The organism is Parasphingorhabdus sp. (genome assembly GCF_036963805.1).
Classification (GTDB): Bacteria; Pseudomonadota; Alphaproteobacteria; order Sphingomonadales; family Sphingomonadaceae; genus Parasphingorhabdus.
In genome coordinates this window covers 173015-288357 of the sequence record NZ_JBALUN010000003.1, presented here as the reverse complement: position 1 = coordinate 288357, position 115343 = coordinate 173015, and the positions used below count along the sequence as shown (strand labels likewise).

At 51.4% G+C, this 115343-nt stretch carries 114 protein-coding genes and 2 tRNA genes (2 of these 116 running past the window's edge); 56 read left to right on the top strand and 60 right to left on the bottom strand.

Going from position 1 to position 115343, the window contains the following annotated elements; translation table 11 throughout:
• Positions 1–173: the 3' portion of an acyl-CoA thioesterase gene (locus V7676_RS11335; protein ID WP_335659818.1), read on the top strand. It extends 313 nt beyond the left edge of the window; 173 of the gene's 486 nt are visible here — the last part of the coding sequence; its start codon lies beyond the left edge, outside the window; the stop codon is at positions 171–173.
• Between the two features lie 7 nt (positions 174–180).
• Here V7676_RS11335 and V7676_RS11330 read toward each other — a convergent pair whose 3' ends face one another.
• Positions 181–318 (bottom strand): hypothetical protein, encoded by a 138-nt coding sequence (locus V7676_RS11330; protein WP_335659816.1) that lies wholly within the window; start codon positions 316–318, stop codon positions 181–183.
• A 111-nt stretch (positions 319–429) separates the two neighbouring features.
• Here V7676_RS11330 and V7676_RS11325 point away from each other — a divergent pair.
• The 8 genes from V7676_RS11325 to V7676_RS11290 all read left to right on the top strand — a co-directional run bounded on the left by V7676_RS11325 (position 430) and on the right by V7676_RS11290 (position 11648).
• Positions 430–504: transfer RNA gene (locus tag V7676_RS11325), tRNA-Thr, on the top strand.
• Positions 505–1183: 679 nt separating this feature from the next.
• A complete protein-coding gene (locus V7676_RS11320; RefSeq protein WP_335659815.1) occupies positions 1184–3061 on the top strand; it encodes a potassium transporter Kup in 1878 nt (625 codons plus the stop codon).
• 260 nt (positions 3062–3321) lie between these two features.
• Positions 3322–5979, top strand: coding sequence for a TonB-dependent receptor (locus V7676_RS11315; RefSeq protein ID WP_335659814.1), 2658 nt, complete (start codon positions 3322–3324; stop codon positions 5977–5979).
• A gap of 11 nt (positions 5980–5990) precedes the next feature.
• Positions 5991–6929 carry a tyrosine-protein phosphatase gene (locus tag V7676_RS11310; protein ID WP_335659813.1) on the top strand — a complete coding sequence of 313 codons (939 nt, stop codon included), beginning with the start codon at positions 5991–5993 and terminating at the stop codon, positions 6927–6929.
• Between the two features lie 405 nt (positions 6930–7334).
• Positions 7335–7847 (top strand): 50S ribosomal protein L10, encoded by a 513-nt coding sequence (gene rplJ, locus V7676_RS11305; protein ID WP_335659812.1) that lies wholly within the window; start codon positions 7335–7337, stop codon positions 7845–7847.
• 45 nt (positions 7848–7892) lie between these two features.
• Positions 7893–8264 (top strand): 50S ribosomal protein L7/L12, encoded by a 372-nt coding sequence (rplL, locus tag V7676_RS11300; RefSeq protein WP_335659811.1) that lies wholly within the window; start codon positions 7893–7895, stop codon positions 8262–8264.
• A 153-nt stretch (positions 8265–8417) separates the two neighbouring features.
• Complete coding sequence (locus V7676_RS11295) at positions 8418–9110, top strand: 5'-methylthioadenosine/S-adenosylhomocysteine nucleosidase family protein (protein ID WP_335659810.1); 693 nt, start codon at positions 8418–8420, stop codon at positions 9108–9110.
• 129 nt (positions 9111–9239) lie between these two features.
• Entirely contained in the window at positions 9240–11648 is a 2409-nt protein-coding gene (locus V7676_RS11290; RefSeq protein ID WP_335659809.1) for a putative bifunctional diguanylate cyclase/phosphodiesterase, read from the top strand.
• Positions 11649–11716: 68 nt separating this feature from the next.
• Here the strand turns inward: V7676_RS11290 and V7676_RS11285 are convergent, their stop codons facing one another.
• Both V7676_RS11285 and V7676_RS11280 read right to left on the bottom strand, forming a co-directional pair.
• Positions 11717–13147, bottom strand: a complete 1431-nt coding sequence (locus V7676_RS11285; protein WP_335659887.1) for an 8'-apo-carotenoid 13,14-cleaving dioxygenase — start codon at positions 13145–13147, stop codon at positions 11717–11719.
• 22 nt (positions 13148–13169) lie between these two features.
• On the bottom strand, positions 13170–13538 hold the full coding sequence (locus V7676_RS11280; protein ID WP_335659808.1) for a hypothetical protein: 369 nt from the start codon (positions 13536–13538) through the stop codon (positions 13170–13172).
• Between V7676_RS11280 and V7676_RS11275 the strand changes: the two genes are divergently transcribed.
• The 3 genes from V7676_RS11275 (at position 13537) to rpoC (ending at position 23278) form a co-directional block, all read left to right on the top strand.
• Positions 13537–14193 carry a TetR/AcrR family transcriptional regulator gene (locus tag V7676_RS11275; RefSeq protein ID WP_335659807.1) on the top strand — a complete coding sequence of 219 codons (657 nt, stop codon included), beginning with the start codon at positions 13537–13539 and terminating at the stop codon, positions 14191–14193. The genes V7676_RS11280 and V7676_RS11275 overlap by 2 nt on opposite strands.
• 262 nt (positions 14194–14455) lie before the next feature.
• Complete coding sequence (gene rpoB / locus V7676_RS11270) at positions 14456–18841, top strand: DNA-directed RNA polymerase subunit beta (protein WP_442955434.1); 4386 nt, start codon at positions 14456–14458, stop codon at positions 18839–18841.
• Positions 18842–18907: 66 nt separating this feature from the next.
• Positions 18908–23278 (top strand): DNA-directed RNA polymerase subunit beta', encoded by a 4371-nt coding sequence (gene rpoC, locus V7676_RS11265; RefSeq protein ID WP_335659805.1) that lies wholly within the window; start codon positions 18908–18910, stop codon positions 23276–23278.
• 98 nt (positions 23279–23376) lie between these two features.
• Here rpoC and V7676_RS11260 read toward each other — a convergent pair whose 3' ends face one another.
• The 3 genes from V7676_RS11260 to V7676_RS11250 form a co-directional block, all read right to left on the bottom strand.
• The gene (locus V7676_RS11260; protein WP_335659804.1) at positions 23377–24225 is read right to left on the bottom strand and encodes a mannan-binding lectin; all 849 of its coding nucleotides are present in this window, start codon (positions 24223–24225) and stop codon (positions 23377–23379) included.
• A 123-nt stretch (positions 24226–24348) separates the two neighbouring features.
• Positions 24349–24948 carry an NAD(P)H:quinone oxidoreductase gene (gene wrbA / locus V7676_RS11255; protein ID WP_335659803.1) on the bottom strand — a complete coding sequence of 200 codons (600 nt, stop codon included), beginning with the start codon at positions 24946–24948 and terminating at the stop codon, positions 24349–24351.
• Positions 24949–25026: 78 nt separating this feature from the next.
• The gene (locus V7676_RS11250) at positions 25027–25743 is read right to left on the bottom strand and encodes a pirin family protein (RefSeq protein ID WP_335659802.1); all 717 of its coding nucleotides are present in this window, start codon (positions 25741–25743) and stop codon (positions 25027–25029) included.
• 146 nt (positions 25744–25889) lie between these two features.
• On the opposite strand from V7676_RS11250, the gene V7676_RS11245 reads away from it, so the two are divergent.
• The 3 genes from V7676_RS11245 (at position 25890) to V7676_RS11235 (ending at position 28597) form a co-directional block, all read left to right on the top strand.
• Complete coding sequence (locus V7676_RS11245) at positions 25890–26780, top strand: LysR family transcriptional regulator (RefSeq protein ID WP_335659801.1); 891 nt, start codon at positions 25890–25892, stop codon at positions 26778–26780.
• Between the two features lie 95 nt (positions 26781–26875).
• Complete coding sequence (locus V7676_RS11240; protein ID WP_335659800.1) at positions 26876–27556, top strand: LysE family translocator; 681 nt, start codon at positions 26876–26878, stop codon at positions 27554–27556.
• Complete coding sequence (locus V7676_RS11235; protein WP_335659799.1) at positions 27557–28597, top strand: M48 family metallopeptidase; 1041 nt, start codon at positions 27557–27559, stop codon at positions 28595–28597. It abuts the gene before it with no gap.
• Between the two features lie 12 nt (positions 28598–28609).
• Here V7676_RS11235 and V7676_RS11230 read toward each other — a convergent pair whose 3' ends face one another.
• The 7 genes from V7676_RS11230 to V7676_RS11200 form a co-directional block, all read right to left on the bottom strand.
• Positions 28610–28879 (bottom strand): DUF6726 family protein, encoded by a 270-nt coding sequence (locus V7676_RS11230; RefSeq protein ID WP_335659798.1) that lies wholly within the window; start codon positions 28877–28879, stop codon positions 28610–28612.
• A gap of 74 nt (positions 28880–28953) precedes the next feature.
• Complete coding sequence (locus V7676_RS11225) at positions 28954–29829, bottom strand: UTP--glucose-1-phosphate uridylyltransferase (protein WP_335659886.1); 876 nt, start codon at positions 29827–29829, stop codon at positions 28954–28956.
• Positions 29830–29833: 4 nt separating this feature from the next.
• Positions 29834–30361 (bottom strand): peptide-methionine (S)-S-oxide reductase MsrA, encoded by a 528-nt coding sequence (gene msrA, locus V7676_RS11220; RefSeq protein WP_442955435.1) that lies wholly within the window; start codon positions 30359–30361, stop codon positions 29834–29836.
• A gap of 38 nt (positions 30362–30399) precedes the next feature.
• Positions 30400–33477 (bottom strand): efflux RND transporter permease subunit, encoded by a 3078-nt coding sequence (locus V7676_RS11215; protein ID WP_335659797.1) that lies wholly within the window; start codon positions 33475–33477, stop codon positions 30400–30402.
• Between the two features lie 36 nt (positions 33478–33513).
• A complete protein-coding gene (locus tag V7676_RS11210; RefSeq protein WP_335659796.1) occupies positions 33514–34566 on the bottom strand; it encodes an efflux RND transporter periplasmic adaptor subunit in 1053 nt (350 codons plus the stop codon).
• 140 nt (positions 34567–34706) lie between these two features.
• On the bottom strand, positions 34707–35429 hold the full coding sequence (gene aqpZ / locus V7676_RS11205) for an aquaporin Z (protein WP_335659794.1): 723 nt from the start codon (positions 35427–35429) through the stop codon (positions 34707–34709).
• A gap of 113 nt (positions 35430–35542) precedes the next feature.
• Positions 35543–36502: an L-threonylcarbamoyladenylate synthase gene (locus V7676_RS11200; protein ID WP_335659793.1), complete on the bottom strand. Its 960-nt coding sequence runs from the start codon at positions 36500–36502 to the stop codon at positions 35543–35545.
• Between the two features lie 52 nt (positions 36503–36554).
• Between V7676_RS11200 and V7676_RS11195 the strand changes: the two genes are divergently transcribed.
• Positions 36555–38306 carry an acyl-CoA dehydrogenase gene (locus tag V7676_RS11195; RefSeq protein ID WP_335659792.1) on the top strand — a complete coding sequence of 584 codons (1752 nt, stop codon included), beginning with the start codon at positions 36555–36557 and terminating at the stop codon, positions 38304–38306.
• 1 nt (position 38307) lies between these two features.
• Positions 38308–39138, top strand: a complete 831-nt coding sequence (locus tag V7676_RS11190) for an ATP-binding protein (protein WP_335659791.1) — start codon at positions 38308–38310, stop codon at positions 39136–39138.
• A gap of 1 nt (position 39139) precedes the next feature.
• On the opposite strand, the gene V7676_RS11185 is transcribed toward V7676_RS11190, so the two are convergent.
• Together V7676_RS11185 and V7676_RS11180 are read right to left on the bottom strand one after the other, a co-directional pair.
• A complete protein-coding gene (locus tag V7676_RS11185) occupies positions 39140–40507 on the bottom strand; it encodes a PQQ-dependent sugar dehydrogenase (RefSeq protein WP_335659790.1) in 1368 nt (455 codons plus the stop codon).
• Positions 40508–40591: 84 nt separating this feature from the next.
• A complete protein-coding gene (locus V7676_RS11180; RefSeq protein WP_335659789.1) occupies positions 40592–40774 on the bottom strand; it encodes a hypothetical protein in 183 nt (60 codons plus the stop codon).
• A gap of 193 nt (positions 40775–40967) precedes the next feature.
• On the opposite strand from V7676_RS11180, the gene V7676_RS11175 reads away from it, so the two are divergent.
• On the top strand, positions 40968–41177 hold the full coding sequence (locus V7676_RS11175) for a hypothetical protein (protein ID WP_335659788.1): 210 nt from the start codon (positions 40968–40970) through the stop codon (positions 41175–41177).
• A gap of 31 nt (positions 41178–41208) precedes the next feature.
• Here the strand turns inward: V7676_RS11175 and V7676_RS11170 are convergent, their stop codons facing one another.
• From V7676_RS11170 to V7676_RS11160, 3 genes are all read right to left on the bottom strand, one after another.
• On the bottom strand, positions 41209–41916 hold the full coding sequence (locus tag V7676_RS11170; RefSeq protein ID WP_335659787.1) for a GIN domain-containing protein: 708 nt from the start codon (positions 41914–41916) through the stop codon (positions 41209–41211).
• Positions 41913–42536, bottom strand: coding sequence for a class I SAM-dependent methyltransferase (locus V7676_RS11165; RefSeq protein ID WP_335659786.1), 624 nt, complete (start codon positions 42534–42536; stop codon positions 41913–41915). Before V7676_RS11165 ends, V7676_RS11170 begins: the two co-directional genes overlap by 4 nt.
• Before the next feature lie 231 nt (positions 42537–42767).
• The gene (locus V7676_RS11160) at positions 42768–43511 is read right to left on the bottom strand and encodes a head GIN domain-containing protein (protein WP_335659785.1); all 744 of its coding nucleotides are present in this window, start codon (positions 43509–43511) and stop codon (positions 42768–42770) included.
• Between the two features lie 212 nt (positions 43512–43723).
• Here V7676_RS11160 and V7676_RS11155 point away from each other — a divergent pair, with 212 nt between their 5' ends.
• Together V7676_RS11155 and V7676_RS11150 are read left to right on the top strand one after the other, a co-directional pair.
• On the top strand, positions 43724–44419 hold the full coding sequence (locus tag V7676_RS11155) for an endonuclease/exonuclease/phosphatase family protein (RefSeq protein ID WP_335659784.1): 696 nt from the start codon (positions 43724–43726) through the stop codon (positions 44417–44419).
• Positions 44420–44519: 100 nt separating this feature from the next.
• A complete protein-coding gene (locus V7676_RS11150) occupies positions 44520–45119 on the top strand; it encodes a GNAT family N-acetyltransferase (RefSeq protein ID WP_335659783.1) in 600 nt (199 codons plus the stop codon).
• A gap of 77 nt (positions 45120–45196) precedes the next feature.
• On the opposite strand, the gene V7676_RS11145 is transcribed toward V7676_RS11150, so the two are convergent.
• Positions 45197–45640 carry a host attachment protein gene (locus tag V7676_RS11145; RefSeq protein WP_335659782.1) on the bottom strand — a complete coding sequence of 148 codons (444 nt, stop codon included), beginning with the start codon at positions 45638–45640 and terminating at the stop codon, positions 45197–45199.
• A gap of 270 nt (positions 45641–45910) precedes the next feature.
• On the opposite strand from V7676_RS11145, the gene V7676_RS11140 reads away from it, so the two are divergent.
• The 3 genes from V7676_RS11140 to V7676_RS11130 all read left to right on the top strand — a co-directional run bounded on the left by V7676_RS11140 (position 45911) and on the right by V7676_RS11130 (position 48050).
• Complete coding sequence (locus V7676_RS11140; RefSeq protein WP_335659781.1) at positions 45911–46504, top strand: CC0125/CC1285 family lipoprotein; 594 nt, start codon at positions 45911–45913, stop codon at positions 46502–46504.
• Between the two features lie 93 nt (positions 46505–46597).
• Positions 46598–46969: a hypothetical protein gene (locus tag V7676_RS11135; RefSeq protein WP_335659780.1), complete on the top strand. Its 372-nt coding sequence runs from the start codon at positions 46598–46600 to the stop codon at positions 46967–46969.
• A 58-nt stretch (positions 46970–47027) separates the two neighbouring features.
• On the top strand, positions 47028–48050 hold the full coding sequence (locus V7676_RS11130) for a TIGR00341 family protein (protein WP_335659779.1): 1023 nt from the start codon (positions 47028–47030) through the stop codon (positions 48048–48050).
• Here the strand turns inward: V7676_RS11130 and V7676_RS11125 are convergent.
• The 3 genes from V7676_RS11125 to V7676_RS11115 form a co-directional block, all read right to left on the bottom strand.
• Positions 48047–48238: a hypothetical protein gene (locus tag V7676_RS11125; protein ID WP_335659778.1), complete on the bottom strand. Its 192-nt coding sequence runs from the start codon at positions 48236–48238 to the stop codon at positions 48047–48049. The two genes, V7676_RS11130 and V7676_RS11125, sit on opposite strands and share 4 nt — an antisense overlap.
• Positions 48239–48328: 90 nt before the next feature.
• A complete protein-coding gene (locus tag V7676_RS11120) occupies positions 48329–48970 on the bottom strand; it encodes a response regulator transcription factor (RefSeq protein WP_335659777.1) in 642 nt (213 codons plus the stop codon).
• Positions 48960–50474, bottom strand: a complete 1515-nt coding sequence (locus V7676_RS11115; protein ID WP_335659884.1) for a PAS domain-containing sensor histidine kinase — start codon at positions 50472–50474, stop codon at positions 48960–48962. The genes V7676_RS11120 and V7676_RS11115 overlap by 11 nt, the downstream gene beginning before the upstream one ends.
• Positions 50475–50767: 293 nt before the next feature.
• Between V7676_RS11115 and V7676_RS11110 the strand changes: the two genes are divergently transcribed.
• Positions 50768–51610, top strand: coding sequence for a universal stress protein (locus tag V7676_RS11110; protein ID WP_335659776.1), 843 nt, complete (start codon positions 50768–50770; stop codon positions 51608–51610).
• A 21-nt stretch (positions 51611–51631) separates the two neighbouring features.
• Here the strand turns inward: V7676_RS11110 and V7676_RS11105 are convergent, their stop codons facing one another.
• Positions 51632–52246 (bottom strand): murein L,D-transpeptidase catalytic domain family protein, encoded by a 615-nt coding sequence (locus V7676_RS11105; protein WP_335659775.1) that lies wholly within the window; start codon positions 52244–52246, stop codon positions 51632–51634.
• Positions 52247–52333: 87 nt separating this feature from the next.
• On the opposite strand from V7676_RS11105, the gene V7676_RS11100 reads away from it, so the two are divergent.
• Positions 52334–53473, top strand: coding sequence for a L,D-transpeptidase family protein (locus V7676_RS11100; protein WP_335659774.1), 1140 nt, complete (start codon positions 52334–52336; stop codon positions 53471–53473).
• Positions 53474–53491: 18 nt separating this feature from the next.
• Here V7676_RS11100 and V7676_RS11095 read toward each other — a convergent pair whose 3' ends face one another.
• From V7676_RS11095 to V7676_RS11075, 5 genes are all read right to left on the bottom strand, one after another.
• Positions 53492–55048 (bottom strand): MBL fold metallo-hydrolase, encoded by a 1557-nt coding sequence (locus V7676_RS11095; protein ID WP_335659773.1) that lies wholly within the window; start codon positions 55046–55048, stop codon positions 53492–53494.
• 17 nt (positions 55049–55065) lie between these two features.
• Positions 55066–55878: a universal stress protein gene (locus V7676_RS11090; RefSeq protein WP_335659772.1), complete on the bottom strand. Its 813-nt coding sequence runs from the start codon at positions 55876–55878 to the stop codon at positions 55066–55068.
• Positions 55879–56014: 136 nt separating this feature from the next.
• Complete coding sequence (locus tag V7676_RS11085) at positions 56015–56662, bottom strand: hypothetical protein (RefSeq protein ID WP_335659771.1); 648 nt, start codon at positions 56660–56662, stop codon at positions 56015–56017.
• A gap of 12 nt (positions 56663–56674) precedes the next feature.
• Positions 56675–57049: a hypothetical protein gene (locus V7676_RS11080; RefSeq protein ID WP_335659770.1), complete on the bottom strand. Its 375-nt coding sequence runs from the start codon at positions 57047–57049 to the stop codon at positions 56675–56677.
• A gap of 173 nt (positions 57050–57222) precedes the next feature.
• The gene (locus V7676_RS11075) at positions 57223–58032 is read right to left on the bottom strand and encodes a thioesterase family protein (protein ID WP_335659769.1); all 810 of its coding nucleotides are present in this window, start codon (positions 58030–58032) and stop codon (positions 57223–57225) included.
• 124 nt (positions 58033–58156) lie between these two features.
• Between V7676_RS11075 and V7676_RS11070 the strand changes: the two genes are divergently transcribed.
• Together V7676_RS11070 and V7676_RS11065 are read left to right on the top strand one after the other, a co-directional pair.
• Positions 58157–58456 carry an integration host factor subunit alpha gene (locus V7676_RS11070; RefSeq protein WP_335659768.1) on the top strand — a complete coding sequence of 100 codons (300 nt, stop codon included), beginning with the start codon at positions 58157–58159 and terminating at the stop codon, positions 58454–58456.
• Positions 58457–58477: 21 nt separating this feature from the next.
• Entirely contained in the window at positions 58478–58873 is a 396-nt protein-coding gene (locus tag V7676_RS11065) for a MerR family transcriptional regulator (protein ID WP_335659767.1), read from the top strand.
• A gap of 21 nt (positions 58874–58894) precedes the next feature.
• Here V7676_RS11065 and V7676_RS11060 read toward each other — a convergent pair whose 3' ends face one another.
• The 4 genes from V7676_RS11060 to ftsE are packed head-to-tail and all read right to left on the bottom strand — an operon-like array spanning position 58895 to position 61777.
• Positions 58895–59584, bottom strand: a complete 690-nt coding sequence (locus V7676_RS11060) for a lysophospholipid acyltransferase family protein (protein ID WP_335659766.1) — start codon at positions 59582–59584, stop codon at positions 58895–58897.
• 2 nt (positions 59585–59586) lie between these two features.
• Entirely contained in the window at positions 59587–60120 is a 534-nt protein-coding gene (locus tag V7676_RS11055) for a YdcF family protein (RefSeq protein WP_335659765.1), read from the bottom strand.
• Positions 60121–60129: 9 nt separating this feature from the next.
• Positions 60130–61056 (bottom strand): cell division protein FtsX, encoded by a 927-nt coding sequence (locus V7676_RS11050; protein WP_335659764.1) that lies wholly within the window; start codon positions 61054–61056, stop codon positions 60130–60132.
• 7 nt (positions 61057–61063) lie between these two features.
• On the bottom strand, positions 61064–61777 hold the full coding sequence (gene ftsE / locus V7676_RS11045) for a cell division ATP-binding protein FtsE (protein WP_335659763.1): 714 nt from the start codon (positions 61775–61777) through the stop codon (positions 61064–61066).
• A 201-nt stretch (positions 61778–61978) separates the two neighbouring features.
• Here ftsE and V7676_RS11040 point away from each other — a divergent pair, with 201 nt between their 5' ends.
• Positions 61979–62713: a zinc-ribbon domain-containing protein gene (locus V7676_RS11040; protein ID WP_335659762.1), complete on the top strand. Its 735-nt coding sequence runs from the start codon at positions 61979–61981 to the stop codon at positions 62711–62713.
• A 21-nt stretch (positions 62714–62734) separates the two neighbouring features.
• Here the strand turns inward: V7676_RS11040 and V7676_RS11035 are convergent, their stop codons facing one another.
• Positions 62735–62998, bottom strand: coding sequence for a hypothetical protein (locus tag V7676_RS11035; protein ID WP_335659761.1), 264 nt, complete (start codon positions 62996–62998; stop codon positions 62735–62737).
• A 250-nt stretch (positions 62999–63248) separates the two neighbouring features.
• Between V7676_RS11035 and V7676_RS11030 the strand changes: the two genes are divergently transcribed.
• The 5 genes from V7676_RS11030 to V7676_RS11010 all read left to right on the top strand — a co-directional run bounded on the left by V7676_RS11030 (position 63249) and on the right by V7676_RS11010 (position 67645).
• Positions 63249–63337: transfer RNA gene (locus V7676_RS11030), tRNA-Leu, on the top strand.
• A 185-nt stretch (positions 63338–63522) separates the two neighbouring features.
• Positions 63523–64116: a hypothetical protein gene (locus tag V7676_RS11025; RefSeq protein WP_335659760.1), complete on the top strand. Its 594-nt coding sequence runs from the start codon at positions 63523–63525 to the stop codon at positions 64114–64116.
• A 40-nt stretch (positions 64117–64156) separates the two neighbouring features.
• Positions 64157–65410 carry an acetyl-CoA hydrolase/transferase family protein gene (locus tag V7676_RS11020; RefSeq protein ID WP_335659759.1) on the top strand — a complete coding sequence of 418 codons (1254 nt, stop codon included), beginning with the start codon at positions 64157–64159 and terminating at the stop codon, positions 65408–65410.
• A 19-nt stretch (positions 65411–65429) separates the two neighbouring features.
• Positions 65430–66359, top strand: a complete 930-nt coding sequence (locus V7676_RS11015) for a 3-keto-5-aminohexanoate cleavage protein (RefSeq protein WP_335659758.1) — start codon at positions 65430–65432, stop codon at positions 66357–66359.
• A 2-nt stretch (positions 66360–66361) separates the two neighbouring features.
• Positions 66362–67645, top strand: a complete 1284-nt coding sequence (locus tag V7676_RS11010; RefSeq protein ID WP_335659757.1) for an enoyl-CoA hydratase-related protein — start codon at positions 66362–66364, stop codon at positions 67643–67645.
• Between the two features lie 129 nt (positions 67646–67774).
• Here the strand turns inward: V7676_RS11010 and V7676_RS11005 are convergent, their stop codons facing one another.
• The 3 genes from V7676_RS11005 to V7676_RS10995 are packed head-to-tail and all read right to left on the bottom strand — an operon-like array spanning position 67775 to position 71673.
• Complete coding sequence (locus V7676_RS11005; protein ID WP_335659756.1) at positions 67775–68317, bottom strand: SixA phosphatase family protein; 543 nt, start codon at positions 68315–68317, stop codon at positions 67775–67777.
• Entirely contained in the window at positions 68314–71085 is a 2772-nt protein-coding gene (locus tag V7676_RS11000; RefSeq protein WP_335659755.1) for an ATP-dependent DNA helicase, read from the bottom strand. The genes V7676_RS11005 and V7676_RS11000 overlap by 4 nt, the downstream gene beginning before the upstream one ends.
• 15 nt (positions 71086–71100) lie before the next feature.
• Positions 71101–71673 (bottom strand): NnrU family protein, encoded by a 573-nt coding sequence (locus V7676_RS10995; RefSeq protein WP_335659754.1) that lies wholly within the window; start codon positions 71671–71673, stop codon positions 71101–71103.
• A 111-nt stretch (positions 71674–71784) separates the two neighbouring features.
• Here V7676_RS10995 and V7676_RS10990 point away from each other — a divergent pair, with 111 nt between their 5' ends.
• The 3 genes from V7676_RS10990 (at position 71785) to V7676_RS10980 (ending at position 74487) form a co-directional block, all read left to right on the top strand.
• On the top strand, positions 71785–73365 hold the full coding sequence (locus V7676_RS10990) for a lysine--tRNA ligase (RefSeq protein WP_442955433.1): 1581 nt from the start codon (positions 71785–71787) through the stop codon (positions 73363–73365).
• Positions 73362–73841, top strand: a complete 480-nt coding sequence (locus tag V7676_RS10985; protein ID WP_335659753.1) for an asparaginase domain-containing protein — start codon at positions 73362–73364, stop codon at positions 73839–73841. The genes V7676_RS10990 and V7676_RS10985 overlap by 4 nt, the downstream gene beginning before the upstream one ends.
• Positions 73842–73938: 97 nt before the next feature.
• Positions 73939–74487 carry a DUF1003 domain-containing protein gene (locus V7676_RS10980; RefSeq protein WP_335659752.1) on the top strand — a complete coding sequence of 183 codons (549 nt, stop codon included), beginning with the start codon at positions 73939–73941 and terminating at the stop codon, positions 74485–74487.
• On the opposite strand, the gene V7676_RS10975 is transcribed toward V7676_RS10980, so the two are convergent.
• Positions 74484–75524: a fatty acid desaturase family protein gene (locus tag V7676_RS10975; RefSeq protein ID WP_335659751.1), complete on the bottom strand. Its 1041-nt coding sequence runs from the start codon at positions 75522–75524 to the stop codon at positions 74484–74486. The two genes, V7676_RS10980 and V7676_RS10975, sit on opposite strands and share 4 nt — an antisense overlap.
• Positions 75525–75656: 132 nt before the next feature.
• Between V7676_RS10975 and V7676_RS10970 the strand changes: the two genes are divergently transcribed.
• Both V7676_RS10970 and V7676_RS10965 read left to right on the top strand, forming a co-directional pair.
• Positions 75657–76703 carry a phosphoribosylglycinamide synthetase gene (locus V7676_RS10970; protein ID WP_335659750.1) on the top strand — a complete coding sequence of 349 codons (1047 nt, stop codon included), beginning with the start codon at positions 75657–75659 and terminating at the stop codon, positions 76701–76703.
• On the top strand, positions 76675–77511 hold the full coding sequence (locus V7676_RS10965; RefSeq protein WP_335659749.1) for an NTP transferase domain-containing protein: 837 nt from the start codon (positions 76675–76677) through the stop codon (positions 77509–77511). Before V7676_RS10970 ends, V7676_RS10965 begins: the two co-directional genes overlap by 29 nt.
• A gap of 21 nt (positions 77512–77532) precedes the next feature.
• On the opposite strand, the gene argE is transcribed toward V7676_RS10965, so the two are convergent.
• Positions 77533–78696 carry an acetylornithine deacetylase gene (argE, locus tag V7676_RS10960; protein WP_335659748.1) on the bottom strand — a complete coding sequence of 388 codons (1164 nt, stop codon included), beginning with the start codon at positions 78694–78696 and terminating at the stop codon, positions 77533–77535.
• A 193-nt stretch (positions 78697–78889) separates the two neighbouring features.
• On the opposite strand from argE, the gene V7676_RS10955 reads away from it, so the two are divergent.
• The gene (locus V7676_RS10955) at positions 78890–79282 is read left to right on the top strand and encodes a hypothetical protein (RefSeq protein ID WP_335659747.1); all 393 of its coding nucleotides are present in this window, start codon (positions 78890–78892) and stop codon (positions 79280–79282) included.
• 78 nt (positions 79283–79360) lie between these two features.
• Here V7676_RS10955 and V7676_RS10950 read toward each other — a convergent pair whose 3' ends face one another.
• From V7676_RS10950 to aroQ, 7 genes are all read right to left on the bottom strand, one after another.
• Positions 79361–79654: a hypothetical protein gene (locus V7676_RS10950; RefSeq protein WP_335659746.1), complete on the bottom strand. Its 294-nt coding sequence runs from the start codon at positions 79652–79654 to the stop codon at positions 79361–79363.
• 437 nt (positions 79655–80091) lie between these two features.
• Positions 80092–81927, bottom strand: coding sequence for a DUF885 domain-containing protein (locus V7676_RS10945; RefSeq protein ID WP_335659745.1), 1836 nt, complete (start codon positions 81925–81927; stop codon positions 80092–80094).
• Between the two features lie 118 nt (positions 81928–82045).
• The gene (locus tag V7676_RS10940; RefSeq protein WP_335659744.1) at positions 82046–82759 is read right to left on the bottom strand and encodes a prolyl hydroxylase family protein; all 714 of its coding nucleotides are present in this window, start codon (positions 82757–82759) and stop codon (positions 82046–82048) included.
• A 187-nt stretch (positions 82760–82946) separates the two neighbouring features.
• Entirely contained in the window at positions 82947–83867 is a 921-nt protein-coding gene (locus V7676_RS10935) for an RcnB family protein (protein WP_335659743.1), read from the bottom strand.
• Positions 83868–84013: 146 nt separating this feature from the next.
• On the bottom strand, positions 84014–85366 hold the full coding sequence (gene accC, locus V7676_RS10930; RefSeq protein WP_335659742.1) for an acetyl-CoA carboxylase biotin carboxylase subunit: 1353 nt from the start codon (positions 85364–85366) through the stop codon (positions 84014–84016).
• Positions 85367–85380: 14 nt separating this feature from the next.
• Entirely contained in the window at positions 85381–85860 is a 480-nt protein-coding gene (gene accB, locus V7676_RS10925) for an acetyl-CoA carboxylase biotin carboxyl carrier protein (RefSeq protein WP_335659741.1), read from the bottom strand.
• Between the two features lie 20 nt (positions 85861–85880).
• A complete protein-coding gene (gene aroQ, locus V7676_RS10920; protein ID WP_335659740.1) occupies positions 85881–86348 on the bottom strand; it encodes a type II 3-dehydroquinate dehydratase in 468 nt (155 codons plus the stop codon).
• Positions 86349–86446: 98 nt separating this feature from the next.
• Between aroQ and thiS the strand changes: the two genes are divergently transcribed.
• The gene (thiS, locus tag V7676_RS10915; RefSeq protein ID WP_335659739.1) at positions 86447–87445 is read left to right on the top strand and encodes a sulfur carrier protein ThiS; all 999 of its coding nucleotides are present in this window, start codon (positions 86447–86449) and stop codon (positions 87443–87445) included.
• Positions 87446–87791: 346 nt separating this feature from the next.
• Entirely contained in the window at positions 87792–88145 is a 354-nt protein-coding gene (locus tag V7676_RS10910; protein ID WP_335659738.1) for a UrcA family protein, read from the top strand.
• A 146-nt stretch (positions 88146–88291) separates the two neighbouring features.
• On the opposite strand, the gene V7676_RS10905 is transcribed toward V7676_RS10910, so the two are convergent.
• Together V7676_RS10905 and V7676_RS10900 are read right to left on the bottom strand one after the other, a co-directional pair.
• Positions 88292–89071, bottom strand: coding sequence for a LytR/AlgR family response regulator transcription factor (locus V7676_RS10905; RefSeq protein ID WP_335659737.1), 780 nt, complete (start codon positions 89069–89071; stop codon positions 88292–88294).
• A 24-nt stretch (positions 89072–89095) separates the two neighbouring features.
• Positions 89096–90223: a sensor histidine kinase gene (locus V7676_RS10900; protein ID WP_335659736.1), complete on the bottom strand. Its 1128-nt coding sequence runs from the start codon at positions 90221–90223 to the stop codon at positions 89096–89098.
• Between the two features lie 251 nt (positions 90224–90474).
• Here V7676_RS10900 and V7676_RS10895 point away from each other — a divergent pair, with 251 nt between their 5' ends.
• Positions 90475–91026 (top strand): hypothetical protein, encoded by a 552-nt coding sequence (locus tag V7676_RS10895; RefSeq protein WP_335659735.1) that lies wholly within the window; start codon positions 90475–90477, stop codon positions 91024–91026.
• A gap of 16 nt (positions 91027–91042) precedes the next feature.
• Here the strand turns inward: V7676_RS10895 and V7676_RS10890 are convergent, their stop codons facing one another.
• Positions 91043–91933, bottom strand: a complete 891-nt coding sequence (locus V7676_RS10890; RefSeq protein ID WP_335659734.1) for a metal-dependent hydrolase — start codon at positions 91931–91933, stop codon at positions 91043–91045.
• Positions 91934–91997: 64 nt separating this feature from the next.
• Between V7676_RS10890 and V7676_RS10885 the strand changes: the two genes are divergently transcribed.
• Together V7676_RS10885 and V7676_RS10880 are read left to right on the top strand one after the other, a co-directional pair.
• The gene (locus tag V7676_RS10885) at positions 91998–92594 is read left to right on the top strand and encodes a TetR/AcrR family transcriptional regulator (protein ID WP_335659733.1); all 597 of its coding nucleotides are present in this window, start codon (positions 91998–92000) and stop codon (positions 92592–92594) included.
• A 129-nt stretch (positions 92595–92723) separates the two neighbouring features.
• The gene (locus V7676_RS10880) at positions 92724–93839 is read left to right on the top strand and encodes a sigma-54 interaction domain-containing protein (RefSeq protein ID WP_335659732.1); all 1116 of its coding nucleotides are present in this window, start codon (positions 92724–92726) and stop codon (positions 93837–93839) included.
• Here the strand turns inward: V7676_RS10880 and V7676_RS10875 are convergent.
• Together V7676_RS10875 and V7676_RS10870 are read right to left on the bottom strand one after the other, a co-directional pair.
• Positions 93822–94244, bottom strand: coding sequence for a VOC family protein (locus V7676_RS10875; RefSeq protein ID WP_335659882.1), 423 nt, complete (start codon positions 94242–94244; stop codon positions 93822–93824). The genes V7676_RS10880 and V7676_RS10875 overlap by 18 nt on opposite strands.
• Positions 94240–94932 carry a hypothetical protein gene (locus tag V7676_RS10870; protein WP_335659731.1) on the bottom strand — a complete coding sequence of 231 codons (693 nt, stop codon included), beginning with the start codon at positions 94930–94932 and terminating at the stop codon, positions 94240–94242. Before V7676_RS10870 ends, V7676_RS10875 begins: the two co-directional genes overlap by 5 nt.
• A 53-nt stretch (positions 94933–94985) precedes the next feature.
• On the opposite strand from V7676_RS10870, the gene lnt reads away from it, so the two are divergent.
• The 4 genes from lnt to V7676_RS10850 all read left to right on the top strand — a co-directional run bounded on the left by lnt (position 94986) and on the right by V7676_RS10850 (position 99770).
• Entirely contained in the window at positions 94986–96614 is a 1629-nt protein-coding gene (lnt, locus tag V7676_RS10865) for an apolipoprotein N-acyltransferase (RefSeq protein WP_442955432.1), read from the top strand.
• 68 nt (positions 96615–96682) lie between these two features.
• Complete coding sequence (gene metK / locus V7676_RS10860; RefSeq protein WP_335659729.1) at positions 96683–97894, top strand: methionine adenosyltransferase; 1212 nt, start codon at positions 96683–96685, stop codon at positions 97892–97894.
• 29 nt (positions 97895–97923) lie between these two features.
• Entirely contained in the window at positions 97924–98619 is a 696-nt protein-coding gene (gene trmB / locus V7676_RS10855; protein WP_335659728.1) for a tRNA (guanine(46)-N(7))-methyltransferase TrmB, read from the top strand.
• 188 nt (positions 98620–98807) lie between these two features.
• Complete coding sequence (locus V7676_RS10850; protein ID WP_335659727.1) at positions 98808–99770, top strand: metal-dependent hydrolase; 963 nt, start codon at positions 98808–98810, stop codon at positions 99768–99770.
• On the opposite strand, the gene V7676_RS10845 is transcribed toward V7676_RS10850, so the two are convergent.
• The 3 genes from V7676_RS10845 to rplU form a co-directional block, all read right to left on the bottom strand.
• Positions 99767–100318: a GNAT family N-acetyltransferase gene (locus tag V7676_RS10845; protein ID WP_335659726.1), complete on the bottom strand. Its 552-nt coding sequence runs from the start codon at positions 100316–100318 to the stop codon at positions 99767–99769. The genes V7676_RS10850 and V7676_RS10845 overlap by 4 nt on opposite strands.
• A 211-nt stretch (positions 100319–100529) precedes the next feature.
• Entirely contained in the window at positions 100530–100799 is a 270-nt protein-coding gene (gene rpmA / locus V7676_RS10840; RefSeq protein WP_335659725.1) for a 50S ribosomal protein L27, read from the bottom strand.
• A 3-nt stretch (positions 100800–100802) separates the two neighbouring features.
• On the bottom strand, positions 100803–101318 hold the full coding sequence (gene rplU / locus V7676_RS10835) for a 50S ribosomal protein L21 (RefSeq protein ID WP_335659724.1): 516 nt from the start codon (positions 101316–101318) through the stop codon (positions 100803–100805).
• A 229-nt stretch (positions 101319–101547) separates the two neighbouring features.
• Here rplU and V7676_RS10830 point away from each other — a divergent pair, with 229 nt between their 5' ends.
• Complete coding sequence (locus V7676_RS10830) at positions 101548–102066, top strand: hypothetical protein (RefSeq protein ID WP_335659723.1); 519 nt, start codon at positions 101548–101550, stop codon at positions 102064–102066.
• 7 nt (positions 102067–102073) lie between these two features.
• Here V7676_RS10830 and V7676_RS10825 read toward each other — a convergent pair whose 3' ends face one another.
• The 4 genes from V7676_RS10825 to V7676_RS10810 form a co-directional block, all read right to left on the bottom strand.
• The gene (locus tag V7676_RS10825; protein WP_335659722.1) at positions 102074–102631 is read right to left on the bottom strand and encodes a gamma carbonic anhydrase family protein; all 558 of its coding nucleotides are present in this window, start codon (positions 102629–102631) and stop codon (positions 102074–102076) included.
• Positions 102628–103185, bottom strand: coding sequence for a GNAT family N-acetyltransferase (locus tag V7676_RS10820; protein ID WP_335659721.1), 558 nt, complete (start codon positions 103183–103185; stop codon positions 102628–102630). The genes V7676_RS10825 and V7676_RS10820 overlap by 4 nt, the downstream gene beginning before the upstream one ends.
• Positions 103178–104179 (bottom strand): porphobilinogen synthase, encoded by a 1002-nt coding sequence (gene hemB, locus V7676_RS10815; RefSeq protein WP_335659881.1) that lies wholly within the window; start codon positions 104177–104179, stop codon positions 103178–103180. The genes V7676_RS10820 and hemB overlap by 8 nt, the downstream gene beginning before the upstream one ends.
• Positions 104180–104347: 168 nt before the next feature.
• Entirely contained in the window at positions 104348–105922 is a 1575-nt protein-coding gene (locus V7676_RS10810) for a M23 family metallopeptidase (RefSeq protein WP_442955431.1), read from the bottom strand.
• Positions 105923–106138: 216 nt separating this feature from the next.
• On the opposite strand from V7676_RS10810, the gene V7676_RS10805 reads away from it, so the two are divergent.
• The 5 genes from V7676_RS10805 to V7676_RS10785 all read left to right on the top strand — a co-directional run bounded on the left by V7676_RS10805 (position 106139) and on the right by V7676_RS10785 (position 111369).
• A complete protein-coding gene (locus tag V7676_RS10805) occupies positions 106139–108895 on the top strand; it encodes a helicase-related protein (RefSeq protein WP_335659719.1) in 2757 nt (918 codons plus the stop codon).
• A 25-nt stretch (positions 108896–108920) separates the two neighbouring features.
• Positions 108921–109223, top strand: a complete 303-nt coding sequence (locus V7676_RS10800) for a S4 domain-containing protein (protein ID WP_335659718.1) — start codon at positions 108921–108923, stop codon at positions 109221–109223.
• 101 nt (positions 109224–109324) lie between these two features.
• The gene (gene fdxA, locus V7676_RS10795) at positions 109325–109663 is read left to right on the top strand and encodes a ferredoxin FdxA (RefSeq protein WP_335659717.1); all 339 of its coding nucleotides are present in this window, start codon (positions 109325–109327) and stop codon (positions 109661–109663) included.
• A gap of 248 nt (positions 109664–109911) precedes the next feature.
• Positions 109912–110442, top strand: coding sequence for a CarD family transcriptional regulator (locus tag V7676_RS10790; protein ID WP_335659716.1), 531 nt, complete (start codon positions 109912–109914; stop codon positions 110440–110442).
• Positions 110443–110745: 303 nt separating this feature from the next.
• On the top strand, positions 110746–111369 hold the full coding sequence (locus V7676_RS10785; RefSeq protein WP_335659715.1) for a PEP-CTERM sorting domain-containing protein: 624 nt from the start codon (positions 110746–110748) through the stop codon (positions 111367–111369).
• Here the strand turns inward: V7676_RS10785 and V7676_RS10780 are convergent.
• The 3 genes from V7676_RS10780 to V7676_RS10770 form a co-directional block, all read right to left on the bottom strand.
• Positions 111307–111825, bottom strand: a complete 519-nt coding sequence (locus tag V7676_RS10780; protein ID WP_335659714.1) for a retropepsin-like aspartic protease family protein — start codon at positions 111823–111825, stop codon at positions 111307–111309. The genes V7676_RS10785 and V7676_RS10780 overlap by 63 nt on opposite strands.
• Positions 111826–111887: 62 nt before the next feature.
• A complete protein-coding gene (locus tag V7676_RS10775) occupies positions 111888–112763 on the bottom strand; it encodes a hypothetical protein (protein ID WP_335659713.1) in 876 nt (291 codons plus the stop codon).
• A gap of 14 nt (positions 112764–112777) precedes the next feature.
• Complete coding sequence (locus V7676_RS10770) at positions 112778–113776, bottom strand: cell wall hydrolase (protein WP_335659712.1); 999 nt, start codon at positions 113774–113776, stop codon at positions 112778–112780.
• 212 nt (positions 113777–113988) lie between these two features.
• Here V7676_RS10770 and xrtV point away from each other — a divergent pair, with 212 nt between their 5' ends.
• Both xrtV and epsI read left to right on the top strand, forming a co-directional pair.
• Positions 113989–114885, top strand: a complete 897-nt coding sequence (xrtV, locus tag V7676_RS10765) for an exosortase V (protein ID WP_335659711.1) — start codon at positions 113989–113991, stop codon at positions 114883–114885.
• 1 nt (position 114886) lies between these two features.
• On the top strand, positions 114887–115343 hold the 5' portion of the coding sequence (gene epsI, locus V7676_RS10760; RefSeq protein ID WP_335659710.1) for an exosortase-associated protein EpsI, V-type. 242 nt of this gene lie beyond the right edge of the window; the window shows 457 of its 699 coding nt (coding positions 1–457); the start codon lies at positions 114887–114889; its stop codon lies beyond the right edge, outside the window.

Sequence of the window (115343 nt, the reverse complement as noted above, 5' to 3'; positions counted from 1 at the left end):
ATTCCGCATTGGTCCATATTGTGCGCGAGGACGAGCTTCTCAATGTGATGAGACTAACTTATGTCTGGTTTGATTCGGCGACCAAGCAGGTTGCGCCTTTGGCAAAAAGCTTTGTCGCTGCAGTGACCGAATTTGAGATGATCGAGCCAGAAAGGGCGGTCATTTCGGCTTAGCTAGGCATTAATTCGCACTATCTTCATTTAAAACCTTGGCCTGTGTTTTGCGCCGCCGTAAATTGGCGCGCAGCTGCTCGGACAGACGTGCGGCCTTTGCGGCTTCCTTGCGCTGTTTCTCGGTCGGTGATTGTGGTTTTGGCATGGGGAATATCTGCCAGTATATCATCAAAAATGCAACATCGCTTGACAAGTCCTTAATCATTTCGCCATAGGCGCGTGGCTTGGAGCAGATGGCTCCTGCGATGAAACAAGTGCTGCTGTAGCTCAGTGGTAGAGCGCGTCATTGGTAATGACGAGGCCGGGAGTTCAATTCTCCCTAGCAGCACCATTCATTCAGTTTAGTGAAAATCGGTTTCCTACGGGAACTGCGCAAAGCTTCATGCGTGGTTGGGTAGGGCGTGAGTGATACTATGCCGATAGCGGAGCATCATAATGTGCGAGCCATCATTAAGAAATACTATCTATTTTGGGTTCCCTACATCACTGCCTGTACCAAATATAAACCTTAGCACAGAAAAGATATCAGCCCTTGCGTAGGAGTGCTTCCAAGCTAACATGGTCAAATATCTCAATTCGAAGTTTGTTATTTAGGGTAGCCTAAACGGGTCTCTTTTGGAATTGATATTCGTTAAATGGGCATTTGTTCATCTACAAATGAACGGCAACAAATGACCTGAAACTCGATCCGCTTATGCTCGCTTGGTACGTAGCGATTTGAGCGGAAAGCACGACGTTGTATACTTTGTTCCAAAAGCATATTTTATGATGTTTTACTCCTTCTACACATGTAAAATTTAGCATATGGCCAGAAAATCACGGCGAACGAACGTACCTTGTTCGTGAGATTGACTATTGGCAGAGATGAAATTTAAGGGATGAAAACATGCTGGGAGATAAATACGTGACTCGGATAAACACAGCATCTTTGTCAGTCCCTTTAAGAATGCAAAATTGGAAAAGGTTTAGCCATTCCAATTTCTTCCGCAATCTCGATAAATTTTAACGACATGACTGATCAACATGATGACAAAAAACTGCTTCCCGCAACACTGGCTGCGCTGGGTATAGTATTCGGCGATATTGGTACTAGTCCGCTTTATGCATTTCGCGAAAGCTTTCTGGGCCTCGCACATCTTGATGTTTCGCGGGTTCATATTTTCGGCGTATTGTCGATGATTACCTGGTCGCTCATCATCGTAATTTCGATCAAATATTTGCTCGTTGTAATGCGGGCGGATAACGAGGGCGAAGGCGGTATTATCGCTTTGGTGTCGCTTTTGCAGGCCAAAACATCTCGCAAATCGCGGATGCACACTGTGCTGGTTGTGGCGGGGCTGTTTGGTGCAGCATTGCTCTACGGAGATGGGGCAATTACGCCGGCCATTTCAGTGCTCAGCGCGCTGGAAGGGCTAGAACTGGTCACCACTGCGTTCACTCCCTTTGTCATCCCGCTTACGATTGGAATTTTGATCGGGCTATTTTCGATCCAGCGCCTTGGAACAGCAAAAATCGGCCGAATTTTCGGCCCCGTTCTGGTTCTTTGGTTCTCGGTTTTGGCATTGCTGGGACTGCGCGGCATTTGGCTGGAACCGCAAATCCTCCAAGCGCTTAGTCCTAGCTGGGCTTTGCATTTCCTCATTTTGGAACCGGCCACGGCCTTCATGGTGCTTGGCACGGTATTCCTAGTAGTTACCGGAGGCGAAACGCTATATGCAGACATGGGGCATTTTGGTGCGCGGCCAATCAAGCTCGCGTGGTTTATACTGGTTCTCCCCGCTCTACTTCTCAACTATTTTGGGCAAGGAGCGCTGGTGCTTTACGACAGTAAGGAAATCGTCCAGCCATTTTTCCATCTCGCTCCTGGATGGGCGCTAATTCCGCTCATTATATTATCGACGATAGCCACCGTAATTGCATCACAAGCGGTAATTTCGGGCGTGTTTTCGCTCACCCGGCAGGCTATGCAATTGGGCCAGCTTCCGCGTATGAGAATTGTGCAAACAGATGGCGAGGAATTTGGTCAGATATATATTCCCTTTGTGAACTGGATGTTGCTTTTGGCAACCATCGGGTTGGTATTGCTATTTCGCTCGTCGGGTAATCTCGCCTCGGCATACGGGCTGGCCATCGCAATGGATATGGTTATCACCACATTCCTGACGCTTTATGTATTGCGCGGATGGGGTTGGAGCCGTGCGTTGCTGATCGGCCTAGCGGTCATATTCATTCCACTCGATTTCGCCTATTTCGGTGCGAATATCTTGAAGTTTTTCGATGGCGGTTGGTTCCCAGCCTTGGTCGGGATATCTATTTTTACTTTAATGCGGATTTGGGCACAGGGCCGGAAGAAATTGCGCCGCGCCGCCAAGCACGGTGAACTAAAAGCAAGCGATTTTGTCAAAAATCTGCCGACAAGTTCGATTATTCGAACGAAGGGAATTGCCATTTTTCTTACCTCGCTATCCAAGGGAATTCCTACCTCTTTGCTTCATCACATCAAGCATAACCGCACGCTGCATGACCATGTGATGCTGCTTCATGTCGAGATCAATCCGATTGCAATCATTCCTTCTGACCAACAGATAATCATTGAAACGCTCGGTTTGAATTTTTATCGTGTGACTTTCAATTACGGGTTTAATGAACGCGTCAATGTTCCCGGTAGACTGCGGCTCTGCAAGAAAATGGGGCTTGATTTCGATTTTGATCAAGCGAGCTATTATCTAGGCCGGGAAACAATTGCCTTCAAACGATCCCGCAGCTTGCTGACAGTGGTAAGCAATAGCATCTTTGCGTTTCTTAACCGCAACGCTGGCAGAGCAACTATATTCTATAAAATTCCACCAAACCGCGTGGTAGAAATGGGGTCTCAGGTCGAAATCTGAGCGGCCGAGGACACTCTATGTCGCGTCGTTGGCGATCATCGCACGCACATTCAGGGTAGTTCTGCATATCGTGTGTTTCCTTGAAAAGGATTGGCTCACAACCAGATTGTATCGACCGTCACGCGGGTTGTGTTTAAACCGCGAACATTGGGTTGTGTCCCGTGACCGCCTTCATTACGTCATGTATTTGACATCAAAACCCTGTCAAAACGAAACAGTTAGAAACTAACCAAAGCCCTCTTTCACCAAAGGGGCAAAAAATGAAATCGAAACGGCAACCAAGCTTTAAATATAGAAATTCCGCTGGCACTATCAGTTTGGTTTTGATGTTGGCCGCGCCAAGCATCGCAAATGCACAGGTTGCCGGTGAAGAAAATGCAGAAGATGGCAATGTTATCGTTGTTACCGGTTCGATTGTGGCAGCTCAAGGCGCCTCGGTTGAAGCGAAGCGGAAAGCACATAATCTGGTCGATGTTGCCGCTGCCGATTCTGTTGGGAGATTTCCCGATCAAAATAGTGCAGCTGCTTTGTCACGACTTCCCGCTGTTGCTGTCCAGCGCGATCAAGGGCAGGAACGCTATATTCAGGTTCGCGGTGCCCCGAACCGTTGGACGTCCGTTTCGATTGACGGCATTCCGATGATCGGTGTTGATGAGGGCGGAGATACTCGCGCCTATCGTTTTGACGCAGTGCCAGCGGTTCTTTTGTCTTCTCTCGTCATCAATAAGTCACTGACGCCCGATCTCACGGCTGAAGCCATTGTGGCAAATATTGATCTTCAAAGCTATTCGCCGTTCGATCAATCCGGTTTCCATGTATCCGGCGACCTCGGTTATGGTTTCATGGACCAAGGTGGCGGTGAACAGCGGCAAGGGTCGCTCCGCGTCAGTTGGTCGGATGATCGCTTCGGTGTGGTTGCGGGCGGTTCCCATTATCGCCGCAAACAGATTACCGACAACCGCGAAGTGGGGGCTTATGACGAGCAAACTAATGACACAGATGCAACGTTCGGGCCGACCGAATTTGATATTCGTCAATATGAACTTGAACGCTGGAATAATGGCTTATTTGCTGGAGTAGAGTTTCGCCCATCCGACGGCGTACGGTTGTTTGGCACAACCATTTTTACAGAATTTAGCGATAACGAGCAGCGCAATCAATATGAGCTGCGGCTCGACCGTGCCGTCAGCGGCGTTCGTAATCTTGATGATGGAGATCTTGTTGGCGTGCCGTTGCGGGGCAGCTTCAATTTTGGCGAATATCGCAATCGGAATTTCATCAATCTTATCGGCGGCGAATATGAGGACGGCGATGGCCTGAAAATATCCGGCAAATTCAACTATACCCGCACGGAAAATTCTAGCTATTTGCCGCTCGTCCAAAGCAGCACCGCGGGACTGGATTCACCTTCTATAACCTACGATCGTAGCGATCCACGTTTCCCAGTTGTGACATTATACCAAACGGTCGACGACGGCGCGGGGAATCTGTCACGGGGACCGCTTCTCGACATTTCACCCCAAACACTACTGAGCGTTCCAGGTGCGATTTTGATCGCGGCTTCTCAGGAAACAGTGTCTGATAGCTACACGGCAAAACTCGATTTCTCGAAGGAAATGGAAAATATTAGCTTTGCGGCGGGAGCGCTTTATGTCGATCGAAAAGTCAGGGGTAATAATTTTTCCTTTGCCAATGTTGCCTATGTAGGCGCCTTGGGCGGTACTGTTGGTCAAGCTTTTGACGTGAACAGCTATGTTACTGATCGACCGTGGGATACTCAGTTTCCGTTAGGCTTCACGCTCAACTATGTCGACAATGTCGCACTCCGCCGCGATATTGATACGCTATTACCGCTGCTGCAGGCAGCCGGTCAGTTTGACCCATCACAAAATGTACCGATCACCGATCGCTATGCGCAGGATGAAAAGCTGGTTTCCGGCTATGCGATGGCGACGTTCGATATCGGGAGTGCGTCGATTGTCGCTGGCGCGCGGATCGAACATTATGAACTCGATAATGCCGGAACAGTGGTCAGCGACGGAGTGGCTACTGCGCTTGCGATCAACCGCAGCGACACGGATATTTTTCCTAGTATCAACGCACGCTTTGATCTTGGAGAGAATTTTGTCGCCCGCTTAAGTGGTCAGCGCGGCGTCTCACGCCCCGCTTATGGCGCAATAAGGGTGGGGGCATCCATTAACGATACGGCTTCGCCTGGAACGATTAGCGGCGGGAATCCTGGCTTGCAGTCGGAATATACATGGGGGGTCGACGGCAGTCTGGAATATTATCTACCCGGCAATGGTATTTTGTCGGTTGCTGCTTTTTACCGCTGGGTTAACAATCCATTTTACCAGAGTGAACAGGCGGTTGGCAGTAGTGTGTTTAACTCAGGTGATATCGATCGTTCAAACTATTTGCTAACTTCGACCTTCAATGGCGAGAATGGCCGTCTCTATGGTGTCGAGTTTAACTATCAGCAGCAATTTACCTTTCTACCATCACCTTTAGATGGTTTTGGGTTTCAGGGTAATGTGACTTTCCTTGATGGTCAGTTTGATACCCAAGAGATTAATGGTGTGCAGGCAACCGATATTGCCTTTCAGGGCCTATCCGACACTATTGCTAATGCTTCGTTCTATTATGAGAAATACGGGCTTTCAGCGCGGGTCAGCTATCAATGGCGATCCGACTGGCTTGATACGTTGGGCGGAACTGGGAGCGGCGAATTTCGCAAAGGATATGAAAATCTGGATATATCCCTGCGCTATGCGATCAACGAAAATCTAACGGTTTTTGCGGATGCCGCCAATCTCACAGATGCTCTCTATATTGCTTATGAAGGCGATAGTTCTCGTCCCTCAGAGGTTGAACAAATCGGCTCTCGTTATCTCTTCGGCTTACGCTTTTCTTATTAAAGGACATATTTATGCGTAAATTATCCAAACGTAACTTATTCTTGATCTCAAGCGCGTTGTTGTTCGTCTCTGGCGCCGCCGTTGGTGGAGCAGCAGCACCAACGGCCAACACTGTTGTTGCATCCGCCACTGTCGAAGGCATAGCACGCGATACGGCGACGTCGATTGATCCGCGCCGCGTTCTCGATCTTGAAGGCGGTGTTAATTTTCGTGATCTGGGCGGATATAAAACAGCCGATGGCCGACATGTCCGCTGGCGCACGTTATTCCGTTCTGGAGACCCGTCGAAACTAACGCCCAATGATTTGGCGACACTTGATAAACTGGGCGTGCGGACTGTTTGCGACTTTAGAACCAGTGAAGAACGCAAAGAAGCGCCGTCGCGGTGGATTGAAATGTCGAGCGTGAATTACTGGACACGCGATTATGCGATGAATCCCGGCCAGATTGCAAAGATGTTCAGTGATCCGGAACTGACTCCTGCAAAAGTACGGGACTCAATGGCCGGTTTCTATAAGATTCTTCCTTTTGAGCATAAGGAATCATATAAGGCGATGTTTGGTTTTCTGGCTCGGAATGAAGTGCCGCTAGCTTTTAACTGTACTGCTGGAAAGGATCGTGCCGGATTGGGGGCGGCTCTTTTGTTGACTGCATTGGGCGTTCCTAGGGAAACAGTGCTTTACGATTATTCACTGACGGAGCGGGTAACGAAACAAGATTTTCTGAAAGAAATAGAGGAAGAAGAATCATCTCATAGTGCTTATGCATTTTTGGCAAAACTTCCTCCAGAGTTGGTTAAGCCGCTTATGGCATCCGATCCCTATTATCTCGAAACCGCATTTGCCGCGATTGAAGCACGCTATGGTTCGGTTGATCTGTTCATTGAACAGGAACTAGGTGTCACGCCCGCAATTCGGGAGAAGATGAGAAAAAACCTGTTGGTTAGTTAGGAATCGCGGGCGGTCGCTAATAATATTTTCAATGCTGATTCTGTTTGATGCTCAATTTTGTGAACTCTTGACATATTTTCCTGTCACGTTAATGCGGCATCACAAATTGCGGTTCCGATAAAGAATCGTAATTTCCGTCCGAGACAGCCGGTGAAGGTAATTTGACCTTCTTAATTTCCAGCCTAGACGGGGATCAGTTTTTTCGTGAGCCATTAAGAAATTGGCGGTTCACGGGTTTGCAGTCAGCGATATTCATCGCGGCAACGCAGCCAAAACCCCCCTTCGGATACTATAGAACTGACTTTGGTTAGTTCTTTCGCTCGTTGTTCTGGTTCGCGCCGGAATGATGTAATTGAAGAAAGCGGATTGCGTTTCAAAAATGCAATCCACGTGAAGGAGCAAAATATGGATCGTGGTCAAAAGACCGAAGCCGTTGCTGCGCTAAACGCGACTTTCAAAGAAGCCGGGGTTGTCGTGGTAACACGCAATCTGGGTCTCACCGTGGCTCAGTCTACTGAGTTGCGTGGAAAGATGCGGGAAGCCGGTGCAAGCTTCAAAGTCTCTAAAAACCGCCTTGCCAAGCTGGCTCTGGAAGGAACCGACTATGCACCATTAGCAGATTTGCTAACGGGGCCTGTCGCTCTTGCCACATCGGATGATCCGGTGGCAGCTGCGAAAATCGCAGTTGAATTTGCAAAAACCAATGATCGTCTTGAGATTATTGGCGGCGCAATGGGTGATACCCTTCTTGACGAAGCAGGCGTTAAATCGCTGGCCTCTATGCCTTCTCTCGACGAACTGCGCGGAACGATTGTTGGACTGCTTCAAGCACCAGCAACCAAAATCGCTCGTGTTCTGGTTGAGCCGGCAAGCAGCCTCGCACGTGTAGTCGGCGCTTTTGCCGCTACGGGTGAATGATTTACACGTAATTTAATTTAATTAGAAATTTGGAGTATATTTAAAATGGCTGATATTGCTAAATTGGTTGAAGAACTATCGAAACTCACCGTTATGGAAGCGGCTGAACTGTCCAAAGCACTTGAAGAAGAGTGGGGCGTTTCTGCTGCCGCTGCTGTTGCAGTTGCCGGACCGGCTGCTGCTGCAGGCGAAGCTGCTGAAGAGCAGACCGAATTTGACGTTATCCTGACCGGTGATGGCGGCAAGAAAATCCAGGTGATTAAAGAAGTTCGTGCAATTACCCAGCTTGGCTTGACCGATGCGAAAGCACTCGTGGAAAGCGCGCCTAAAGCAATTAAAGAAGGCGTCAACAAAGCTGAAGCTGAAGAAATCAAAGGCAAGATTGAAGCAGCTGGCGGTACCGTTGAACTGAAATAAGCCTTTTGGTTTATTGAAAAGATTAAAGGGTGGCTTCCGGTCTGGAAGCCACCTTTTTTCATTTGTGGCATAATTTATGTTAATTGGATCACCCATGGGCCGCTAAAGGATACTTATGATCAAGGCGCAGGATATGTTTCAAGGTGAGTTTTCATGAGTGACTTCAAAAATATCGCCGTCATCACAGGCGTTATCGACGAAGCCGATGCCTTTTTGCCCGACCATCCTTCCAAAGTCACTAACACGCCGTTGGCTCCAGTACGTCAGGTGGAACATGCCGGTAAGCAGATTGCAATCTTGTGCCCCGGTATCGGCAAAGTTCATGCGGCGGCAGCAACAATGCATTTATATAACAGCTTTGCACCAGACCTGTTTCTGATCATCGGCACAGCCGGACAGGTCAGCAACTTGGAAGGTAACTGTTTTTATCTGCATGAAGCGCTGCAGGCCGATTATGGCACGCTGGAAAATTCAAACGGCCATCATGGTTTTACCCATTATAATGCAGGGACATGGCCAATGGGCCCTTCTAATTGGATGCCCTTTCAATCGCATCCTATTCCTGAATCATTGAACTTGCCCAAAGCTCGTATCGCAACGGCTGATATGTTTGTGAAATGCCCCGATCGCTCGACCTATTTGCGTGATGTGTTGAAAACTGATCTGGTAGATATGGAAACTGCCGCATTGGCCCAAATGGCAAAATTGCTCAATGTTCCATGGGCCGGGATTAAAGCGACGACCGATAATGCGAACGGAGAGAGCTCGGGAGACTTTCATACGAACCTTGAGGTGGCGGCAAAACGTGCAGCAGATGCTGCCACTGAATTTCTGACGCTCATATGAATATTTAATTGTCGAGAATTTCCTATTAGGCCTTAAATTAAAACGTCATTTACCGTCGTTAACTTTATGAAAAGGCCATTTAGCTAATGTCCGTTGACTATTTGTAACATCGGGTAAATCGAGGTACGTATGGGAGAGACTATTACTCTGCAGCGGTTGCTGGGGATGCAGAAAAAGGTGTGGAACTTCAAGATTAATGCTGATCATGAGGCCACCGAACTTGTCGCCCGCGAACAGCTTAAATCCTTCAGCCAGATATCGCGAATTGGCGCCTTAATAACTTTGCCTCTGATCATCTATGCCGTCGTCCTGCTATTCACTTTTGCGGAACCGGTATTTATAGCGGCGGGCTGTTTCTACGTGGCCGTTGCGGCATTTATGAGCGTTCGGAACTATTTTCGTCAGGCCGCTTTGGATCCCAATACGGTGGACTATAAGGTAGCTGTTAAGAGCATCCTTACCGAAAGCATTATAATTAGCCTCGGCTTTTCTTGTGCATTGGCTCTCCCGGTCGCTTTTGGTCAAATCCCTTATAGTTTGGATATTGCGATATTGGCGATAGGTAGTTTGGTTTTGGGCGGTTTCGTTTTTGGTAGTATTCCTCGCGCGCAGACCTATAATTTATTGATCACCACACTATGTTATGGGACCGCATTCATCGTTGCTAAAGGCTATGGAGGCATCAGCACAGCGATATTTCTGGTCTTTTTCGCGCTTTGTATCGACTATATTTACCGGCTGTTCTTCTTTAACTTTGTCCAGCGTCATTTGCATGCGGCCAAGCAAAAGGACGCGGCTGAAACCGTACAACTTTTGCTGCACGATTATGCAGAGCAAAGCTCTGATTGGCTGTGGGAAGTGAATGGGGATCATTTGATTGTCAACCCATCGGCGCGTTTCGCTGCGGCAGTAGGCATGGAAATACGCGATTTACGTAATTTATCGCTGATTGATTTGTTCGAAGAATCAACCGAGCGCAATCAGCTTTCTCATAGTCTGGCGTCGGGTCAGGCATTTCGGGATATCCATATTCCTATAATAATTGGCGGGAAAGAATGCTGGTGGAAACTTTCCGGTCGACGGATCAAGACAGCCGACGGGGAAAGTCGGCATATACGTGGTGTCGCCGCTGATATCACAAACGCCAAAAAGGCGGAGGCGCGGGTTGCTCATTTGGCCCATTTTGATAGCCTGACGGACCTGCCAAACCGGGCCCTGTTCAATGAATCGCTGCAACGTTCTATCAGCCGAATGAGGGGTGATCAGAAACTGGCCATGCTATATTTGGACCTTGATCATTTCAAAACGATCAACGACACATTGGGACATGGCGCAGGAGACCTGGTGCTGAAAGCTGTCGCCAATCGCTTGGAAAATAATATTGGTATTGAAAATGTTGTAGCGCGTCTGGGCGGCGATGAATTTGCTATTTTATTACGCAATGTCGGTTCGCGTGAGGAGGCCATGCAAATCGCCGCTAATATTATCGAGAAACTCTCACAACCAGTGATGGTTGAAGGACAGCCGGTTGCTACCGGTGTCAGCATCGGAATAGCGTTAGCATCCGAAAACGAGAATAGCTGCGAAGAGCTGATCAAACATGCCGATATTGCTTTGTATCACGCGAAGGAAAATGGGCGTGGCTGCGCTTCTGTTTTTGAACTGTCGATGCATGAGGCGGTTCAGGATCGACGTAATATCGAAATGGATTTGCGCGGCGCGTTGAAGCGCAACGAACTAGAGCTTTATTACCAGCCATTGGTGAATATCGAGACCAATGAGACAATCGGCTATGAAGCCCTACTTCGCTGGCACCATAGTGAAAAAGGTATGATCATGCCGGATGTGTTCATCCCAGTGGCTGAGGAGACCGGTCTGATTGTTCAGCTTGGCGAATGGGTCGTACGATCGGCTTTGTATGAGGTCGCCAATTGGCCAGAACATCTGACGGTAGCGGTGAACTTATCCCCGGCCCAGATGCGCAGTCCCAATCTTATGCCGACTATTATCAACGCGTTGGCCGCGACCGGTGTCGCGCCGCACCGGTTGGAGCTGGAAATCACGGAATCAGTGCTGATGAACGATAACCAGTCCAATGTGGAATTGCTCCACAAAATCCGTTCGCTGGGCGTGCGTATTGCGCTGGATGATTTTGGTACTGGTTATAGCTCGCTGAACTATTTGCGCAGCTTCCCGTTTGACAAGATCAAGATTGATCGCTGCTTCGTTGAGGAAGTGGATAGCCGTGAAGATAGCCGGGCGATTATTCGGGCGGTGACCGGTCTTGCGTCCAGCCTAGGCATGGTAACAACGGCTGAGGGTGTCGAACGCGACGATCAGCTTCAACAACTGAGACAAGAGGGCTGTGTTCAAGTGCAGGGCTATTTGTTCAGCCAAGCAATGCCAGCGGCGAATGTAGCGGGGCGCGTTGTGCGAAACAACGATAAAGATGTCAGGATCACCGAAATTGGTCAACAAAGTGCTGAACACCCACCTGCCAGACATTTAGCAAAGATTGAGCGGAAGAAAACCGGCTAAGTGTAGTGAGACATTTTTTGTGCCAGGCAAATTAACCGGCTAGACGATATCTAGCCGGTTAGTGGTATTTAGCTCTCAACCCAATTGCCATGAAAGCCGGGCGGGATGCGATGTGGAACATGGATGACCGCCTGCGGAGAGCCTTTAAAATCATTGGCTTTCAGAATCTGCAGTTCGGTTGTTTCGTTGTTCATATCGATAACCAGACCGATCAGCCAGCCGTCATCCTCAGCGCTGTCCGGTGATCGCGGTACAAAAACAAATTCACCAGGATGCCGACTTTCACCAAAATTGCGGATAGCAGTCGCTCCGGTTTTTAGATCATGCTTAAACAGTTCAGTTCCAGCCATGTCGAGCTGATCCGGCTTTCCGGCCAGCGCGATGCTATAGATATAGCGATAATCTCGGGTTGACTGCCGTTCGTCATAGCGCGGGAATTCCTGCGCATGATCATGCAAAATATGGCGGGCGACTTTTTGCGAAACCGGATTAACTGTCCAGCGCTCTAGTCGCGACCATGCTCCGCCCGGGCCGAATGTTGTGCGCGCATAGGTACTTTCATGCACAACAACGTCGACAATGACTTTGCCATCTTTTGTCTCGAAAGCATTGGCAGGATGATAGATATAGCAGGGTTCGACATCGCACCAGATCGTGTCTGCGCCTGATCCGTTACGCGGGCACAGGCCGACGCGGGCCTTGTGTTCCGGGTTCCAGTCATAGGGAAATGCAAAGCCGGCCAGCATGCGCTTCATCGAGAATGTGGCCGGCAGGTCAAAGACCAACACGTGGTTTTCCGTAATCTGACAATCATGGATCGACGGACCTTGCGAAACCGGAATCGGTTCTTCCCGCGTCACTTTGCCATCTTCACCGATAACCACATGCCACACCGTGTCCATAACTGGTGCATCGTAACAAATAGCGTGCAGCTCTCCAGTTTTAGGATCGCGATGGGGGTGCGCGGAAAAGGCATTATGCAGAGTCCCGTCAAATGGATTATGTGCCACTGTTTCTAACTCATTGGTCAATTCGACTGGAAAACCGCCGGCTTCGACAATGGCATAGGTACGACCACCAATTTCGGTGATATTGGTATTGGCAGTATCCGTTCTCGGTTTGCGGGTGCCGGGCTTGGGCAGTTCGCCCAATGCATCACTGACGGCATTGGACCTAATCCAGCGGTTACGATACCATTCTGCCTTGCCGTCGATGATACGGATGCCATGGGCCATGCCATCGCCGACAAACCAGTGATAGCTGGCTTCGTCAACAGCGGTGACGGGATTTGGCCCGATCCGCAGATAGCGTCCATCAAGTTGCGGGGGGATTTCTCCATCGACTGGCAATTGGGAAAGCGTAAGCTCTTCCGTCATCGGCTTGTGGATGCCGGTTAGATAGGGATGACCGCCTTCAGGCGCCTTCATTCTCTTGCGGTTGAAGTTGGCGACTGCGCCCAAAACGGTTGTGACGGCTGAGCGGATGGTATTTTCTATCATAGAGGCCACAGCTATTTCCTTCTCAATTAAACCAGATATCGGCTGCAGACAGGGCCGCTGCGAATAATAATAATAAGCCGCCAGGATGGGCCCTGCGTAGCGCAGCAAAATTTCCAATGCCCGACGCGGTGAAAATTAGAATTGCTAAATAGCCGATCATATGGCTTCCGCTCTCCAACCGGTTCAGTAAGACAGCGATACCGAGGCTGGCCCACACAAAGCTGTGCAACTGAAACATAACCCAGGTCAGGTCGCGCATAGCCGAAACTGCTAGAACTCCTTTTGTCGGTTCGGCAAAAAGCGGTTTCAATACGGCTCGCGCGCTAAGGACAAAATGGGCAGCGGCGACGATCACAGCGGTGACGGCAGTTCCAATTGCAAATATTAGCATGGACACAAACTTCCTTGGCTTATCGAATCTGCATGTTTATAGTGTTAACATGCAGATTGAAGGTAACAGTGTCAACATTAAAGAATCCCAGTCCTATCATCACGGGGATCTGCGCCTCGCCGCTATTGCGGCGGGGATGAAGCGCATTGAAGATATGGCGCACCCTGATCTTGGGCTACGCGAACTCGCCCGCGAATTGGGGGTTTCGGCGACGGCTCTCTATCGGCATTTTCCCAATAAGGGTGCCTTGCTCGATGCATTAGCGTTGGAGGCAGCTGACCGGTTGGGGGCCAATCAGGCGGAAGCCGCGCTGGCTGCAGGCGGCGGACGCGACGGCTTTGTCGAGGTGGGCGTTACTTATGTGCAGTGGGCGGTTGAAAACCCCGCGTTGGTACGGCTGATCTTCAATCGTATCGGTAAAGTGGACTTGGAAAGCGACGAGCCATCGAAAATGGGGGAGGCTTTTCGGCAATTGCGTAACGGGATATCCACATTAATGCCCGAAGACATGTCGAGTGAGCGCCGCAAGGTGGCCGCTTTGCATTCCTGGTCACTCGTACATGGTTTGGCTATGTTGATTTTAGACGGGCAGGTTGAATATGATCCGGATATGGTCCGGAAAGTAATTTTATCAAAGCATTTTGGCGGTAGTTGAATTGTTTGGTGATGTGCCAAGCGCCCCTTGACCGAAACCCGTCATCCCCCTATATGAGTGGCTCACCACAGGTTTCGAGACAGGGCGTGCAGTTGCGCAGTGCGCCAGAAGAAATGAAATCTGACCGGTTTTCAGGACGCAAAGAAGCTGCAGTTTTCGTTCCCAAATAGGGCGGCGGAGACATGCGGCTTTTGTTGTTCTGAAGCGCCTCATAATTTGATTTTCCGCCGGTTTTCCGGCGATGGCGAGAAGGCAAAAATACATGGCGACGAAAGCATCTTTGGTAAAGACATCTGCTCTGACACCGACCCGCAAAAAGCGTATTCGTAAGATCTTTGGCAACATTCATGAAGTCATCGAAATGCCGAATCTCATCGAGGTTCAGCGCGAATCATATGAGCAGTTCCTGCGCTCTGATTCGTCTATCGGATATGTTTCCGGGCTTGAAAAAACGCTGCGCAGCGTTTTTCCGATCCGCGATTTTGCCGGTACCGCCGAAATGGATTTCGTCAACTACCAGCTCGAAGATCCCAAATATAATGTCGAAGAATGCCGTCAGCGCGGCATCACCTATTCGGCGCCGATGAAGGTCACGCTTCGCCTGATCGTCTTCGAGGTTGATCCAGAAACAGAAGCGCGCTCGGTTCTCGATATTAAAGAGCAAGATGTTTATATGGGCGACATGCCTTTGATGACCAAGAACGGTACGTTCGTCATCAACGGCACAGAGCGCGTTATTGTTAGTCAGATGCATCGTTCGCCCGGTGTGCTGTTTGACCATGACCGCGGCAAAACCCATTCTTCGGGAAAATTCCTGTTCGCCGCACGCGTTATTCCTTATCGCGGTTCATGGCTCGATTTTGAATTTGACGCCAAAGACATCGTCAATGTGCGTATCGATCGTAAACGTAAGTTGCCGGTAACCGCGCTGCTGCGTTCCCTGGGTGATGCGATCATCGAAGTGAAAGAGAAGAAGCCTCCATTCTCGGTGGGTGAAATGGTCCGCGTTGCTGGCATGAAGCAACCGGCTGAGATCACAGAAGTTGAAGGCAACCGGATTACGATCAAAGAGCCCATGGGCGCGATCGAAATTCAGGGTAAGATTGAAGATGAAGGCCGGACCAAGAGTGCGGAAATCACCGGTATTTTGAAGCAGGGCTATTCCGAAGAAGATATTCTCAATGAATTTTACGGACGTATTGTTTACAAGCGTGCGAAAGACGGCTGGACAATTCCTTTCGTCGCCGAACAATGGCGTGGTCAGAAGCCGACGTTTGATATTGTCGATGCTGACAGCGGCGAAGTTATCTTTGCTACCGGTAGCAAGATTACACCACGCAGCGCCACCAAGGCGGAAAGTGATGGCATGAAAAATGTTGTCATTCCGACCGAAGAAATTTTTGGTCGCTATAGTGCGTTTGATCTGATTAACGAAAAAACCGGTGAAATTTATATCGAAGCTGGTGACGAAGTAACTGTTGAGAATCTTGAGAAGCTTGACGGTGCTGGCATTGATCAGCTTGAACTGCTGGACATTGATCATGTTACAACCGGCCCATGGATCCGCAACACACTGAAAGTCGACAAAGCTGAAGACCGTGATGGCGCGCTGTCCGACATCTACCGTGTCATGCGTCCTGGTGAACCACCAACCCGCGAAACAGCGGAAGCATTGTTCGAAGGCTTGTTCTTTGATCCAGAGCGTTATGACCTCTCCGCAGTGGGCCGTGTTAAACTCAATATGCGCCTCGATATGGATGCACCGGATGATTATACCGTCCTGCGCAAGGAAGATATTCTCGCCGTTGTTAAAACCCTCGTCAATCTGAAGGACGGCAAGGGCGAAGTCGATGACATCGATAACCTTGGCAACCGTCGTGTGCGTTCGGTTGGCGAGCTTCTTGAAAATCAATATCGTGTTGGTCTTCTTCGTATGGAGCGTGCGGTTAAAGAGCGTATGTCCAGTGTCGACGTATCCACCGTGATGCCGAATGATCTGATCAACGCTAAGCCAGCTGTTGCTACAGTTCGTGAGTTCTTCGGTAGTTCGCAGCTGTCCCAGTTTATGGATCAGACGAACCCATTGTCCGAAGTCACCCATAAACGCCGCGTGTCGGCGCTTGGACCTGGTGGTTTGACCCGTGAACGTGCCGGCTTTGAAGTCCGCGACGTCCACCCAACCCATTATGGCCGTATCTGTCCAATTGAAACGCCTGAGGGGCCAAATATTGGTCTGATCAACTCATTGGCATCCTTTAGCCGGGTGAATAAATACGGCTTTATCGAAACACCTTATCGTCAGATTAAAGACGGCAAGGTTACCGATGATGTTGTCTATCTCTCCGCTATGGAAGAGCAGAAGCATACAGTGGCACAGGCCAATGCTGAGCTGACTGAAGATGGCAGCTTTGTGGAAGAGCTTGTTTCTTCTCGTGAAGCTGGCGAATTTTTGATCGCTCCACGTGAAAATATCACGTTGATGGACGTTTCGCCTAAGCAGCTTGTGTCTGTTGCGGCCTCGCTCATTCCGTTCCTGGAAAATGATGATGCTAACCGGGCCCTGATGGGATCGAACATGCAACGTCAGGCTGTGCCTTTGGTGAAAGCGGAAGCGCCGTTTGTTGGAACCGGTATGGAAGAAACCGTAGCCCGCGATAGTGGCGCTGCGATTGCAGCGCGGCGCGGCGGTATTGTCGATCAGGTCGATGCGACGCGTATCGTGATCCGTGCGCAGGGAGATGTTGAAGCTGGTAAATCCGGCGTTGACATTTATACCCTCCAGAAGTTCCAGCGCTCCAACCAGAATACCTGCATCAACCAGCGTCCGTTGGTTAAGGTTGGTGAGATGGTTCAAGAAGGTGATACAATCGCCGACGGTCCATCGACGGATATGGGCGAACTGGCTCTAGGCAAAAACAGCCTCGTCGCCTTTATGCCTTGGAATGGGTATAACTACGAGGATAGTATCCTTATTTCCGAGCGTATCGTGAAAGACGATGTCTTTACTTCGATCCATATCGAAGAATTTGAAGTCATGGCGCGTGATACGAAGCTAGGCCCTGAAGATATTACCCGTGATATTCCCAATGTCGGTGAGGAAGCGCTCCGCAACCTCGATGAAGCCGGTATCGTTTATATCGGTGCGGAAATCGAACCAGGCGATATTCTCGTCGGCAAGATTACGCCTAAGGGTGAATCTCCAATGACGCCGGAAGAAAAACTTCTTCGCGCGATTTTTGGTGAGAAAGCTTCTGATGTTCGTGACACTTCCTTGCGTCTGCCTCCTGGCGTTGCTGGTACGGTTGTTGAAGTTCGTGTGTTTAACCGCCACGGCATTGACAAGGACGAGCGTGCGCTGGCGATTGAACGCGAAGAAATTTCGCGCTTCACCAAGGATAGGGATGACGAACGCGCCATTTTGAATCGTGCGACCTTCAACAGTTTGAAAGATTTGTTGATCGGCCAAACAGCCACCTCAGCACCAAAACCGATGAAGAAGGGCGCGGAAGTCACCGAGGAAAGCCTCTCCGAATTGGAGAATGCTGACTGGTGGAAAATCGCTGTGAAGGACGACAAGGTACAGTCCGATTTTGAAGCGACCCGCGGTCAATATGACGAAGCGATCAAGGAAATTAATGATCGTTTCGCAGATCGTCGTGAAAAGCTGGAACGTGGTGACGAATTGTCTCCAGGTGTTCTGAAAATGGTCAAAGTTTTCGTCGCGGTTAAACGTAAGTTGCAGCCAGGCGATAAAATGGCTGGTCGTCACGGAAATAAAGGGGTTATCTCTCGCATTCTTCCACAAGAAGATATGCCATTCCTTGAAGACGGAACGCCTGTTGATATCGTGCTGAACCCGTTGGGTGTGCCATCACGTATGAACGTCGGACAGATTTTTGAAACCCATCTGGGCTGGGCCGCACGTGGTCTGGGCGAGCAGGTAACAAAAGCGCTGGAAGAATGGAAACTGGCTAATCCTGATCCGCAAGCGGCACCACCACCGGATGCTGTGAAAGAACGGCTCAAGATTATTTACGGCGAACAATATCATGAAGATATTGATTCACGTGATACGGCTGAAATCATTGAGATGGTCGGTCACTTGCGCAACGGTGTCCCAATGGGAACGCCGGTATTTGACGGTGCCCATGAAGCCGATGTTTCCGATATGCTGGAACTTGCCGGATTGGATCGCAGCGGACAGGTTGATCTGTTCGATGGCCGGACCGGAGACAAGTTCGATCGTAAGGTGACAGTGGGCTATATCTATATGCTCAAACTGCATCACTTGGTCGATGACAAGATCCATGCCCGTTCTATCGGACCTTATTCTCTCGTCACGCAGCAGCCTCTGGGCGGTAAAGCCCAGTTTGGTGGACAGCGCTTCGGGGAAATGGAAGTCTGGGCGCTGCAAGCATATGGTGCGGCTTATACGCTTCAAGAAATGCTGACGGTCAAATCGGATGACGTGATCGGACGGACCAAGGTTTACGAAGCAATCGTCAAAGGCGACGATACTTTCGAAGCTGGTGTGCCCGAAAGCTTTAACGTTCTGGTCAAAGAAATGCGTTCGCTTGGTCTCAATATCGAACTCTCCAGCTTCGGCGATGATGACGATGATGACGGCGTGGCGATAGCGGCGGAGTGAGGGATTAAAACTCACCCCCGCCCCTAGCATTTAGATTTTTGGGCATAAGCCCCGAAGGAAGAAAAAATGAACCAAGTAACAAATTTCGCAAATCCGATCGCAAAGCCGGAAACATTTGACCAGATTCAAATTGGTCTTGCCTCGCCAGAACGTATTCGTAGCTGGTCATTCGGTGAAATTAAGAAGCCGGAAACCATCAACTACCGGACGTTCAAGCCAGAGCGTGATGGTCTGTTTTGCGCGCGTATTTTTGGTCCGGTAAAGGATTACGAATGCTTGTGCGGCAAGTATAAGCGCATGAAATATAAAGGCATCGTCTGCGAAAAATGCGGTGTCGAAGTCACGGTGACCAAGGTCCGCCGGGAACGTATGGGTCATATCGACCTTGCTGCTCCTGTTGCGCATATCTGGTTCCTGAAATCCTTGCCGTCGCGTATTGGCTTGTTGCTTGACATGCAGCTCAAACAGCTTGAGCGTGTTCTCTATTTCGAAAGCTATGTGGTTATCGAACCCGGCTTGACGGCTCTGGAAAAATTCCAGCTGCTGACTGAAGACGAAATGCTCGAAGCGCAGGATGAATATGGCGAAGACGCATTCTCTGCCGGCATCGGCGCAGAAGCCGTCAAGATCATGCTTCAGGACCTTGATCTGAAGCAAGAACGTGACGATCTGATGGAAGATCTGCGGACGACCAAGTCTACACTGAAACCCAAGAAGATCATCAAGCGTCTGAAAGTGGTCGAAAGCTTTATCGATTCCGGCAACAAGCCAGAATGGATGATCCTCGAAATCATTCCTGTGATCCCGCCTGAGTTGCGTCCTTTGGTACCTTTGGATGGTGGCCGTTTCGCAACGTCTGATCTTAACGATCTCTATCGCCGTGTGATCAACCGGAACAACCGTTTGAAGCGCCTGATGGAACTGCGCGCACCGGACATCATCGTCCGTAACGAAAAGCGTATGCTTCAGGAATCCGTGGATGCGCTATTTGACAATGGCCGTCGCGGTCGGACCATCACCGGTGCGAACAAACGTCCGCTGAAATCTTTGTCTGACATGCTCAAGGGTAAACAGGGCCGTTTCCGTCAGAACCTTCTCGGTAAGCGCGTCGATTATTCCGGTCGTTCGGTTATTGTGACTGGTCCTGAATTGAAATTGCATCAATGTGGTCTGCCAAAGAAAATGGCCTTGGAATTGTTCAAGCCATTTATCTACGCACGCCTTGATGCCAAGGGTCTTTCAATGACGCTCAAGCAGGCCAAAAAATGGGTCGAAAAAGAGCGTAAAGAAGTTTGGGACATTTTGGAAGAAGTGATCCGCGAGCATCCCGTGATGCTGAACCGGGCACCAACGCTTCACCGTTTGGGCATTCAGGCATTTGAGCCGGTATTGATTGAAGGTAAGGCTATCCAGCTTCACCCGCTGGTCTGTTCCGCCTTTAACGCCGACTTTGACGGTGACCAAATGGCGGTCCACGTTCCATTGAGCCTTGAGGCGCAGCTGGAAGCACGTGTTTTGATGATGTCGACCAACAACATTCTCTCGCCTGCTAATGGTAAGCCTATTATCGTTCCTTCACAGGATATGGTTCTTGGCATCTATTATCTTACAATGGATCGCAAAGGCGAACCGGGTGAAGGCATGCTTTTGGCTGATATGGCCGAAGTGCATCAGGCGCTTGAAATTGGTGCAGTGACTTTGCACTCTAAAATCACCACTCGGGTTCCGCAAACCGATGAGGACGGCAAGCCCATTCTCAAACGTTTCGAAACCACACCGGGCCGTTTGTTGATCGCGGAATGTTTGCCGAAATCGCATCTGGTTCCCTTCGATATCGTGAACCGCTTGCTGACCAAGAAAGAAGTCGGCGACGTGATTGACCAAGTTTACCGTCATACGGGTCAGAAAGATACAGTCTTGTTCGCTGATGCGATCATGGGCCTTGGCTTCCGCCACGCTTGTCGGGCCGGTATCTCCTTTGGTAAGGATGATATGATCATTCCGGACTCAAAGGATGAAACGGTCGCTGAAACCCGCGCTTTGGTTGCTGACTATGAACAGCAATATCAAGATGGTCTGATCACGCAGCAAGAAAAATATAACAAAGTGATTGATGCTTGGTCCCGTTGTGGTGACACGGTTGCGAACGCGATGATGGTCGAACTGGCGGCAACCCCGCTGGATGAGCATGGCCGTGAGGCACAGATTAACGCCATTTATATGATGAGCCACTCTGGTGCTCGTGGTAGCCCAGCCCAGATGAAGCAGCTGGGCGGTATGCGCGGACTGATGGCCAAACCTTCTGGCGAGATTATTGAAACACCAATTATCTCGAACTTTAAAGAAGGTTTGACGGTTCTTGAATATTTCAACTCCACCCACGGTGCGCGTAAAGGTCTTGCCGATACCGCTCTGAAGACAGCGAACTCCGGTTATCTGACACGGCGTCTGGTTGACGTTTCTCAGGACTGTACGATTGTCGAAAATGACTGCGGCACGGAAAATGCACTGGAGATGAAAGCCATCGTACAGGGCGGTTCGGTTATCGCATCGCTTGGCGAACGTATTTTGGGCCGGACCATGGCTGAAGATATTGTCGACAGTAAAGACGATAGCGTAGTGATCAAATCTGGCACGTTGCTGGACGAAGCGGCCATCGTCGTAATTGAAGCGCTCGGCATTCAGTCCGCACGTATTCGCTCACCGCTGGTTTGCGAATCCAAAATGGGCGTTTGCGGTACTTGCTACGGCCGTGACCTTGCTCGCGGTACACCGGTGAATATCGGTGAAGCGGTTGGCGTTATCGCGGCGCAGTCAATTGGTGAGCCAGGCACGCAGCTGACGATGCGTACCTTCCATATCGGCGGCGCAGCGCAGCTGAACGAGCAATCCAATCTGGAATCAGTGGCAGAAGGTGTGGTTGAATATCGCGACATGCCGGTCATCGAAGACAAGAATGGCCGCTTCCTATCCTTGGCGCGTAGCGGTGTTATTGCCGTTATCGACAATGATGGTCGTGAACGTTCTGCCGATAAGGTGCCTTATGGAACCAGCGTGCTGATCAAAGATGGTGCTAAGGTTAAATTGGGCGATCGTCTGGCCGAATGGGATCCATTCACCATGCCAATGATTACCGAGAAGCCGGGTGTTATTAAATATCAAGACGTCATCGAAGGTAAAACGATGACCGAGCAGACCGATGAAGCGACCGGTATCGCACAGCGTGTGATTATGGAATATCGTGCATCGGGCCGCGGAACCAACAAGGAAGATCTGCGTCCTCGCATGACCTTGCTTGATGAGAATAGCGGTGAAGCTGGGCGTTACTTGCTGGCTAATGGTGCGACATTGTCGGTTACCGATGGTCAGAAAGTGCAAGCGGGTGATGTTATCGCTCGTGTGTCCCGTGAAGCTGCGAAGACGCGTGATATTACCGGTGGTCTGCCACGTGTTGCCGAGCTTTTCGAAGCACGTATTCCGAAAGACAATTCCATCATTGCGAAAATCTCTGGCCGCGTTGAATATCTGCGCGACTATAAAGCCAAGCGTAAGATTGCGATTGTTCCCGAGGAAGGCGAACCAGTAGAATATCTGGTGCCGAAGACGAAAGTCATCGACGTTCAGGAAGGCGATTTCGTGAAGAAGGGCGATAACCTTGTTTCCGGTTCGCCTGATCCGCATGATATTCTTGAAGTTATGGGCGTAGAAGCACTGGCTGAATATCTGGTAGCAGAAATTCAGGAAGTCTATCGTCTGCAGGGCGTGAAAATCAACGATAAGCATATTGAGACGATTGTTCGTCAGATGTTGCAGAAAGTTGAAATCACCAATGGCGGTGATACAACGCTTCTTCCCGGCGAGCAGCTCGATCTCGAAGAGATGCTGGAATATAATGCGAAGCTGACCAAGAAGCAGGAACCTGCTGCAGGTAAGCCAGTATTGCTTGGTATCACCAAAGCAAGCTTGCAAACGCGTAGCTTTATCTCTGCTGCCTCTTTCCAGGAAACCACCCGGGTGCTTACTCAGGCGGCTGTCGAAGGGAAGAAGGATCAGCTGATCGGTCTGAAAGAAAACGTCATTGTTGGACGTTTGATCCCTGCCGGTACGGGTGCAGGCATGAACCGTGCCCGGATTGCGGCCACCAGCCGCGACGCCGCGCTTCGTGCCCAACAGCAGAAAATGGTTGATGCGATGGTTGCAGCCCAAGATCTGAAAGCCGCAGAGACTGCAGCCGCAGCCGCTCCGGTAGCTGAAGAAGCGCCTATCGAAGAAACCTTGATGGCTGCCGATAATGCCGAAGAGCAGCACGCAGCCGAATTGGCGCAAGGTCCTGAAGCAGCAACAGGTGATTCCCACATGGCAAAAACCATGGGTGAGGGTATTGAAGCTGACGATACCGAGGCCGCTCAAGCTGCTGAAGGCGACGAAGAAGAATAGATTTTACTGTTCTTTAGATAAAACAAAAGCCCCGCTGGAGATGATCCGGCGGGGCTTTTTGTTTGTCAGAATAAAGGATCGTTACCTTTGATTTTCGACTAGAATCTTATCTCGCAAACTGACATTTTCCCTTGAACAGTAGTGCGCCATTGGCCGGTCCATTTCCCGCTTTGTGACGCTGCGACAGCCGGACATTTAATTTCGGCGTCTTGCTGGTTCCAAATTGGTCCGGCGTTTATATCACGGGTATGCTGCGATGGAAGTGGCGGCGGACTGTTACCTTCTCGCTGCGAAAATGAGGTGATCCTGTAGAGATCTGACTTGCGGCCGCCATTTTGGCTATAGCCGATCCACTTGCGATGCAAATCAAGTTGCAGCTGCACATTGCGTGATCGGTCATTGAGATAAACCGACCATTCATCGCGGCTGGTTTCTGCAAAACTAAAAACCGCCTGACCTTGGGCATTAAATTCGGCCCACTGGCGGTGGGCAGTTTTTTTGAAGCTACCCCTATCGAAAAACACTTGCTGGACATTACGGCCGTTGGTCACTGCGCGAGGCGGCGGTACGGATTTGCGACTGGCGCTTGTTATTTGGTACAGGTCGGACTTTGGTCCGTCATTCGTGCCATAGGTGACCCACTTACGGTGAATGTCAATTTGCAGTTGCACGTTGCGTGACTGGTCATGCAGATAGACTGACCATTCATCCCGGTCGGTTTCCGTAAAATTAAAGGCAGCACGCCCGTTGCCGTCATATTCTGTCCAGCGTCCATTTCCGCTCGTTCGTAAAGAGCCGCCCGAAAAATTGGCGCGTGTCACAGTATATCCGTCGACGCCTAGCTGCGTTGCGCGCTGGCGCTGCGCTTGTGCGGCGTCGGGATAGGCAAAGGATAAAAGGCCGGTTGCGGCAATGGACAAACCCAGTGCGACCGCTTTATTCAACATTATCAGGAATTCCTTTTTCGGCGCGACCCGAAGCAGGGCTATTTGCATAATATTGCGTTAAATAAAACCCACACCATTAAAATGGCCCCGCCGCAATTGATCCAACAGGGCCATATTTACATATTAAGCGATTAGTTTTGCGGCTGTCCGGGCGACTTTTGCACCCAGATAACGCGCTCCATCAAGGTCAATATCATGTGGTTTCCGGCTACCATCTCCGCCGGCTATCGTTGATGCGCCGTAAGGAGAGCCGCCAATCACTTCATCATTGTTTAATTGTCCGGAAAACCCGTAATCCAACCCAACAATCGTCATACCATGATGCAGAAGGTTGCTGAGGATAGAATATTGGGTTGTTTCCTGACCGCCATGTTGTGAAGCTGTAGAGGTGAAGGATGCACCAACTTTGCCGACCAAAGCACCCTTCGCCCACAAGCCGCCGGTGCGATCCCAGAACGAAGCCATTTGGCTCGATAAGCGTCCAAAGCGCGTAGGCGATCCGACGATGATAGCATCATATTCGGTAAGACTGTCGGGCTCAATCACAGGATGTTCTTCATTGGCGCTAAAGCCGGACGCTTTGGCTACTTCAGGCGGCGCTGTTTCAGGGACGCGGCCGATGGTGACATCTGCTCCGGCTTCCTGAGCGCCATCGGCAATGGCCTGTGCCAGACTGTCGACATGTCCATAGGATGAGTAATATAGAACCAGAATCTTTGTCATTTTCAATCTCCTGAGTGGGTGTAAATGGAGGAGCGCTCTCGGTTCAGGGAGGAAAAGAGCGCTCCTCCTTCGGGGGAATTAATTGTGCCGGTCAAAAGCTTCTACGAAGACCAACTCTGCCTGCTCCAGCGCCTCGATTTCGAGCGAAGGGACGTCGCGAATGGCCAAAGAATCGCGTACTGCAATTTCTTCGCCGTTCACCCTTAGCTTGCCTGCTGAAGCAACCAGATAGACATGGGCCCCTTCGGCAATGTCGTGCTGCAAGGTCGTGCCGGTAGTCAGCGTTGCTCCATAAAGCCGGGCATCAGACCGGATCATTAACGCACCTTTATCAATATCCTCGTCAAAACCGCTGGCGAGTATTTCCAAATCTCCCGACAGTTCACCTTTGGGGAAACTGTTTGCATCCCAGCGTGGCTCACCGCCCGGTGCACGTGGCTCTATCCAGATCTGGAACAACCGGGTTGTCTCGTCTTCCAGATTATATTCGCTGTGCGTCACGCCGGTTCCAGCACTCATCACTTGAACGTCGCCCGCTTCGGTGCGGCCTTCATTGCCCAATGAGTCGCGATGGGTGATCGCACCTTCCCGGACATAAGTGATGATTTCCATATCCCGATGGGGATGCATTGGAAAACCAGTTTTGGCAGCAATCTCATCATCATTCCATACGCGGATTGGGCCAAAACCCATGCGTGCAGGATCGTAATATTTACCAAAGGAAAAATGGTGGCGTGCCTGCAGCCAGTCATGATTGACATGGGCCAGGTCAGCAAAAGTGCGTTTCTCGATCATAGTCATTCTCCTATTTCCTGGACGGGCTTTTCTCGTGAATGAGAGAGTCTCCGGCTTGCTTGAGGATGAAATAGGATAAAAATTTTGTTTCCTAAATAGACAATATAGAAATTGATTGTTTCTAAAATATATATAATGAACTGAAAATGCATCTTCCTGATTTTGAAGCCTGGGCCATATTTGCAGCAGCCGCGCGGCTAGGCAGTTTTACCGCTGTCTCCCAAGAACTGGCTATTTCCAAACCGACAGTTTCGAAAGCGATAACCCGTCTGGAAGAGTCCCTTGGAACAGTCTTGTTTCACCGGACATCCCGAAAAATATCCCTATCAACCGTTGGGAAGGTTTTGCTTCCTTACGCACGAGCCATTGCGCTGGATGGAGAAGCGGCGATGGAAGCGGCGCGGGATACAGCCCATTTGTTGCGCGGACAGGTCCGTTTGGCAGCGCCTTTAAGCTTTGGTCTGTCGCATCTTGCTCCAGTTCTCGCTGATTTCATGTGCGCATATCCCGAAATTCTGGTCGATGTGCAGTTGAGTGATGCCCATGTGGATTTGATCGAAGAGAGTTTTGACCTTGCCATTCGTATAGCCGATCTGCCGGACAGCAGTTTGCGTGTCATTCGATTGCGCAAGATGCAGGCTCATTTTATCGCGTCGCCGGATTATCTGAAACGCCGCGGAATGCCCAAGCAGCCTGAAGAGTTGGTAGACCATGATTGTTTCATCTATTCAAATCAAGGCACGTTGGAAATCTGGCATGTGAAGGGACCGGACGGGCAGAAAATAGCCGTGAGGCCCAAATGCCGGTTTCAAAGCAATAATGGCGATATCATGTTACCCGGACTGATTGCTGGCCGCGGCATCGGCTATTTGCCTGATTTTCTATGTCAGGACGCGATAGACCGAGGTGATTTGCAGACCTTCATGCCGGGATGGGGCTTTGGAGAGATAGCGCTAAATCTCGTCATGCCACCGTCGCCGCATCGTCCGGCACGGGTTAACGCGTTGATTGATTTCTTGAAGCAGCGGTTGTCTTGACTCCGGAAAGAACAACGGTGCGAAAAGGCCTATCGTACAGGATGCGATTCCATGTATAAACTATTAGCTTCGCGCAGAGGTAAACCTGTCTGAATATGCCGCCTGAGACCCTCTTGCTTTTTCTGATCACAGACCTGACCTTCTGCTTCACGCCGGGGCCGGCAACGATGGTGACTGTCAGCCATGCATTGCCGGTAGGGCGGCAGGGCGGAATGCGCGGCGCTCTGGGGCCGATCGCTGGCATTAATGTCGGAAATTTCATTTGGTATGCGCTGACCGCCGTTGGGTTAATCGCAATGATTCAGGCTTTTCCATCTGCGTACGCAGCGCTGCGCTGGCTAGGTGTGATTTATCTCGCGTGGCTTGGGATAGCGATGTTGCGCGGCACGGATCGGAATTTGGGTGATTCAGCGGCCAAGGCCGAGAGTTTTCGGCGCGGCTTTTTGAGCGGACTGGCTGTCCATATGTCCAATCCCAAAGCGCTATTCTTCTATGCCGTCATCATTCCGCCATTTGTCGATCCCACCGGCAATTTATGGGTACAGTTCGGAACATTGGCAGGGCTGACTATATTCACGGAAACTGCTGGGCTTACCTTCTATGCGGCCTTGGCCTCGCGTGCGCGAAACTTGGGTAATGCCGACAGAGTGCAGGATGTTTTTAAATATATCGCGGCAGTGGTACTCATCTGTGTGGCGTTGGTCATGGCGTATTTAAACGTCGAAGATGCGGGTATAGATTCTGCGTTCAACGGTGTGAAAGGTTGGGTAGGGTAGATGACTGTAATGCTACGTTTTTTGCCTCTATTACTCGCTACTTTATTATCTGTACTTCCATTGCAGGTATCGGCGGAAGAGGCCGTCAATTCTCCCATTGACTCCCAATCCGTACTAGCGCTCAAAGCCTTGCAACTGCTCGATCAGCGGACGCATGCTGTCGGATATCGACTGGTATCCGCCAATGCGGGCTTTTGCGAGAATAAGGTGCCTAATTTGGGCCTCTTGCTGCACGACATCAATCAATATGGCGATAAGGCTGCTGCCCGCTTTGCCCATGGCTTTGCCAGCGCTATCGCCATAAATGCCGTCGCTCCTGAAAGCCCGGCAGCATTGGAAGAGTTGGAGGCGGGTGACGGCCTGATAGCAATTGACGGGCAGTTGGTGGAAGGTCTCGCGATAGATGAAGAGAGGCTGGCCAGCGAGAAGCCCGAATATCGCCGGATTGCAGCGATTAAATTGATGTTGGCCGACGCTGCGGCCGATGGCAGCGCACGGCTCACCATAATGCGCGGTGGGCTGCAGCAGGACAGGGTGCTCGTTCCGGTTCAGACATGCCCCAGCGAGTTTCAAGTGAGGGTGAGTGAGGATCGCGATGCTTCTGCAGATGGCAAGATCGTCTCCATTTCCTCCACGCTCGCAGAATATGTGTTGAGCGAAGACGAGCTGGCGGCCATTGCAGCCCACGAACTGGCACATAATCTGCTCAAGCATCGCGAGCGGCTCAACGCCGAAAATGTTGATCGCGGGTTTTTCGGACAATTTGGTAAAAGTGCAGGTCAGATCAAAGCGGCAGAGATTGAAGCAGACCGGCTATCGGTCTGGCTCACGGCCAATGCTGGCTATGATCCGCAAGCGGCGATCCGGTTTTGGACGCGATATGGCAAGCAATATGGCAAGGGGATATTTTCGGCGTCGACCCACTATAGATGGAAGAAACGAGTCAAATTATTCGAAGAGGAAATAGCCAAAATGCAGAAGGCGCAGGCGGATAATGAGAAATACGCGCCGCCTTTACTAAAGGAGCCAAGGGGCAAGTAGTGTTATTGTCGGCTAGTCTTCCTGATAAGCCTGTCTACAACGTTTGCGCTCTTTCTTGTTTTCGGTATCGGTCAAACATGCTTCCATTTCTCGCTTGCGTTCGGCCTGGACACGGCGTCCGAGGTCTTCTTCTCTTTCAGACCGGGATTGTGTAGTGGCGTCGACAGCGGTTTCTACCACTGTACCGGCGGCCCTAAACGGTGCGGTGACGATCTTGGATGCGACGCAGCCGCTAAGCATCATCAGGGCGCATGTTGCCAAGACAACAGATGGTCGGCGCATGGATATCTCCTCAGATGGATTGTGTGCACCTCGATCAATGAAGACCGCCTGAACGGCAATTTTTAGGATTTGACCTATGAATTTGCGAGTAACTTCTCCGCAATGGCCCGAATGTCATCGCCTATGTCAGAATGTGCCAGCGCTGTCGCGAGGTTCGCCTCGACATAACCGACTTTCGAACCGCAATCATAGCGTTTGCCGTCAAAAGTCATACCGTGAAAGGGCTGTTTTCCAATCATCTGTGCCATCGCATCGGTTAGCTGGATTTCCCCGCCAGCACCCGCTTCCTGAGTTTCTAGGATACGCATTACCTCAGGCTGCAAGATATAACGGCCGGGCAGAATTAGGTTAGAAGGGGCGGTGCCAGCTTTGGGCTTTTCGACCAAGCCTTTGACTTCAGTAATCGGACCGTCGCGATAACCTGGATCAATTACGCCATAGGAAGGCGTATCCTCAATCGGGATTTCCAGCGCACAGACAATATTGCCGCCCAGCTTGTCATAAGCATCGACCATCTGTTTCATACAGCCGGGGCTGCCGACCATGAATTCGTCGGGCAGGAAGATAGCGAAGGGTTCGTCCCCGATTATGTCCCGCGCGCACCAGATTGCATGTCCCAGACCCAGCGGTTCCTGTTGCCGGATAAACACGCTGTTTCCAGGCGTCAGGCGTGTGCCGTCCAGAACCGAACGATCTTTGCCGCGATCCCCCATCGTCCGTTCGAGCTCATAGGCGAGGTCAAAATGATCCTCGATCATGCCCTTGCCGCGTCCATTCACGAAGATCATCTGTTCGATACCGGCTTCCAGCGCTTCATCCACGGCATATTGCAGCAAAGGGCGATCAACGATTGGAAAAAGTTCCTTGGGCATTACCTTGGTCGCGGGTAAAAAACGGGTACCCATGCCAGCGACTGGGAAGACGGCTTTTTTGATCGGTTTCATGGAAATGGCCTTAATCCTTCAATTTATCTGCGAAACTGGTCCGTAGCTTCTGCAACTTTTGAGGAATTGTTGCAACGCAATATGGATTACTACGTCCTTCATCCGCCCAATATTGCTGGTGATAATCTTCTGCTACATACCAAGTGGCTGGCCCTTCTATCGTGGTTACCAGGGGTTCCGACCGGCCTACGTCAGCCCGTAGGATACCCGCAGTGGCTGCTGCGCGCTGCTCTTCATCCAAGGGAAATATAGCGGATCGATATTGGGTGCCGATGTCATTGCCCTGCCGGTTTAACTGGGTTGGGTCATGGGTCGCAAAAAAAATGTCGAGTAAGTCGTCATAGCTGACAACATCTGGATCAAAGCCGATTTTGATGGCTTCTGCGTGGCCGGTGGTGCCTGAGCAGACTTGTCGATAGGTTGGATCAGCATTGCTACCGCCAATATAGCCACTTTCGACGCTTTGCACACCAGCAATGTCGTTGAATACCGCTTCTGTGCACCAGAAACAGCCGCCTGCGAAAATTGCTTCCTGCATAGTCATCATATACTCCTTCTAGGGCTGGGGCTATTCAGTCAAGGGGGGGGCGCCTTTGTCCTTTTTTTCTCTTCATTCAGTTCGACATCTCGGCGTGCAATCAACCAGTACATAGCTGGGGTGACAATGCGGGAAAGCAAGGTTGAACTAATTAAACCTCCGATAATGATGATTGCAACCGGCGCATAAAGTGCTCCGCCAAGTATCGCCAGTGGCATTAATCCTCCAATTGCGGTCACGGACGTTAGCAATACGGGCAAGAAGCGTACTTCGCCTGCTTCTTCAATAGCTTCCCTTATCGGCATGCCGCGGTCACGCAACTGGGTTGTGAAATCCACTAACAATATCGAATTTTTAATCTCAATCCCGATAAGGGCGATAAAACCGATAATCGCCATGAAACCCAGACTATTGCCCGTTACGTATAGCGCGATAATGCCACCAAATGTACCGAGCGGGATGACACCGGCGACAACTATTGTTTCTCGGAACCTCCGGAATTCTGCGACTAAAACACCAAAAATGAGCAATAATGCTGCAGCGATAATCGGTCCGAAATTGCCAAAAGTTTCACCAATTGCTTCACTCTCCCCGCCCACTGAAAGATTATATCCATCCGGCAGCTTAATTTTACTCAACTTTTCGAGAGCCTTGTCGGTTATGGTTGCTGGCACGGCCCCGTAATCCACCTGCGCTGTTACGGAAACAGACCGCTCCAACTGATAGCGCTGGATTTGCGGCGGTACATTGGTCAGCTTTGGATTACTAACTTGTGACAGAGGTATAGGATCGCCGTTGCGGGTGGCGAGATAAATATCGTCGAGTGCCGAAATCGGGTGGGAGCCTTTGAGCGGTAATCGGACCGTGACTGGATAATTATCCCCTTCTGAATCGCGGAAATTTGCCGCCCGCTCGCCGCTAAGCGCAAGTCGGATAGCGCGGCGCGCTTCGCCAGCGGGTATATTCAACAATGCCGCCTTGCGTTCATCCAGCCCGATATCAAGATCAATTTTGTCGTTGGCAATCGGGTTTTTTACGTCCCTTGCACCTTCGGTATCGCGCAATATGTTGGCTACTTTACCCGCGAGGTCTTTTAACTCGTCCAGCTCTGAACCGGTAATACGGATCACTATGGGCGCTTCAATAGGCGCACCATTTTGGAAGAGCTCCAACTTTACCCGTGCGCCAGCGATCTGGTCAAATTGGGGTCTCAGACGCCCGACAAGTTCAGGCCCGTCCTTTGCGTCCCATTCATCCAGAACGGCAAGCACTTCTCCATAATTGGTGCGCTCCGCCCGGGGACCGATATTATAGAAAACCTGTGGATTGCCATTGCCAATATTTTCCGCCCGCACCTTGATGCTTGGCTCCCCTTCCAATATTTTGGTTACTTCCTTTACGGCTATATCGGTTTGATCGAGGCTGCTGCCTTGCTCGGTTTCTACCGAGACACGGAAATAGGGGGCGTCGGCAAAGGGAAACAAGGAAAAACCCATCGACGGTATCAGCGCAAAAGCAGACAGGCACAACACCAACGCGATGACGACAGTTTTCCACGGCGCGCCCAATGCCTTATGAAGCCATGGGCGGTAAAATGTCTGGATCTTATTATTAAGCCACTGCAGCGCGGCATTTCCTTCCGGATCTTCGTCGCGGCGAAGCATACGGCTGGCCAGAAACGGGATGAGCGTAAGTGAAATGATCAGGGATGCCGATACCGTTGCCATGATCGCAACGAAAAAGGATTGGGTATATGCACCTGCACCGCTAGGCAAAAACAGCAAGGGTGCAAAAGCAAATACCAGTACCAGCGTCGAACCGATTACCGCTGCCCGTATTTCCAGACTCGCATCAATCGCGGCCTGAAAACGGGTTTTCCCCATACGCAAATGGCGCGCAATATTTTCTGTTACGACAATAGAGTCATCTACCAAAAGGCCCAGAGAAACGATAAAACCGGCAATTGCCAACTGATTAAGATTATACCCCATGGCATAAATAACCAACAGCCCGGATGCCAAAGAAAGCGGAATGGAAATCATTACGATACCTGAAGCGCGTGGCCCTAGTGGTAGTAAGGTGAAAATGACCAGACCGATGGCTATGGAAAAATCTCGAGTCAACTCGCTCAAGCGCTTTTTAACATCGCGGCTCTGGTCAAATTGTTCCACTAGCTGAATATCCGAGGGTAGTATACTTTGTTGTTTTTGTAACTCGACATCCAACAGGGCCTTCAGCCTTGTGACATCGACGCCGTCCTTTTGCGTCGCTGTTATAAATATCGCCCGTTTGCCGTTATGCCGCGTCCGATAAATCTGTTCCGCAGCACCCCATTTGACGTCAGCCACATCGTCGATGATGAGCAGCGCTCCACCGGATGCGCGCAGCGGCAAGGCTTTTATGTCATCTAGATTGCGAAACGCACCGCCGGCCTCGACATTTAATCTGCGTCCACCACTCTGTACCGCTCCGCCGGCAAGTTCCACACCACCCCGACGCAGCGCATCTGCAACGGCACTTGGCGGAACTTTTAATTCGGACAATCGTGCTGGATCAATCTCCACACTGACTTCCGGTTGCGGCAATCCAAATATTTTCGCTTCACGGACACCGGTGTAGCGGCTCAGATTGTCTGACAGATCGTCGGCATATTTTTCCATCCTTCGCCACGAAGCATTCTCGCTGACGAGCGCCAATTGCACTACAGCTGCCTCGGTTGTGCGAACCTTTAGAAATTCGAGCCGTTGGAGATTATCGGGCAGTTGATCGCGAATGGCGGAAACTTCACGAACGACATCATCAAAATAGCCATCAACATCGCCGGACCAGTTGCTAAATTCCACATTGATGATCGTGCCTCCGTCGGTGCTAGTCGACTCAACCTCGACAACATCATCCAGTCCTTGCACGACGTCTTCAATCGGCTTTGCGACTGTCTCTTCCATGTCCTGTGCGTCGGCACCGGGTTGGACTGCGATAATATTAACAACCGGAATTGGGAAATGGGAATCAACCGCCCGCGTAATGTTCAAAAGCGAATTAATACCCAGCACTGCGAGGAGCAGAAACATCACCAAGGTTAATTGCCAGCGCTTTATGAAGAATTCTGCAAGCATCCTATTCGAAATTCTCGCACCAGATTATTACCGCGATCATTTCGCCGCACGGATCGGTTTTATACGATCACCGTCTCGCAGCTTTTCAACGCCGCGGGTGACAATAATATCGCCATCTTCCAGTCCCGCTGCAATTTCCAGGCTATCATCGGTGAGTTTACCAATCACGACATTGCGTTGCTTTACCCGTTTTTTGTCATCGACGACAAAAACCAGTCCTTCGCCTGATCGCACACCAAAGATAGCGGTCGCGGGTACTGCAATCGCGCCGTCATTGCCGCGCGCCACTTCAATATCGACTGTTCCCAGTTGTCCAGAACGCAGTTTGTCATTGGCAGGTAACAGAAAGCTTACTTCAAACGTTCCCGTTAGTTCGTCTGCACGGCCGTCTTTTTCACTCACCACAGCTTCGAACGGTTCGCTTGATATTGCAGAGACAGTGACCTTGGCGCGCATACCCACGCGAATGCGGGCTGCATCGGCATCGGTCAGTGGCACCTTGAGTACAAAGCCTTTGTCCGTTTCGCCGAGAACCATGACAGTGGTTCCTGCAGTCACAATCTGGCCGGTATCAATATTTCGGCTGAGGATAATGCCGTTGCTTGGGGCCTGAATTTGTGCGGTTCGGCTTGCAAAGCCGCTGGAGCTGACCCGTGCCTTGGCGGCACGCATCGCAGCTTCAGATTGTTCCAACCGCGATTTGGTGACCCAACCATCGGTATAAAGCGTCTGCATCCTTTCAAATTCAGCTTCAGCACGGTCGTGTTCCGCTTTTGCGGATTCTAGATCCGCAGAAACACTGCTGGCGTCAAGCGCAGCCAAAAGCATTCCGCGTTTTACTCGGTCACCCTCTTCATATCTGACGGAGGCGACTTTCCCTGACGTTGTGAACCCCAATTCCGTTTCACGGCGCAAGCGTATGGTGCCAGCGGACGTAATAGTTTCGTTTTGGCTTGCTGCATGGACAATAACCGTAGCTGCCGCAATTGGGTCACGCGCTTTTTGCGGTTGATCACTTTTGGCTTCGCCGCATCCCAGCAATAATATTGTTCCAATTAACGCCAGCGACTTTTGACTATATAATGCCATATCCGTGCAGTTGACCTCCCCCTTACCTCCCTCATAAGTCGCTAAACGGTGCTGACCAATAAAAAATGCAGATAATATAGAAAAAGGGTTGGATCATAGGATCGGCCCTTTTGCTTTTTCTATTCCTGTGGCCGATAAATTCAGCCTTCGGTGCCGATAATATCCTGGCCACCACCTCCGATAACCTTGTAAACGATGCCCGCCAATATGGCGCCGATAATCGGGGCTATCCAGAATATCCAGAGCTGCGAAAGGGCTATTCCGCCTTCGATCAGCGCAGGGCCGGTACTTCGAGCCGGATTTACTGAAGTATTGGTAACTGGAATACTGATCAAGTGGATCAGTGTTAGCCCAAGGCCAATCGCCAGTGGCGCAAAACCCGCAGGTGCGCGTCCGTCCGTTGCACCTAATATGATCATCAGGAAAAAGAAGGTCAGCAAAATCTCGATCGCAATGCCAGCACCTATGGCATATCCACCCGGGGATTTGTCACCTACACCATTGGCTGCTAGACCGTTGATCGCGAGGTCATAATCCGGATTTCCGCTTGCAATCAGGTATAAAACTACTGCTGCGGCAATTGCGCCGAGCACTTGAGCGGCAATATAGACCGGAATTTCCTTGGCCGGGAAGCGTCCGCCTGCCCACAGGCCGATAGTGACAGCGGGATTAAGATGACAGCCGCTAATATGTCCGATGGCATAAGCCATGGTAAGGACAGTTAGGCCAAAAGCGAGCGCGACGCCCAATAGGCCGATGCCTACATCGGGAAAGCCGGCGGCGATAACCGCGCTTCCGCACCCGCCAAATACAAGCCAAAATGTGCCGAGAAACTCTGCCAGTGATTTTTGAACAGCTGTCATATTCTTGTCTCCCTCAAGAAATGTAAGCAGCCTCCACTTGACTGCACTGTAATAATCTAAACCAAGTTGTTCAATTCACCAAATTTGTTGATGTAAATCTATGCAAAGCGTCCCTACTTGTGTTGGGCGGCGCGGATGAGCCGGTCATTTATAGCTGTGCCGATAGCATTAACGGGGATCGGCGCCACAGCGATGCGTGGGTGAACGCTAGCATCTGCGATATGCAGGGCAGCAAATAAATTTGTCGCAGCTTCTGCAAGGTCGCCTTGTGCTGACAGGCTTGTCTCACCGCGGATTGCGCCGAAGCCGATATGATATTCCTCTGGCCCGGCAGTTGTTGCATTCAGGCGCACGGGCTTTGACGGGGCGTAGTGGCTGGCCAATTGTCCCGGGGATTCTATCCCGCTATCTTGTTGAATAATCGGTTTCTTTCCAGCGCAATTTTGCAGGGCTTCGGCTGTGATCGGACCGGGGCGCAGAATCTGGTAATCGTCACCCCTTATAGCGATAATGGTTGATTCTATACCACTAGTGCTGGGGCCGCCGTCCAATATCATCGGCGCTTTGTCCGCTAGACTGTGTTTGACATGTTGCGCTGTTGTGGGGCTGATACCGCCGCTTTTATTTGCTGAGGGCGCGGCGAGGAAAAGCCCTGATGCTTCGAGTAGTTCTTGCATCAAAGGATGGGCCGGACAACGCAAGGCGATGGTTTCAAGGCCAGCCGTTACTGCTGGTGCAACCGGGCAGTCGGATGTTTTCGGGACGACCAGAGTTAATGGACCTGGCCAAAATTTTCTTGCGAACAGAGTGGCTAAATCTTCGAAGACACCTAATTGACGGGCGGCGGCCATATCGGGGACATGAACAATAAGAGGATTAAAGTCGGGACGCCCCTTCGTTCGATAGATGTCCGCTATCGCGCTGATATTGGTCGAATCGGCAGCCAAACCATAGACGGTTTCGGTGGGCACGGCGACGAGTCCACCCGATTGTAATCTTTCGGCAGCGGCGATTATTGCCTGCTTGCCGTAGCGTTGCCTATTATCTTCAATATGATTATTTGAGCGGGACATGATAGGGCGCTATAGCCCAGCGAGATAGCAAGCAATAGCGGATAGATTCAAGATGAGCTTTACAGCGCCCAGCAGAGAACAATATTTTATCCTGAAACATATCGCCAATATTGGCGCGCTTGCTGAGCATGAACGCTTTGCCGGTGCCAGTGAGGATATGGTGGAAGCGATTGTGAAAGGTATAGGCCAATTTGCGGCTGGAGAATTTGCTCCGATAAATCGCACCGGCGATACAGTGGGTGCCAAATGGAATGATGGCAGAGTGACGATGCCTTCGGGTTTTAAGGAAGCCTATAGCCGATTCGTCGAAGGTGGCTGGGCATCGATAGATGGTCCAGAGGAATTTGGCGGACAGGGGTTACCCTATTCATTGTCAGCTCTAATTCTGGAAACTTGCGGAGCAGCTAATTTCGCTTTCACTCTATGCCCGATGCTTAGCTTTGGCGCGGTTGAAGCAATTCATGCTCATGGCAGTGATGATCAGAAAGACACCTATTTGGCCAAGCTGATCTCCGGTGAATGGACCGGAACGATGAATCTGACCGAACCACAGGCCGGTTCCGATGTCGGTGCACTGCGTTCCACTGCCGAACCGATTACCGCAGGTAAACATGCCGGAAAATATAAGATTAAAGGCCAGAAGATATTCATTACCTTTGGCGAGCATGACCTGACCGATAACATCATCCATCTGGTATTGGCCCGCACACCGGGAGCGCCAGAGGGGACGCGCGGTATATCCTTGTTCATCGTTCCCAAATTCCATCTGGATGTTGACGGCAATCCTGCTGCGCCCAATGATGTGACCTGTGTGTCGATTGAACATAAGCTCGGCATTCACGCGTCTCCGACTTGTGTTATGGGATATGGTGAAAGTAATGAATGCATCGGCGAGATGATCGGCGGCGAATTTGGCGGCATGATAGCCATGTTCACGATGATGAATAACGCGCGCATCAATGTAGGCTCGCAAGGCGTTCAGATTGCCGAACGCGCTACACAATTGGCCATTCAATATGCGACCGACCGGATTCAGTCCGCGCGGGCTGGCAGCGGCAGCAAAGAATCCGTTGCGATTATCGAGCATCCTGATGTTCGCCGCATGATCTTGCGCAGCAAGGCGCTGACGCAAGCAGCGCGGGCATTGCTTTATTATGCCACATCGCATGTGGATGGAGCCAGTTTGGGCATAGAAGGCGCGAAATCACGCGCGGAAGTCTTGACACCACTGATCAAAGGATATGGCACGGACATTGGCAATGAAGTTGCCTCATTGGGTGTGCAAGTGCACGGCGGCATGGGCTTCATCGAAGAAACCGGAGCGGCCCAGCATTTCCGCGATGCGCGTATCGCGCCGATTTACGAAGGCACTAACGGCATTCAAGCGGCAGATCTTGTTGGCCGGAAGCTTGGTCTCGACGGTGGCGATGCGCTGATGGCGCTGATTGCCGACATTAAGGTAGAGGCGAAAGATGAAGACGGGTTGATGACGCTCGCCATAGCAGTTGAAGACATTGCAAAATGGATGGCAGGCGGCGAGGCTTCGCTAGATGACCGGCTGGCCGGCAGCTATGCGTTCATGACCATGATGGCGACCGCGACATGCGCGATGCTGATGAAAAAGCAGGAGCGCATTGCCGAGACAGAGCTTGCAGATGGCAATGATCCATTCCTGAAAGCGAAGCTGGTGACGACCCGCTATTATCTGGATCATCTCGTCCCCGAAGCTATGGGCCTGAAAGCGGCTGCAATGGCAGGTGCGGATATTCTGTATCGCCTCAACAGTGAAGAGCTGGTCGCCTGATATGGTGGATGAAGAGACCATAGCTGCGCTCCAACGGATTGCAGCTGCTCTGGAGCGTTTATCGCCTATTCCTTCAACCTCCACAGATATACATAGTGGAGCGGCTTTTCATTGGACTGGGAAAGCCATAGAGGCGATTGACGGTTTCGTCCCGATCGGGCTGGATATGCTGACCGGGATTGATAACCAGAAAGCCCAGTTGCTTGAGAATAGCAAACGCCTGGCCAATGGTTTCGCGGCCCATGATGTATTGCTTTGGGGCTCTCGCGGCATGGGTAAATCGGCCCTTGCCAAGGCGGTTGTTGGGGAATTGCAAACGACCGACATGAATATTGCGATTGTCGAGGCAAATGCCGATATGCTGGCAAACTTGCCCGATCTTTTTGCGATTCTGGGTAAATCCGATCGGGCTTTTATCGTATTTATTGATGATATCGGATTTGACGAAGACAGTGCTGCACCGCGTTTATTGCGTTCTATATTAGAAGGCGGCGCGGCGGCGCGGCCGGAAAATGTGCGGCTATATGTGACGTCGAACCGGCGGCATATTGTGCCGCGCCAAATGTCCGAGCAGCATGATCCGATCAATCCCCGCGATGTGGTTGATGACAAGCTGGCATTGTCGGACCGCTTTGGTTTACGGCTAGGCTTCCACGCGGCGTCACAGGATGACTATCTGGCTATGATCAATCGCTATGCAGATTTTTATGGGCTGGCGTTTGAAAGCGAAGATGCGCTTCTTTGGGCCAAGCAACGAAGCGGTCGGTCGGGACGCGTCGCTTGGCAATATATTGTCGAGTTAGCCGGGCGTGCCGGAAAGTCGCTAGCCTAGACTATTTGGTCGGCGCTTTTGTTTTTGGCGCCGCCTTTTTTGCTCCAGCCTTCGATACACGCCAGATTATGCCGCCAACATCATCGCTCACTAACAGTGCGCCCGTCTGGTCAAAGGCGACCATCGCAGGCCGACCGCGTGCTTTTTTGTCATCATCGACAAAACCGCTCAAGACCGTCTGCGGTTTGCCTTGCGGTTTTCCTTTGGCATTGAAATCAACATAGACGACGTCATAGCCGGATAACGGTTGCCGATTCCAAGAGCCATGCCTTGCGATAATCGCGCCGCTGTCAAAGGGCGCACCCAAAGCCTCACCGTTCGAAAATGCTAAGCCTAAAGGTGCTACATGGGCACCGAGGCCGTAATCTGGACGCCGTTCATATTGACGATGATCAAGGTTTTTCGGTTCTACGCGGGGATCGACATGCCCGCGCCAAAAATGCCATGGCCAACCGTAATGGGAGGCAAATACAACCTCGGTCAGATAATCCGGTACCATATCGCTGCCAAGCATATCACGCTCGTTGACGACGGTCCAAAGCTTGCCGGAAACCGGTTCATAGGCGAGGCCGACGGGATTGCGCATGCCATCCGAATAGATAATTTTTTCGTTGGTCGCCAATTCAACCTGCAGGACAGCGGCGCGCTCTTTCTCGGTCTCTATCCCGTTTTCACGGATATTACTGTTGGAGCCAACAGCAACGAAGAGATATTTACCATCAGGACTAGCGACCAGATTGCGGGTCCAATGGTTATTCGGTGCCTGTGCATTGAGGTTGGCGACCTTGCGCCCCTCTGCGGCGATTTTTGTGTCACCGACAGCAAAAGGATAGGCCAGAATCTCATTGGTATTGGCGACATAAAGCGTGTCTTCGATCAGCGCCATGCCAAATGGGGAGTTGAGATTTTCAAGCAGTGCGAATGTTTCATCCACCTTGCCGTCCGCATCGCTATCACGCAGTAAGCTGATCCGGTTGGCAGATGCTGTGCCAGCACCGGCCTTGCTCATCAGGTTGCGCATGATCCAGCCTTCGATACCGCTATTGGTCCGGGGGGGGCTGTTGGTTTCCGCAACCAATATGTCGCCATTGGGCAGACGCAACATAGAGCGCGGATGGTCGAGCCCTTCTGCAAAACGTTCGACGGTCAGCCCTTCTGCGGCCACGGGGCCTTCGCCGGCAGTCCAGGGACTGGCTTCCGCGATGTTAATGGTCGGAAAATTCTCTTTCCGGACATCGGTCATCGTCGGCTTCACACCGGTGGTTGCCTCTAATGGCAATCGGGCGTCATCGCCGCGGGTGAAATAATAGCCTGCACCAATGGCGATCAGGATGACTAATATGGTGACATTGCGAATATGTTTTAGCATTTAACAGTAATAGGAAACCCAGCCTATTATGACAAGCACGCGATTAGCATGGCGTTTGTCAGGCAAATTTGCAGGAACGCCGGTTCAGAGGTCAAAATACCAGATAGCAAGAGCGATTAGGCCACCTGCTGCCAATCCGGCGAGAAATCCGATGGAAGGCTGTCCCAGCATACCGCCGCCTATGGCTCCAATTAAACAACCGGCCGCGAGAAAAATGCCACCGGCGCTTTTGTTCGATCCTTTTTTGGGGGTTTGGCCTTTTGTCATATTGGTCCTTGTTCGATCATTGTTGCGATTCGGTGCAATGCCACGGCCCGATAGGCTTGACCAGAACTGTCTCTGGCACAAAGAATAAGCTTTTGTTCACCATCGCCTTTGACGGAATTTCCATTCCTGCTCTTTAACAATCTCCCTAACGAGCGTGACCGCCTAGCGTCACTTTCTAACATAGGAGCCTGTTGTGCAATTACCCGTATTTATAGACTCCACCAATTTCTTCGATGCCGAACAGCTGATCTCCAATTTTGGTGAAGAAGCTGGTCTGGAAGCTGCGAACCGGGCTGATAAAAGCCGCGCCGTGGGCAATCATATCCACTATTGTAAATGGCGGCAGGTCGAACGCCTCTGCGTCTTTCTATCGATCGACCAATCTATCGGCACGGTACATTAACCCACTGATATAAAATATATTTCTGTTCAGTCTATCGTTTCGGGTTGCAGATAATTTGCGCTGTGCCGCCCGATTTCACGCTGCAATTGGGTTTGCCGTCTATCTGGATCATGCCGGTGCCGCTGTTTGAAATCGTGGCTTCTTTTTCGACAAAGACATGACTGCTGGCCGGTCCGCGTTGAACAAGGTCCAGAGTTCCCAGTTTCAAGCCCGAACCATCCAGCATACTGGAGCCGAGCAGTTCAATCCGGCCTTTCTTGGCCTTCCCGGCAATGACGATCTGACCGCCGCCATTCATCGCGATGTTCAACGTGTCGCTATCGACATCATTTATCGTCAAAACCCCGAATCCAGACAAGCGCACCCGTGGATCGCGGCCTCCCAGCTTGTCCAAAGAAACGGTGCCTGACCCCGAATGGGTCACGCTATTGATAAGATGGCTGCTAAGCGTGACTGTCACCGGTTCCTCCTTGGAAAAACGACTATCATCTCCCGCTTTTGGTTGTACCGATATGATCAACTGGCTGCCGTTTTTACGCAGCGAGACCCGGTCCAATATCTCTCTATTGGCCGCTTCTGCACTGGCAGATACGCCGCGGTCGGTGGATATGAACACGTTGATGCTGCCGATAATGCGGACATCTTCAAAGCTGGAAATGGTAAACTTGCGCTCCGCCGCCTGTGCGGGCGCGTGGATTGCCGCAAAAATAAATAGCAATATGACATAAAGGTTTTTCATAACGGTCTTGCTTCTCCAAATTCCATCCATCCCAGCCATCGGGGTGTTTTCGGGGCATAATGCCCATCATTATCTCGTAATGCGAAGCCTTCTGCTTCAAATGTTTTCGATACAGGACGGTGGAGGTGACAACCGCCTGCAATATGTTTCCACACGGGTTCAATCCGCTCTTGCCATTTTTCCGGGCCTCTGTCGGGCGCGCGGCCATGTTCCAAAAACAGAATCTTGCCGCCCGGTTTCAAAACCCGCCGCATTTCGTTCAATACCTGCTTACCATCCTGAACCGAACAAAGAGTAAATGTTGTGAGCACCGTATCAAAACTGTCGTTGTCAAAGGGCATGGCTTCACCAATACCGTTCAATATATCCATTTCAAACCCGAGCGCTTTGGCTTCGCTGCGCGTATAGTCGAGCAATTCTGCGGAAGGATCGAGCCCCGTCAGCTTATCGACTTTTACACGGTCATAAAATTGCAGGTTGATGCCGCCGCCGCAGCCGAGCTCTAGCACTTGGCCCTGCGCTTTGGGAACAATCTTGCTGCGATCCTTCATCACTTCTGGTTGTGAGCAGGCAAATTTTATCAGTCGGGGAACGACATATTTGTTCCAAGGATTAGGCATAGGGCAGCATCCTTCCCGAAAACGGCCAAAAAACTGGTCCAAAATTCACACAAATCACAGCCTCTTTTGGGCGAGATTGCTGGGATAGCTTTCCGGCCCTCCAATCTGCCGCATATATATTTTGATCGTCTTGTCCTAACATGACCATCGCCCCTCAAATTCTTGGCATCAGGCTAGCAGAAGATAATTCAAGTAGGAAAGCGAAATCAGATGATCGTAAAGACCATCAAATTACTGGCTGCAGGTTACATTACCCGATCCAACGATTTTGGTTTTGCATCTCGCATCGCCATGAATGCGGATATCGCCTGACCCAACGATCTTGGCATCAACGGTACCGTCCGATGACAAAACCACGTCTCCGCTACCGGCAATTTTTATGGCGGCGGTCGCAGCACTTAATTCTTTGCTGCTGACATTGCCGGAACCGGCCAGTGAAATTGTTGCTTGTTTAGCGGTTCCGGCCATTTTGAGATCTCCCGAACCGGCAATTTTTGCACTGAGCGATGCGGTCGCTACTTCGGAAATGGTCATGTTGCCGGATCCCGTAACACTTAAGCTGGCTGCTTCGCTATCCATTCTCTCGACTGTCATATTGCCTGATCCCGCGAGTTTTGCGTTTTTTAGGGATGGCGCGCTGACATAGATAATCGCTGAACCGGAACTTCCACTCCAAATCTTCCCTTCATTTTCGCGCCCTATTTTTAGTTGCCCGTTGCTATTTTTGTAGCGCAATTGTTCCAAAACATCGGCATCGCCTTCTGCACGGATCGTATATTCCTGGCCGGTGGTGAAGATGATATTATCGGGCCCAGCCAGTGTCAGGCCTTCAAATTCGCCGGGATTTGTGTTTGTCGAACCAATTTCAATACCATCGGGAAAACTACTCTTTCCTACATTGTCGACGGCACTGGCAATCGACCCTTCACAGGCTGCGAGGGCGAGAAAGGGAATGATGTATAATAGCTTTTTCATAAATATCCTCCAATGTGTATTGTATAAATAATACAGTATGGAGGGCCTGTTAGCAACAGTTCAGTTGATGTTGGAATTTTCTGACATTAAGACAGGAGTGCAACGGGATCGAATATGATTGCATGATTTATGCTTATCTCTAGTTTGGGTGTGACCCCGAAATATCGAAACCGGGCAAATAGGTTCAGCACAGGATAATTACAGACTTTTTGATGCTCAAGGTTGCCAGTTACAATATTCACAAGGCTGTCGGAACCGACCGGAGACGCAATCCCGGCCGGATCATCGAAGTGCTTAACGAGATTAATGCGGACATCATCACATTACAGGAAGCAGATCGCCGCTTCGGCGCACGGGCGGCAGCAATCCCATCGCTGTTACTTGAACAATATAGCGATTATCGTGCCATACCTCTTGACGTACAAACCGATTCCATGGGCTGGCACGGTAACGCGATATTGGCGCATAAATCGGCACGAATAGTGGCCCATGACGTATTTCACATTCCTTATCTGGAACCGCGCGGTGCCGTCATGGCGCAGATAGAGGTTCATGGCCTCGATCTCACGATATTCGGCATGCATCTCGATTTATCGGGTTTGTGGCGCCGACGCCAAGCAGCCGCCATCGTGAAGCTGGCGCAGCAACATGGGCAGGACAGATCGACGATTTTAATGGGCGATCTGAATGAATGGAGCGCATCAGGTGGATGTTTGAATGATTTTGGACGGGTCTATAATCTCGTTGAATGCGGCCGTAGCTTCCACTCGCGCGGACCGATAGCCAGTCTTGACCGGATCATGCATTGCGATCAGCTAAAGGTCATAGAGGGCGGCGTCCATGACAGTGCCTCGGCGCGCAAGGCATCGGATCATCTGCCAGTTTGGGCGCAATTTTCCAAAGCATAGCGGGCGGCATACGGAGCATTACGGATAGCTAGCCGAGGCCCTGAATGCGATAGGTCCAACCCTGTCTCGCAATTTAATGCTAGCTGCAAGGAGCCCCCAAATGTCCAATCAAACGGCCAAACCCACTTTGTCGACCAAGCCTGAGAAAACAGGGCAAGAAACCGGTCATGACCTGATTGTCAGCAAGTCTATTCCGCTAACCACGCGGAGCGGGTTTGAATTCCATGTCCGGCCTGTCGCGCCTTCTGATGAAGAAGAACTTGCGGCTTTTTTCAAGCATGTGAGCAAGGATGATTTGCGCTTCCGGTTCCTATCGTCAATTTCGGAAGTGGGTAAAGAAATGTTATCTTACCTGATTAATGTCGATCATGATCATAAAGAGGATTTCCTCGCTCTCGATATTGATGATAAGACCATTATCGCCAGTGCTATGCTCGGCGCGAATGACGATAAGTCCGTCGCTGAAGTCGCGATTGTCGTGCGTAGCGACTATAAAAATCGCGGCATGAGCTGGACGATGCTTGAATATGTCGCAAAGGAAGCCAGAAAATCAGGCATCAAAAAACTGCAATCCGTTGAAAGCCGGCAAAACCATGCAGCGATCGAACTGGAACGCGAAATGGGATTTACGGCCAAAAGCTGTCCTGGTGATGCGACCTTGATGTTGCTAGAATTTGATCTGACGGCGAGCAATCCTTAGGCCCCAACGACTTAAGCGGAAAAATTTGGCTAAAATCTGGCCTCTAAAATCTAGATTGCCGGATTTTAGCCAAATACTCATGCCTCATATTTTTCCAGCATTTTGGTGAGCGGTTCCGCATCATGGGGACCAAAGTCCTTTGCGATTTCTGCAGACAATTGCTTGCTTGTTGCCGGGCCGATATATTGGCGGATCATACCCAGTGCGCGGGGTGCCGCGACAAGGATCAGGCCGTTGGTACTATCCTTCATAAGCAGCTCCATGCGCTCCGCAGCCTCGCGGCTGAAACGGTCTTCCTCCTGCTGATGCAGGTCGGTCTGTTCATAAGCACCTTTGCGCGGACTACTGCTCTGCGCGTTGCGACCAGCTCTGTCATCGCCCAATTCCGATGATTTGAACCTCGGGTTTTGATGCTCTTCGACCAGTTCCAGAGAGGGTTTAAAGGCTTCTCCGATATTGCGGAAAATCGACATGCGTGATCCATCGACTGCGACAATAAAACTGCCATTACGTACTAACATATTTTTCTCCTAAGCTGAATGTTCCGGACGATACTGGCGTAAGGCAAAGCAAGTTGCCGACCGGACTGTGATATTATCCGATTATGAGGACATCAGCTTTCCTCGCGATAGGTATTGTTACGGAACCGAGACAGGAAATCCTGAGGTAGGGAGGCGTTTGCCACAAAGATGATGGGGCTCCGCGTAAATACGTAAAGACAAATTCCGCGCGTTGATGAAGGTTTGGTCCAGAGATTTGGCCCAACCATTAAATATCAAGGGAGACTGATAATGCCACTTATGCCCGTAATCCGTCAGCATATTACTAAAATAATGGGGCTGTTTCTGGTGCTTGGTCTTGTCGCCTGCGCGACTGCCACGCCCTATCAGCCCAATCTCCATGGGCAGAAAGTCTCTGGTGGCTATTCGGACCGGCGTTTGGCCGATGACCATTATCGGGTCGAATTTGTGGGAAATATTTTTACCTCGCGCGACCGGGTAGAGGGCTATCTGCTTTACCGTGCAGCCGAGATTACGAACGAGAATGGCTATGATTGGTTCATGCTCATTGACCATCGAACCGAACGGGACCGGCGGACATATGTTGACCGGTCTCCGCGCTATGACCCTTGGTATGGGTCCGGCTATCTCTATTGGCAACCGCATTGGCGCTATTATCGCGGGAATTCCTGGACGATGTGGCACCCTCATGCCGGTCATGCGTTCTGGACCTATGATGTGGATGTCCGAACGGTTGAGAAGTTTGAAACGCAGGCTGAAATTAAACTGGGCAAGGGTAAGATGCCCGAAGATAGCCGGCGGGCATTTAATGCCCGACAGGTTCTGGTCGACCTTGGACCAACAATAGAGCTACCGAAAAATTGATATTTCCGTATGCTACCTTGTGGCAACTACGTAAAGACAGAGCGGATAGCGCGCTATATTTTGAGAGACGTTATTAAAGAAGGAGTAAAAGCGATGAATAAAGAAACAACGTTGACCAACCCCCAGCATGATCATGACTATCGTAGCCAGATCGCCGCCATTCGTCAGGACTTGGAAGGCTTGCAGGGCGATATTCGTACATTGCGGAACGAAATTGCCGAAGATGCATCGGAACGGATGAAGCAATATGCCGAACGAGCAACGGTGACGTTGAAAGAAAAAGGAGAGCTGTTGCGCGAACGCGGCGAACGTTTGCGCGAAGTCGGCGTGCAAAGAAAAGAAGCTATTGCCAGCGAAGTACAGCAACGTCCCCTTGCTAGCATCATCGCGGCAACAGGCGCCGGACTCGCAATCGGTGCTCTGGCTATGTGGGCCGGGAACGGGACTAAAATAACCGAAGAATAGCGGTCCGAGGAATGGACTTTATAGTATAGAGGAAGTGTGGTTGTCAGGGGGCGGGTAATTGTCAGCAAGGCTAGTGGAAGTTTTTGTTTCTGACGAGCATATTGCTCGGGCAGAAGCTATAATCCAGCGGCATTGCCGACGGTATTGGCAAGAGGCCGTCCCCGGTCCTAAAGAGAAATTTTCCTGTATCGTCCAGAAGCGCTATGTTGAACGGCTCTTTACTGAATTGGACCAAAATTTTGGCGGCATGCCGGACTTTTTGGCTATGGTGGTCGAGATTGAAGCCCTGTCCCCCCGTCTCGATGAAATAACAGAAAGCCGCCTACCGCTGGTTGACGGTGAAAAACCACCGACAAAAATGGAAGCTTTTTTTACCAGAGAGCGGATGAGTACGAATGAACTTTATGACGACATAGAGGATAGTCTGCGCCTTCGGCCCAATTACCTGCTGACGGTCATTCTTTCTGCTGTTATCGCAGCGCTTGGTATGCGCAGTGGCCAGACGGCGGTGGTGATCGGGGCCATGGTAATTGCGCCTTTGCTCGGCCCGACCATGGCTTTGGCTTTGGCTTCGACCACGGGTGACAAGATACTGGGAAAGCGGGCCATCACAACCTTAGGAGTAGGAATTGCAGCCGCTTTCCTGATAACGTTTCTGCTCGGAATGTTTATTTCCGTAGACCCCTCGGTGGCAGAACTGCGGAACCGCACCATCGTGCAGCCCGCTGATATTGCATTGGCGCTGGCTTCGGGCGCCGCTGGTGTATTGGCATTTACCCAAGGAGCATCGCTGGCGCTGGTCGGCGTGATGATTGCTGTTGCATTGGTACCGCCATTATCGGCAGCCGGTTTGTTCTTCGGCAGCGGACAGCCCGTCTTGGGCGCGCAGGCGCTATTTTTGCTCCTCACCAATTTGGTTTGCATCAACGTGGCCGGAATATTCACGTTTCTGGTTCAAGGGCTCCCGCCAAAGGACTGGCGTATGACCGGCGGCATCTTTGCGCTTTGGATGACTGTGTTGTTGCTGTTTATCGGACTGGTCGGCGGCTGGATCGCCTTTGGTCCGATTATGCCTCGTTAGCTCAAATCTGCGCCATCCGAGGCGGGAAATTCCGGGGGATACTCGGCCGGTGGTTCAGGCTGGAGCGGCGGGGTTTCCGTAGGTTCCGGAATATCTATCCGGTCCGGTTGTAGCGGCGGCGTTTCGGTTGGTTGCGGGACAGGAAATTCATCGGGTCGATCGGGGTTTTGTTGTGCAGACCTGTTCATCGGGGGTTCCTTCAGCATTTTAGACAATAACGTCTTCGCAGTGCTTTTGTTCCCCCGTGCCTCAATATGCTATCCGCAGATATACTGAAGTCAACGCTGTACCGGTTTTGTGACCGGTATATCGCTGGTCTCTGCTGCAAATCCGATCCGCAAGGCTTCTGCTAAGCTCCGAACGCGCAGTTTCTCCATCATATTGGCTCGATAAATCTCGACTGTGCGCGGAGAAATGCCGAGGTCATAGGCTATCGTCTTGTTGGGATATCCGGTCATTAGTCCGTCCAATACATCCCGTTCACGTCCGGTCAGACAGGCGAGCCGTACATTGGCTTCGGCCGATGCCATTTCTTTAACGTTGCTATTATCCAGCCGTTCGAAAGCCTCTTCCATTGCGGCAAGCAGCGCTTCTTTTTCATAAGGCTTTTCGAGAAAATTAATCGCTCCTGCCCGCATCGCCTGTACCGCGATTTCGACATCACCATGGCCGGTAAGGATGACGATCGGCATATCAATGCCTTGTTTCAGCATCTCTTGCTGTACTTCAAGCCCGTCCATTTCAGGCATTCGCACATCCAGCAGCACGCACCCGCGCTCAGCATTTTTGGCAAGTTTCAGAAAAGCGACACCCGATTCCACAGGCCGGACCTGAAACCCGGCATGGCGCAGCATGAAGGCGGCTGACCGGCGCACCGCATCGTCATCATCCACAACATAAACCAAATGGTCACTCGACATCTAATTTCTCCTCAGCTGCTTTTAACAGGATTATCCGAAAAATCGTTCCTCCTAGCGGATTTGGTTCTGCATTTATCGTCCCTTCATGAGCCTCGATTATAGTGCGGCAAATTGAAAGGCCAAGCCCCATACCGCTGCCTTTGGTCGTCGCAAAGGGATGAAAAAGCTGGTCCGCCATTTCCGGATCGATGCCGCTGCCTGTGTCGGAAATAGCAATTTCCACGCGCTTGTCCGGGATAGATTGAACGCTGATCTCCAGCTTTTTCTCAGCGCTGAATTCCATCGCCTCTATGGCGTTGCGCATCAGGTTGACCATCACTTGCTGGATCTGCACCCGGTCGGCGAAGACGTGATTGGTATCTGGATTAATATTGGTCGTACAGACTATGCCTTTATCATAGGCACCCACCAGCCCCAATGTCATGGCATCTTCGACTAGTTGGGCGATAGATAATATCTGCCGGTTGATCTCTCCCTTAGCGACAAATTCGCGCAGCCGCCGAACAATATTGCCCGCGCGCAAGCTTTCCGAAACGCTTTCTCGTAACGCTTCATGCAGGTGCGCCTCATTCCCTTCAACGCCCTGATCCATCATATCGCGTGCAGCGGAAAGATAATTGGCAATGGCGGTAAGAGGTTGATTAATTTCATGGGCCAGGGCTGAGGCCAAGCTGCCCACTGCGCTTAGGCGAGAGGCGTGCATGAGGTCGCCTTGCAAGGATTGCAGTTCGGCTGCGGTTCTTTGTTGCTCCGTCAAATCGACGATAAAGCCTGTGAATAGACACCGGTCACCAATTTTCGCTTCCCCGACATCAAGCTTTATCGGGAATATTGTGCCGTCTTTTTTGCAACCTTCCACCTTGCGTCCGATACCGATAATATGTTTTTCACCGGTACGAAGATAGCGTTCAAGATAACCGTCATGGGCTTCCTTATGCGGGGAAGGCATCAGTATGCTGACATTCTGACCCAATATTTCAGCCTCCCTATAACCGAATAATTTTTCGGCAGCGGTGCTGAAGGAGGTTATCAGCCCATGTTCGTCAATCACCACCATCGCATCGGGTACTGCGGCCAATATTGTTTGCAGGATCGAGCTTGATTGTTCCGCTGCCTCCAAAGCATCTTGCCATTCCGACACATCCCGGCAGGTAACTACAGCTGCATTAATCTCGCTATTTTTATCAGCCAGCGGTGCGAGGCAACAATCCATCAAGTGGTGCGTGCCGTCGACAGCGGTTATTTCAATCCGGAACGGCTTGTTCTTTTCTTGTTTCGCGCCGCTGAGAGCGGTTTTCAATGCATCCCGATAGGCATCTCGATAGGGCTGCGAAATCAGCGATATCGGCGCGCCTTCTGGCAGGTCATCGAAATGTTCCACACCTATCATCTTCAGCCCGGCTTTGTTCAGGTCGATAAGCTGGAAATTGCGGTCCACAATAGCAACGCATTCCGGAAGAGTCGCTAGCACTGCTTCGAGATAGTCCTGACGGTTAGCGTCCATGGTCAATTTTTGGTCATCCAGAAACGTCCTTATAAAATGCACCGGTCTAATTGCATGGAACAATACATGATTTTCCGGTCATTCCCATCTCCAAAGAAAAGCAAGAGCTACGCGGCAAATTGCTGGGGTGGGAAATACGTATAAACACGTAGGGGACACCACTGATTTTGTGGTGCGGGAAAAACTAATATTTCGGTGGGACGGGGGAATGGTCAGATCAGCTGCGCTATGAACCATAGAAAAAGGCAACCTGAGCCAGCTAAGATTATAACATAATAAGGTAATTTCTGCGCATGACACTCACGAAATCGACAAAAAAGCCCATTCTTCTTGCCACGGATATGACGGCACGCTGTGATCGCGCATTTGATCGTGCGTTGATGTTGGCCAAGCTATGGGGAACGCGTTTGATCGTGGTCCATGTGTTTGATCCCAGGCTTGCGAAAACAAAAGGATTGGTGCCGAAAGAAGTACGGGTGCAGCTGGAAGAGGAATTACCCGAAACCGATGTGGATGTGGAATTCATCATCGAAATGGGCCATGTCGGTGAGTGGGTGGTCGAGACAGCCAAGCGAGAGGGCTGCGGACTGATTGTAACGGGCGTTGCCCATTATGACGGGATTAGCGACATTTTCGTGGGATCGCCAGTTGACCATATTGTTCGTCACGCCGACGTTCCCGTGCTGATCGTGAAACGCAAGCCGATCAAACCCTATAGCAATATTTTAATCGCCACCGATTTTTCGGATTGTTCCCGGACAGCGTTGAACAGTGCAGCAGAAATGTTCCCGGATATAAACCTCCATCTCGTCCACGCCTATAACCTGCCCTATAGCGGCTGGCTGAAATCCGATCAGGTTGCAAAGGATATTGGTTCCGAGGAAGCAAAATTAATGGAACGGTTTTTGGCCCAGACAACGATCAGTAACGACACGTTCAAACGGCTGGAGACCTCCAATGAAAAGGGCGAACTGGGAGTGGTTTTGTTCAACAAGATCAAGGAAAAAAAATCCGACCTGATCGTGCTCGGAACACATGGTCGCACCGGTTTCATGCGCGCCAGCATGGGCAATAACGCGCGTGTCCTATTGGGCTGGCTCAAACAGGATGTGATGATGGTGCGCGATCCGAACTAACGCGAAATCAGCGATTAGGCCTTAGCCTTTATCGGCATATAACAGGCGTCCGGGGCCCAGTCGCTCTAGGATCAAGCCGAGATCTGTTTCGGCAAACGCAAAACAGCCCTGACTGCGGCCAAGCTTTCCATGTTGGCGAACCATCTGCTCATTAGCATACCACGCGCCGTGGATCACTATTGCACGATCATAAGCCATATCATTGCGCGACTCTAATCCCTCTAACCGGCGGGACTCGCCGTGCTTTCCGACATAGGTTGCTGCGGTCAAATAGCTGCCGCCCGAGGATGCCTCGGAACCGGGGACATTGGAAAATTGCTGCACCCAGCCGGTATGCTTTTTGTCAGATCCCTTGCCATGCGCCACCAGAAAGGAAGTAGTGCGCCCGTTCATCATATCGACGAGATGGAAGCGGGGCTTGGCGGAATGCAGCGTATAATCGGCAATTCCGATAATATCTCTGTGCGTTATAGTCGCGCTATGCGTTTCTAGCGCAGCTTTCGCTTTTGCGAGCAATTTGGGGTCAAGCAGCGATGGTGCTTTGGCGATGGCAGGCAATATCGGGAACAACAGCGAACCAACGCCACTGCCGAGACCAATTAAGCCTGTTTTCAATATGGTTCTGCGTTTCATCATAATATTATTCTACCAGAAATCCGCTATAAATGGGATTATGTAGATATACCTATTGTAGGAATGAACCGCACTCGAAACAAGGGGCAGATGAAAAAAGCCCTCCTGACTATCGCTAGCTTATTGACCATCGGAACGGCGTCTGCCCAGCCGGTGGAGCCGCCCCAATGGACCCCGGCGCAGGTGGTGCATTTGAAAGCGATGATCGATGATATGCCTGCCGAAGGGCTTTCTAATTGTAAGATTTCGAGCGATTTTGATATTATGGACGGACAGGCTGCGACCGACGCGGCAAAGGCTTTAGCCGATGCTTATCTTGAGGGATGTCTAAAAGGTCTCGACCGAGCGCAATGGCACATTAAGAGCGGGGATCATCTGATCGATAAAGACCGCTTGCTCCGACTGGCCTTGAGCCGGAATGAATTGGGCGTTTTGTTCAAAGCCTATAAGCCGCAAAACCCGCATTATCAGGCGCTGTTGTCAGCATTAGATAGTGAGAAAGACCCACAGAAGCGCGCGGTCATAAAGCTGAATATGGAACGGTGGCGCTGGATGCCGCTATATCTGGGTGACAGCTATCTTATTGTAAATGCAGCTAGTTTTGAAGTTACGCTGTGGAAGGACCATAAAAAACTCGGTGCTTGGCCGGTCATTGTCGGCAAGACAAAATCACCGACACCGATATTCAATACCAAGGTCAGCGGAGTGATTCTTAATCCTTGGTGGGAAATTCCGTCCTCAATCGTGGCAGAGGGTATCGGGTCGATGGTACGTAATCAACCCGCAACCGCGCGGCGCAAAGGCTATGTTCTTCAAAATGGCCGCTATCGCCAGCGACCGGGGCCGGGCAATGCATTGGGATTGATGAAGCTCATCATGCCGAACCCCTATTCGGTCTATCTGCATGATACGCCCAACCGCAAATTATTCGCGAACAGCGTCAGAAGCTATAGCCATGGCTGCGTAAGGGTTGGCGAGGCGGTAAATTTTGCTAAGACTTTGCTCGCTAATGATCAATCGGGCGAGGCTGTTGATGCGATTCTGGAGGCAGGTAAAACTACACCCATGATGATCAAAACCCCGATCCCGATTTATATCGCCTATTTCACCGCCGAGGGCAGCGATACGGGCGGGGTGACTTTCTATCCTGATATCTATGGGCGCGATGGCGATGCAGTCATCGAAATGGCATCAAACCAACAGTCCGAACAAGGTGTCTGCTATTCGTAATGACGGCTTAGAATAGCCTTAATGCGGAAAGCTCTCCAGCGCCCGTTCGAGAGCTTTTAGCATTTTTTCGCGATCCTGATCGGATGGTAACGCGCGAGCTTTTTGTTGCATTGTTGAGCGGAGTGCCGCGAGCCGTGAAGTCCAGTCACGCGGCGCAACCAATTGCTCAGCATCGCTGCGTGCTGGTGCTTGCAACCGGGCCTTTTTGTGGGGTTGCAATCCCCATTTCTCGCCAAGTTTTGGGATGATCGGTTCATGAGATTGCGGTGCCGCTGCCAAGTCGCTGGCAAGAGTTTCTAGTCCGTTTTTTTCGCCGTGGACGAGAAAAATGCTTCCGGTGATGGGCGTGCGATCTGCAATCCATTGGGTCAGGTCTTTCCGGTCGGCATGGTTGGAATAGCCATCCAAGATGGCGATGTCGGCATTGACGATTACATCATGGCCAGACATCCGCACCTGTTTCGTCCCACCGGTCAGGACATTACCCAAGGTTCCGGCAACTTGAAAACCGGTGAACAAAACCCGGGACTGTCGCCGCGGCAGGTTGCGCATAAGATGGTGACGGATTCTTCCGCCCTCACACATGCCCGACCCTGCGATAATAACCGCCCCGGTCATCTTGTTCAGCTGCTTGGATTCCGCGACAGACTGGATGAACCGGATATTGGGACGTTTTAGCAGCTCTGCTCCATTGTCGCGATATTTGAGCACGGCCCGCGTCACTTTTTCGGCAAGCGGTGCATCAAGAAATACATTCACCAGCGGCAATCGGCCCGCGTCAAATAAGGCAAGCATGTCTTCCAATATAACCTGCGTGCGTTCGACGGCGAAGGCTGGGATTAACAGGTTGCCGCCGGCTTTCAACGTCGTCTCTACATAGCCCGCGAGCGCTTCCCGGCGTTCGCTTATCAATGTGTCTGGTCGGTCCCTTGCGCCATAAGTTGCTTCGCAGACAATATGATCATATCCACCGAGTTCCTGGTCAGTGCAATGTATGGCCGAGCCAGAGCCGATGTCGCCGGATATCAGTAATCGCTGCCCAGCGATGTTAATCTCCACCGAAGCAGAACCCATGATATGGCGCGCATTCCAAAAGCGGAAGGTGACGCCATTGCCCAAATCCACTTGCTCACAATAGGCAGCGGTGGCGATGTTTTTCATGAGTTCCGTGACATCCGGACCGGTATAAAGCGGAGTGAACGGGGGAAGCCCCGCACGGTCTGCGCGCCGATTGCGCCGCTCCGCAGACGCGGCTTGCAGCTTGGCTGAATCGAGCAAAAGCGGTTTCAGTATATCGGCTGTAGGGGCCGTGCAGTAAGTCGGCGCCTTGCAGCCCCGGGCATAAAGGCAGGGTAGCCGCCCGCTATGATCGAGATGGGCGTGGGTCAGGATGATCGCATCAATTTTAGCGGGATCAAAAGGAAGCTTTTCGAAATTTAAATGTTCGAGCGAACGGGTGCCCTGAAACAAGCCGCAATCGAGCAGGATCGTCTTGCCTGCTCCGCTAATCTCGAAACAGCTTCCTGTGACTGTGCCAGCGGCACCGTGAAATATAATGCTTGCGCTATCGGCCAATATGCCCTCCCGAAAACTTAGCGGGATACGATCAGCGGTACCGGGCAATCCAGAAACAGGCTGCGTGTAACACCACCAAAGAGAAATTCGCGCGCCCGGCTATGGCCATAAGCCCCCATAACCAAATAGCTGGCTTTCAGGGCATCGATAGTTGATAGCAGTACCTCTTGGACAGACGGTTTTTTGGCCGACATACTGTGTATTTCAGACGTAATGCCATGACGCGACAGATATTCCGATGCGGCCAACGGGGGCAGATCGTGATCTTTATCTTCATCAACTGTGACGATATGTACCGCTGAAGCTAATTGGAGTAGGGGCACCGCCGCACGCAGCGCATTACCTGATTCAAAACTGCCGTTCCAAGCGACTATGGCGGTTCCGGTTGCATCGAATTTCTTCATATCGTCCGGCTGGACCAGTGCTGGCACCTGCGTATTGAATAGAACATCGCCCAATATGCCGACCGGCAAGACATTATTTCTGTCACCGCTGGCAGAGCTGAGAACCATGATGTCGGCGAGTGCTGAATGGCGTGCCAGACCGCGGGCCGGACTGGCATTGGCTTCTTCATAATCCCAAGGCACATCTTCGTCAGCCATGCGGCCTTCAATATAACTACGTAATTTCTCATCGGCTTCGCGGGTCAATTTCGCGACATCATAGACGACCGACATGCCGGTCACGCCGTCAAAGGCCATTTGCGGATTATAGGGATTGGCGCGGAGACAATTGAGATGCCCGCCAATGGCGCGGGTCAAATCCAGCGCTGCCTGAAGCCTTGCCTCTAAGCCGGTATCATCGTTGATATAGAGCAGCACGGATTTCATGATTTTTCTCCTGATTTTTGACGATCTTCCTTTTGAATATCATCAATGAAAAACTTTATGCCTATCATGTCCCGCTCTGTATCAGGGATGTTACGGAGCGGTCGTTTATCTTTCTGAGCCGCGTTAGCGATGCAATTTATGGTGCTTTTCCAGTATTTTTTTTACCAACTTCAGGGGTCGCAGGACTTTGCCACTGGAAAGCCGCGACCAGTTCCATCAAGGCTTCTTGTGCCGGTACATCCAGTTCGTGCGGATAGGATGCGATCAGCCGAGCATCCCAATAACCATAATCAATCGCGGTCAAGCTCACATGCCATGGTACTTGATTTTTTTGTCCGTCAAATATGCCCTGATATGCAGGTAGATCGCTGCGACCAGAGATGAAATAATCGCCTTCCGATTCAATCGACGCGCTGGAATAATGGGACATGACAGTTGGCTTAAAAATCCGATAATGATCGCGTGCGGTCAATTCCTCCAGATGGACGACAGCAATGTCGACAAAAATTGGCTGTTCTCCAAGCAACCGTTCATAACGGATCTGAAAATTGTCGCCGGAGAAATCTGTTGTCATCTCGCATAAGCGTTCGAAACCCGAAACCTCGGCGGGAAAAACAAATCCGCTTTCTTTATGAACGATGGCAGAGCCTCCCTTATAAGGAGCGAAGGGATCGAAAAGCGGTTCAGCGCCGACCAAACATTCGGCCACCGCTGGCGTGCTGGCGAAGCATAAAAGGCCCGCGCCGATCAAAAGACTACGAGAAAATTGCGTACGAAAAAGCATGTTTATGCTCCGTTATTCGTGGCAACTGATCACCCGAAAGGGTAGTTTGCTGCCATCGGTTTCTGTGATTGTCAGATATTCACCAATTTTGATTGGATGATTTTGCAGTCCGAATATTACTTCATCATCATCATCACCAACCCTATAGGAAAAGGCCCAACCTTTGCCGCCTTCTTCTGTGTCTGTGGTAATTACGACGCCGCTTTGATCCTGCTCGCCGGGCCAAAAGCGCCGGACGACTGGTCGCTTTTCGGCGTCGTGGAGCGCTTGTGGTTCGATTAATCCAGCATCGTCCAGCGGCACACGAAAGACATAAGCATGGGCTGGTGATCCATTAGGATGTTCAGCGGTTCGCGCCAGTTCAAGGCGTATTGTTTTCCAGGTCATGACCGGTATTTGGCGGGAGAACTCTTGCAGCGCGATACGCAATATTGCGTAGTTGGCGTATTTAGATCTGGTGGATCAGCATTCATACATCGACGGCATGTTTGGCGCGGCCTTCTGGTTACTATCACAGTGATCTGTCACAGTGATCTGGCTAAAAGCTGATTGAGCCCCAATCAGGTATAGTAGGCCACGCTTTGCATGCCGGTTGCAATTAATTTCCGGTCGCTGTTCCAAATGCTCATAAACTGGCTGCTGGCTCCATGATCGGCATGATGGGTTTGCGAGTCGATGAGCCACCACCCGTCCGTTGTTTCAGGATGATCCGCGATAATATTGATCTGCCAGTTCATCGAGCTGACCATCGCATTTTTGTCGAGCAAGCCCATGATCGAAGGCGGCAGGCTATCGCCCGTGCATAAAATTTCCGCAATCGGGTCCAGACCTTCACGGTCTTTCAGGCGCATCCATCGCGTCAGACGATTGGTTTTGACGTTTGTGTCTATACGCTTGCCGACAAATTCCATTTTTGATGTAAAAAACTGCTCTGGCCCGCTGCGCAGATCCTCCGTTCGCGGCAAATCTGGAAAGTCCGGCTCAGGCATTTGGTGGGTACGAATGTCGGTTTCTCGCTGGCTTGCAAAGATGAAATTGCAATGAAGGCCCAGCCCTTTGTCGCCGAATAGTTCGGATTGAACAAAGGCAGTGTTGCGTCCGCGTCGAAGCATTTTTGTTTGTGCGGTCAGCGTCCCAAATAATGGCCCGGTAAATCCAATTTGTGCCGAACGTAGTCCGGGCAGATCCACTTCTATATGACTAGCTGCATGATAGGCCATTGCTGTTGAGAGTCCGCCGAAAGCGGTTCGCCCCTGAGTCCAGCCTTGGGGCAGGGTGATCGGATTTGCATCCCCACCGGGTCCGCATTGCTTCAAAAGCGTGGCTAATATCGTGGTTTCATCCGTCTTATCGGGCATCTTATCGTTCATTAATGCAACTTATCGCGGTCACAGGTCGAAATCTACTAATAGATTGAAGCTGAGATTTACATAATTGGCAATTTGGTCTATTGGAAGCGTAGGATTATCAATCTCTTACTAGGAGATATTTCAAATGAGTTACAACAGCACCCTTACTCGCGCGGATCTATCTGATACGATGAATCGACAGGTTGGCCTGTCCCGTGCGGACAGCGCCGTGATGGTGGAATCGATCCTCGACCATATGATCAATGCCTTGATCGATGGCGAGAATGTCAAGATTTCAGGCTTTGGCACCTTTGTCTTGCGCGATAAGGGAGAGCGCACCGGCCGCAACCCGAAAACGGGTATAGAAGTGCCGATCGCGCCGCGCCGGGTGCTCACTTTTCGGGCCAGCCAGACTATGCGCGACCGTATTATCGCGGCCGGGTAATTTGAAAAGTCGAGTAGCAGTATGACAAAAGATAGCGGCGCGTTCCGAACTATTGGGGAGTTGTCCAAAGAGCTGAATATCAAGCCGCATATTTTGCGCTATTGGGAAGACCAATTTGGAATGCTCCAGCCGCTGAAGCGCGCTGGTTCGCGCCGTCATTATCGGCCTGAAGATGTCGAAATGGTTAGGACGATCAACCGCCTGCTCAATGAAGATGGCTATACGATCAAGGGTGCGCGCAAATTTCTGGCATCGCGAAATAAACAGGCGGCAGCGCCGGCGGCTCCAGAAGTTTCTGCGCCTCTAGCTGGTACCAGTAGCAATGAGAATCCCAGTAGTAAGAATGATCACGGTGTGCTGATCAGAGAGCTTAAATTGGTCCGTGATCAATTGTCGAACGCGCTCAGTCAAGCTTAGGCGAATACGCCCACATCACGTTCAATCGTTTAATACGTTAATCGCGGTATGGACCCGGTGGCGAATATCTTCGCGCTCCAGACCGGGCTCAATCTCGTCCTGCACTGCATAGGTGATCACACCGCTTTTTTGAATGAATGTATCGCGCGGAGAGACAATGCCGCTGTTGAGCGCCACTGGTACCAAAGGCAGTCCCATCAGCTTGTATATGCCGGCAAAGCCGGTTTGTAATTCTGGCCGCTCGCCATGACGAGCACGGCTTCCTTCGGCGAAAATCACAATGGGGCGACCGTCCGCGACTGCACCTTTGGCTTGCTTAATAATCTGGCGCATAGCAGCCCCGCCGCCATTGCGGTCGATACCCAGAAGTCCGTGCCGCTTGGCTATCCAGCCCCAAAGCGGAATTACCAACAGCTCTTTCTTGGCAATAACCACGGGTTTGTCAAAAAGCCGCAACAGGTCAATCGTCTCAAACATGCTTTCATGTTTAAATACATAAAGCAGTGGTTCGTTGCGAATTTCACCCTTGACCTCGACCCGGATACCCAAAATGAAACGGGCACAGAAATAATGATATCCGCTCCATACCTTTGCCATAAAATGCGTGCCGGATTCCGAAAATACCGCAACGATGAAGGACAAAATGATGATCGGTGTTGATCCTCCATAGAATATGAGAAGGAATAACATCGAGCGGATCGCGGCTAACATATTTAAACCCCTGCCAAGGCCGCTAAGCGGCGCATGAGATATTTGTTATATTCTTTGAATAACGTGCCGAGAGCAGGCGCACTGGCGACTGCATCAGGAATAATCGTTATATTTTCCGGCACGGCCCGTTCCAGCTCCAGTTGCGCGCGCCGCATATGCCAATCGGACGTGACAAGCCGCAAGGACGTGTCTTCCCGCCCAGCCGCCCAGCGCGCTGTTTCCAGTGCATTGGACCGGGTATCGACCGCTTGGAATCCCAATTCTATGCAACATTCAAACAGGCTGTCAGGGCGACCATATTCGACCGCCAGCTCGTGGGGTTTAACATCCCGATCGACGCCGGATATCAGGAGATATTTTGCCTTTTTCGCTTCCAATAGTTCCAGTGCATGACCGATCCGGTGAGGGCCACCAGTGAGGACGACGACGGAATCCGTTCGGATATTATCGGCCGCGGGGCGCGGTAAATCAATCGCAAACCAGGCAAAACCGATCATCCAAAAAAGCAGCATAAAACAGAAGAAACGCAGGATCATAAAATGTGACTACAATATTTTTTTCAGCGCGCCCATGACTGTCATTCGCGCAGTCACCATGGCAAGGATCATTCCCAATATCGGAATGGCAACGATTATCAACCAGCTATACCAGGATAGACCGAACGATTGGGTCAGTCCCGAACCCAGATCAGCAAGCTGGCTGCCGAGTAGCAGGATGATAATCGTTCCGCAGATCATTCCCAATATCCCGCCCAAAAGCGCATCCAGTGCGATTCTTCGCTGAAATAAACGGCTGATTTGCCGGTCAGTTCCGCCGAGCAGATGAATGACGCCAATGGTTTCGTTATGCGTATTGAGCGCTGCCCGGGACGCGATGATCACCGCTGCCGCTGTGGCCATCGCAAGCAAGGCCACGAGACCAAAGGCAATCCACTGGAGCGATCGGACCAGTGCTATTACCGGCGCTATTAGGCCGCTGCTAGGCTCTACACGGCTTTTATCGGAAAGCGGAGCAATGGCGGCGCGCAGCACTTTTAGTTCTTTCTCACCAGCCGGCCGCACTAGTTTCAGGTCAATAAGTGCGGGCAGGGGAATATCTTCAAACATTCCGTCCGTGGTGGACCCATTCTGCGCACCTTCTGTTTGGCCTAACCATGGCGCGATCAGGTCTTCAATCTCTTGAGCAGGCAATACCCGGACTTCTTCGACAAGCGCCATCCCGCGCAGGCGGGCCGCCACATCATTGGTTTGCTGCGCTTTAATGGTAGCGTCTGCCTCAATGATCTGAACCGTTGCGCGGCTGGACAGCTGATTTGAAACATCTCGTCCTGCTTCGGCAAAAGCCAAGCCCATTGCGGCGGCCAATACGGTTAGAAAAATCATGATCGCTATAACCCAAGGCATAGGACCAGACAGGCGTCCTTCCGGTATCAGGCGGCGATCATGGCCGGGAATGACGAACAGGTTGAGCATCAGATTATTATTGAGCTCTATCGCGGGGCAGGGGCGGGTTACGCAAGGATCCGGTGGGATCGGACAGGGTTCCTTTTTCGAGTTTCATCATTTGTGCCCCCGGAACTTTGCTGAGCAGGTGAATATCGTGGGTAGCAACGACGATAGTAGTGCCCAATGTATTCAATGCTTCAAATAATTGCAGCAGGCGAATGGCCATTTCGGGGTCGACATTGCCGGTGGGTTCATCTGCGACCAATATTTCTGGCCGGCCGATAACGGCGCGTGCAATGGCAACGCGTTGCTGCTCTCCGCCTGACAGCGTGGCCGGACGGGCATCTGCGCGATCACCAAGACCGACCCAGTCCAACATTTCGGCAACAGGCGTGGCTAGATCCTTTTCTTTTACGCCCGCGACGCGCAGCGGCAGGGCGATATTGTCAAAGGCGGATAAATGCGGGACCAGCCGGAAATCTTGAAACACCACACCGATACGCCGCCGGAAACCCGGCAACCGTTCCCGCGACATCGTCACAGCATCTTCACCAAATAGACGCACCAGCCCGCGACTGGGCCGCTGTGCGAGATAGAGGAGTTTCAGGAGTGAAGTTTTGCCTGCACCCGATGCACCGGTCAGGAAATAGAAACTGCCCGGATAGAGTGTGAAACTGAGGTCGGAAAGCGTCTCTCCGCCCGCTCCATAGCGAAGACCAACATTTTCAAATTGAACAATTTCATTCATCGTGATGTTTCATATCGCTAGATCGGGTTGGAAGGCAGTAGATTTGCTTGCTTCAATAGGACGTTACCTGCTTTGAAATCAACTGCTGCTTGTTAAGCTGCCTATGTGATCGGGACGAAAACGTGAAAATAATGGCACTTGTCTCAAAAGCATGAACCCCAGACTTGCAGTTTCATGGATTGGCGTGTTTAGAAGGACATCATGATTTTGAATTGTCCGGCCTGTAAAACACGTTATCTCGTACCCGACAGTGCGATCGGCCCAACCGGCCGTTCTGTGCGCTGTGCTTCCTGTCGCCACAGCTGGTTTCAGGATCCGGCCCCGCTGGAACCTATCGAAACGCCGCAACCGGTTGAACAACCTTCGACGGAAGTTGTGTCGGTGCCTCTTGCCAAGGCACCAGAGGCGTCCCCGGTAGCACCCACTATGGCACCCGCCTCTGTTGTTACACCGGCCTATGTTTCGGAAACCAGCAGCTTTGCGCATGAACCTCCGTTCAAGCCGCGCCGCAATCCTGCGAAATTGTGGACCATGGCAGCGGTTGCATTTGCGATTCTGGTTATCCTTATCGGGGGAGCACTTTATGCATTTGGGACGCCAAACTGGTTTCAAAGCTACCAGATGGCATCAGTGGATGACACGCCCCTATTGATTGAGTTGAGCCAGAAGCAGGATCGCCGGACATTACCCGATGGCACTGAATATTTCGCAGCCAGTGGAACGATAATCAATCCGACCGATACCGAGCAATCGGTTCCGCCCATGCTCGTCATCCTGCGTGATGCCAGTGGCCGGATCGTCTATAGCTGGAAAATGAAAGCGCCGACAAAAGCACTTACGCCGGGGGCTAAAATCAACTTCAACGAAGCGAAGCTGGATGTGCCGCGTGCTGCGAGTCAGTTAGAAGTGGGCTGGGCAGAAACCACGCGCAAATAGCGCATAGGTCCCGCATGATAGCTAGTGGAACTCGGTAACCGCGATATTCGCTTGGCCGTCCACTATGATTTGTCCTTGCGTTCTTTCCAATCGGCTATGTGATGGCAGGTACGTATCTTCGCTCCGGGCCTCAGCGCCAAAGCGTAGGATCTCTCCGCTGATGATGCGGGCAGAAACCGTCACTTGTGTTCGTGTAGCTATTTGTTGTCCCTGGTCCGCAGCGGCGGGAGCGCTAGAGATCAGGATCGCGGTGCCGAAGGCGAAGGAGAGTAGCTGATTCTTCATGGGCCAAGGAAAACCCTCCAATCTGCCATCCGACAAGGTAAATAGAAGGTTAACAGCTGCATTTTCTATCCTCTCCCTACATAAAACGGAAAGAACAGGACAAACTGTATGAGAAGGGGACAATTTTTAGCAAACTGTTAATCGAACACAGCTAAAACGTCGTATGCAACAATATCTGTTGCGGGGTTATCCTCCCTTTGCTAATGGCCTGCGCCTACCAAGGGTCAATGGCCCGGTTCTAATGACAAGTGCGGTCGTGGCGGAATTGGTAGACGCGCAGCGTTGAGGTCGCTGTGGGATTAATATCCCGTGGAAGTTCGAGTCTTCTCGACCGCACCAGACAGTCTTTAAGTGTCGGCCCAAATCGATAAATTATATGCCGCAGGACTAGCCCCACTTTCGCCGCGATCCTGTCGGATTGTAGGTGATCGAGTGTGGCGAGAGACTGGTGCGGAACAGGCAAAGCATGCGTGCAATAGCCCAAACTCTCCGCGCATAAAAAACGTCTCAATGGGCGGGTGGCGGTGATAGCGCTGATGCGAGTGCTTTTTTCTGATGAAAGGCCCAGAATAACCGTTGAAAGCGCAGGCCGACGCTCAATCCCTCAAGGTATCACCCCGGTCGCTCAGATAAGCGCCGGTTGCGGCGATGCGAGCCCGGGCCTCCTCTTCAGCAGCAAGCGTTTTTGCGGTAGTATTTTGCACGTCATCCTCAGTTACCCGCGCGGTGAGTACATCCCAGCACGTGACTGCAACCTTGTCATTGTCGATATACGGACATTCCGCGAGGCTAGGAGAAGTGCGCCATGCTTCACGTGCCCCGTCATCGGCAAGGCGGAAAATGCCTATGTGGTCGTACTGGGGGGCGAGCCGGATGAACTACCTGCTGCTGAATTGGATGACGCTGTCAACGCATGGACCGACATCATTGGGCAGCGTTCACCGACAGCCCTCGCGCTTGCTAAGCGTTCATTCAATGCTGATAGCGATAATATTCGCGGTATCAGCCAAATGGCGCTGAATGCAGTGAAGCTTTTCTATGACACAGATGAATCCAAAGAAGGCGTTAACGCTTTCACTGAAAAGCGTGCACCTGACTTCCACAAATATGTGAAATAAGCGGCAAGGGGCGAGAATATGGAGAATAAGGCACAATAGCATGATAGGCCAGAGCCTCGCCCCTGCTAATTTATCACGTGACCTCGCCGCGCTTTTGCCCGGCGGGCTAACGCTGGTTTCCTCCTGTTCGGCGGAGTCCGGCATACTCGCCGATGCAGTTGAAAATGGCGGCGAAGATATTGCTCCCTCTACTTTTAGCGGGATATTCGTACCCGGCCTGAACCGCCGGACGTACCTGGCTAATAGTCGCTCCAAAATACTCAGCTTTTTTATGACGCCAGAGCTAAAGGCCCATAGCAACCAAGTTGATTTTTTGCCGCTCTGCTATCAGGATATATTAGCTTATTATCGCGAGCATAAGCCGCAGGCCGCCCTCTTCATGTGCAGCCCACCCGATAAAAATGGCCAGTGTAGCTTTGGCACCGAAACCGCTTTTATCGCAGAGTTGTGGCGCGATATTCCGGTGCGTATTGCACATATAAACCCGCTAATGCCGTGGACAACTGGCGATGCGGGCATCCCATTTAGCGAATTGACTGCTTATGTGGAGGCCGAGCAAGAACTGTTCGGTATGCCAGCAGGCAAGGCGGACGCGACTTCTACCGCAATAGCGAACCATATCGCGCCTTACATACCCGATGGCGCAACCTTGCAAACGGGCCTTGGCAAGATACCCGATGCGGTGCTCGATGCGCTACATCATCGCAAAGACCTATATCTTCACACTGGCCTGATGGGTGATGCGGCGTTACGCCTCGTACAATCGGGGGCGATGGCGAGCGGACAAAGCGCGACCATAGGCGTGGCAATAGGTAGTGCGGACCTTTATGCCGGCTTGGGGCATGAAGCCTTTCAGTTTCGCCCAATATCCGTAACCCACGGTCTTGCGAGCTTGGGCGCAATAGATGGGCTCATCACGATAAATTCGGCGCTGGAAGTCGATCTCTATGGTCAAGTTTATGCTGAACTCACCCCAAAAGGCTTTATGTCCGGCCCTGGTGGTGCGAGCGATTTTGCACGCGGCGCACGCATGGGCGAGGGCGGCCTGCGGATCATCGCTTTTCCCGCAGGCGCGGCTAACGGAACCATCAGCCGCATCATCGCGCCGCAAGAGGCCACCGGTCCAGTGTCGCTAGGCCGTATGGATGTGGATATCATCGTCACCGAATATGGCGTGGCGGATCTGCGCGGCAAAAGCTATGAAGCGCGAGCACAGGCGCTGATCGCCATAGCGGCACCAGAACATAAAGACGTCTTGAAACAAGCATGGGCTACCCTGTCGGCTCGCTTTTAACGCATATAGGAGAGAGAAAATGGCTAATAAGAAAGTCATCATCAGTTGCGCAATTACCGGCTCTATTCACACGCCGAGCATGTCGGAATATCTGCCTGTCACAGCGCAGGAAATATCGGATAGCGCAATAGGCGCGGCAGAGGCAGGCGCGGCGATTGTTCATCTTCACGCGCGTAACCCCGAAGATGGCCGCCCCGATCAAAGCCCCGAAGCCTTTGAACCTTTCCTGCGTACCATCAAGCAACAGAGCAATGTTGTGGTAAACCTGACCACCGGTGGTTCACCTTATATGCCGGTAGAAGAACGCGTGCAGCCGGCTGCCCATTGGAAGCCAGAGGTCGCCAGCCTCAACATGGGCTCTATGAATTTTGGCCTATTCCCGATGCTAGAGCGTTATAAAGAGTTCAAGCATCAGTGGGAGCCGGACATGCTGGAGGGCAGTCATGATCTCGTTTTCCGCAACAGCTTTAAAGACATACGCTATGCGCTCGAAACATTGAATGAAACCGGCGCGCGCTATGAGTTTGAATGCTATGATACCAGCCATTTGCACAACCTGAATTACTTCTACCAAGAAGGCCTCGTCAAAGGGCCCTTGTTCATTCAGACTTGCTTTGGGTTGCTCGGCGGCATTGGCGGTCACCCGGAAGAAGTGATGCATATGAAGCGTACAGCGGATCGTCTTTTTGGCGATAATTACCGTTGGTCGGTGCTCGGCGCGGGACGTAACCAAATGCCGATAGCAGCCATGGCTGCGGCCAATGGCGGTCATGTGCGCGTGGGGCTGGAGGATAATCTCTGGCTCGACAAAGGAGCGCTTGCCAAAACAAACGCCGAGCAAGTGGTTCGTGTGCGTAAGATAATCGAAGGACTGGGCCTAGAAATCGCAAGCGCCGACGAAGCCCGCGATATCTTGGAACTTAAGGGCGCGGACGCGGTAGGATTTTAAATATGACCAACACTCTGCCAAAGACCGAGCAGTTCCGTATCGAACTTCAGGGTAACGGGCTTGTTCACCTGATATTTGATTGCCCGACCCGCAGCATGAATGTTTTTTCCAACGCCGCCATTCATGAACTCGGTGCCTTTGCGGCATGGCTGAAAGACGCGGATGTTAAAGGCGTGGTGTTGCGATCTAGCAAAGACAATGCCTTTTGCGCAGGCGCGGATTTGACTGAATTAGGCGTAGCCTATGATATGATAGTCGCGTCGCGGGCCAATGATCGCTTTGATATTGCCTACAACCATTTCTTCCCACTTAGCCACGCTATTCGTAAGCTTGAAACAGCAGGAAAGCCGGTTGCAGCAGCCATTGGCGGCATAGCGCTAGGCGGTGGGTGTGAGCTGACAATGGGCGCGCATTATCGGGTAGCCGTGGACAGTCCAAAGGTCTTTCTTGGTTTACCTGAATCCGCCGTGGGCCTGTTACCCGGCGCAGGCGGCACGCAGCGAATGCCGCGCCTAGTGGGATTGGAGATCGCTCTTGACGTGTTACTACGCGGACGCAATTTAAGCGGTCAAGACGCAAAAAAGGCTGGTCTTATCGACGAGCTGGTGAACGCTGGTGAAGAAGTGGCCGCTGCTGAACGCTGGCTCTTGTCAGATGCCGCCCACGCCGTTCAGCCATGGGACCGCGCGGATTATGTCCCCGCCCTTCATGCTGAAGCCGCACCAATACTCGCAGCTAATAGAAAAGGTGAACTTACCCGCATGCTTGGGCATGAGCCTGCACCCCTGGCGATATTAGATTGTGTCGAATTGGGCTATATGCAGCCGATGGATGGCGCTATCCGTTCGGAAATGTCAGTCTTTGCGCGGCTCATTCAACGAAGTGAAGCACGCAACATGATCCAGACGCTCTTCCTTGCCAAACAAGCCTATGATCGCGCCAAACGCAAAGACGCATTCAGTTCTGCCACCACAGCGGCAATCTCAGAGATTAGCAGCGCGATAGAATCCCAAAGCGCCGACAATAGAGCGCTTGCTGCTGCCGGATTCACCAAAACCGGGATGGGTATGCCCGCTCCCGTGCAAGATCGGGTTGCACCGGACTATTGGATAAAATGCAGCGCAGATCCACTCGCTCTCAAAGCACAACAATCGATAGACGCAATAAAGGGCGTAGCAGCAAAACATGCGGGCGGACTGTCAGAAGAAGAACAGGCCATAATAAATTACGCCGCAACTTTGGCTGGCTATCCGGTCTATCTGGAAGGTGTGATGACTGGGAAATAAGCAAGCACAAACCAAGAGCAGTTCCGTTTTAATACCGCATTATAGCAATGCTGTTATGAAGGGGTACCTAGTTGGTAAGACAGGTTCGCTGCAGGCTATATCGCGCGGCAGTCTCTCTTCACAGAGCGGCTAATTATAATCTGGGCCTAATTCGGGGTCGAGGTCACGCGGCCGCGTGAAGCGGTTTAATTTTCCGCAGTCGTCTTTAATGTCGGTCCAGTTTTCAATATCCAGACTAAGCTCGGCCAAGGCAGCGGTTGGATATTTAATCTCGACCGAGCCACGGGCTTCGGATGATCCGTCGTTGGGAACCAGATCGAAAATCAAATCCTCTAGGCCGGGATTGTGGCCGACCATCAAGATATGCTCTGCCTCAGCGCCAGCACTCCGCAAGACATCCATCAAAGTTACCGATGATGCGAGATAGATTTTGCGGTCCCATATTGGTTCAAAAGACAGGCCGCTGGCGGGCTCGACCTGTTCCAATGTTTCGATAACCCGGACGGCGGGTGAAGCGAGTATCTGATCGAAGGCAAGGCCATTGCGTTTTATAAATTTGCCAATGGTGGTCGCGGCGCGCTTGCCTTTTTCATTAAGCGGCCGGTCAAAATCGCGCGTAACCGGGTCGTCCCAGCTCGATTTGGCGTGCCGCAAAAGTGTCAGTCTCTTCATATATTGCCCGATTTATCTCGTATTTTGTCCCTCAGCGCAGCGTCATGCCCGAAAGATAAGTCAGGGGAAAGACTGGATTGCACAGTTTTGGTTTTAGCCGCCTTTATTTCTTCCAGCGCCCGTTCCAGCGGCATTCTTTCTATCGGTGTTCCTCGCGGAAAAGCGGATAGCAGGCGGGATGGAAATGCGGATGACAAGATGATAAAATGCCCATGGTCATCCGCGCGGCGAATGATGCGGCCAAAGGCTTGGGCGAGCCGGGCGCGAATGATCCGGTCATCATAGGCGCTGCCACCGCCCGCCAGTCGCCGCGCTTTATGGAGGATGTCAGGGCGTGGCCATGGAACCGACTCCATCACGACAAGACGCAGGCTCCGTCCGGGTACATCGACGCCGTCGCGTAAGGCATCGGTGCCGAGCAGGCTCGCCTTGGAATCATCGCGGAAAATATCCACCAAAGTGCCGGTATCAATCGGATCGACATGCTGGGCGTAAATCGGAAGCCCGCTTTGCGCCATCCGGTCGGCAATCCGCGCATATACGGTGCGCAGCCGCCGGATCGCGGTGAACAGTCCTAATGTCCCGCCGCCGGAGGCTTCGATCAGTTGCGCATAGGCACCGGCGAGCGCAGCCATATCACCGCGCTTCACATCGGTGACGATGATGACTTTGGCTTGCTCCGCATAATTAAACGGACTGGGCACTTCAAATTCCTGAACCGCTTGATCCAGATGGACCGCACCGCTGCGTGCCCGCGCGGTTTCCCAATCACCACCGCCTTTTAGCGTGGCCGATGTAATCATCAGCCCGTGGGCCTGTTTGGTAACAACCTCTGTCACTGGAATAGTGGGATCAAGCCAGTGGCGGCAGATGCCGATATCATATTCGCGGCCTTCGATCCGGTCGATCATCAACCAGTCGACAAAATCGGGATCAGCCGGCCCGCCAATACGGGACAGCAAAGCCAGCCATCCCGATAATGTATCGCAGCGCCAGCCAAGGCTCGACAATGCCCCTTCCATCCGCGCGCGCGCCGGAGCATCCATCCAGTCAGGGCCTTCCTCGATCAGATGCTCGATCCGCTGGCCCAGCCGGACCAAGGGCTTGAGCAACGCGTCCATGGCCTGCGCCGCATTGGCGACAGCATCGATCATCGGGCCTTCGACATCGGTCAGTTCTGTCTCCAGCCCATAGCCCGCATCCGCGCTTTGACTTTCGTCGCGGGCGAATACCATATGGCGCACTTCGCCAAGCAAGGCTTCGACGGGACCAAATGGCTCACTTTCGGCTAATCGCTGTATCCAGCCATCACTCGGTAAGGATTCGGCGGCATGGCGCGCGCTTTCAATCGCACGGCCGCCTTCATCGTCATAAGAGGCTAAGTCGGCAAGCCGCGCGGCGAGGCCCCGCCGACGGCCGCGATTTTTGCTTTCCGGCCCAATCACCCAGCGGCGTATCTCGATGGTTTCCTGACCTGAAAGCCTTGCTGCGAACATGGAATCGGCGGCATCGAACAGATGATGACCCTCGTCAAAGATCAAACGGGTTGGCGCATTTTGTTGTTCGCGCCCGCGCGCGGCATTGACCATGACAAGCGCATGATTGGCGATGACAATATCGGCCTGTTGGCTTGCACGGGTGGACTTTTCGATGAAGCATTTCCGGTAATGGGGGCAGCCTGCATAGACGCATTCCCCGCGCCGGTCGGTGAGCGCGGTCGCTCCGTTGCGGCGGAACAAAGTGGTCAGCCAGCCGGGTAAATCACCACCGACCATGTCGCCATCTTTGGAATAGGCCGCCCAACGCGCGACCAAATGCGCAAGGATCGCCGCTCGTCCGGCAAATCCGCCTTGTAAGGCGTCTTCGAGATTCAGCAGGCAGAGATAATTTTCACGGCCCTTTCGCACGACCACTTTTTTGCGGAAAGTTTCTTCATCGGGATAAATGCGCCGGGTTTCACGATCGAGTTGCCGCTGCAAGGCCTTTGTAAACGTCGAGATCCAGACAGCGCCCCCAGCCTCTGCCGACCAAAGGGATGCGGGTGCGAGATAGCCCAAGGTTTTTCCAATGCCCGTGCCTGCCTCGGCCAGCAACATATTGGGCACGCCCTTCGTCCGGCGGGGATTGAATATTTTCGAGACCGCAGCGGCGTAGCTTTTTTGGCCTGCACGTTCTTCCGATCCCTGACCGGTCAGCGTATTTAGCTGCGCCAAGGTTGCGCCTTCGTCCATGATTACAGGGCGAGGAGCTGGGCGCGGGGTTTCGTCTTCCCATTCATCGAGTTTTGAAAATAGCCAGCGTTCGGCTTCGGCGGGTTGTTTGATACGCTTGGAAACTTCTCCTGCCCAAGGCCAGCGCAGCCGGTAGAGAGCTTGTGCGCTGCTCCACGCGCCTTCGCGTTCCCGCCAGTGGCCCGCTTGCAATCCTGCCAGCAAATGACTGGCCGCTTCGCGGTAAAGCTGTGCAATGTCTGCTTCCTGTTCTGCGGGGTCAAGGCCCAATGTCTTGGCTAGACCCGCAGGGGTGGGAACCACAAATTGCGCCGGATGGATGAATGCAAATAGTTCCAGCAGATCAAGGCCGGACAGGTCAGGATAGCCCAACCGCTGACCCATGAGCGGCGCGTTGAGCAGGATATGCGGTGTTTCCGCGACGCAGCCAATCGCTTCGCCCTTGCCAATGGCGCGGGACACGCCATTGCTGTCGCAAATCCAGATGCCACTATGGCTGGCATGGAGTGCGGGAAAAGGGAGAGTCTGTTGGTTCAATCTATCAACTTGCTGCTATTGCGATCCGATAAGTGCGACGCCGGTAAAATAGCGATGCGCACCAAATAAAACAGCGTAAAGCACGAGCGCTATGACAATGCTCAACATCTCGCGGCCAATACTCGCCGTTTCAGATGGCTTTTGCCAAGCCCCTTCGTTGCGGGATACAGTAAAAATAGAGATGAGCGCCCAAAGTCCTAGGCCACCGAAAAGAACAACCGAACGGCTGTCACCATTAGCCAGCAAATGGCCCACAGCCCAAACAAGCATACCGGTAAGCATCGGATGACGAATCCACTGTTTTATCCGGGATTTTCCCTGGGCAGCACCAAATAGAAAAATCGAAAATACCATCAGCAACATGTTCAAATGTCGGCCCCACACCGGCGGGTCATAGACAAATTCATACTCCGCAGTACGCCAGCCATAGATCATCAGCGCTAGGGCGCTGACTATGAGCAACGCGACCAACCCTTGATGCGGACCCGCACCAATCTTGCCGCGAATGCTGGTTCTCAGGCCGGGAGCGACCGATTTGACCAGATGTACTATGCTCCAAAGCAATATGCCCGCGATCAATGCACCCATTTGAATCTCCTGCTTTTCTGCTGTTCTAACTTGCTATAGACGGTAATGCTATTATTGGCCCAGAACCAAGCAAAATAAACGACACCACCCATTTATTAGGACTATACCATCGTGACCGATTATCGTGAAGCCGCTCAGCAATCCAAAGCATGGCCATTTGAAGAAGCCCGCAAATTGCTCAAACGCTATCGCGGGGAACGGGGCGCGCCTGCGCCTAAGCCCAATGGGGAACCGATGCTGTTTGAAACCGGCTATGGTCCATCCGGTCTGCCGCATATAGGCACGTTTAATGAAGTTTTGCGCACCACGATGGTGCGGCAGGCTTATGAAGTGCTGACGGGTAACCCGACGCGGCTGATCGCCTTTTCCGATGATATGGACGGTTTTCGTAAAGTTCCAACCAATGTTCCGAATCAGGATATGTTGGCAGAATATCTCCACAAACCGCTGACGCAGGTGCCAGACCCGTTCGAGAAATATGACAGTTTTGCCGCCTATAATAATGCGATGCTGCGCGAATTTCTAGATCGCTTTGGTTTTGATTATGAATTTCTGTCCTCGACCGAGCAATATCAAAGTGGAGCGTTTGATCCGACACTGAAACTGGTGCTAGCGCGTTACAGCCAGATTATGGACATCATGCTGCCGACACTAGGTAAAGAACGTCAGGCGACCTATTCGCCGGTATTGCCAATCAGCCCCAAAACCGGTCACGTGTTGCAAGTGCCCGTAGAAGTTGTTGATGCCGAAACCGGAATTATCCGTTTTGAAGATGATGGCGAGATGATTGAGCATAACGCCCTGACCGGGGGCGCAAAGCTGCAATGGAAAGTCGACTGGGCGATGCGTTGGACGGCTTTGGGCGTTGATTATGAAATGTATGGTAAGGATCTGACCGATAGCGGTGTGCAGTCGGGCAAGATTGCCAAAGTGCTCGGTGCACGCAAGCCCGAAGGCTTGATCTATGAAATGTTCCTAGATGAAAAAGGCGAGAAGATTTCGAAGTCCAAGGGCAATGGCCTCAGCCTTGATGATTGGCTGCGCTATGGCTCTGAAAACAGCCTCGCATTCTATATTTACCGCGAACCGAAATCAGCAAAACAGCTGCATATGGGTGTGATCCCTAAAGCGGTGGATGAATATTTTCAGTTCCGCGCCAACTGGCATGATCAAGCGCCCGACAAGCAGCTCGGCAATGCCGTGCATCATGTTCATGGCGGCGATGTGCCGGACGATACTATTCCCGTAACCTTCGGATTGTTGCTCAATCTGGTTGGCGTCATGGGGGATGCAGACCGGGAACAAATCTGGAGCTATTTGCGCCAATATGCGCCGGATGCGACGTCGGAAAAATATCCTGATCTGGATGAGCTGATCGGCAATGCGATGGCCTATCACAAGGATTTCATTGCGCCGACATTGCATCGGCGCAAGCCGGAAGGCATTGAGGTTGCTGCGCTAGAACGGCTGGATGCCGAGCTAGGTGCGTTACCCGAAAATCCGGTTGCGGAAGATATCCAGACGATTGTCTATACGATTGGCAAAGAAGGCGGTTTTGACAATCTGCGGGACTGGTTCAAGGCGCTTTATGAAACATTGCTGGGCAGCTCTCAGGGGCCGCGTATGGGCAGTTTCATTGCGCTTTACGGCATAGACAATACGCGCAAACTGATCTCGCACGCACTCGCATGATTGATATTTTTACGACCGGCGGCACGATCGATAAGGTGTATTTCGATGCCTTGTCGGAATATCATATCGGCCCGACCCCGCTACCCAATATGTTGGCGGAGAATAACGTTTTTGTCCCGCATCGGGTTACGCAGTTGATGCGCAAGGACAGTCTGGAATTGACGGATAGCGATCGCGCGGAAATTCGTGCGGCAATTGTTGCCAGCGATGCGGATAAAGTCCTAATTACCCATGGTACTGATACTATGGTGCAAACAGCGTCTGCTCTGGCAGATATAAAGGGGAAGACAATCGTGCTAACCGGCGCGATGCAGCCAGCCACTTTGCGCAATAGCGATGCGGAATTTAATGTGGGTTTTGCGCTCGCCGCGGTCCAGACCTTGGCGCATGGTGTCTATATCGCGATGAACGGCGAAGTATTTGATTCTGCCACAGCCCGTAAGGACCGCAGCGCCCACCGGTTCATGCACGAATAGGATAAGCACCTTTTGGGCTGCATATATTCTATAGTCATTTACAGACGGACATTAACTGCGCGATATACTATCAACATGGGACTGAGGAGTTGCTGTGATGAAGAACCGAAGAAATTTCGATGAACTGGCAAGGGAACTATTGGGTAAAGCGCCTAGCGAGTTAGGCCCGGAAGAACGCAATGTTCTGGAAAGCATATCCCAACGGACGATAGTTGCCGAAGATATAGCTGGCCGGGCAGAAAAGGAGATGAGCTTTGGCGACCGATTATCGGATCGCGTTGCCGAGGTGGGCGGCTCCTGGGGTTTCATCATTGCGTTCATTCTGGTGCTGCTCAGCTGGATGATCTTGAACACCGAAATTTTGGGAAGAGTCGATAAGGCCTTTGATCCCTATCCATATATATTTCTAAATCTCATACTCTCGACCGTTGCCGCCATTCAAGCGCCGGTAATCATGATGAGTCAAAACCGGGCTTCAGACAAGGACCGGATCGCTGCTACCCATGATTATGAAGTGAATTTGCGGGCGGAAATTGATATTATCCGGCTCCATGAAAAAATGGATTTGCTGTTACTCGACAAGGTAACCAAACTTCAGGCAGATTTGGATGAGATTAAATCGGCTCTGCGGCCTGCTGATTCTTAAGCGGTCGCAGGACGTGTCACTTGTTTCATCACATCCCAATATCCGTTCGCAATCGTCATGCGGTCTTCAAGTCCCTTGACCATTAAAAGCGTGTGGGCCTCAGATAAATTATAACAGGGCACGCCCATGAACAGGTGATGCTCACTATGATAATTGACCCAATAAGGCGCGACCGTCGCGCGTTCCAGCCAGTTGGCATAGGTGGTGCGGGCATGGGTAAAAGGATCATCGCTGCCCGTGGAGGTACAGGCATGTTCAGCGATATTGCGGATGCGCAGGAACAGTTGAAATGTTGTTGCCAAAGCGACAATCCAGATGAGGAAAGGCAGGGCGCCAAAGCCGCTAAGATAGGACAGCGCCAGCAATGCGATTTGGACCAAAAGAAACTGTGCGGTGACCTTGCCGATGAATAGGGTCTGCGCATCGCTCTGACTTTGCGGATCAACCGCTTCTCCCGTCAAACCGACTTCAGGTCGGCCAGCCTTTTTATCATAGCTGGCGAGCACCTCTCCGCGGCTGGCAATGATCAGGCGCAGTGCCGAGAACATCGTCAATATTTGTCCGCCGCGCTGTTTCAAAAATGTTAGTCCGGTTAGGTCACGCAAAACCTTGCGTACCATGCTGGCTTTGCTGGTCGGGAAGGGTTGCGATAGGCGCAGGTCCGGATCTTCCGGTTGCTGGGTATAGCGGTGGTGCATCAGATGATAGGCGCGATAGGCTTGCAAATCGCTGCCGGTAAATATCCCGCTTGCCCATTGACCAAGGAAATTATTCACCTTGCGATTGGGGTGGAGCAGGCCGTGGGCGCCATCATGCATTAATATGGCGAGGCCAAGTTGCCGGCTTCCGACCAAAATTATCGCTACGATCCAAATCAGTGGATGGGCTGCCCACAGCGCAAAGGCAATAGCCGCCAATATTATGATCCAAGCATGCACGATCAGCCAAGGGCCGCGGCACTTGGATATCGTGGTCAGCTGCGCCCAGTTATCAGGCGTAAATACATCGGAGGGGCGAGCGGCTTTTACAGATGGCATAATGATTATATTAGGTCAATTTCTGCCGAAAATCTAGATATATACTCTTGTAGTTCCAATTCGCATGTTCCGTAACGGAAAATGAGGGCACTTGTCTTGATGCTGTAATATCTACTTGTCATTTAGCGGGATATGATCTCAACTCAACATGGTTTCGCTTCACCGCGACGCGCGTCAATTGCTCCTGATATCAGGGCTAATATTCATGTGCTTTTTGTTGCGAAGCATGTTTTTTCACAGGATGGATTGCATGAAGAGGACGGCAATCACGCGCCCTATCATCGAGAAATTCGTGCGGTCCTTGAAAATATGGGAATGCAGCTTTCACTAGCGGATAGTTATGAAGCGCTTTTCGACCATCCCGGATGCGATTTCGTTTTTCCGCTGCTCAACCGAGGTGGCTTTCTGAACAGTGAAATGCTGTTGCCGTTGCTGTGCAAACGGCTTGATATACCGTTTTTGGGTGCTTCGCCAATTCTGCGCGGCTTGTCGGATGACAAGCATCTGACCAAATTAGAGGCCAAGGCACGGGGCCTGCCCATGGCACCATGGACCATTTTCAGACGCGGCGCACCGGTTCTGGAGGCCGATTGTCCGATGACAGAGCGGATGGTGATAAAGCCCAATGCTTCGTCCGCAAGCTGGGGTGTCCGTGATGCGGAGGATTGGGCCAGCGTTGCGCAGGCTGTCGCGGACATTCACGACGAGGGCCACGACGCGATTGTCGAGCCATTTCTTGATGGTCATGACGTTGAAGTGCCGATGATCCTATCAGGCGGTGAGCCAACCCTGTGCCCGATGTTCATGTTTAAACAAAATGATCCATCGCAGTTGCGGACATATGCCGAAAAACGGGATTTGGCAGATCAGAGAGGAAGCTATGAAACCGTCGTGTTTGATGATCCGGAATGGATCCAACGCATTGCCCATTTGACGCGAACCATGGCAAAAGTCTTTCACCCGTTCGATTATGGCCGGTTTGAATTTCGCATCAACCCGGAAACGGGCGAATTGATTTTCCTCGAAACCAATCTCAATTGTAATTTATGGTCGCAGAAAATCTACGGCCGGGTTGCGGAGCAATTTGGCTGGACCCATGCGGAGATGATCGAAACGATTTTGACCGAAAGCATGCGCAGACAAGGTGTGATTGACGAACGCACAATGCTTGCAGCTTGATCTGATGTCCGCTGCTGCTGTGCCGGTAAAACCCCGCTTCAATGTGATTGTTCTGGCGGCGCAACGCCCCGGAACTGTCGATCCGTTGGCGGTCGTTCATAAGGCCTCTCACAAATGCCTGATCCCGATCGCAGGCAAACCGCTTATCGCCCATGTGTTAGAGACGATATCCCGGCATCCGGCAGTGGACGACATCCGTGTATCGATTGAGTGTCAGGCCTTTGCAGATATCGAAACTGTGATCGATCAGCTTGACGTTGGTATTGGCCAAATAGCGTGTGCCGCGTCCAAGGATAATCTGGCAGACAGTGTGATTGCCGCGATGATGGAAATACAGGACGGCCCTGTCATCATAACCACGGCTGACAATGCTCTGCTGACCATTGGGGCGATTGATGCGATGGTAACGATGCTGGAGGGCGACGCAGATGTTGCGCTGGCGCTCGCACCAAAGGCCGCTGTGTTACAGGCCCATCCCGATGGACAGCGGCGTTTTTATAAATTTTCTGATGACCAATATTCCAATTGTAATCTTTATGGCCTGTCCGGCCGCGATGCTCTGGCCGCTGCCGAGATTTTTCGGGGCGGCGGACAATTTGCCAAAAAGGTCGGCCGAATTATCGAAAGCTTTGGTTTGCTCAACCTCCTTCTGTTGCGTTCCGGCTGGGTGAGCCTGCCGGGAGCAATGGCGCGAATATCCAAGCGCATCGGGCTGACCATCAAGCCGGTTATTCTTGCCGAAGGGCGCAATGCGATAGATGTGGATAATGAACGGTCATACGGAATCGTTGCGGGTTTGCTGGACTAAATCTCAGCAGCTATTTTTTCCTTATGCCTGCTGTAGTTCTTCGACCAATCTCTGCATAAAATCCGCGCCGCGGGAAAATTGTTCGCGGCTGATATATTCATCCGGCTGATGGGCTTGCTCAATCGAACCGGGACCGCAAATCACGGTTGCAAAACCGGCTTGCTGAAATTGGCCTGCTTCGGCGGCGTATGACACGACTCCGGCTGGTCCATTATCGCCGGTAAGTTTGCGGACAAATGATGCGGCCTCGTCCGCGCCGGATTGGGCCAGCGGCGGTGCGTTGGACATCTGTTCCACTACTACCCCTGTTTTGGGAAAGGCTAGTTTGAGCTGGGCATCAATAGCGGCCGCCTTTTCCTTGAAGGGTTTTAAAATTTCGTCCGGGTCCACATCGGGCGGGCAGCGCAGGTCAAAAATAAATTTTGCATGCCGTGCCAATATATTGGGGGCTGTACCACCTTCCATCTTTCCGATGGTAAGCGTTGCATGCGGCGGAATGAACGGGGATTGCGGATCGGCCTTTTCCCAGAGTTCGCGCGCCAGTTCGGCAAGGTCATGCATTAATTCGATTGCGATCATATTGGCCGAAATGCCAAGATGGGTGAGGCTGCTATGGGCTTCATGGCCGAATATCTCGACCTGATGGACGCAAATACCTTTATGTCCGGTGACGACTTTCATCATCGTTGGTTCGCCAATAATTGCCAGTGCCGGTGCGGGCAGCTTTGCGGCGATTTCCTCTATCATGGCCGGGGCACCAAGGCAGCCGATTTCCTCGTCATAGCTAATCGCGAGATGGACAGGCCGCTTGCCATTTTTTAGCATCGGAACCGCTGCCAAGGCGAGGGCGATAAATCCCTTCATGTCACAAGTGCCCCGCCCGTGAAGCCGGCCGTCGCGTTCCGTTACCAAGAATGGATCGCTGATCCAGTCCTGCCCATCAACCGGCACGACGTCACTATGGCCCGAAAGGATGATTCCACCTTCGACATTGGGACCGACGGTCGCATAGAGGTTCGCTTTGGATCCATCCGCACTGCTGACGCGGGTGGCCTCAATCCCATATTTTGAAAGATAATCCTCGACCCAAGTGATGAGCTGCAGATTACTATTTCGGGATGTGGTGTCAAAGGCGATCAGCGAATCGAGGATCGAAAAGGCCGGTTCAAGCAATAAATTTGTCATGAAGTTAACATAAACGTAGGATGAACAAAAAGAAATGATCTTAAAAAACCATATTTATCAATAGCTTTACTGTATGATACAACAAGGCATTTGGTTAGTTATATGATTCTGGGTAAAGCTCGTAGGATGGTTAACCAAATATTTAGGAAGATATTTGTAAACTGCTTTTGATATCAAAGGCTCTAGAACGAATATGAAGAGTAGTAATTTAGTTAAACAAGAGTTGAGCCTGCTTGCCAATTTGGCAGCGCGCCTGTTGGCGACGCCTGTCGCGACAATCACAGTCTATGATAAAAACAGTGATGATGCGGCTGATAATGGTGATAATATTGCACATATGGCGGTGTCATGTGACAAGCTTTGGGCTACAAACCATCCGGATATCGATATTAAGCAATTGGGCAGTCCGCGCAATGCAATGACACAGCAACTCGAACTGTATGTCTCCATACCGATGCGCAATGGTGATGGCGGTACTGTCGGTATGGTCGCTTGTGCCGGTGATGAAACCAGAGACCTGAACGATCAGGAACTGGGCATATTAAAACATATTACGGCACTGGCCGCTGCCGTCGTCCACAGCTGAGATTGTTAATTGATCTGGTTAAATCAATTGGCGTATTTTTAACTGATCTAACGTATCAGAATTTCGAGATCACCCAGTTTAAGGCGTAATGTCCGAAGATTGCAACGCAGCCTTGCCGCGTGCAGTAATCATCGTGTCGAGAAAGCGCGGACCAGAGGATTTGCTGGTCAGGAACGCTTCATATAAGATCATTCCATTGTCGCTTAATGTTTGAACAATGTTGACAAAATGCGCGGAATCACTCTCCCCATGCCGTGTCTGAAGGACAGCGGGGGTCATCGTCGCTGGCGACGGCCACGACTGGTTAAGCGATCCCAGAACATAACGTTCCGTTTCGGATAAGGTCGCTTCGGAGGAGTAAGCAAACGTCATTTTTTATCGCAGACCAGATCAAATTAAGTATGCCCCACTCGCTTTGATTTCGTTAACCTTTATTAAACTAAAAAGTTAAGAAAGTGTTAACAACCGGTTTTCACCTCTTCCCTTTTTTAGTCCGTTTTGAGCCATTGAAAATTACAAAAAGCCAGTTCCAAGCTGGTTCAGAACGGAATATTCCCTTACTGCTTTTTGGTATCGCTACGTTAGCGAAGACAGATGTTCTGCCCTTAACGCCGGACGAGTTGAATCGCCCAATAGTTAATATGGGTAATATGCCCACCGAGATTTTACCATGAATGTCGGGTGCGGCCCGACCTGGGATTCCCGATGTTATATTGAAATTCGATTCCGCCCCTATAATCGAGCACGCAAACAACGTGCTGCGACTATAAAGGCGATCATGTTATCAATATTGGTCTGTAAGACGATTGTTAGCTTTGCGTTGCAATCCAGTCGTCGATTTTCTTCTCTAATACCGTCATCGGCAATGCACCGGTGTTGAGCACTTGATCATGAAATTCGCGCGGATCGAATTTATCACCTAAAGTTTCCTGCGCTTTTTTCTTGAGCCGTTGGATGGTCAATGCACCAATTTTATAAGCCAAGGCCTGAGACGGGATCGCAATATAGCGTTCTACTTCGGCTGTGGCATCGGTTTCCCCCATGCTGCTATTGTCGAGCATATATTGGATCGACTGTTCGCGGGTCCAGCCTTTGCTGTGCAGGCCTGTATCGACCACGAGGCGCATGGCGCGGAGCATTTCGTCATCAAGATGGCCGAACCGCTGATAAGGATCATCATATAGCTTCATCGGGTAACCCAGTTTTTCGGCATAGAGCGCCCAGCCTTCCACAAAAGCGGTGTTACCGCCAAAGCGCATAAAATTAGGCAGGTCTTCATTTTCCTGTGCCAGTGAAATCTGGAAATGGTGACCTGGTGCCCCTTCATGCAGATAAAGCGTGGTCATGCCGGATGTGTTGCGCGACGGCAGGTCGTAAGCGTTGAAATAGAACACACCGGGGCGGGAGCCATCGGGTGTTCCGCTCTGATAAGAGCCGCCGGCCTGAAATTTCTCAATCGATTCATCATAGGGGCGGATTTCGAGCGGGGATTTAGGCAGCACTTTGAATTGTGTGGCGAGAAGCTTGTCTACTTTTTTGCCAAGTTCGTAATAGCCTTTGGTCAGCGCCTCACGGGACTCTGGATGAAATTTTGAATCGGTGCGCAAATAGGTGAAAAATTCGGACAAGCTGCCTTTAAATCCGACTTCCTTCTTGATCGCTTCCATCTCGGTTTTGATCCGCGTGACTTCGCTGAGACCGAGATTATGAACATAATCGGCCTCTAGGGGTAGGGTCGTAGTGTTCTCAATGAGATGCTTATACAAGACATCGCCGCCCTTCATATAGGACAGGCCTACGCCTTCGCGGGCAGCCGGCAGATATTCGTTTTTCAGGAAATCATGCATGGTTTGGTAGGACGCGAAAATCTTTTTCGTTGTGGTTTCATATTCTGCGGTCAGACGGCTTTTGTCCGCATCGCTAAAATCTTCCGGGAAAGCCTGCGTCGGTGCCATGAATGGGCTCTTCTCAAGGCCCAGGCCGATTTGTGTGGCGAGCTGTTCAATCACATTGCCAATGGTCAATTTGGTCTCGACAACGCCGCTGTCCATGCCTTGCCGGAAACGGCCAACCGAGCGATTAATCAACGTGATAAATTCGGCATGGCGTTTCAAATTATCTTCGTAATTTTTAACGGTCTTGAAAGGCGCGGCACCTTTGCCCGATGCAAAGGTAGGGTAGAATGTGTGGAAACCACTAAAATGGTTGAGCGGGCGGACAATAGTTAGATCCATAATTTCTTTGGACATGCCCTGAATTGCCTGTTTTTTGTCACGCAGGAACACATCATAGGCAATTTTGTCGGTAACGCCGAGTTTGTTGCGGTCGATGGTCATCAACGCGGCCAGTTCTTTTTCTTCGGCAGCCCGTTCGGCGGCGAAATATTCATCGCTGATATAGTCGCCAAAACGGTCGGCATAACGCTCGTCGCCCCGGAAAAGCGCGCCAATAGGGTTGCGTTGCAAGCTATCTTCATCGCTTTGCGCGAATAGTTGCTTCATCCGCTCGCCTTCGGTCATTGTCGGTTTGGCAGCTTCATCTTGCGCCGCAGCGGTACTGCTCGCCGACAGGCTATTGGCATTGGCAACAGAGGCGGTAGCGAACAGACTGGCACTGGCCAGCAGGACGAGAGTTTTATTTGTCATGATAATCCCCAAATAGGTGAAGCTGTTGTGTATGGCTAACACGGACTGGTTTCACCTGCAACGACCGGCAATGTCGTTGGTCGAAGAAAATTGATTGTTGGTCAGTGAAATTTATGCATCAGCCGTCTGATTGATGCCAGCGTCCCTTCCACCGGTTGAGGCGGAACCATTTGGTAATGATATATTTTGTGCCGGTGACGACCGGCGTTCCGGCGTGTAAGGTGTTGAGATTGGGGCGGCCATCTAGTCCCATATTATTCCATATGAGCAGCATGCCCTTGCGCGGTTCGACCTGATAGTCGAGCTGCGGAAAAGCGGTCGCACCGCCTTTTTCAGGTTCATTCAGATAGGCCATCACCGTCCAGCTACGTTGACCGCCGTTATTTGCCTCTACTCTGGTCCAGTAATCTTCTGTTTCGTGAAAAAAATCATGGTGGTCTTTAAACTCTTGGCCGACAGCATAGCGCTGACCCTGAAGGATTTCGCTATGGGAGTTTTCCAGTCCCATCAGGTCGCAAATGGATTGTTCGATCCGCTGGATATCTTTGTCATGCGCGCTGACATTGCAGCTATAGCTGGTTCTATATCCTTCCTGCTCGGTGCCCTTGTAAAGGCTCGACGGGACGGATTCCTTTTCGATCATGTCGATCAACAGATTGCAATCCTTATCGGTCAGAAAGTTCTGACAAACAAATAACTGCGCGTGCGGGCTTTCCAGCCATTGGACATGGGGATGGGCATTTAGCTTGTCGGTAACGGACCGGGTAATTTCGGCCAGCCGTTTCGGGCTATTGTTGCGTGTTGCTTTGGTTTTGGTGACAGACGTGCTCATGTCGGACCTCAGTCAATTGCCCATAATTGTAAACGCTGCCGCGCCATATCTTAATCTTCCCCATTAGGTATTTTATCCGGTGTGCGCCCGGCGGCGGGCTGATTCAAGGATAATATAGAACAAGGCCCGCAATCATCGCTGATTACGGGCCTTGGTCGACGAAAAACGACTTTCGCGGTTGTTGGGCTTAATAAAAGAAGTCGTAGATCACATCAACCACGCGGCCGTTGTAAGTGTCAATCAAGAGGACATCATCATAATAACGGACCCAGCGATAGCCTCCATCAGCGGGCGGCAAGCGATAGCGCCAAGGATCACTTATCCAATATTGCGATCCATAAAAGGCAGACCCCAAATAGATTCCGATATTCCAGCGCCGGTAATTATGGCTCCGATAGGGCGAATAATAGCGGCCGGGGCGGTAGTAATTGCGGTGGGATTGGCGATATTGTTGCCAGTTATAGCGGCGATCATTGCGCCAGCCGCGATTCCACTGTTTGCTATCGCGACGAGCCTCGCGATAACGGCGGTCAACCCGGCCGTCACGATTGCTGTCTACCCTGCGGTCTACGCGATCATTATTATTGCGGTCGTACCGGCGATCAATCTGCCCGTCGCGGTTGCGATCATAGCGGCGGTCAACGCGGCCATCCTGATTACGGTCTCCCCGGGCGTTGGAATGGCGGTCTGCGCGGCGCTCGGTTCGCTCAGCTACATCTCGGCGGGCCTGCCGGTTGGAACGACCAACATCAGCGCGGCTGCGGCTATCCGAAGTATCTCGGCTCACATTATTATTTTGTTGGCGAGCGGCTGAGCGCTGTTGTTGCGGTTGCCGTGTTTCAGCGCGATTGCTGCGCGTCTGCACATCGGCTGTGCCTCTATTATTCCGGTTATCGGAACGCGCTGCGCGTCGTGCATCGCGATTGTCCGACCCGCGATTGGCACGGCGCTCCGAACGGCCGTCACGTTGCAGAGCAACATTGCCTGTAATGTCAGCAGCCATAGCTCCACCGGCTTTGTTTATATTAGGTGCAATATCTGCGGCCCATACCGCTGCTGGCGTCAGCATGGTGGCTGCCATCAGCCCGGTTACAAAAAATAGTCGCATAAGCTTACTCCTCAATAGCGACTCTATCTGCCGCATCTGTGGAACAAGTCATAGCTTGTTAACCCTGTCGCATAGCTGAACTATGTTGTAATGTTCAGGAAAGGATTGGGTTATATGAACGAAGTACGGGTAATTATCACACGAAACTAGGCTTCTTCATCCTTGTCTAGCCATTCTTCCAGCCATTTAATCGTATATTCGCCAGACTGAAAACCTTTATCATAAACCAGCTTTTGATGCAGCGGGATGGTGGTTTCCACCCCTTCAATGACAAATTCATCAAGCGCGCGGGCTAACCGCATCATGCACCCGTCTCGGGTTCGACCATAAACGATCAGCTTGGCGATCATACTGTCATAATAAGGCGGTATCGAATATCCGGCATAAAGCCCACTATCAACCCGAACATGCATACCGCCTGGAGGGTGGTAGCTGACGACTTTCCCCGGAGAGGGCGCGAATGTCTTGGGATGTTCTGCGTTGATCCGGCATTCAATTGCGTGCCCTTTAAACTCCAGATCTTCCTGTTTGACGGAAAGATCCCGGCCATCGGCAATACGAATTTGTTCGCGGACCAAATCAAAGCCTGTGATCATTTCCGTCACCGGATGTTCCACCTGCAAGCGGGTATTCATTTCTATAAAGTAAAATTCATCATTCTCGTATAGAAACTCGATTGTGCCTGCGCCCCGATAGCTCATGCCCTTCATCGCATCGACGCAGACTTTACCCATGCGTTCGCGCTGTTCCGAACTGATGACGGGTGAGGGCGCTTCTTCGAGCACTTTCTGATGGCGCCGCTGTAAGGAACAATCGCGTTCGCCCAAGTGAATCGCGTTTCCGCGTCCATCGCCAAAGACCTGAAATTCTATATGGCGTGGATCGCCGAGATATTTTTCAATATAGACTGTTGCATCACCGAACGCTGCTTTGGCCTCGGTACGTGCCTGACTCATCTGGGTTTCGAGTTCGCCTTCATTATTGACGACTTTCATCCCTCGGCCGCCGCCGCCGGATGCCGCTTTGATAATTACCGGATAGCCGACTTCGGCTGCGATCTTCTTCGCAAGAACGGGATCTTCGACTGCACCGTCCGAACCGGGTACCAATGGAATGCCCAGATCACCGGCCGTCTTCTTGGCCGCGACCTTGTCGCCCATGATCTTAATATGCTCCGGTTTCGGACCGATCCATTTAATTCCATGCGCTTCTACAACTTCAGCAAAATGGGCATTTTCCGACAGGAAACCATAGCCCGGATGGATGGCATCGGCATTGCTGATTTCTGCGGCGGAAATAATCGCCGGTATGCTGAGGTAGCTGTCGACCGCGGGCGGAGGTCCGATGCAAATTGCTTCATGGGCCAGCCGCACGTGCATCGCGTCTTCGTCTGCCGTACTATGTACGGCAACGGTTTCGATGCCCAATTCGCGAGCAGCGCGCAATATACGCAGCGCTATTTCGCCTCGGTTCGCGATCAGGATTTTTTTGATGGTCATACGCTAAACCCCGTTTACGCGATCACAACCAGCGGTTGATCATATTCAATCGGCTGGCCATTTTCGACCAATATGGCCTTCACGGTGCCAGCAGTTTCTGAGACAATCGGGTTCATCACTTTCATAGCTTCAACGATCAAAATCGTATCGCCGACTGCAACCTTATCACCAACGCTGATAAAATTGGCTGAATCCGGTTCAGCTGCAAGATAGGCGGTGCCAACCATCGGTGATTTCTGCGCGCCTGCATAATCATCTGCTGGGGCAGCAACTGGTTCAGCAGCTAAAGCTGCCGGTGCGGTAACAGGGGCCGGTGCAGCCAATGTATGAACGGGGGCAAATGTGCCGCCACCGCCGCGTGCTACGCGAATTTTGCGGTCGCCATCTTCGACTTCAATTTCTGTCAAGCCCGCATCATCCAATATTCCGGCTAGTTCCCGAATAATATCAATATCGACATTCATATTGCCATCTGCGTCTTTTTTTGCGGACATACCCGTTTCCTATACTGAAATTAAAATTGCGAAATGGCGTCGAGCGCCAATTGATAACCCAAAGCACCAAAGCCGCAAATAGTCCCTTTTGCAACAGGTGCAATCAGACTTTTATGCCGAAATTCCTCGCGCGCTGCCGGATTGGACAAATGTACCTCAATGACGGGGACCGTTATTGCCTTGATCGCGTCATATAGTGCGATGGATGTGTGGGTGAACGCACCGGCATTCAGGATCACTCCTAAAGCGCCATCTGCTGAGGCTTCATGCAGCCAATCGATCAAATGGCCCTCATGATTACTTTGGCGAATATCGATATCCAGATCCAGCTTATGCGCCTGATCCTCCAGTCGTCCGGCAATATCGTCCAGCGTGTCAGAACCATAAATTTCCGGCTCCCGCATTCCGAGCAGGTTGAGGTTCGGGCCGTTTAGGACAAAGACGGTCTTTTTTGCGCTGTTTTCCTCTGCCAATATTATATCCCTCATTATTGAGCTTTTGGTTGCGACACTGCTTACCTCTTTATATGGCCTCTTTATAGGGCTCGATTCCGAAAAGCGAGATCAAACACATGGAAACATTGGAAATGGCGGAAATTTCAATTCAGCTAAATGGCGATAGCAAGCGGATCATGGGCGGTATGTCCGTTGCAGATCTGGTACGGTCGCTTGATTTGGAGCCTAAGAAGGTTGCAGTGGAACGAAATCGCGAGATCGTAACGCGCTCGACCTTGGCTGATGTCACTGTGGAAGATGGTGACGTGCTGGAGATTGTTCATTTTGTTGGTGGCGGTGATCATGCAGACCTAGTCCCAGAGGATGATAGCTGGAGCGTGGCTGGTCGTAATTTTAAATCGCGTCTGATTGTCGGAACCGGGAAATATAAGGATTTTGAAGAAAATGCCGCTGCGGTTGAAGCGGCAGGTGCGGAGATTGTTACCGTGGCGGTTCGGCGTGTGAATGTTATGGATCGCAACCAACCCATGCTGACAGACTATATTGATCCCAAGAAAATTACCTATCTGCCTAATACGGCCGGTTGTTTTAACGCCGATGATGCGATCCGCACGTTGCGGTTGGCCCGCGAAGCAGGCGGATGGGATCTGGTGAAGCTGGAAGTGCTCGGTGAGGCCAAGACTCTATACCCTAATATGCGAGAGACTTTAGCCGCAACCGAGGTGCTGGCCAAGGAAGGCTTCAAGCCGATGGTCTATTGCGTCGACGATCCGATCGCAGCGAAACAGCTGGAAGATGCCGGCGCTGTCGCGATCATGCCGCTGGGCGCGCCAATCGGGTCAGGGCTGGGTATCCAGAACCGGGTTACGATCCGGTTGATCGTTGAGGGGGCAAATGTTCCGGTACTGGTTGATGCCGGTGTCGGGACTGCGAGTGACGCAGCCGTCGCGATGGAACTGGGTTGTGACGGCGTTCTGATGAATACGGCGATTGCCGAGGCAAAGCAGCCCGTGCGGATGGCCCGTGCAATGAGGCTGGCTGTGGAAGCTGGACGGGAAGCATATCTGTCTGGCCGGATGGGTCGGCGCATGTATGCAGACCCATCGAGTCCTCTCGCTGGGCTGATTTAGCTCCATGATACACCATGATTCGGTGTCATCTGTAACTAACTGAATAGTAACAATAGTTACGTAATTTTACTTTGGTCGACAAGCTATTGTTGTTGGTCGAAGCTTAGAGCTGCCTGTCGACTAAAATCGCTGTTTATCGAACTTGGGATGCTCGCTGCGTTGCCTTGCCGTATCTAAAAATACGAGGCGGGAGCAACAGCATAAGCCTTAAGGCTTTTCCCCGGGCCAGTCGAAATCCAACTGCTCCCGCACTCATAACCCCTCCTTGCATTGCGCAGGGATAATAAAGGCAAGTCCGGCCCCCAATTTTCCGGTTTGCCCCATAAACAGAGTGAGGAGTGAACATATGAAAAATTCAATTTGGAGCAACGCTATTGTTGCCGCCGCCTTAGCCGTTACCGCAACCGGTTTTGCAGCCAGCGCTAGTGCACAGAACCGTATCTCAAAGTCAGTTGAAATCAGCTATGCAGACCTTGATTTGACGAGTGCCACTGGACAGGCGACTTTGGATGGCCGGATCAAAGGCGCCGTGCGTCAGGTTTGCGGTAGCTATAATTCCAAAGATATTCGGGACACGGCCGATCATCGGGGCTGCGTCGAAGAAGCGCGATTATCCGCAAAGCGCGCAAAAGTATCGCTGATGGCCAAAGTCAAAGCGGGTGAAGCTTCCCAAAGCGCTATGGTTATCGGTCGCAACTAAAATCATTCCAAGAGCCGCGAACCCCAAATAAGCGGCCCATATTTGGCCAAACCTCCTTGTGACCCCGGTGCCCTTACACCGGGGTTTATTTTTGTCTGACTTCGATAATAGGCCGATAATATTATTGAGCAGGGTCGGCGGGGAGACTAACGCCCGGCCAGTTTTTTGGCTTCTGCCAAGTGGGTGCGACCAATACGGATTTCTGTCCCGCATTTTAGGCAAGCCATCCAGATCCCGCCGCCATCGTGACGGAGGCTACCAATCCAATCGCGACGTACGAGATGGGAGCGGTGCAGACGGATAAATTGCTCCGGATTGAGCCTGCCCTCCAGTCCGGTAATGGTCTGATGCAGCAAATAGCTGGTACCGCTTGCATCATTCCCAGCATCTCCGGCCACATGCAGCCGCATATAATCCCGCTCTGCCTCAATCCGGTTAATCTCGGATGCAGCAATCCGACGTAATTCTGATCTATAAGGAACCCAAAATTCTTCTGCCCAAGGGGAGTCTTCTGCAGGTGCTATTTGTTGCTCGGAATAGCGTTCTCTTACGCGAGCGACAGCAATAGATAGCCGCTCTGTTTCCACTGGCTTGAGTAGATAGTCGATTGCCGCAACACCAAAGGCCTCGACCGCAAATTTATCGAATGCGGTGACAAAAATAATCGCTGGTGCCTTTTGGAATCTGGAGAGCTTTTTGGCGACTTCCAAACCGTCCATTCCCGGCATTGCGATGTCTAGTAGCAACAGATCAGGTTCCAATTGTTCGGTGAGACGGATCGCAGCTTCGCCGTCGCTCGCGGTGCCCACCAAATTAATATGCTCTTGCCGGGCGCATAAAAGCTGCAAGCGCTCAATCGCCAGAGGCTCATCATCGACGATGAGCGTCTTGAGCTGGGCTGAAATGGGCCTCATATCGTCAACCATATTCACTCATATCGTCAACCATATTCAAATGTCCGCTAACAGGGGTATGGTCAATTCCGCAACAAATCCACCGGTTTCTGGATGATATGTCTTTAACGTAGCTTGCGCGCCAAATCTAGTCTCTAGCCGGTCGCGTACATTGGCGAGGCCAATGCCGTTATTTAGATCGCTGGATTTAGCCGCCCGCCGTGCTTCGCCGTCATCCGCTACAATCAGTTTGAGATAATCTCCGTCCGTTGAGGCGGTGATACTGATCGTTACCGGACGTTTCGAGTTGGCCACGCCATGTTTAATGGCATTTTCAACCAATGGCTGAAGGATAAGGCCGGGTACCAGCACGCCCATCAAATCGTCGGGAATATGAGTTTCTGTTCTCAGGCGTTTGGGGAACCGCACGGCTTCGATATCGAGATAGAGGTTCTGCAAATGTACTTCTTCGCTAAGCGGCACATCTTCTAACGGATCTCCTGACAGGCTGGTGCGGTAGAATTTCGACAGGTTGAGGATCATCTTCTCCGCTTCTTCCGGCTGGCTGCGCATCACCAAGGTGCTCAGGCTATTGAGCGTGTTGAACAGGAAGTGCGGATTGACCTGATAACGCAAGCTGCGCAGTTCAGCATCCTGGGCCGCTTGGGCAAAGCGTGCGGCCTTGCGCTCGACTGCACGCACTTCGGCAGCATAGCTTAGCGTCAGGTAGAGCGATGCCCAGCTGATAATGAAGAAAAAGCGCGAAATGCTATCTTCTACGATGACTTTAAGAACATAATTATCCTGCGCCATATATTTGCGCATTTCCTCAAGGTTCTTTTCGTCGATGAGGCTTTCGGGATTATAGATGTTAAAAACATAATAGTTGAACGCGGCTATCGCGATGGCGCACGGAATTGCACCGGTAAAGGCTGTTATAATTCGGGTCGAGAGCGCTTTGTTTTCAAATTGGCGGAGCAGCAAATATAATAGGTAGGTTAATCCAATGCCGAGGATCGTCACAATGACGCGCCGAACCGCCATTTCGCCTTGTGCAGGCCAGTCACCGACGGCTGCGCGCAGTGTGATGATGATCACGAAAAATAACCAGAATCCCAAAATCGACAGGATAGCAACCTGTTGACCCACGGATGGTTTGTGATTTCCTATATCAAATTTTCTCATCAAGTGCCTAATTTCCAATTCAATGCAGCTTAGGATGAAATGCTATCTATTGTCTCTATCGGAATCGTGCCCCGTCGAAACATGATTACAGTTGGTCGAAACTATTGTTCGTCCACACCTAATTTACTCACGATTTTAAGATCATAAGCCATCTTGCCCGGTCATTTCTGCCTGCTTAACTAAATGCTAACCATGTTTTGGTTCAATGGGGCTCAAGAATGAAGGACCGTTGTTCCAGAATAGGGGTAAAAATGGCCAAAGAAATGCAAGCAATACCAGGCGCAATGACGCTGGCAGAAATGAAAGAATTTGCGAGCTTTGGTTCGGCAGCGCAGCGCTATATTCGCCGTTCGCTCGATGTAGGTCTTGATCGCGTAGATGCGATAGAAACCTGGTCCCGTGATGCTGTTGAAGAAGCCGGTATCAAGGTTCAGATGAAACTCTATAGACGCTTACCGGAAATACGAAAAGCCATTCCAGATGACTGTGCGATTGGTTCTATCGAAGCGTTTATGCCGTCGCTGATTTCGCTATCTGCCTATGATTTGGGGCAGGGACGCATTAGCAGTTTTCCTGCCTATCGCTTCCTTTATGAGCGTTTGCTGGGTCCTGACGCGCGGCCATGGTTGCCGGGCAGCTTCTGTGCTGCTGCATCATTGCCGCACCTCCATCCGAAGACGCGTAAAGGTCTGCTGCAATCCATTAGCGAAGCCGCCGCAACAGCACCGGGCTGGTCCACGCGTGAACCGAGCTTCTTTCCGGAATGGGTCGATAAGGTGGATATGCGTAAGGCTGCGAACTAGCTCACGTCTGATATATTCAAGCCCTATCAGGAACCGCGGCTTCAAATTCGCTTTCGGCCACGTCGATCAGATGCCGATCATCTTCATTCCATGGATGGAATCCCGGTAGGAAAAACTTGATCCACGGCAGGATGATTTTCCGGGCGACTCCAGGTGTGAAAAACAGGAAGCCGAGCAGTTTTGCCTTAGTGCGAAAGCCGACAAAGCCGTCCTGCTCTAACAGGTCGAGCGTGTCCGTATAGCGATTGGCCCAGAAATTCCAGGTGATAATCAACATCAGCAGTGATTTGATTTTCCATCGCTGCCAACGTGACCAGTCCCGGGTCGCATAGAGCCAAGTGTCATAGGAAACGCCCTTATGTTCTATCTCTTCCATCGCATGCCAGCGCCAAAGATCGGCGGTTTCCTTGTCGGCATTTGCAAAATGTCGGGGATTGGCAATAAATTGCTGGGCCATGATCGCCGTAAAATGTTCGAGTATCATTGTCGCGCCGAGATTGGCGATAGCAGGGCGACCTTTAGTCATATCGAGTGATTCTTCAACACGCTTTTCAATCTGGCTGGTGTCATAGCCAGCTTCTGCCAAGCGGCGGTTAAGCGCAACATGCTCGCGAGTGTGCATGATTTCCTGTTTCACAAATGCCCGGATTTCTTTTTGCAATTTTTCCGGTGTGACGTCACGAAACGCTTTCACGCTTTCTATAAAAAACGCCTCACCGCGAGGGAAGGTAAGCGAAAGAGCATTATAAAAGGCCGTCGCAACCGGATCACCATTCAGCCACCATCGACCCGGTTGATAACCGGCATTCCGTCCAAAGCGGCGATCCCGCGGCGTAATGCTATGATCTTCCGGTGTAGGCCTATCAATCGTTTCCGGTTGGCCTTGCACGCTGCTATGCATGTTCATAAAGGTTCGCTTTTAGACAAAATATTGTTTACTTATACACTAGGCAATAGGGTTACTTACATAAATGTCAATATCTAAACGACGTCTCTCTCCGGTAGAAAGCCGCGGTATGGCAATGGTCGCTGCGCGTGATTTATTGATTGAATCAGGGCCACAGGCCGTGACGCTAAAGGCCGTTGCATCACGGATCGGGCGCACACACGCGAATCTTCTCCACCATTTCGGTTCTGCGTCGGGGCTGCAAAAATCTTTGGCGGAATTTCTGACGAACCAGGTCTGCGGATCCATTGCTGAAGCGGTGGTAAAATCTCGTACAGGTGAAGGCACCGTACGCGCTATTGTTGACCTGACATTTGATGCTTTTGACAAGCAAGGTGCAGGGGCGTTGTCGTCATGGATGCTGCTGACAGGAAATGAGGACGCACTTGATCCCATCGTTGATGCGATCCATGCTTTGGTCGATGAAGTGGGCGAGGGCGGCCATGAAGACCGGGAGATGCATGAAGACACGTTAACGCTGGTGCTAATGGCATTGGGCGATGCGTTAATCGGCGAACGGCTTGCGGACTCTTTAGGCCTGTCACGCCATAGTGCACGGGACATGGCGGAACGGCATTTGGAACATGCGCTGGAACGGTCGAAAGCAAAAACTGAAAGTTAAGTAACAGATAAGACGGGAAAATATCTCATCCGGTTTGGATCAAATTGCGAGTCAATTTACGGTCATTTACATATAGGCTTCCCACAGCTCTCATAAGAGATGCTCTATTTGAAAGAGTATGGAACTGCTATGGAACATCGCCCCAATGCCTTCGGAAATGAACGGATATTACATCCGGATGACCCTGCTCGTCACCTTGTGGGCGACAGCGCCGCAATAGAGGAAGTGCGCAGCTTGATCCGCTATGCCGCCTCTACTTCAATACCGGTCATGATCACTGGACCATCCGGCTGCGGCAAAGAAGTGGTGGCGAAGGCGCTGCACCGTTGCTCCTCGCGGGCAGAAGAGAAATTCATTGGTGTGAATTGTGGAGCAATCCCGCGAGATTTGCTGGAATCGGAATTATTCGGGCATGAAAAAGGCAGCTTCACCGGCGCCGTCTCCCAGCGCAAGGGGCAGTTCGAAGATGCAAGCCAAGGGACGCTATTTCTGGACGAAATCGGGGATATGCCCTTTGACATGCAGGTCAAATTGCTCCGCGTATTGGAAGAAAAGCAGATAGAACGCATTGGCGGTTCGCAATCCATTGCGATTGATACGCGGATCATTTCCGCCACGCACCAAAATCTTGATCAAGCTATTGTTGAAAAACGGTTTCGGGAAGATCTCTTTTATCGCCTGTCGGTCTTCCCGATTGATATACCTGCTCTTAAGGAACGGCTCGAAGATATTGCGCCGCTCATTCGCCACTTTATCAAGCAAATTGGCGGCGAAGAGGTGTATTTTACAGCAGAAGCGATGGACGATCTGGAAAATTATGACTGGCCCGGAAATGCCCGTGAACTGCGCAATATTATCGAGCGGGCCGTTCTTCTGTTTCCAGGAATAATGATTTCGGCGAGTCAGGTTTCATCGTTGTTCCGCCGGCGTGCTTCCACTGCGCCATCCTATCAAATGCATGCCGTTCCATCGCGTTTCCCGGGTTCCGCCGAGGCGCGCCCATTCAAAGATGACGCAGATGATCGCGGTACATTGGGGGGCGGGTTTGATCTTAAGAAACATCTCATGCAAGAGGAACGCAAATATCTGTTGTCCGCTTTGCGAATGGCCGAAGGAGTGGTCGCTGAAGCGGCGCATTTGGTTAGCTTGCGCCGGACAACCTTTGTTGAAAAAATGCGGCGTCACAAGATCGAACGCAAAATGGCACTGACAGATCCGCGTTCTTCCCTAGTCCGAGGCGAATAGTTGATCATCACTAGCAAAAGCCTTGAATTCCAAGGCATTTCCGCTGGGATCAAGAAAGAACATTGTTGCTTGCTCACCGGGTTCTCCGCGAAATCTTATGGTCGGTGCAATCAGGAAGTTTATACCATGGTCTTTCATTCGCTCCGCCAAATCTTCCCATTGGGTTAGGGTCAGAACTACACCAAAATGGGGGACAGGAACATCTTCCCCATCAACCGGATTAGTTATCGATCGAGGTTGGGCGTCCTTGTCCAAATGGGTTACGATCTGATGCCCGTATAGATTAAAGTCTATCCAGTGGCTGCTACTCCGGCCTTCCTCACATTGCAGTAAGCCACCGTAAAACTGCCGGGCTTCTACTAAGTCATTGACCGTAAAGGCGAGATGAAATGGGCGGCGTTCAATGTTCAAGATTCTGGCCCTTCTTATCGGGGGCGGCCAGTGCAAAACAATGATCGATATCCAGCGCTGTTTCTTCGGATTCATCGTCTTGCAGGCCAGCCATTTCTATACGAGTCTGAGTGAGGATAATATCGCTCTCATTGCCGCTCATTCCTTCGCGTAGCATCTTTTCACGGGCGCGGCTGTCGAGGACAAAGGCTAAAGTCTTTAAATCTTGCGCCATTTTGGATAGTTTTTCGCGCTCATAAACCTCTTCATAGGCAAGCTGTAACATGGCTGCGCATTGATTCAGCGTTGGTTTGGGTTTTGGAGGTATCTGCGCATCGAGCAGCGGCAAACATTTCGCCATTTCAGCGTCCACCACGGCATCGGGTTCCGCAACATCTATAACCTTGGCTTGTTGATCGGCGACCGCTGCCAATATCGCGTCGCGGACTTGTTCCCGTGTTTTTCCAGTATCGGCCATAATTTTCTCGCCAACCTGGCCAGCATAGGCCCGGCCACGTTCGGTAAGCAGGGGATAGTTTAACGCACTTTCAATCCCGCGTTCCTGCTCGGACGCGATTATTGCAAAAGCGGCGACGCAAGACAGATCCCGCTTGTGAATATCGGTTAATGCCGTTATTTCGTCCCTTGGAAGACTGGAAACGGGCTGGGATAAAGCGAGCATCAAGATCAGTAATATTTTCATAATTCCACTATAGCGGCGCTTTGTCATTGGCGGCAAACCACATTTGCTAAATAATGTTTGAACCTGCTTCAGGAACACGGCAAAAGCCGCAGGTGAAAATTCTCAAAAACCTGTTCGATAAATATCCATTTTGGCTGTCGCTATTGGCTGGAGCGCTATCGGCGACCGGTTTCGCGCCGCTTGGCTTTTGGCCGATTAGCTTGCTGGCGCTGGCCTTGTGGATCACCATTGTTGATAGGCTCGAAAGCCGCAAGGCCGCTTTTTTTGTTGGCTGGTTATTCGGTCTGGGGCATTTTGTCGTAGGGTTGAACTGGATTGCAAAAGCCTTCACCTTTCAAGCGGCGATGCCCGGATGGTTGGGCTATATCGCAGTGATTCTGCTATCGCTTTACCTAGCCGTCTTTCCTGCATTGGCGGCACTCGGCGCTTGGTCGACGGGAAGACGTCGGCCGATAGCTTATATCCTCGCATTTGCAGCCTTTTGGATTATCACCGAATGGATGCGCAGTTGGGTGTTTAGTGGATTTATCTGGAATCCGTTAGGCGTTATCGCAGTTGATTCGCCTTTTGCAATGAGTGCGCGGTCGATCGGGACATATGGCTTGTCCGGTATCGTGATAGCTGTCGCCGGACTCGTCGCTTCGGCTGCAGGTGGATTGCTAGCCACACAATGGGGTATCGTCCTTCGCAGGGTTTTCGCCCTGATATTGATCGGTGGTGGAACCGTTTTGTTGGCTATGGTTGGTAGCGGAGAGGATATTTCTCCATCTGCCGCTCAACATACTATCACTGTGGTACAGCCAAATATTGGTCAACAGGACAAGTGGCAGGCCGGTTATGAGGAACAGAATCTCGCCAAATTAGCGCGATTGACGCGGCGCAAAGATGATGAACCGCGAATATTGTTCTGGCCGGAGGCCGCCATTCCTGACTATCTCGAAACCGGTTATCCACTGCGCTATTATTATGGACGCTCGCCGGATATGGTACGCGGGCAACTGGCCAGTCTTATGAAACCCGGTGATGTGTTGGTCCTCGGCGCGCTGAAGCTTGAATTTGACGAAGTTGCTGCTCCTGATGAAAGGCGTGCGATTGGGGCTCGAAACAGCGTCTTTGCAATGGGATCGGACCATGAAATTTTAGGTCGTTACGATAAAAGCCATTTGGTACCTTACGGCGAATATCTTCCCATGCGGCCGTTATTGTCCGCAATCGGTCTGTCGCGGCTGGCACCGGGAGATTTTGATTTTTGGCCGGGCCCAGGACCGCAATCACTGGACTTGGGTTCCTTTGGCAAAATGGGTTTACAGGTTTGTTACGAGATTATCTTTTCCGGTCAGATCGTGAATGCCGAAGACCGCCCGAACTTCATCTTTAATCCGTCAAATGATGCTTGGTTTGGATCATCGGGTCCGCCGCAGCATCTTGCGCAGGCACAATTGCGCGCTTTGGAAGAAGGATTGCCGATCATCCGTTCCACGCCAACCGGAATTTCTGCGGTGATCAGCAGCAAAGGTAGGGTGCTCAAATCCATTCCGATGGGGCAGGCGGGTCGGATAGATAGTAAATTACCTCTACCGGAAAGCCCGACTTTATTCGCGCGATATGGTAATATCCTGTCACTTGGCTTTGCGCTGCTTTTGCTAATTTGCGCCATTGCCATCCGTGCGCGTGGTCGCTAAAGAACGCATATAAACCTTTCTTTATATCTACGCGCCGCATTCCCCGGTGGCAAATACTAGGAAATATCATGCGTTCAGAATTTATTTTCACCTCCGAATCTGTTTCAGAAGGCCATCCGGACAAAGTTTCCGACCAGATTTCCGATGCGATTGTTGATCTGTTTTTGTCGAAGGATGCAGAAGCGCGCGTCGCTTGTGAAACATTGACCACGACCGACCGCGTCATATTGGCCGGTGAAGTACGCGGTAGCGGCATGATTGATACTGACGGAAATTGGGCCGATGGAGCGCTAGCGGAAATCGAAGAGGCGGTGCGCCAAACAGTTAAGAAAATTGGCTATGAGCAAGAAGGCTTTCATTGGGAAACGCTGCAATTTGAAAACTTCCTCCACCCACAATCCGCCCATATTGCGCAGGGTGTAGATGAAAGCGGAAATAAAGATGAAGGCGCTGGTGATCAGGGAATCATGTTTGGTTATGCAAGCGATGAAACACCCGATTTGATGCCGGCGACCTTACAATATTCGCACCAGATATTGAAACAAATGGCCGCTGACCGACATAGTGGAGCAGCGCCTTTTCTAGAGCCGGATAGCAAAAGCCAAGTGACGCTGCGCTATGTAAATGAAATGCCGGTAGAAGCAACGGCTTTGGTTGTGTCTACCCAACACGCGCCCGGCTATTTTAAAGATAGCGATAATCCTGCCCTTTATGAAGAATTGCGGGCCTATGTCATGAGCGTGTTCCATTCGGTTCTGCCGGACGGTTTCATCACGGATAACACAGTGATTCACGTTAACCCAACCGGCCGTTTTGAAATTGGCGGGCCAGATGGTGATGCAGGCCTCACTGGTCGTAAAATTATCGTAGATACTTACGGCGGCGCGAGCCCGCATGGCGGCGGTGCTTTTTCTGGCAAAGACCCCACTAAAGTCGATCGTTCCGCTGCTTATATTACCCGCTATCTCGCGAAAAATATTGTTGCAGCTGGCCTTGCAAAGCGCTGCACAATCCAGCTTTCCTATGCGATTGGTGTTGCAGAACCTCTGTCGATCAATGTCGATTTGCATGGCACCGGAACGGTGAGCGAAGAAAAGCTGGAAGAGATATTGCCGACATTAGTGCGTTTGACACCAAAAGGCATTCGGACGCATCTCGGCCTCAATAAGCCCATTTATAGTTCGACCGCCGCTTATGGGCATTTCGGCCGTAAAGCCGATGGCGATTTCTTCTCTTGGGAAAAGACAGATTTGGTTGAGGCGTTAAAAGCTGCTTTTTGAATCTCATAATGGGTGCTAACCGCCCTCGGATGACCAGCACAGAGAATCACGATCCGTCCACAATCCGTCAGCTTTATGGCCGTAGGCAAGGCCATGCGCTGCGTGACGGGCAAGTGGAGCTGGTGGAAAAGCTGTTGCCGCAGATTAGTGTGCCCACTGACGGCCCGGTAACGTCAAAAATATTATTTGGCGATGATCGGCCAATGCATTTCGAAATTGGCTTTGGTGCGGGCGAACATATGGCAGCGCGAGCAGATATGCTCCCAAACCATGGGTTTATCGGGTGCGAACCTTATCTCAATGGTGTTGTTGGCGCGTTGCAGCATATCAGAGCGGGCATACTGCCCAATATCCGGCTCCATATGGGCAATGCGCTGGATGTGCTAGAGCGGATACCGGATGGCAGCTTGAGTTTCGTATATCTGCTGCACCCCGATCCATGGCCGAAGGCGCGGCATGCAAAACGGCGGTTCATGAATCACGGCCCGATCGATTTAATCGCAGCCAAGCTAAAACCTGGCGGGGAATTTCGTTTCGGTACCGATCATCCGGTCTATTTGGAATGGGCGATGATGATCATGAATGGACGCAGCGAATTTAACTGGCTGTGCGAGGGGCCAAAAAACTGGATGATCCGTCCAGGTGGATGGCCTGAGACGCGTTATGAGGCCAAGGCACGCCGGCAGGGGCATGAAGTCTGGTATTTTCGATATCAACGCAAATGACCCATTTGAGCGACGAAAAAATCAATGGATTTTTACGATAATTTTGCTTCGAATAACCCTGTAAACAGCCAATTAACCGTAAATTTATTGGCTGGCATGAGTAGTTTATTAACCCTCCGAATCTATTAACTCCTTAACCAAAAAATGGTCGCACAGCTTTTGGATTTTATAGGAGGCTTCAAATAGTAATGGGCGACGTGCCATCCAGTGAAAATGCCGTTAGTACCGATGCAACCATTGCGGGCAGTGCAACTCCGGCCGACCTACTTATACAGTCCCGTAACCGGCACTTTGCCAGTGCGGCGTTCGAGCAACGCTATTGGGTTGGTGGTGATCCCTACGCAACGGCTTTCTTCAACGCTTTGTCGGTCACCTTTCCTAAAGGTGAAACCTTTTTTATGAAGGTTCTCAGGCAATATCGTAATGAGTGTCCGGAAAAACTGAAACGTGAAATTTCCGGTTTCGTCCAGCAAGAGGCCGTGCACAGCAGAGAACATCTGTTTTTTAATAAGCAACTGGAACAATCCGATTTCGATCTTTCCAGGCTCGAGCAAGTGCTATCTGACGTGATCGACGATATCGGCACCAGACCGTTGATCAATCAGCTTGTAGCCACAACCTGTCTTGAACATCTGACCGCAGTAATGGCTGCGGAATTTATTGCCAATCCAATCCATTTTCAGAAAGCGGATAAAGAACAACGCAAAATGTGGCTTTGGCATGCGTCTGAGGAGGTCGAGCATAAGGGCGTTGCCTATGACACATGGCTGCATGCGACTAAAGATTGGAGCAGGTCAAAACGTTGGTTTACCAAATCCTTATTCATGATTCGGATTTCGCTCGGTTTCGCCAAAAACCGCAGCAAGGGTATTTTCGACCTGTTACGGCAAGACGGCATTTCCGGACCTCGCGCGTGGTTGGGTTTCGCTCATTATGCCTTAGTTAGCCCGGCACCGTTCCGACGTACCTTTTGGACTTGGGGCCAGTTTTTTCTTCCTGGATTCCATCCATGGAATAAAGATGATCGTCACCTGATTCAGTTAGCCGAAAGCGAATATGAAGCAGCGATTATGGATCATCCCGAAGAGAAGGAAGAAATTGCCACTTTGGGCGAGCGTCCCAAACGGAAACGCTTACCCAAAGTGGCTTAGGCCGCGAGTGGTGGCATGGCTTCGCTATCCATGTCGCTTTCCAACTTGAGCTGAAATTCAATGGCTCCGACTGTTTTTCTTCTGCCTTTGCTAAAGCGCGGTACGATCCGGCCTGTCCGGCTAAAGCCCAATTTCGTAAGCACATTTCCAGAGGCGGGATTGTCGATAAAGTGACTGGCGAAGATTTTCCTGTGACCTAATGCCTTCGCTGTTTCCAGCACAGCGCGGCCTGCTTCTGTTGCATAGCCCAAACCCCAATGGTTCCGGCTGATCCAATAGCCTAATTCGCCAATGCCGTTGGACGTAAGGTCGATTCCGCACGTCCCCACCAGACAGGGCGAGCCTGCTGTCCGGCGGTAAATTAACCAGCGCGGATTTGTGGGGTTCTGGGGAAGCGAAAGAAAATCATCCGCGTCATCGCGACTATATGGCCATGGAGCGGTCGCCAGATTACGAACAATCGCTTCGTCATTGATCGCATCGTGCAGTGCACCCGCATCTTCGGGCCAACCAGGTCTCAACAATAATCTTGGTGTTCTTGCAAACATTGGGACTCTCCGTTCTTTGGCCAAAAAACCATTTTTCAGCCGCCCCTGCTTTGTCTCATTGGCCCTTACAACGGAGCCATTACAACGCAGTGACATTTACGACAGGGAGAGACAAAAAAAGGGAGAGGGGTGACCCTCTCCCTGAAATCTGGTGATTCATCTGAATCATCCGGGTCATCCCTTAAAGGATAACCCGATATTGGTTATCCGACTATTCGGCTGCTTCCGCCATCATATCTACAGACACATATTTGCGGCCGAGCTTGCCTTTGTGGAATTCCACTTTGCCATCAATAAGCGCAAATAGGGTATGGTCTTTGCCAATACCTACATTGCGACCCGGATGGGTTTTTGTTCCGCGCTGGCGAATAATGATATTGCCGGCCACGACAGCTTCGCTGCCGAATTTCTTCACGCCAAGACGACGTCCCGCCGAATCACGGCCGTTACGCGAGGAACCGCCTGCTTTCTTATGTGCCATGGTTTAGTCCTCTTTCTTAGCAGCCGGTTTTTTCGCGGCTGGTTTTTTTGCTGGAGCTTTTTTGGCTGCAGCTGGTTTTGCCTCTGTTTCGGCAGCGGCCTTTTTCGGCGCTGGCTTCTCAGCAGCTTTCTTGGCCGGAGCTGCTTTTGCTTCAGCAGCGGGCTTGTCTTCAACAGGCTTAGCGGCTTCTGTCTTAGGAGCAGCTTTTTTAGGTGCCTTCACATCGCCAATCGCGCTGATCTTCAACACAGTGTGCTGCTGGCGATGACCGTTTTTACGGCGATAATTATGCCGGCGGCGTTTTTTGAAGATGATTACCTTCTCGCCTTTTTCCTGCGCAACAATTTCCGCAGCCACGATAAGACCTTTGAGGTCTTTCACTTCGCCGCCGTCGCCCGCAAGCAATACATCATCAAGGGTTATCGAATCACCAGCTTCACCAGCTAATTTTTCGACTGCGATTATATCTCCTGCGGCAACACGATATTGTTTACCGCCGGTGCGCACTATTGCGAACATGGCATTTTTCCGTTTCAATCTTGTGGTTCCAGCGCGCAAGCAGGGAAACGCGAGTCTCTCGGCTCACGCTGGAAAGAGTGGGCAGCTACTAGATGAGCATGGCTGTGTCAACCGGCATAGGCCAATTTTTAGGCAAGATTTTGTGCACGCCGCCTCTATGCATCGCCTGACTATTGTTCCAGTGCAAAGACCATTGCCGCGACAATCACGGCAGCCTAAAGATGTTTTTATGAAATTATATATGTCCTTAGCGCCCATAATCGGCCTGTCTTTATCCGCTTGTGGGATGCAAGCGCGCGATTTTCCTTCGCTTTCGAAGCGGCCTTATGAAGATGGCTCACCAATAGAGGAGCCCGTGGCCCCGCCTTCAGCCGAAATGGATACCCTTCCGGCAACACTTAAAAATGCTGTGGAGAGCGCCGTTCGGCAGAGTGAAACCGCCCATCAAATTTTTATGAAAAATCTGCCTAACGTCAAACAGAGTGTGTCGGCAGCAAGCGGTGCAGTCCCTTCAAGCGAATCATGGGTGGTTGCTCAAATGCTCCTGTCGTCGCTGGAAACAGACCGGAGCCCGTCGGTATCGGCGCTGGCGGATATCGATTCGCTATATATGAAGCGACTCGATCAAGAATTTACCGGTGAAGAACAGGGCGCGGCGAAGCTTATCGCCAGAAGTCGTGAAAGAATCGAAGCCCGGGTCACCTCCCAGCAGCAGGAGATTGACGGACTGAAATCACGGCTCCGTTAAATTACCCCTATTTTAGGGCTGCCTCAATAGCGGCTTTATGGGCTTTTGCATTTTCGACATAATGGGCAACTCCTAATCGCATTCCCGCAATTGCCGGTTCAGTGAGGTCACGCATATATTTGGCTGGTGATCCCGCCCAAAGCTGGCCGCTTGGGATGCGCTTGTTCGGCGTCAACATAGCGCCGGCGGCCAACATGGCGTCACCTTCGATGACACAGCCATCCATGACGATGGTGCTTAGGCCCACAAATGCCCGGTCTTCCAATGTCGCGCCGTGCAGCATGACCATATGGCCTACCAAAACATCATCGCCAATAATCGTCGGATTGCCATCGGGAGTGGCTGGCGAGGGGCTGTCACAGTGGATGGTTGTGCCGTCCTGAATATTGCTGCGCGCACCGATTCTGATGAAATTAACATCTGCGCGAATCACGCAGTTATACCAAATGCTGGTGTCCGGACCGATTTCGACATCGCCGATTATCTTGCAACCGGGGGCAATAAACGCCGAATCGTGGATTTTTGGTGTTTTGCCATTAAACGGCAGGATGAGCGGATCGGTCATTTGTCGGATTTCCAGTCTTTTGCTTCAATTTGATAAACTATGGTTGGGTTTAGCTCTTCCCCGTAATTGGGGTCGCGAAAGTCCAGCTCTGGCCTGTGGGTCATGCCCAAACGCTTCATCAGGCCCCAGGAAGGTTCATTGCCCGCGACCGTCAGTGCCACTACAAATGGCGCCTTATGGTGCGCAAACGCCGCATCCATCGCCGCTGTAGCGGCTTCCTTTGCGTAGCCTTCGCCCCAGACATCTTCGCGCAACCGCCAGCCTATCTCAAAGGCGCCGATTAATTTGGGTTGCGGTGCGTTTACTCGCTTTAATCCGCAGAACCCCAAAAGAGCACCATCGGACTTGCGCTCGACAATCCAGAAGGTATGCCCAAAATCACGGTCATAGCCCTTGATTCGTTCAACTGCGGCGAGGAATTTCTCCTTGCTTTGAATTCCGCCGAGCCAGCGCATGACTTTGGGTGTGTTGAGATGCTCCATGAACGGTTCGATATCATCGTCCCGCCAATTGCGAAGCCGCAGCCGCTCGGTTTCCAGAATCGTATCAGCCATGAAGTAGCCGCGCTGCATCGGCAGCGAAATAGGTTAATATGCCGGAACAGCCCGCGCGCTTAAAGGCGATTAGCTTTTCCATCATCAGCGCATCGTGATCGCCGACACCAGCCGCTGCACCAGCCTTCACAAGGGCATATTCGCCGGATACCTGATAGGCAAAAACCGGGATATTAAATTCTGTCTTGGCGCGATAAATAATATCGAGATAGGCGAGGCCGGGTTTGACCATCACGCTGTCTGCGCCTTCTGCAATGTCGAGCGCGATTTCTCGCATCGCTTCATCACTATTGGCTGGGTCCATCTGATAGCTTTTCTTGTCTCCTTTAAGCGCGCCGGTAGAACCGACCGCATCCCGAAACGGTCCGTAAAAGGCGCTCGCATATTTGGCGGAATAAGCCATGATCTGGACGTTATGATGATGCGCCAGTTCCAGCGTATCTCGAATCGCGCCGACCCGGCCATCCATCATGTCGGAAGGCGCAATAATATCCGCGCCTGCATTGGCTTGATTCAATGCTTGTTTGGTTAGCATCTCGAGCGTGCGGTCGTTCTCGACATAGCCTTTGGCGTCGATTAGTCCGTCTTGTCCATGCGTTGTATAAGGGTCAAGCGCGACATCGGTGAGCACGCCAATATCATCACCCAGCGCATCTTTTATCGCCTTGGTCGCGCGACACATTAAATTGTCGATGTTCAGCGATTCTGCGCCGTCGTCGCTGCGCTTTTCAGGCGGGGTATTCGGGAATAGCGCGATGCAGGCTATGTCTAAGTCGCGGGCTTCTTTTGCGCGCTCTACGATCAGGTCAACAGACCAGCGTGATACACCCGGCAGTGATGCAATCGGTTCTTCAACGTTGGAACCCTCCGATACAAACAGTGGCCAGATCAGATCGGCAGGGGTTAAAATATTTTCGCGAACCATCGCTCGGCTCCATCGAGAAGCGCGGGTTCGACGGAGACGGGTGCGGGGAAATGTAGGATTTTGGGTCATGGCGGTGCAATATAGAGGCGCGACATCATAGGGCAATTGAAATAGCGCTATATCGCCTCCAATCATTCCAATGCCAGCCGACGGCATCAAATGACGCATGAACCTGATTAGGCGCTCATCAGAGGGTGATCGATGCAATTGGTCTTGGCGGGAACGAAAGGCGGCGGGTTAGCTAATCGACGTTTTGGACAGTCGGTTGATTTCCCGTTCTTGCTTGGGTGCTGATGCAGCGCTTTTTAATACGCCCAAGGCAGCGCCCGGCGTAACTTGTTTCAGCCTTTGCAATTCACCTTTGAATCGCCGCAATTCGTTTCCAGCCAGTTCTGCCCGTTCGACAAATTTCACCGAACTGGGATTTATGGTGCGCCCATTGCGATATAATTCATAGTGAAGATGCGGTCCGGTCGATAATCCGGTCGAACCGATATAGCCGATAATTTGCCCTTTGCGTACGCGCCGACCGCTGCTCACCGCAATTCGGCTCATATGTCCGTAACCAGAGGCGAGTCCGCTGCTATGCTGGATTTTGACAAAATTCCCATAGCCGCCTTTCCGGCCAGCATAGGCAATCGTACCGTCGGTAACCGCGTAAATCGGGGCGCCATAGCCGCCGCCGAAATCAATGCCGCTATGCATACGTTTATAACGCAGGATGGGGTGGCGACGCATACCATAGCTGGAAGTCTGGCGACCATTTGTTGGCCGTACCAAATCTCCGCGTGATTGTCCTACGCCAGAGGCTTCAAACCAGTTGGTGCGTCCGCCGCTGGTCCATTTCAGCATTTGCGTCTTTGATTTTCCGTCGCGCTCTATCCCGGCATAAAGCAAGTCTCCGACTTCAATCTCTCCGGTTTCTGCTCTGCGATAACCAAGTATGATGTCAAATTCGTCGGTGGAACGAATGTCACGAGACACGGACATTTTTTGGCCGATGACCTGCAGATATTTTTGTACCGCTTCGGTCGGGGCGCCAGCAGCGCGTGCGGAGCGATAAAGGCTAGAACCCACCACACCTCTGATACGCAGAGGTGTATCATCTACCAATATCGGTTTGCGATTGAGTTTTAACCGATCACCATCACGCAGAATTTCTAGGTTTAAATCAAACCGCGCCCGGAAAGCCAGTTGATCAAGCGGCCTAGGTTGATTTTTAGCAGGGCGGCGGCCCAAGAGGACATCGATTTTGGTGCCGGGTTTGATATCCCCTAATGTTACCGCGCTGGCGACTATATCTGTTACGTCGCTTGCTTCCTGATTCGCTACACCGGCCCGTTGTAGCACCCGGCGTAGGCTGTCGCCGCGACCTAGGGTCGCAACAAGTTCAATAGACGGCCGTTCCGGGCTCTGTGCCAGTGGACGGACGGCATCAGTGGCCGCCATACGAATGCCCGTATCTGATCCGAAAGCCAGTGGGGCAATGGTTTGTGATCGCGCCTGATCGGCGCGTGATCCGGTCAATGCGGCAGCTTGGTGCCCTTGGATCGGGCCGAAGTCGGGTAAGCAGGAAATTGCTGTGCCGCATAGCAATGCTAATGTCGCGAGGCCGCGAAACCAGGTGAAGCTGCCAATGTCTCGGCCGAGGTCGGGCACCCAGTCAATTTCATTAAAACGGTCTCGCCAATCGGCTAGCATATTGTTGGCGCTATCGGGCATGTCAAAGGTCGACGCGGCAGGGCTGTTCGCGATTACTGCGGCCCCGTTTCCTTGATCGGAAAGCATGTCGATACTCTTGAACAAATACACCCCTTGGCGATGCTATCTTTTTCTACTTAAAAGACGACACTCCATCGCAATATTGTTTCTTTCTCTGTGGAGGAATAGGGTTAATGTCAAATTAAGATCGGGGTCTAAGACCATGCTGTGCGGTAAAACGTGTAAAATCGCGGATATCCGGTCCCCCGATCATAAAAAATGGCAATTTCGCAAGGAATTTACTTGCCAGCCCGACGCAGATGCGGTGTGATCAGACAAATGTCCGACTTCTCCCAGTCTCCCGTTATCGCCGTTCTCGGTCCGACCAATACCGGTAAAACCCATTTGGCGGTCGAGCGTATGTGCGCGCATTCCAGTGGTATGATCGGTTTTCCGCTGCGGTTGCTGGCGCGGGAGGTTTATGATCGGGTGGTTGCACTAAAGGGCGCTAATCGTGTCGCTCTGGTCACCGGCGAGGAAAAGATCATCCCGCGAGATGCACGCTGGTTCTTGTGCACTGCGGAAGCGATGCCGATAGATCGGGATTTCAGTTTTGTCGCGATTGATGAAGCTCAGCTGGGTATAAATCCTGAGCGCGGCCATATTTTTACAGACCGGATGCTAAATATACGCGGGCGTGATGAAACGATGATATTGGGGTCCGACAGTTTGCGCCCATTGATCGAGCAGTTGATCCCGAATGCCGAAATTATCTCACGGCCACGCTTTTCGACGTTGAGCTATGCCGGGCCGCGCAAGTTATCACGATTGCCGCGTCGGTCAGCGATTGTCGCATTCTCGCTGGAAGATGTTTACGCCATAGCCGAAATGCTCCGCCGACAACATGGCGGCGCTGCCATTGTCATGGGTTCGCTGTCGCCACATACCCGCAATGCACAGGTTAAAATGTATCAGGATGGTGAGGTGGACTATCTTGTCGCGACCGATGCGATCGGTATGGGATTGAATCTGGATGTTTCCCATGTTGCCTTTGCATCACTGAAGAAATTTGATGGTCGCCGCCGTCGCCGCCTGACACTTGCAGAAATCGGTCAAATTGCTGGCCGGGCCGGACGTCATCAGAAAGATGGCAGCTTTGGGGTGTTGTCTGGGTTGGCTTCTTCGGATGAGCTTGAGCCTGAAGAAATCGAGCGGCTGGAGGATCATAGTTTTCCGCGACTGGAATGGCTATATTGGCGCAATGCCGAACCGGATTTGGCTAGTGTCACCAGCCTGATTCAATCGCTGGAGGATAAACCGAAGGACAGGCTCCTACAGGCAGCACCCGAAGCCGTTGATTTGGCGGTGCTCAAACGATTGGCGCAAGATTCCAATATTAATAGGCTTGCAACAGGCCGTGATCAGGTGCGTTCGCTTTGGGAGGCGGCCTGCATACCGGATTTCCGTAAAGTCGGAGCAGATCATCAAGCCCGTTTTGTGGCGTCGCTCTGGCCCTATCTGGCTCAGGGCAATGGCTATATTCCCCATGCCAGAATGGCTCAAGAAATCGCGCGCCTGGAAAATGTTCAAGGGGATATATCCACCCTTGCTGCCCGTATATCTGCGGCGCGTAGCTGGAGCTATATAGCGCAAAAGTCGCGCTGGGTAGAGCAGCCAGCCGTGATGATTGAACGCACCCGTTTGCTGGAGCGCCGTTTAAGTGATGCAATGCACAACCAACTGACGCAAAGATTTGTAGATAAACGGACCCGCGTGTTGATGCGCGGATTATTGAAAGATGCTTTGCCGCAAGATGTTGGATTAGAGGCGGATGGAGCGCTATTGGTCGACGGACTTGAAATTGGGACGCTGAAGGGCTTCCAATTTGTCGTGCCTTCGGATAGCCGGAGAGAAGACCGCAAGATGCTGCTCGCTGCAGCGGAAAGATATTTGGGACCAATTATGACTGACAAAGCTGACGCGCTAGCAAAAGCTCCTGATAGTGAATTGACACTGGCTGCCGATCAGGCTGGCCAGCCGGTAATTTATTGGCAGGAAGAAAAGCTTGCTGTGCTCACCAAAGGCAAAAACCTTCTCCACCCGGAAATTAAATTTGATCGTGCGCTGAAGGATATTTCACCCGAAAATAGCAAAAAGGCAGAAGCACGAGTCAAACAATGGGTTGAAACGATGAAGGCGAAGCACCTTGAAGGGCTCGTCAAAATTGATTTGCTTGCCAATGATGCAAATACGCCCGCTTCGGTTCGCGCTCTGTTTGCCCAAATCGTCGAAGCCGGTGGTATCATCATGCGGCGCCAGATTGATCAAGCGGTCCGCGCACTCGATAATGATATGCGCGGTGTGGCGAGGCGCGGCGGGTTAGTTTTCGGAGCTCTTGATATTTTTCACCATGCATTGATGAAGCCGGGTGCCGTGCTGTGGCGCAACGCTTTGTTCGCCGCTCTGGACGAACAGTCGATGATCGCGCTCCCCGGCGATAATGCGGTGCATCTCAAAGATTGGGAATTTGCTGCTCCAGACCATGCGAGCCGACTGGGCTTTCGCAAAATTGGCGATGAATATGTCCGTGTTGATATGGCGGAACGTTTGGTCAAACAGGCGCACGAGGCCCGTCAGGCCGGACCGGTTTTTGGGATTGATCCAGCGCTTGCCACGTCGCTAGGTTTATCAACGGAAGTGCATGAAGCGCTGCTTGATATGGCCGGGTTTGTGAAAACAGATGACAAGCCGCAAGCCGTTAAACCCCCTAAAGCCGATGAGGCTGCGGTTGTTACGACGGCTACACCGGTATCTGATACGCCTACCGTATCTGCCGAGACTGCGGTGCCAGCACCATCCGCTTTGGAAGTCACTGCTCCACCAGAAGTAAATTCAATATACTGGCGTTGGAAAGGCATGGGCAAGACGCGTTCAGAAAAGCCTAACAAAAATTATAACAAGAAACCAAATGCCAAGCGACCCAACAAGACCAACTCGGTGCCGCGCAAGGCAGAGCCGGTTCTCGCAACGGCTGGCGGCGCCTTTGCCGAATTGGCCGCTTTGAAAGAAGCCATGAAAAAATAAGGAAACGAACAAACGGTATGCTGCTTTGAAGAGTAAAAAGATTGCTGCATCGGATTCAGACCCATTAGCGCTCAGAATTGACAAGCTGATTTGGTATCTGGGTTTTGCGGGCAATCGGACAATGGCAAAGAAATTAGCCAATAGCGGCCATATGCGCCTCAACGGAAGGCGGGTTGAACGTGCACATATGATGGTTCGGCAAGGTGATATTTTAACGATTCCGCAAGGGCGCGAAGTGCATGTCATTCGAATATCGGCGCTGCCTTTGCGACGCGGCAACCTACCGGATGCGCAAACTTGTTACCAAAGGTTACGCACTGGTCTTTAAATTAGGAGCCTAAACCAACTGTTGACGTTCCCAATTTTGCGCAATAGCAGGGCTTTGACGACTGCAACGATGGCAGTCCTTAAGATGGAGTAGACGACCCAATGACTTATGTTGTTACCGACGCATGTATCAAATGCAAATATATGGACTGCGTTGAAGTCTGCCCCGTTGATTGTTTCTATGAAGGCGACAATATGCTCGTCATCAATCCAAGTGAATGTATCGATTGCGGCGTGTGCGAACCGGAATGTCCTGCGGAAGCGATTCTACCAGATACAGAAGATGGTCTGGAAAAATGGCTGGAAATAAACACGAAATATTCCGAAAGCTGGCCCAATATCACGGTTAGTCGTGAGCCGCCGGCAGATGCCGACGAATTCAAAGGTGTTGAAGGCAAGTTTGAAGCCCATTTCTCTGAGAAACCCGGTCAAGGCGATTAAGCCTCGCTTGATCTGACCAAAAGCCTCTCTATATTATCTCTGCAACCAATGGTTTGCGGGCTAATAAGTTGTGCACTGCAACCATAAATTGCTTTTTTGTGACGAATCTGTTAATACTGTTGTTGGTTAGCGACTGAGCGCGGGGGTGTTCGGTCGTTATATATATGAACAAAAGGGTATTTTTCTCGGTGCTTTGAAAATTTTGACCGAGAATACCCTATTTTTCCATCGAGAAAGAAAGGCTATTTATGGCTGCGAATACGCTGTCCTTTGATGTAGGCGATTATGTCGTTTACCCTAAACATGGTGTGGGCCGTGTTATTGAACTGCAAAATGAAGAAATTGCAGGCATGCAACTGGAACTCTATGTTTTGCGCTTCGAAAAAGAACGCATGACATTGCGTGTCCCGATGAACAAGGCAGAAGGCGTGGGTATGCGCAAACTGTCTTCTGACAAGACGCTGAAAGAGGCGCTTGAGACATTGAAAGACAAACCGAAGGTCAAACGCTCCATGTGGTCGCGTCGTGCGCAGGAATATGAAGCGAAAATCAACTCCGGTGACCTCGTCTCGATTGCTGAAGTGACCCGCGATCTGTTCCGTGCTGATGATCAGCCAGAACAAAGCTATTCTGAGCGTCAGATTTTTGAAGCGGCATCTAGTCGTCTGGCCCGAGAATTGGCGGCGATGGAAGAAACCGACGAACCAGCAGCGCTAACGAAAATCCTGGAGATACTCAATATTGCAGCACCGCAATATTATGAGGTTAAAGAAGACTGATCCTAAAGATCGGATTTTCGATCCTGATACACAAAGGGCTGCCTCAGTAATGGGGCGGCCCTTTTTTTGTGGGTTAAAGCACGTCAGCCCTTCTTTGATGTCGTTGATTTCGGTTTTAGGTCCAATGATAGATATGTTTACATATAGCTTTGGCCGACAAACGTGATCCTATGGTTAATTACCTTTAAGACTCAATTTCTTTTTGCTATAACCATCATCAAGTTATTCGTTAAAACCTGAACGATTTGGGGAATTATCATCACCGTCAAACTAGATACATGGTTAGCGATATTTGCAGTTGGGATGTTGCTGGCTTCGGGTTCTTCTTACAGAGAGCGCGCGCTTTTGCCATTTGGGGGCGATGATGACACCGGACTGCTGGGTCGGGAAATTAGCGAATCGGGTTTGACTAATATAGTTTCACTTTTGGAACCAACCCCATCGCGGTTCATCCCAACGTTAATTAGCAGAGGAAACGGTACGGTTGGCTCGCGCAGGCGTAATATTTCTTCGCAAACTTCCGGAGGACCACTGACCTCTGTTGCTAACGGCAGTTCGATCGACGGGGCTAACTCGGAAGATAGTGCAATAATAGGCGCGCGCGCGGGGGCGAGCGAACAGCCTAGTTTCGCTAATGGCCTTTTGGGCGACGGCGTCGGCGGTGGATTGGGAGAAGCTGGGCCAGGCGGCGGTGTAGGTCCAGGTTTTGGAAGTCTTGGCGGTGCGCCGATTACTACGGTTGGGCTGCTCGACCCGAATGATACGACACCGACTACACCCGGGACTGATAATCCTGGCACAGTCACACCTCCCCTAAGCTCTGCAGTTCCGGAACCTAGCGTCTGGTTGTTATTTCTCTTTGGCTTATTCGCTAGTAGCGCGGCTCTTCGTCGCCAGAAGCGTCACACGGTTGCCTTCAACCAATAAGGGACCGCTGCGACTGATGGCGTCAAGCCCGACTACGGATTGATTCAAGGTTCGTGGGCCAAGAACGATTTCCAGCCCTTTCATTTCCCGATTTCCAACCGTGAGCTTGTCTATCTTGATCCGTGATAGCCGCACACGGCCATTCAGGGTTTCCATATTGCTATAAGTGCCTGCGTGCGGGAACAGGCCGATCCTCTCGGCATCGGCCGGAGCGACAATGGTTCGCGTCGCACCTGTGTCTATGGCCATATCTACAGGCTTTCCGTTGACTAGGGCGGTTACGTGAAAAAGACCATCTTGCGCCCGGTCAATTGAAACGGCTGTTGGGGCCGCCGCGTCGTGTCGAATATTCTCATCGCTTGCTAGATAAGTCGAATCAGTTTCGCTGAGGGTGTCAGGAACAACATTGCCGCCGATTTGCACCACTCCAAACAGTGAAACAATAGAAACAGTCATGAGGGCACCACGGTCGAGCATGCCTAGTCTTATGGAAACAAGGCCTAAAAAATAGGTTAGAGTTAATGGTTACCGATTTCTTTCTCTAGCCGTTTTTGTCTTCTCTTCAGCAACCAGCTAAATAAAAGACTCAAAAAACCGAGCAGCAACATGTCGTAAAGTAGTACCCGCGTGGCCCAATTGCTGCTTGATTCATTGGCGAAAATCACGCTGGCTCTCTCGGCTACTGGTATATTCGCACCAGCATACATCGACGCCACCTCGTCAGGCAAGGTGCCATGTCGCAAAATTCCTTTTGCGGAGATTGCCGTATTTGATCTGGCAAGCTTCGCTGGCACTTCAAGAAAAACAGTCACCTTAGCGGCTTTGTTCTGATTCTTTTCCTTAGCGATTGGCATGAAATAATAAGTCCGCTGCCAAAAAAGAAAGCCTTGCCGGTAGCGTGCCGTCTGCCCGATGGCGGTCACGCCACGAAGTTCTACCGGTCCTTCGGGCCCGCGCTCTGCTTCAGCAGCGCTTAATTCGCGCGTCTTCTGGTCTTCCGAGGGGAGCAACACCAGATATATCATCGTGACAAATGCTGAAAAAATAATCGCCAAACCTAACCAGCCAGTTATTTTTTTTGCTAGCGTCGTCAGGAGCAGGTTGTTGCGAAGATCTTCCGCTGCGCGATCTTCAATTTCGTCATCTGATCGGTCACGTCGGACCAGAGTCCGACCAATCCGCCAAACGAGAGCTAGCAACGCCACAAAAATCAGGATTGACGCCAGATTGAAATACAGGCCGAAAGTAGCAAACTGCCATTCACCTAGCCGGTTGATCAGCCCGGTGTACGACCACCCGCCGACGGCTGCGAGGATAAACACAACTAATCCAAGAGCCAAGGCCAAATATGGTATAGGCAGCGTGTCCCTGCCCGAAGTGCTTTTACCGCTCACTCTTGTCCCCAAAATTATAACTGTTTGTCTGCTTTAAGTATGGGCTTTTGTTCGTCCGCCGTCAATGTAGACCGGGTTTGATCGGCTAGGATTTCTGGTGATATTCGACTTACTATGTCTGGTCGGGGCTGTGTTCGGGGGATAGCAGCGATTGTATCATCCGCTGTAATCCGCGAAGGTGGAATAATCAGCAGATTGAGTTCGTCAATTTGATCATCCGGATCTGCAACAGTTTCGTCCGTTAAGGCCGCAAACGGTTCGCCATCGTCCAGTTGCACTGCTTGCACGAATGCGCGTCGGCGGCCCCATGAGCCTTTCCAACGGTAAAAAATATGTGAACCGATTTTAATCGTCTTGTCGAGCGATGGAGCCCAGTATGGCAGAACATAATTTGCGTGATAATGTGTGGACATTCCAACGGTTGGCTCCACAAATCCTGAAATGGCTCCTATCGCGATGATTCTGGCCTTGTTCCAACGATCTCGTACAGGTCGACGGGCGAGGCTCCCGTCACACGTAAAGGTAAACTGGCAGCCGGTGCGGCGTTCGGAGCCCTGATACACAACTCCGCAGATTGAACTGGGATACGCGGGATGGCGAACCCGGTTAAGGATAACCTGAGCAACCCCACGTTTTCCCTGATCAATTTCATTGCCTGCTTCGTAATAAATAGCGGAGGACAGGCAATCGATTGCATTTCGTCTACCAATTGGTAGCAGTTGGCTGGAGGGTAAGATCAGGGGGAGTGCTCGTTCGATTGGCGCGGTTGAAAATGGCAACTGTTCATTTTCTTCCGCAGCTTGTTCGGATGTTATTGGTTTGTACAATTGCAATTCGGGTTTAGGCGGTGCTAACTTCTCGCCATTAACGTCGGAGGGTGGCAGGTCGATGCGAGCGGTGTTGAGGCTTGATGGTTGCGCAAAAAACCAAAAGGCGGCAGCCGCGGCTGCGCTCAGAGTCATTCCTGCGACAATGGTCAAACGCGACCCAATATTTCGACCTTTCCAGGTCATATTATTTCCAATGCAAAATAAGCCACTTTTTATACAAGATGCGAAGTTAATTCACACCCTTTTGATGATTGAAATACTAGAGGATGCTAAATGTTCCAGATTGACACATGGCCGGTACATCGTCGCACATCAAGTGTTGGCAATATGTTTGACCTGTTCTATCAGGAATTCTTGAAATCCGCGAGGTTAGTTTGAATAGCAATTTGGCCACTATGGCCGTACATGATGATAGCAAAAATGTACCGGGCAAAACGTCTGACGGCTGGTCTTGGGGATCGGTGATCTTAATTCTGGGGCTTGTAGCCTTTTGCGCACCAACCATGAAATTTGTAATCGAGCAATCCTGGACTGGTGAAGAGGGTGCCCATGGACCTATCGTTCTAGCGACTGGAATATGGCTGCTTTTGCGTAGGTGGAAAGAGGCGCGACCATTTGTCAGTACTTCGTCCACGCCGCTAGTATGTTTGTTGCTTGCAATTTTCATCCCTTTGCAAATATTCGCCCGGATCACTCAGATCGTTGAGCTCGAGGGGTATCTGATGTACGCGACAGTGCTGATTGTCCTTTACAGTATCATCGGGCTTGAGGCTATCCGGCGACTTTGGTTCCCACTATTCTATCTCGCCTTCATTTTTCCTCCGCCGGAATCGATTATTGCATTGGCGACGGTGCCAATGAAGATATGGTTGTCGGAAGCGGCTATCGGCTTTCTTCAGTTGTTCGATTACCCGATAGGCGGGGAAGGTGTCAGAATCTATATCGGCCAATATGAATTACTTGTTGCTGCCGCATGCTCGGGGATAAACTCAATTATTTCTTTGTCAGCAATATCGCTGTTTTACATTTATATGCGCCATCAGGCTGACTGGCGTTATGCCTTTTTACTGGTGTTTTTGATTGTGCCTGTTGCGCTTGTCGCGAATTTTTTCCGGGTGCTCATTTTAATCTTGCTAACCTTTCATGCTGGGGAAGCGGCTGCACAAGGCTTCCTGCACAATTTTGCCGGAATTGCGATGTTTGGGATAGCATTATTGACCATATTCGCAGCCGATGAAGTTTTGAAACCCGTTTGGGACCGCTATATTATAAAATCCAAGGTGTCCGATTAAGATGGATAAAAAGGAACCGAACCACATCAATCAAACGAATGGCTTCAACCGTCGTCACGTTATAATCGGTGCGATTTTGGCTGGCGCATCAGCTATTGCATATACTCGGCAACCCGAGGTCGAGATGCCGGTCATGGGAGCGAAAATATTTCACGAGCTCGTGCCTAGGAAATTTGGAGATTGGACACCTTTGTCGCAAGGCGACGTTGTCTTGCCGCCGCCTGATGCGTTGCGAGACCGCCTATATGATAATCTGGTAACGCGGGTTTACGAAAAACCTGGAACCCCGCCTGTTATGTTGTTGCTTGCATATAACAACGAACAGGATGGCGTGTTGCAGGTCCATCGGCCCGAAATATGCTATCCAGTTGGAGGATTTCAACTCAGCGAGACACGCAAAATTGGGATTGCGGTTGCCGGACGATCAATCCCGGCAAATATTTTTACCGCCAAATCAC

Bases quoted from the DNA above. Each gene is read 5' to 3' on its own strand.
- V7676_RS10900 (WP_335659736.1), bottom strand. From the start codon at position 90,223: ATGAGAAAATTTGATATAGGAAATCACAAACCATCCGTGGGTCAACAG.
- V7676_RS11015 (WP_335659758.1), top strand. From the start codon at position 65,430: ATGGCTAATAAGAAAGTCATCATCAGTTGCGCAATTACCGGCTCTATT.
- V7676_RS11320 (WP_335659815.1), top strand. From the start codon at position 1,184: ATGACTGATCAACATGATGACAAAAAACTGCTTCCCGCAACACTGGCT.
- V7676_RS11195 (WP_335659792.1), top strand. From the start codon at position 36,555: ATGAGCTTTACAGCGCCCAGCAGAGAACAATATTTTATCCTGAAACAT.
- V7676_RS11285 (WP_335659887.1), bottom strand. From the start codon at position 13,147: ATGATAGAAAATACCATCCGCTCAGCCGTCACAACCGTTTTGGGCGCA.
- rplU (WP_335659724.1), bottom strand. From the start codon at position 101,318: ATGTTCGCAATAGTGCGCACCGGCGGTAAACAATATCGTGTTGCCGCA.
- V7676_RS11050 (WP_335659764.1), bottom strand. From the start codon at position 61,056: ATGCTCAACCTGTTCGTCATTCCCGGCCATGATCGCCGCCTGATACCG.
- metK (WP_335659729.1), top strand. From the start codon at position 96,683: ATGCGTTCAGAATTTATTTTCACCTCCGAATCTGTTTCAGAAGGCCAT.
- V7676_RS11200 (WP_335659793.1), bottom strand. From the start codon at position 36,502: ATGTCCCGCTCAAATAATCATATTGAAGATAATAGGCAACGCTACGGC.
- V7676_RS11005 (WP_335659756.1), bottom strand. From the start codon at position 68,317: ATGAAGAGACTGACACTTTTGCGGCACGCCAAATCGAGCTGGGACGAC.
- V7676_RS10935 (WP_335659743.1), bottom strand. From the start codon at position 83,867: ATGCGACTATTTTTTGTAACCGGGCTGATGGCAGCCACCATGCTGACG.
- V7676_RS11035 (WP_335659761.1), bottom strand. From the start codon at position 62,998: ATGAAGAATCAGCTACTCTCCTTCGCCTTCGGCACCGCGATCCTGATC.
- V7676_RS11075 (WP_335659769.1), bottom strand. From the start codon at position 58,032: ATGAACGATAAGATGCCCGATAAGACGGATGAAACCACGATATTAGCC.
- V7676_RS11240 (WP_335659800.1), top strand. From the start codon at position 26,876: ATGCCGCCTGAGACCCTCTTGCTTTTTCTGATCACAGACCTGACCTTC.
- V7676_RS10970 (WP_335659750.1), top strand. From the start codon at position 75,657: ATGATCTCAACTCAACATGGTTTCGCTTCACCGCGACGCGCGTCAATT.
- V7676_RS10980 (WP_335659752.1), top strand. From the start codon at position 73,939: ATGAAGAACCGAAGAAATTTCGATGAACTGGCAAGGGAACTATTGGGT.
- V7676_RS11080 (WP_335659770.1), bottom strand. From the start codon at position 57,049: ATGACCTGGAAAACAATACGCCTTGAACTGGCGCGAACCGCTGAACAT.
- fdxA (WP_335659717.1), top strand. From the start codon at position 109,325: ATGACTTATGTTGTTACCGACGCATGTATCAAATGCAAATATATGGAC.
- V7676_RS10975 (WP_335659751.1), bottom strand. From the start codon at position 75,524: ATGCCATCTGTAAAAGCCGCTCGCCCCTCCGATGTATTTACGCCTGAT.
- V7676_RS11295 (WP_335659810.1), top strand. From the start codon at position 8,418: ATGAGTGACTTCAAAAATATCGCCGTCATCACAGGCGTTATCGACGAA.
- V7676_RS11290 (WP_335659809.1), top strand. From the start codon at position 9,240: ATGGGAGAGACTATTACTCTGCAGCGGTTGCTGGGGATGCAGAAAAAG.
- V7676_RS11210 (WP_335659796.1), bottom strand. From the start codon at position 34,566: ATGGCATTATATAGTCAAAAGTCGCTGGCGTTAATTGGAACAATATTA.
- accB (WP_335659741.1), bottom strand. From the start codon at position 85,860: ATGTCCGCAAAAAAAGACGCAGATGGCAATATGAATGTCGATATTGAT.
- V7676_RS11145 (WP_335659782.1), bottom strand. From the start codon at position 45,640: ATGTTAGTACGTAATGGCAGTTTTATTGTCGCAGTCGATGGATCACGC.
- V7676_RS11115 (WP_335659884.1), bottom strand. From the start codon at position 50,474: ATGGACGCTAACCGTCAGGACTATCTCGAAGCAGTGCTAGCGACTCTT.
- V7676_RS11120 (WP_335659777.1), bottom strand. From the start codon at position 48,970: ATGTCGAGTGACCATTTGGTTTATGTTGTGGATGATGACGATGCGGTG.
- V7676_RS10885 (WP_335659733.1), top strand. From the start codon at position 91,998: ATGTCAATATCTAAACGACGTCTCTCTCCGGTAGAAAGCCGCGGTATG.
- argE (WP_335659748.1), bottom strand. From the start codon at position 78,696: ATGACAAATTTATTGCTTGAACCGGCCTTTTCGATCCTCGATTCGCTG.
- aqpZ (WP_335659794.1), bottom strand. From the start codon at position 35,429: ATGACAGCTGTTCAAAAATCACTGGCAGAGTTTCTCGGCACATTTTGG.
- V7676_RS11310 (WP_335659813.1), top strand. From the start codon at position 5,991: ATGCGTAAATTATCCAAACGTAACTTATTCTTGATCTCAAGCGCGTTG.
- V7676_RS10905 (WP_335659737.1), bottom strand. From the start codon at position 89,071: ATGGTTGACGATATGAGGCCCATTTCAGCCCAGCTCAAGACGCTCATC.
- V7676_RS10825 (WP_335659722.1), bottom strand. From the start codon at position 102,631: ATGACCGATCCGCTCATCCTGCCGTTTAATGGCAAAACACCAAAAATC.
- V7676_RS11235 (WP_335659799.1), top strand. From the start codon at position 27,557: ATGACTGTAATGCTACGTTTTTTGCCTCTATTACTCGCTACTTTATTA.
- lnt (WP_442955432.1), top strand. From the start codon at position 94,986: ATGTTTGAACCTGCTTCAGGAACACGGCAAAAGCCGCAGGTGAAAATT.
- V7676_RS10785 (WP_335659715.1), top strand. From the start codon at position 110,746: ATGTTGCTGGCTTCGGGTTCTTCTTACAGAGAGCGCGCGCTTTTGCCA.
- V7676_RS11125 (WP_335659778.1), bottom strand. From the start codon at position 48,238: ATGAACAGGTCTGCACAACAAAACCCCGATCGACCCGATGAATTTCCT.
- accC (WP_335659742.1), bottom strand. From the start codon at position 85,366: ATGACCATCAAAAAAATCCTGATCGCGAACCGAGGCGAAATAGCGCTG.
- V7676_RS11140 (WP_335659781.1), top strand. From the start codon at position 45,911: ATGCCACTTATGCCCGTAATCCGTCAGCATATTACTAAAATAATGGGG.
- V7676_RS10780 (WP_335659714.1), bottom strand. From the start codon at position 111,825: ATGACTGTTTCTATTGTTTCACTGTTTGGAGTGGTGCAAATCGGCGGC.
- xrtV (WP_335659711.1), top strand. From the start codon at position 113,989: ATGGCCGTACATGATGATAGCAAAAATGTACCGGGCAAAACGTCTGAC.
- V7676_RS10770 (WP_335659712.1), bottom strand. From the start codon at position 113,776: ATGACCTGGAAAGGTCGAAATATTGGGTCGCGTTTGACCATTGTCGCA.
- msrA (WP_442955435.1), bottom strand. From the start codon at position 30,361: ATGCAGGAAGCAATTTTCGCAGGCGGCTGTTTCTGGTGCACAGAAGCG.
- V7676_RS11330 (WP_335659816.1), bottom strand. From the start codon at position 318: ATGCCAAAACCACAATCACCGACCGAGAAACAGCGCAAGGAAGCCGCA.
- rpmA (WP_335659725.1), bottom strand. From the start codon at position 100,799: ATGGCACATAAGAAAGCAGGCGGTTCCTCGCGTAACGGCCGTGATTCG.
- V7676_RS11165 (WP_335659786.1), bottom strand. From the start codon at position 42,536: ATGCCTAATCCTTGGAACAAATATGTCGTTCCCCGACTGATAAAATTT.
- V7676_RS10955 (WP_335659747.1), top strand. From the start codon at position 78,890: ATGAAGAGTAGTAATTTAGTTAAACAAGAGTTGAGCCTGCTTGCCAAT.
- V7676_RS11245 (WP_335659801.1), top strand. From the start codon at position 25,890: ATGCATCTTCCTGATTTTGAAGCCTGGGCCATATTTGCAGCAGCCGCG.
- V7676_RS11250 (WP_335659802.1), bottom strand. From the start codon at position 25,743: ATGATCGAGAAACGCACTTTTGCTGACCTGGCCCATGTCAATCATGAC.
- V7676_RS10890 (WP_335659734.1), bottom strand. From the start codon at position 91,933: ATGAACATGCATAGCAGCGTGCAAGGCCAACCGGAAACGATTGATAGG.
- V7676_RS11275 (WP_335659807.1), top strand. From the start codon at position 13,537: ATGGACACAAACTTCCTTGGCTTATCGAATCTGCATGTTTATAGTGTT.
- V7676_RS10985 (WP_335659753.1), top strand. From the start codon at position 73,362: ATGATTGATATTTTTACGACCGGCGGCACGATCGATAAGGTGTATTTC.
- trmB (WP_335659728.1), top strand. From the start codon at position 97,924: ATGACCAGCACAGAGAATCACGATCCGTCCACAATCCGTCAGCTTTAT.
- aroQ (WP_335659740.1), bottom strand. From the start codon at position 86,348: ATGAGGGATATAATATTGGCAGAGGAAAACAGCGCAAAAAAGACCGTC.
- V7676_RS11020 (WP_335659759.1), top strand. From the start codon at position 64,157: ATGATAGGCCAGAGCCTCGCCCCTGCTAATTTATCACGTGACCTCGCC.
- rpoB (WP_442955434.1), top strand. From the start codon at position 14,456: ATGGCGACGAAAGCATCTTTGGTAAAGACATCTGCTCTGACACCGACC.
- V7676_RS10945 (WP_335659745.1), bottom strand. From the start codon at position 81,927: ATGACAAATAAAACTCTCGTCCTGCTGGCCAGTGCCAGTCTGTTCGCT.
- V7676_RS11060 (WP_335659766.1), bottom strand. From the start codon at position 59,584: ATGTTAGCCGCGATCCGCTCGATGTTATTCCTTCTCATATTCTATGGA.
- V7676_RS11105 (WP_335659775.1), bottom strand. From the start codon at position 52,246: ATGATGAAACGCAGAACCATATTGAAAACAGGCTTAATTGGTCTCGGC.
- V7676_RS11065 (WP_335659767.1), top strand. From the start codon at position 58,478: ATGACAAAAGATAGCGGCGCGTTCCGAACTATTGGGGAGTTGTCCAAA.
- V7676_RS10895 (WP_335659735.1), top strand. From the start codon at position 90,475: ATGGCCAAAGAAATGCAAGCAATACCAGGCGCAATGACGCTGGCAGAA.
- V7676_RS11185 (WP_335659790.1), bottom strand. From the start codon at position 40,507: ATGCTAAAACATATTCGCAATGTCACCATATTAGTCATCCTGATCGCC.
- V7676_RS11180 (WP_335659789.1), bottom strand. From the start codon at position 40,774: ATGACAAAAGGCCAAACCCCCAAAAAAGGATCGAACAAAAGCGCCGGT.
- V7676_RS11155 (WP_335659784.1), top strand. From the start codon at position 43,724: ATGCTCAAGGTTGCCAGTTACAATATTCACAAGGCTGTCGGAACCGAC.
- V7676_RS11100 (WP_335659774.1), top strand. From the start codon at position 52,334: ATGAAAAAAGCCCTCCTGACTATCGCTAGCTTATTGACCATCGGAACG.
- thiS (WP_335659739.1), top strand. From the start codon at position 86,447: ATGGCGGAAATTTCAATTCAGCTAAATGGCGATAGCAAGCGGATCATG.
- V7676_RS10880 (WP_335659732.1), top strand. From the start codon at position 92,724: ATGGAACATCGCCCCAATGCCTTCGGAAATGAACGGATATTACATCCG.
- V7676_RS11090 (WP_335659772.1), bottom strand. From the start codon at position 55,878: ATGAAATCCGTGCTGCTCTATATCAACGATGATACCGGCTTAGAGGCA.
- rplJ (WP_335659812.1), top strand. From the start codon at position 7,335: ATGGATCGTGGTCAAAAGACCGAAGCCGTTGCTGCGCTAAACGCGACT.
- V7676_RS11135 (WP_335659780.1), top strand. From the start codon at position 46,598: ATGAATAAAGAAACAACGTTGACCAACCCCCAGCATGATCATGACTAT.
- rpoC (WP_335659805.1), top strand. From the start codon at position 18,908: ATGAACCAAGTAACAAATTTCGCAAATCCGATCGCAAAGCCGGAAACA.
- V7676_RS11070 (WP_335659768.1), top strand. From the start codon at position 58,157: ATGAGTTACAACAGCACCCTTACTCGCGCGGATCTATCTGATACGATG.
- V7676_RS11215 (WP_335659797.1), bottom strand. From the start codon at position 33,477: ATGCTTGCAGAATTCTTCATAAAGCGCTGGCAATTAACCTTGGTGATG.
- V7676_RS10820 (WP_335659721.1), bottom strand. From the start codon at position 103,185: ATGGCTGATACGATTCTGGAAACCGAGCGGCTGCGGCTTCGCAATTGG.
- V7676_RS11160 (WP_335659785.1), bottom strand. From the start codon at position 43,511: ATGAAAAAGCTATTATACATCATTCCCTTTCTCGCCCTCGCAGCCTGT.
- V7676_RS10940 (WP_335659744.1), bottom strand. From the start codon at position 82,759: ATGAGCACGTCTGTCACCAAAACCAAAGCAACACGCAACAATAGCCCG.
- V7676_RS11040 (WP_335659762.1), top strand. From the start codon at position 61,979: ATGATTTTGAATTGTCCGGCCTGTAAAACACGTTATCTCGTACCCGAC.
- V7676_RS10995 (WP_335659754.1), bottom strand. From the start codon at position 71,673: ATGGGTGCATTGATCGCGGGCATATTGCTTTGGAGCATAGTACATCTG.
- rplL (WP_335659811.1), top strand. From the start codon at position 7,893: ATGGCTGATATTGCTAAATTGGTTGAAGAACTATCGAAACTCACCGTT.
- V7676_RS11010 (WP_335659757.1), top strand. From the start codon at position 66,362: ATGACCAACACTCTGCCAAAGACCGAGCAGTTCCGTATCGAACTTCAG.
- V7676_RS10790 (WP_335659716.1), top strand. From the start codon at position 109,912: ATGGCTGCGAATACGCTGTCCTTTGATGTAGGCGATTATGTCGTTTAC.
- V7676_RS10910 (WP_335659738.1), top strand. From the start codon at position 87,792: ATGAAAAATTCAATTTGGAGCAACGCTATTGTTGCCGCCGCCTTAGCC.
- V7676_RS10870 (WP_335659731.1), bottom strand. From the start codon at position 94,932: ATGAAAATATTACTGATCTTGATGCTCGCTTTATCCCAGCCCGTTTCC.
- V7676_RS11230 (WP_335659798.1), bottom strand. From the start codon at position 28,879: ATGCGCCGACCATCTGTTGTCTTGGCAACATGCGCCCTGATGATGCTT.
- V7676_RS10850 (WP_335659727.1), top strand. From the start codon at position 98,808: ATGGGCGACGTGCCATCCAGTGAAAATGCCGTTAGTACCGATGCAACC.
- ftsE (WP_335659763.1), bottom strand. From the start codon at position 61,777: ATGAATGAAATTGTTCAATTTGAAAATGTTGGTCTTCGCTATGGAGCG.
- V7676_RS11110 (WP_335659776.1), top strand. From the start codon at position 50,768: ATGACACTCACGAAATCGACAAAAAAGCCCATTCTTCTTGCCACGGAT.
- V7676_RS11085 (WP_335659771.1), bottom strand. From the start codon at position 56,662: ATGCTTTTTCGTACGCAATTTTCTCGTAGTCTTTTGATCGGCGCGGGC.
- V7676_RS11280 (WP_335659808.1), bottom strand. From the start codon at position 13,538: ATGCTAATATTTGCAATTGGAACTGCCGTCACCGCTGTGATCGTCGCC.
- hemB (WP_335659881.1), bottom strand. From the start codon at position 104,179: ATGACCCAAAATCCTACATTTCCCCGCACCCGTCTCCGTCGAACCCGC.
- V7676_RS11190 (WP_335659791.1), top strand. From the start codon at position 38,308: ATGGTGGATGAAGAGACCATAGCTGCGCTCCAACGGATTGCAGCTGCT.
- V7676_RS11260 (WP_335659804.1), bottom strand. From the start codon at position 24,225: ATGTTGAATAAAGCGGTCGCACTGGGTTTGTCCATTGCCGCAACCGGC.
- V7676_RS11055 (WP_335659765.1), bottom strand. From the start codon at position 60,120: ATGATCCTGCGTTTCTTCTGTTTTATGCTGCTTTTTTGGATGATCGGT.
- V7676_RS10845 (WP_335659726.1), bottom strand. From the start codon at position 100,318: ATGTTTGCAAGAACACCAAGATTATTGTTGAGACCTGGTTGGCCCGAA.
- V7676_RS11170 (WP_335659787.1), bottom strand. From the start codon at position 41,916: ATGAAAAACCTTTATGTCATATTGCTATTTATTTTTGCGGCAATCCAC.
- V7676_RS10950 (WP_335659746.1), bottom strand. From the start codon at position 79,654: ATGACGTTTGCTTACTCCTCCGAAGCGACCTTATCCGAAACGGAACGT.
- V7676_RS11150 (WP_335659783.1), top strand. From the start codon at position 44,520: ATGTCCAATCAAACGGCCAAACCCACTTTGTCGACCAAGCCTGAGAAA.
- V7676_RS10830 (WP_335659723.1), top strand. From the start codon at position 101,548: ATGAAATTATATATGTCCTTAGCGCCCATAATCGGCCTGTCTTTATCC.
- V7676_RS11315 (WP_335659814.1), top strand. From the start codon at position 3,322: ATGAAATCGAAACGGCAACCAAGCTTTAAATATAGAAATTCCGCTGGC.
- wrbA (WP_335659803.1), bottom strand. From the start codon at position 24,948: ATGACAAAGATTCTGGTTCTATATTACTCATCCTATGGACATGTCGAC.